General features: G+C 71.2%; 114 protein-coding genes and 5 tRNA genes (2 of these 119 cut by a window edge). 43 read left to right on the top strand and 76 right to left on the bottom strand.

From position 1 onward, the window contains the following. Nucleotides 1-1,467: the 3' portion of a GAF domain-containing sensor histidine kinase gene (locus NLX94_RS08805; RefSeq protein ID WP_254382055.1), read on the top strand. Its footprint begins 282 nt before the window's first position; only the last 1,467 of its 1,749 coding nucleotides appear in the window; its start codon lies off the left edge, out of view; the stop codon is at nt 1,465-1,467. A gap of 24 nt (nt 1,468-1,491) precedes the next feature. On the opposite strand, the gene NLX94_RS08800 is transcribed toward NLX94_RS08805, so the two are convergent. Then, complete coding sequence (locus NLX94_RS08800) at nt 1,492-2,415, bottom strand: HAD-IIB family hydrolase (RefSeq protein WP_254382054.1); 924 nt, start codon at nt 2,413-2,415, stop codon at nt 1,492-1,494. A gap of 214 nt (nt 2,416-2,629) precedes the next feature. On the opposite strand from NLX94_RS08800, the gene NLX94_RS38860 reads away from it, so the two are divergent. Together NLX94_RS38860 and NLX94_RS08795 are read left to right on the top strand one after the other, a co-directional pair. Continuing rightward, nucleotides 2,630-2,761, top strand: a complete 132-nt coding sequence (locus tag NLX94_RS38860; RefSeq protein WP_302169023.1) for a hypothetical protein — start codon at nt 2,630-2,632, stop codon at nt 2,759-2,761. 34 nt (nt 2,762-2,795) lie between these two features. Next, entirely contained in the window at nt 2,796-3,701 is a 906-nt protein-coding gene (locus NLX94_RS08795) for an LLM class flavin-dependent oxidoreductase (RefSeq protein ID WP_254382053.1), read from the top strand. A gap of 58 nt (nt 3,702-3,759) precedes the next feature. Here NLX94_RS08795 and NLX94_RS08790 read toward each other — a convergent pair whose 3' ends face one another. From NLX94_RS08790 to NLX94_RS08780, 3 genes are all read right to left on the bottom strand, one after another. Further along, nucleotides 3,760-6,747, bottom strand: coding sequence for a tetratricopeptide repeat protein (locus NLX94_RS08790; RefSeq protein WP_254382052.1), 2,988 nt, complete (start codon nt 6,745-6,747; stop codon nt 3,760-3,762). Beyond that, nucleotides 6,744-8,603, bottom strand: a complete 1,860-nt coding sequence (locus NLX94_RS08785) for an HSP90 family protein (RefSeq protein ID WP_254382051.1) — start codon at nt 8,601-8,603, stop codon at nt 6,744-6,746. Before NLX94_RS08785 ends, NLX94_RS08790 begins: the two co-directional genes overlap by 4 nt. 169 nt (nt 8,604-8,772) lie before the next feature. Then, nucleotides 8,773-9,312 carry an RNA 2'-phosphotransferase gene (locus tag NLX94_RS08780; protein WP_254382050.1) on the bottom strand — a complete coding sequence of 180 codons (540 nt, stop codon included), beginning with the start codon at nt 9,310-9,312 and terminating at the stop codon, nt 8,773-8,775. A 135-nt stretch (nt 9,313-9,447) separates the two neighbouring features. Between NLX94_RS08780 and NLX94_RS08775 the strand changes: the two genes are divergently transcribed. Further along, entirely contained in the window at nt 9,448-10,239 is a 792-nt protein-coding gene (locus NLX94_RS08775) for an aquaporin (protein WP_254382049.1), read from the top strand. 105 nt (nt 10,240-10,344) lie between these two features. Here NLX94_RS08775 and NLX94_RS08770 read toward each other — a convergent pair whose 3' ends face one another. Genes NLX94_RS08770 through NLX94_RS08755 form a run of 4 tightly spaced genes read right to left on the bottom strand, consistent with a single transcriptional unit; the run spans nt 10,345 to nt 14,849 of the window. Continuing rightward, complete coding sequence (locus NLX94_RS08770; RefSeq protein ID WP_254382048.1) at nt 10,345-11,259, bottom strand: MerR family transcriptional regulator; 915 nt, start codon at nt 11,257-11,259, stop codon at nt 10,345-10,347. A gap of 10 nt (nt 11,260-11,269) precedes the next feature. Beyond that, a complete protein-coding gene (locus NLX94_RS08765) occupies nt 11,270-12,205 on the bottom strand; it encodes a metal-dependent hydrolase (protein WP_254382047.1) in 936 nt (311 codons plus the stop codon). After that, the gene (locus NLX94_RS08760) at nt 12,202-13,974 is read right to left on the bottom strand and encodes an SDR family oxidoreductase (RefSeq protein ID WP_254382411.1); all 1,773 of its coding nucleotides are present in this window, start codon (nt 13,972-13,974) and stop codon (nt 12,202-12,204) included. The genes NLX94_RS08765 and NLX94_RS08760 overlap by 4 nt, the downstream gene beginning before the upstream one ends. A 5-nt stretch (nt 13,975-13,979) precedes the next feature. Beyond that, nucleotides 13,980-14,849 carry a M24 family metallopeptidase gene (locus NLX94_RS08755; RefSeq protein ID WP_254382046.1) on the bottom strand — a complete coding sequence of 290 codons (870 nt, stop codon included), beginning with the start codon at nt 14,847-14,849 and terminating at the stop codon, nt 13,980-13,982. 227 nt (nt 14,850-15,076) lie between these two features. Here NLX94_RS08755 and NLX94_RS08750 point away from each other — a divergent pair, with 227 nt between their 5' ends. From NLX94_RS08750 to NLX94_RS08730, 5 genes are all read left to right on the top strand, one after another. Beyond that, nucleotides 15,077-16,114 (top strand): ABC transporter ATP-binding protein, encoded by a 1,038-nt coding sequence (locus tag NLX94_RS08750; RefSeq protein ID WP_254382045.1) that lies wholly within the window; start codon nt 15,077-15,079, stop codon nt 16,112-16,114. Next, complete coding sequence (locus NLX94_RS08745) at nt 16,104-16,991, top strand: ABC transporter permease subunit (RefSeq protein ID WP_254382044.1); 888 nt, start codon at nt 16,104-16,106, stop codon at nt 16,989-16,991. Before NLX94_RS08750 ends, NLX94_RS08745 begins: the two co-directional genes overlap by 11 nt. Before the next feature lie 49 nt (nt 16,992-17,040). Next, entirely contained in the window at nt 17,041-17,952 is a 912-nt protein-coding gene (locus NLX94_RS08740; RefSeq protein WP_254382043.1) for an ABC transporter ATP-binding protein, read from the top strand. Nucleotides 17,953-17,966: 14 nt separating this feature from the next. Beyond that, complete coding sequence (locus tag NLX94_RS08735) at nt 17,967-18,686, top strand: ABC transporter permease (protein WP_250738572.1); 720 nt, start codon at nt 17,967-17,969, stop codon at nt 18,684-18,686. A 112-nt stretch (nt 18,687-18,798) separates the two neighbouring features. Beyond that, on the top strand, nt 18,799-19,440 hold the full coding sequence (locus tag NLX94_RS08730; protein WP_254382042.1) for a rhomboid-like protein: 642 nt from the start codon (nt 18,799-18,801) through the stop codon (nt 19,438-19,440). 140 nt (nt 19,441-19,580) lie between these two features. On the opposite strand, the gene NLX94_RS08725 is transcribed toward NLX94_RS08730, so the two are convergent. The 9 genes from NLX94_RS08725 to NLX94_RS08685 all read right to left on the bottom strand — a co-directional run bounded on the left by NLX94_RS08725 (nt 19,581) and on the right by NLX94_RS08685 (nt 29,391). After that, on the bottom strand, nt 19,581-20,393 hold the full coding sequence (locus NLX94_RS08725) for an HAD family hydrolase (RefSeq protein ID WP_254382041.1): 813 nt from the start codon (nt 20,391-20,393) through the stop codon (nt 19,581-19,583). Next, nucleotides 20,390-21,667, bottom strand: coding sequence for a serine--tRNA ligase (serS, locus tag NLX94_RS08720; protein WP_254382040.1), 1,278 nt, complete (start codon nt 21,665-21,667; stop codon nt 20,390-20,392). Before serS ends, NLX94_RS08725 begins: the two co-directional genes overlap by 4 nt. Before the next feature lie 539 nt (nt 21,668-22,206). After that, nucleotides 22,207-23,142, bottom strand: a complete 936-nt coding sequence (pheA, locus tag NLX94_RS08715; protein ID WP_254382039.1) for a prephenate dehydratase — start codon at nt 23,140-23,142, stop codon at nt 22,207-22,209. Nucleotides 23,143-23,184: 42 nt separating this feature from the next. After that, entirely contained in the window at nt 23,185-24,471 is a 1,287-nt protein-coding gene (gene efeB, locus NLX94_RS08710; protein WP_374683927.1) for an iron uptake transporter deferrochelatase/peroxidase subunit, read from the bottom strand. A gap of 5 nt (nt 24,472-24,476) precedes the next feature. Continuing rightward, nucleotides 24,477-26,471, bottom strand: a complete 1,995-nt coding sequence (locus tag NLX94_RS08705) for a copper resistance protein CopC (protein ID WP_254382038.1) — start codon at nt 26,469-26,471, stop codon at nt 24,477-24,479. 22 nt (nt 26,472-26,493) lie between these two features. Further along, a complete protein-coding gene (locus tag NLX94_RS08700) occupies nt 26,494-26,985 on the bottom strand; it encodes a copper chaperone PCu(A)C (protein ID WP_254382037.1) in 492 nt (163 codons plus the stop codon). Beyond that, nucleotides 26,982-27,635, bottom strand: a complete 654-nt coding sequence (locus tag NLX94_RS08695; RefSeq protein ID WP_254382036.1) for an SCO family protein — start codon at nt 27,633-27,635, stop codon at nt 26,982-26,984. Before NLX94_RS08695 ends, NLX94_RS08700 begins: the two co-directional genes overlap by 4 nt. Nucleotides 27,636-27,742: 107 nt before the next feature. Continuing rightward, nucleotides 27,743-28,465: a YcnI family protein gene (locus NLX94_RS08690; RefSeq protein ID WP_254382035.1), complete on the bottom strand. Its 723-nt coding sequence runs from the start codon at nt 28,463-28,465 to the stop codon at nt 27,743-27,745. Nucleotides 28,466-28,575: 110 nt separating this feature from the next. After that, complete coding sequence (locus tag NLX94_RS08685; protein WP_254382034.1) at nt 28,576-29,391, bottom strand: hypothetical protein; 816 nt, start codon at nt 29,389-29,391, stop codon at nt 28,576-28,578. Nucleotides 29,392-29,570: 179 nt separating this feature from the next. Here NLX94_RS08685 and NLX94_RS08680 point away from each other — a divergent pair, with 179 nt between their 5' ends. Further along, nucleotides 29,571-30,017 (top strand): ATP-binding protein, encoded by a 447-nt coding sequence (locus NLX94_RS08680; RefSeq protein WP_254382033.1) that lies wholly within the window; start codon nt 29,571-29,573, stop codon nt 30,015-30,017. Between the two features lie 72 nt (nt 30,018-30,089). Here NLX94_RS08680 and NLX94_RS08675 read toward each other — a convergent pair whose 3' ends face one another. After that, the gene (locus tag NLX94_RS08675; RefSeq protein WP_254382032.1) at nt 30,090-31,556 is read right to left on the bottom strand and encodes an aminopeptidase P family protein; all 1,467 of its coding nucleotides are present in this window, start codon (nt 31,554-31,556) and stop codon (nt 30,090-30,092) included. Nucleotides 31,557-31,686: 130 nt separating this feature from the next. Continuing rightward, on the bottom strand, nt 31,687-33,294 hold the full coding sequence (locus NLX94_RS08670) for a PP2C family protein-serine/threonine phosphatase (RefSeq protein ID WP_254382031.1): 1,608 nt from the start codon (nt 33,292-33,294) through the stop codon (nt 31,687-31,689). Between the two features lie 408 nt (nt 33,295-33,702). Here NLX94_RS08670 and NLX94_RS08665 point away from each other — a divergent pair, with 408 nt between their 5' ends. Both NLX94_RS08665 and NLX94_RS08660 read left to right on the top strand, forming a co-directional pair. Further along, nucleotides 33,703-34,404 (top strand): bifunctional DNA primase/polymerase, encoded by a 702-nt coding sequence (locus NLX94_RS08665; RefSeq protein ID WP_254382030.1) that lies wholly within the window; start codon nt 33,703-33,705, stop codon nt 34,402-34,404. 192 nt (nt 34,405-34,596) lie between these two features. After that, on the top strand, nt 34,597-35,166 hold the full coding sequence (locus tag NLX94_RS08660; protein ID WP_254382029.1) for a hypothetical protein: 570 nt from the start codon (nt 34,597-34,599) through the stop codon (nt 35,164-35,166). Nucleotides 35,167-35,407: 241 nt separating this feature from the next. On the opposite strand, the gene NLX94_RS08655 is transcribed toward NLX94_RS08660, so the two are convergent. The 3 genes from NLX94_RS08655 to NLX94_RS08645 all read right to left on the bottom strand — a co-directional run bounded on the left by NLX94_RS08655 (nt 35,408) and on the right by NLX94_RS08645 (nt 38,025). Beyond that, a complete protein-coding gene (locus NLX94_RS08655; protein WP_254382028.1) occupies nt 35,408-36,382 on the bottom strand; it encodes a DUF5926 family protein in 975 nt (324 codons plus the stop codon). Between the two features lie 155 nt (nt 36,383-36,537). Beyond that, entirely contained in the window at nt 36,538-37,044 is a 507-nt protein-coding gene (locus NLX94_RS08650) for an ATP-binding protein (protein ID WP_254382409.1), read from the bottom strand. Between the two features lie 180 nt (nt 37,045-37,224). After that, nucleotides 37,225-38,025: a glycerophosphodiester phosphodiesterase gene (locus NLX94_RS08645; protein ID WP_254382027.1), complete on the bottom strand. Its 801-nt coding sequence runs from the start codon at nt 38,023-38,025 to the stop codon at nt 37,225-37,227. Nucleotides 38,026-38,273: 248 nt separating this feature from the next. Between NLX94_RS08645 and NLX94_RS08640 the strand changes: the two genes are divergently transcribed. The 6 genes from NLX94_RS08640 (at nt 38,274) to NLX94_RS08615 (ending at nt 43,778) form a co-directional block, all read left to right on the top strand. After that, nucleotides 38,274-39,830 carry a S1C family serine protease gene (locus tag NLX94_RS08640; RefSeq protein ID WP_254382026.1) on the top strand — a complete coding sequence of 519 codons (1,557 nt, stop codon included), beginning with the start codon at nt 38,274-38,276 and terminating at the stop codon, nt 39,828-39,830. Between the two features lie 79 nt (nt 39,831-39,909). Next, nucleotides 39,910-40,815, top strand: a complete 906-nt coding sequence (locus NLX94_RS08635) for a LysR family transcriptional regulator (protein ID WP_254382025.1) — start codon at nt 39,910-39,912, stop codon at nt 40,813-40,815. A 109-nt stretch (nt 40,816-40,924) separates the two neighbouring features. Further along, the gene (locus NLX94_RS08630) at nt 40,925-41,479 is read left to right on the top strand and encodes a cysteine dioxygenase family protein (protein ID WP_254382024.1); all 555 of its coding nucleotides are present in this window, start codon (nt 40,925-40,927) and stop codon (nt 41,477-41,479) included. After that, a complete protein-coding gene (locus NLX94_RS08625) occupies nt 41,479-42,537 on the top strand; it encodes a YeiH family protein (RefSeq protein WP_254382023.1) in 1,059 nt (352 codons plus the stop codon). The genes NLX94_RS08630 and NLX94_RS08625 overlap by 1 nt, the downstream gene beginning before the upstream one ends. A gap of 134 nt (nt 42,538-42,671) precedes the next feature. Then, nucleotides 42,672-43,631: a peptidase gene (locus NLX94_RS08620; RefSeq protein WP_254382022.1), complete on the top strand. Its 960-nt coding sequence runs from the start codon at nt 42,672-42,674 to the stop codon at nt 43,629-43,631. A gap of 57 nt (nt 43,632-43,688) precedes the next feature. Next, a tRNA-Ser gene (locus NLX94_RS08615) sits at nt 43,689-43,778 on the top strand. A 139-nt stretch (nt 43,779-43,917) separates the two neighbouring features. Here the strand turns inward: NLX94_RS08615 and NLX94_RS08610 are convergent. The 13 genes from NLX94_RS08610 to NLX94_RS08550 form a co-directional block, all read right to left on the bottom strand. Then, nucleotides 43,918-45,303, bottom strand: a complete 1,386-nt coding sequence (locus NLX94_RS08610; protein WP_254382021.1) for a site-specific integrase — start codon at nt 45,301-45,303, stop codon at nt 43,918-43,920. A gap of 61 nt (nt 45,304-45,364) precedes the next feature. Further along, complete coding sequence (locus tag NLX94_RS08605) at nt 45,365-45,553, bottom strand: AlpA family transcriptional regulator (RefSeq protein WP_254382020.1); 189 nt, start codon at nt 45,551-45,553, stop codon at nt 45,365-45,367. Nucleotides 45,554-45,861: 308 nt separating this feature from the next. Continuing rightward, on the bottom strand, nt 45,862-47,403 hold the full coding sequence (locus NLX94_RS08600) for a YfjI family protein (protein ID WP_254382019.1): 1,542 nt from the start codon (nt 47,401-47,403) through the stop codon (nt 45,862-45,864). Beyond that, nucleotides 47,400-47,756 carry a hypothetical protein gene (locus tag NLX94_RS08595; RefSeq protein ID WP_254382018.1) on the bottom strand — a complete coding sequence of 119 codons (357 nt, stop codon included), beginning with the start codon at nt 47,754-47,756 and terminating at the stop codon, nt 47,400-47,402. Before NLX94_RS08595 ends, NLX94_RS08600 begins: the two co-directional genes overlap by 4 nt. Continuing rightward, a complete protein-coding gene (locus NLX94_RS08590; RefSeq protein ID WP_254382017.1) occupies nt 47,753-48,643 on the bottom strand; it encodes a bifunctional DNA primase/polymerase in 891 nt (296 codons plus the stop codon). Before NLX94_RS08590 ends, NLX94_RS08595 begins: the two co-directional genes overlap by 4 nt. After that, a complete protein-coding gene (locus NLX94_RS08585; protein ID WP_254382016.1) occupies nt 48,640-49,311 on the bottom strand; it encodes a DNA cytosine methyltransferase in 672 nt (223 codons plus the stop codon). The genes NLX94_RS08590 and NLX94_RS08585 overlap by 4 nt, the downstream gene beginning before the upstream one ends. After that, nucleotides 49,308-50,036, bottom strand: a complete 729-nt coding sequence (locus NLX94_RS08580) for a DNA methylase (RefSeq protein WP_254382015.1) — start codon at nt 50,034-50,036, stop codon at nt 49,308-49,310. The genes NLX94_RS08585 and NLX94_RS08580 overlap by 4 nt, the downstream gene beginning before the upstream one ends. Nucleotides 50,037-50,133: 97 nt before the next feature. After that, nucleotides 50,134-50,289 carry a hypothetical protein gene (locus NLX94_RS08575; RefSeq protein ID WP_254382014.1) on the bottom strand — a complete coding sequence of 52 codons (156 nt, stop codon included), beginning with the start codon at nt 50,287-50,289 and terminating at the stop codon, nt 50,134-50,136. A 12-nt stretch (nt 50,290-50,301) separates the two neighbouring features. After that, the gene (locus tag NLX94_RS08570; protein ID WP_254382013.1) at nt 50,302-50,637 is read right to left on the bottom strand and encodes a hypothetical protein; all 336 of its coding nucleotides are present in this window, start codon (nt 50,635-50,637) and stop codon (nt 50,302-50,304) included. Nucleotides 50,638-50,762: 125 nt separating this feature from the next. Further along, nucleotides 50,763-51,221, bottom strand: a complete 459-nt coding sequence (locus NLX94_RS08565) for a hypothetical protein (protein ID WP_254382012.1) — start codon at nt 51,219-51,221, stop codon at nt 50,763-50,765. After that, nucleotides 51,218-53,386 carry a type IV secretory system conjugative DNA transfer family protein gene (locus tag NLX94_RS08560; RefSeq protein ID WP_254382011.1) on the bottom strand — a complete coding sequence of 723 codons (2,169 nt, stop codon included), beginning with the start codon at nt 53,384-53,386 and terminating at the stop codon, nt 51,218-51,220. Before NLX94_RS08560 ends, NLX94_RS08565 begins: the two co-directional genes overlap by 4 nt. 13 nt (nt 53,387-53,399) lie before the next feature. Beyond that, nucleotides 53,400-53,792, bottom strand: coding sequence for a hypothetical protein (locus tag NLX94_RS08555; RefSeq protein ID WP_254382010.1), 393 nt, complete (start codon nt 53,790-53,792; stop codon nt 53,400-53,402). An 11-nt stretch (nt 53,793-53,803) separates the two neighbouring features. Further along, a complete protein-coding gene (locus tag NLX94_RS08550; protein WP_254382009.1) occupies nt 53,804-54,274 on the bottom strand; it encodes a hypothetical protein in 471 nt (156 codons plus the stop codon). Between the two features lie 31 nt (nt 54,275-54,305). Between NLX94_RS08550 and NLX94_RS08545 the strand changes: the two genes are divergently transcribed. Further along, complete coding sequence (locus NLX94_RS08545) at nt 54,306-54,596, top strand: hypothetical protein (protein WP_254382008.1); 291 nt, start codon at nt 54,306-54,308, stop codon at nt 54,594-54,596. A 384-nt stretch (nt 54,597-54,980) separates the two neighbouring features. Here NLX94_RS08545 and NLX94_RS08540 read toward each other — a convergent pair whose 3' ends face one another. The 8 genes from NLX94_RS08540 to NLX94_RS08505 all read right to left on the bottom strand — a co-directional run bounded on the left by NLX94_RS08540 (nt 54,981) and on the right by NLX94_RS08505 (nt 58,525). Next, nucleotides 54,981-55,196: a hypothetical protein gene (locus tag NLX94_RS08540; protein ID WP_254382007.1), complete on the bottom strand. Its 216-nt coding sequence runs from the start codon at nt 55,194-55,196 to the stop codon at nt 54,981-54,983. 1 nt (nt 55,197) lies between these two features. After that, nucleotides 55,198-55,836: a hypothetical protein gene (locus NLX94_RS08535; RefSeq protein ID WP_254382006.1), complete on the bottom strand. Its 639-nt coding sequence runs from the start codon at nt 55,834-55,836 to the stop codon at nt 55,198-55,200. Nucleotides 55,837-55,905: 69 nt separating this feature from the next. Beyond that, nucleotides 55,906-56,244 (bottom strand): RRQRL motif-containing zinc-binding protein, encoded by a 339-nt coding sequence (locus tag NLX94_RS08530; RefSeq protein WP_254382005.1) that lies wholly within the window; start codon nt 56,242-56,244, stop codon nt 55,906-55,908. After that, nucleotides 56,241-57,257, bottom strand: a complete 1,017-nt coding sequence (locus NLX94_RS08525) for a hypothetical protein (RefSeq protein ID WP_254382408.1) — start codon at nt 57,255-57,257, stop codon at nt 56,241-56,243. The genes NLX94_RS08530 and NLX94_RS08525 overlap by 4 nt, the downstream gene beginning before the upstream one ends. Before the next feature lie 56 nt (nt 57,258-57,313). After that, on the bottom strand, nt 57,314-57,586 hold the full coding sequence (locus NLX94_RS08520; protein ID WP_254382004.1) for a hypothetical protein: 273 nt from the start codon (nt 57,584-57,586) through the stop codon (nt 57,314-57,316). Beyond that, entirely contained in the window at nt 57,583-57,852 is a 270-nt protein-coding gene (locus NLX94_RS08515; protein ID WP_254382003.1) for a DUF6284 family protein, read from the bottom strand. The genes NLX94_RS08520 and NLX94_RS08515 overlap by 4 nt, the downstream gene beginning before the upstream one ends. A gap of 80 nt (nt 57,853-57,932) precedes the next feature. Next, nucleotides 57,933-58,310: an RNase adapter RapZ gene (locus NLX94_RS08510; RefSeq protein ID WP_254382002.1), complete on the bottom strand. Its 378-nt coding sequence runs from the start codon at nt 58,308-58,310 to the stop codon at nt 57,933-57,935. 35 nt (nt 58,311-58,345) lie between these two features. Next, the gene (locus tag NLX94_RS08505) at nt 58,346-58,525 is read right to left on the bottom strand and encodes a hypothetical protein (RefSeq protein WP_254382001.1); all 180 of its coding nucleotides are present in this window, start codon (nt 58,523-58,525) and stop codon (nt 58,346-58,348) included. Between the two features lie 816 nt (nt 58,526-59,341). Between NLX94_RS08505 and NLX94_RS08500 the strand changes: the two genes are divergently transcribed. Continuing rightward, complete coding sequence (locus NLX94_RS08500; RefSeq protein ID WP_254382000.1) at nt 59,342-59,770, top strand: winged helix-turn-helix domain-containing protein; 429 nt, start codon at nt 59,342-59,344, stop codon at nt 59,768-59,770. On the opposite strand, the gene NLX94_RS08495 is transcribed toward NLX94_RS08500, so the two are convergent. From NLX94_RS08495 to NLX94_RS08420, 16 genes are all read right to left on the bottom strand, one after another. Continuing rightward, a complete protein-coding gene (locus NLX94_RS08495) occupies nt 59,767-60,711 on the bottom strand; it encodes an NAD-dependent epimerase/dehydratase family protein (RefSeq protein ID WP_254381999.1) in 945 nt (314 codons plus the stop codon). The two genes, NLX94_RS08500 and NLX94_RS08495, sit on opposite strands and share 4 nt — an antisense overlap. Nucleotides 60,712-60,722: 11 nt before the next feature. Further along, nucleotides 60,723-62,222, bottom strand: coding sequence for a helix-turn-helix transcriptional regulator (locus NLX94_RS08490; protein ID WP_254381998.1), 1,500 nt, complete (start codon nt 62,220-62,222; stop codon nt 60,723-60,725). 920 nt (nt 62,223-63,142) lie between these two features. After that, entirely contained in the window at nt 63,143-64,546 is a 1,404-nt protein-coding gene (locus NLX94_RS08485; protein ID WP_254381997.1) for a site-specific integrase, read from the bottom strand. Between the two features lie 67 nt (nt 64,547-64,613). Then, nucleotides 64,614-64,802 (bottom strand): AlpA family transcriptional regulator, encoded by a 189-nt coding sequence (locus NLX94_RS08480; protein ID WP_254381996.1) that lies wholly within the window; start codon nt 64,800-64,802, stop codon nt 64,614-64,616. Nucleotides 64,803-64,919: 117 nt separating this feature from the next. Then, nucleotides 64,920-66,332: a phage/plasmid primase, P4 family gene (locus tag NLX94_RS08475; protein WP_254381995.1), complete on the bottom strand. Its 1,413-nt coding sequence runs from the start codon at nt 66,330-66,332 to the stop codon at nt 64,920-64,922. A 304-nt stretch (nt 66,333-66,636) separates the two neighbouring features. Continuing rightward, nucleotides 66,637-67,530 carry a bifunctional DNA primase/polymerase gene (locus NLX94_RS08470; RefSeq protein WP_254381994.1) on the bottom strand — a complete coding sequence of 298 codons (894 nt, stop codon included), beginning with the start codon at nt 67,528-67,530 and terminating at the stop codon, nt 66,637-66,639. Beyond that, entirely contained in the window at nt 67,527-68,615 is a 1,089-nt protein-coding gene (locus NLX94_RS08465) for a DNA cytosine methyltransferase (protein ID WP_254381993.1), read from the bottom strand. The genes NLX94_RS08470 and NLX94_RS08465 overlap by 4 nt, the downstream gene beginning before the upstream one ends. 98 nt (nt 68,616-68,713) lie before the next feature. Then, nucleotides 68,714-68,902, bottom strand: coding sequence for a hypothetical protein (locus tag NLX94_RS08460; protein WP_254381992.1), 189 nt, complete (start codon nt 68,900-68,902; stop codon nt 68,714-68,716). A 159-nt stretch (nt 68,903-69,061) separates the two neighbouring features. Beyond that, nucleotides 69,062-69,304 carry a hypothetical protein gene (locus tag NLX94_RS08455; protein ID WP_254381991.1) on the bottom strand — a complete coding sequence of 81 codons (243 nt, stop codon included), beginning with the start codon at nt 69,302-69,304 and terminating at the stop codon, nt 69,062-69,064. Nucleotides 69,305-69,454: 150 nt separating this feature from the next. Further along, on the bottom strand, nt 69,455-71,521 hold the full coding sequence (locus NLX94_RS08450) for an FtsK/SpoIIIE domain-containing protein (RefSeq protein ID WP_254381990.1): 2,067 nt from the start codon (nt 71,519-71,521) through the stop codon (nt 69,455-69,457). A 95-nt stretch (nt 71,522-71,616) separates the two neighbouring features. Continuing rightward, nucleotides 71,617-71,817 carry a DUF6257 family protein gene (locus NLX94_RS08445; RefSeq protein WP_254381989.1) on the bottom strand — a complete coding sequence of 67 codons (201 nt, stop codon included), beginning with the start codon at nt 71,815-71,817 and terminating at the stop codon, nt 71,617-71,619. Nucleotides 71,818-71,892: 75 nt separating this feature from the next. Next, entirely contained in the window at nt 71,893-72,273 is a 381-nt protein-coding gene (locus NLX94_RS08440) for a DUF6251 family protein (RefSeq protein ID WP_254381988.1), read from the bottom strand. Between the two features lie 14 nt (nt 72,274-72,287). Continuing rightward, nucleotides 72,288-72,557: a hypothetical protein gene (locus NLX94_RS08435; protein WP_254381987.1), complete on the bottom strand. Its 270-nt coding sequence runs from the start codon at nt 72,555-72,557 to the stop codon at nt 72,288-72,290. Continuing rightward, entirely contained in the window at nt 72,557-72,934 is a 378-nt protein-coding gene (locus tag NLX94_RS08430; protein ID WP_254381986.1) for an RRQRL motif-containing zinc-binding protein, read from the bottom strand. Before NLX94_RS08430 ends, NLX94_RS08435 begins: the two co-directional genes overlap by 1 nt. Beyond that, nucleotides 72,931-73,770 carry a DUF2637 domain-containing protein gene (locus NLX94_RS08425; protein ID WP_254381985.1) on the bottom strand — a complete coding sequence of 280 codons (840 nt, stop codon included), beginning with the start codon at nt 73,768-73,770 and terminating at the stop codon, nt 72,931-72,933. The genes NLX94_RS08430 and NLX94_RS08425 overlap by 4 nt, the downstream gene beginning before the upstream one ends. Continuing rightward, nucleotides 73,767-74,036, bottom strand: a complete 270-nt coding sequence (locus NLX94_RS08420) for a DUF6284 family protein (RefSeq protein WP_254381984.1) — start codon at nt 74,034-74,036, stop codon at nt 73,767-73,769. Before NLX94_RS08420 ends, NLX94_RS08425 begins: the two co-directional genes overlap by 4 nt. 560 nt (nt 74,037-74,596) lie before the next feature. On the opposite strand from NLX94_RS08420, the gene NLX94_RS08415 reads away from it, so the two are divergent. Beyond that, entirely contained in the window at nt 74,597-75,727 is a 1,131-nt protein-coding gene (locus tag NLX94_RS08415) for a helix-turn-helix transcriptional regulator (protein ID WP_254381983.1), read from the top strand. On the opposite strand, the gene NLX94_RS08410 is transcribed toward NLX94_RS08415, so the two are convergent. Beyond that, on the bottom strand, nt 75,711-76,487 hold the full coding sequence (locus NLX94_RS08410) for an NUDIX domain-containing protein (RefSeq protein ID WP_254382407.1): 777 nt from the start codon (nt 76,485-76,487) through the stop codon (nt 75,711-75,713). The two genes, NLX94_RS08415 and NLX94_RS08410, sit on opposite strands and share 17 nt — an antisense overlap. 243 nt (nt 76,488-76,730) lie before the next feature. On the opposite strand from NLX94_RS08410, the gene NLX94_RS08405 reads away from it, so the two are divergent. Next, nucleotides 76,731-76,811: transfer RNA gene (locus NLX94_RS08405), tRNA-Ser, on the top strand. 68 nt (nt 76,812-76,879) lie between these two features. Here the strand turns inward: NLX94_RS08405 and NLX94_RS08400 are convergent. Next, complete coding sequence (locus NLX94_RS08400; RefSeq protein ID WP_254381982.1) at nt 76,880-78,100, bottom strand: FAD-dependent monooxygenase; 1,221 nt, start codon at nt 78,098-78,100, stop codon at nt 76,880-76,882. Nucleotides 78,101-78,395: 295 nt separating this feature from the next. On the opposite strand from NLX94_RS08400, the gene NLX94_RS08395 reads away from it, so the two are divergent. The 9 genes from NLX94_RS08395 (at nt 78,396) to NLX94_RS08355 (ending at nt 87,271) form a co-directional block, all read left to right on the top strand. Next, nucleotides 78,396-78,809 carry a DUF6344 domain-containing protein gene (locus NLX94_RS08395; RefSeq protein ID WP_254381981.1) on the top strand — a complete coding sequence of 138 codons (414 nt, stop codon included), beginning with the start codon at nt 78,396-78,398 and terminating at the stop codon, nt 78,807-78,809. Between the two features lie 674 nt (nt 78,810-79,483). After that, a complete protein-coding gene (locus NLX94_RS08390; protein ID WP_254381980.1) occupies nt 79,484-79,795 on the top strand; it encodes a hypothetical protein in 312 nt (103 codons plus the stop codon). Between the two features lie 183 nt (nt 79,796-79,978). Further along, the gene (locus NLX94_RS08385) at nt 79,979-81,151 is read left to right on the top strand and encodes an acyl-CoA dehydrogenase family protein (protein ID WP_254381979.1); all 1,173 of its coding nucleotides are present in this window, start codon (nt 79,979-79,981) and stop codon (nt 81,149-81,151) included. Beyond that, entirely contained in the window at nt 81,148-82,113 is a 966-nt protein-coding gene (locus NLX94_RS08380) for a bifunctional MaoC family dehydratase N-terminal/OB-fold nucleic acid binding domain-containing protein (RefSeq protein ID WP_254381978.1), read from the top strand. Before NLX94_RS08385 ends, NLX94_RS08380 begins: the two co-directional genes overlap by 4 nt. After that, nucleotides 82,113-83,180 carry an acyl-CoA dehydrogenase family protein gene (locus NLX94_RS08375; RefSeq protein WP_254381977.1) on the top strand — a complete coding sequence of 356 codons (1,068 nt, stop codon included), beginning with the start codon at nt 82,113-82,115 and terminating at the stop codon, nt 83,178-83,180. The genes NLX94_RS08380 and NLX94_RS08375 overlap by 1 nt, the downstream gene beginning before the upstream one ends. Further along, nucleotides 83,177-83,575, top strand: coding sequence for a MaoC family dehydratase (locus tag NLX94_RS08370; RefSeq protein WP_254381976.1), 399 nt, complete (start codon nt 83,177-83,179; stop codon nt 83,573-83,575). Before NLX94_RS08375 ends, NLX94_RS08370 begins: the two co-directional genes overlap by 4 nt. Continuing rightward, on the top strand, nt 83,572-84,738 hold the full coding sequence (locus NLX94_RS08365; RefSeq protein WP_254381975.1) for a lipid-transfer protein: 1,167 nt from the start codon (nt 83,572-83,574) through the stop codon (nt 84,736-84,738). The genes NLX94_RS08370 and NLX94_RS08365 overlap by 4 nt, the downstream gene beginning before the upstream one ends. A 166-nt stretch (nt 84,739-84,904) precedes the next feature. Further along, nucleotides 84,905-85,438 carry a SigE family RNA polymerase sigma factor gene (locus tag NLX94_RS08360; RefSeq protein WP_254381974.1) on the top strand — a complete coding sequence of 178 codons (534 nt, stop codon included), beginning with the start codon at nt 84,905-84,907 and terminating at the stop codon, nt 85,436-85,438. Nucleotides 85,439-85,621: 183 nt separating this feature from the next. Beyond that, nucleotides 85,622-87,271, top strand: a complete 1,650-nt coding sequence (locus tag NLX94_RS08355; protein ID WP_254381973.1) for a long-chain fatty acid--CoA ligase — start codon at nt 85,622-85,624, stop codon at nt 87,269-87,271. A 33-nt stretch (nt 87,272-87,304) separates the two neighbouring features. On the opposite strand, the gene NLX94_RS08350 is transcribed toward NLX94_RS08355, so the two are convergent. The 3 genes from NLX94_RS08350 to NLX94_RS08340 all read right to left on the bottom strand — a co-directional run bounded on the left by NLX94_RS08350 (nt 87,305) and on the right by NLX94_RS08340 (nt 91,849). After that, nucleotides 87,305-87,883: an antibiotic biosynthesis monooxygenase gene (locus tag NLX94_RS08350; RefSeq protein WP_254381972.1), complete on the bottom strand. Its 579-nt coding sequence runs from the start codon at nt 87,881-87,883 to the stop codon at nt 87,305-87,307. A 13-nt stretch (nt 87,884-87,896) separates the two neighbouring features. After that, nucleotides 87,897-91,301, bottom strand: coding sequence for a PAS domain-containing protein (locus NLX94_RS08345; protein ID WP_254381971.1), 3,405 nt, complete (start codon nt 91,299-91,301; stop codon nt 87,897-87,899). Nucleotides 91,302-91,420: 119 nt separating this feature from the next. Beyond that, a complete protein-coding gene (locus NLX94_RS08340) occupies nt 91,421-91,849 on the bottom strand; it encodes an SSI family serine proteinase inhibitor (RefSeq protein WP_254381970.1) in 429 nt (142 codons plus the stop codon). Nucleotides 91,850-92,092: 243 nt separating this feature from the next. Here NLX94_RS08340 and NLX94_RS08335 point away from each other — a divergent pair. From NLX94_RS08335 to NLX94_RS08285, 11 genes are all read left to right on the top strand, one after another. Next, nucleotides 92,093-92,183 (top strand) — tRNA-Ser (locus tag NLX94_RS08335). 250 nt (nt 92,184-92,433) lie between these two features. After that, nucleotides 92,434-92,506 (top strand) — tRNA-Arg (locus NLX94_RS08330). 225 nt (nt 92,507-92,731) lie between these two features. Beyond that, nucleotides 92,732-93,097 (top strand): PH domain-containing protein, encoded by a 366-nt coding sequence (locus NLX94_RS08325; protein ID WP_254381969.1) that lies wholly within the window; start codon nt 92,732-92,734, stop codon nt 93,095-93,097. 134 nt (nt 93,098-93,231) lie between these two features. Beyond that, nucleotides 93,232-94,074: a DUF2797 domain-containing protein gene (locus NLX94_RS08320; protein ID WP_254381968.1), complete on the top strand. Its 843-nt coding sequence runs from the start codon at nt 93,232-93,234 to the stop codon at nt 94,072-94,074. A 142-nt stretch (nt 94,075-94,216) separates the two neighbouring features. Beyond that, complete coding sequence (locus tag NLX94_RS08315; protein ID WP_254381967.1) at nt 94,217-94,558, top strand: antibiotic biosynthesis monooxygenase; 342 nt, start codon at nt 94,217-94,219, stop codon at nt 94,556-94,558. Further along, entirely contained in the window at nt 94,539-95,423 is an 885-nt protein-coding gene (locus NLX94_RS08310) for an amidohydrolase family protein (protein WP_254381966.1), read from the top strand. The genes NLX94_RS08315 and NLX94_RS08310 overlap by 20 nt, the downstream gene beginning before the upstream one ends. Nucleotides 95,424-95,499: 76 nt before the next feature. Next, entirely contained in the window at nt 95,500-96,267 is a 768-nt protein-coding gene (locus tag NLX94_RS08305) for a response regulator transcription factor (protein ID WP_254381965.1), read from the top strand. Further along, the gene (locus NLX94_RS08300; protein WP_254381964.1) at nt 96,267-97,868 is read left to right on the top strand and encodes a HAMP domain-containing sensor histidine kinase; all 1,602 of its coding nucleotides are present in this window, start codon (nt 96,267-96,269) and stop codon (nt 97,866-97,868) included. The genes NLX94_RS08305 and NLX94_RS08300 overlap by 1 nt, the downstream gene beginning before the upstream one ends. 25 nt (nt 97,869-97,893) lie before the next feature. Continuing rightward, a complete protein-coding gene (locus tag NLX94_RS08295; protein ID WP_254381963.1) occupies nt 97,894-99,159 on the top strand; it encodes a glycosyltransferase in 1,266 nt (421 codons plus the stop codon). Further along, a complete protein-coding gene (locus NLX94_RS08290) occupies nt 99,159-101,420 on the top strand; it encodes a glycosyltransferase family 39 protein (RefSeq protein WP_254381962.1) in 2,262 nt (753 codons plus the stop codon). Before NLX94_RS08295 ends, NLX94_RS08290 begins: the two co-directional genes overlap by 1 nt. Before the next feature lie 113 nt (nt 101,421-101,533). After that, nucleotides 101,534-102,199 (top strand): TetR/AcrR family transcriptional regulator, encoded by a 666-nt coding sequence (locus tag NLX94_RS08285; protein ID WP_254381961.1) that lies wholly within the window; start codon nt 101,534-101,536, stop codon nt 102,197-102,199. A gap of 9 nt (nt 102,200-102,208) precedes the next feature. On the opposite strand, the gene NLX94_RS08280 is transcribed toward NLX94_RS08285, so the two are convergent. Continuing rightward, entirely contained in the window at nt 102,209-103,816 is a 1,608-nt protein-coding gene (locus NLX94_RS08280) for an MDR family MFS transporter (RefSeq protein ID WP_254381960.1), read from the bottom strand. A gap of 14 nt (nt 103,817-103,830) precedes the next feature. Further along, nucleotides 103,831-104,238, bottom strand: coding sequence for a MarR family winged helix-turn-helix transcriptional regulator (locus NLX94_RS08275; RefSeq protein WP_254382406.1), 408 nt, complete (start codon nt 104,236-104,238; stop codon nt 103,831-103,833). A 215-nt stretch (nt 104,239-104,453) separates the two neighbouring features. Between NLX94_RS08275 and NLX94_RS08270 the strand changes: the two genes are divergently transcribed. Beyond that, nucleotides 104,454-104,693: a hypothetical protein gene (locus tag NLX94_RS08270; protein ID WP_254381959.1), complete on the top strand. Its 240-nt coding sequence runs from the start codon at nt 104,454-104,456 to the stop codon at nt 104,691-104,693. Between the two features lie 13 nt (nt 104,694-104,706). Here the strand turns inward: NLX94_RS08270 and NLX94_RS08265 are convergent, their stop codons facing one another. The 10 genes from NLX94_RS08265 to NLX94_RS08220 form a co-directional block, all read right to left on the bottom strand. Beyond that, a complete protein-coding gene (locus NLX94_RS08265) occupies nt 104,707-105,525 on the bottom strand; it encodes a hypothetical protein (RefSeq protein ID WP_254381958.1) in 819 nt (272 codons plus the stop codon). Between the two features lie 49 nt (nt 105,526-105,574). Next, the gene (locus NLX94_RS08260; RefSeq protein ID WP_254381957.1) at nt 105,575-106,429 is read right to left on the bottom strand and encodes an RNA polymerase sigma factor SigF; all 855 of its coding nucleotides are present in this window, start codon (nt 106,427-106,429) and stop codon (nt 105,575-105,577) included. 245 nt (nt 106,430-106,674) lie between these two features. Then, nucleotides 106,675-107,556 (bottom strand): RNA polymerase sigma factor SigF, encoded by an 882-nt coding sequence (locus NLX94_RS08255; RefSeq protein ID WP_302169103.1) that lies wholly within the window; start codon nt 107,554-107,556, stop codon nt 106,675-106,677. A 352-nt stretch (nt 107,557-107,908) separates the two neighbouring features. Further along, a complete protein-coding gene (locus NLX94_RS08250) occupies nt 107,909-108,070 on the bottom strand; it encodes a hypothetical protein (protein ID WP_254381955.1) in 162 nt (53 codons plus the stop codon). A 365-nt stretch (nt 108,071-108,435) separates the two neighbouring features. Further along, nucleotides 108,436-108,756: a hypothetical protein gene (locus NLX94_RS08245; RefSeq protein ID WP_254381954.1), complete on the bottom strand. Its 321-nt coding sequence runs from the start codon at nt 108,754-108,756 to the stop codon at nt 108,436-108,438. A 125-nt stretch (nt 108,757-108,881) separates the two neighbouring features. Then, nucleotides 108,882-108,968: transfer RNA gene (locus NLX94_RS08240), tRNA-Ser, on the bottom strand. Nucleotides 108,969-109,036: 68 nt separating this feature from the next. Next, entirely contained in the window at nt 109,037-109,465 is a 429-nt protein-coding gene (tadA, locus tag NLX94_RS08235; protein ID WP_254382405.1) for a tRNA adenosine(34) deaminase TadA, read from the bottom strand. A gap of 77 nt (nt 109,466-109,542) precedes the next feature. Then, nucleotides 109,543-110,124 (bottom strand): hypothetical protein, encoded by a 582-nt coding sequence (locus NLX94_RS08230; RefSeq protein WP_254381953.1) that lies wholly within the window; start codon nt 110,122-110,124, stop codon nt 109,543-109,545. 252 nt (nt 110,125-110,376) lie between these two features. Further along, nucleotides 110,377-110,550, bottom strand: coding sequence for a hypothetical protein (locus tag NLX94_RS08225; protein WP_254381952.1), 174 nt, complete (start codon nt 110,548-110,550; stop codon nt 110,377-110,379). Nucleotides 110,551-110,652: 102 nt separating this feature from the next. Further along, nucleotides 110,653-110,699, bottom strand: the 3' portion of a protein-coding gene (locus tag NLX94_RS08220) for a universal stress protein (protein ID WP_254381951.1). The gene runs 913 nt beyond the window's last position; 47 of the gene's 960 nt are visible here — the last part of the coding sequence; the start codon falls outside the window, past its right edge; its stop codon occupies nt 110,653-110,655.

Genomic DNA, 110,699 nt, shown 5'->3' with positions numbered 1-110,699 from the left:
GACTTCGTCACCTTCGGCATCAGCGACGCGCTGGCGAAGAAGATCGGGCACCGCCCGGACGGGAAGCGCGGCCTGCTCGGCGCGCTGATCTCCGACCCCGACCCGGTCCACCTCGCCGACCTGACCAAGGACCCGCGCTCGGCGGGCTTCCCGGCCCATCACCCGCCGATGAAGACCTTCCTCGGCGTTCCGATCCGTGTCCAGGGAGAGATCTTCGGGAACCTCTACCTGGCGGAGAAGAACGGCGGCGGCGAGTTCAACGACTACGACGTCCACATGGTCCGGGTGCTGGCGACCGAGGCGGGCATCGCCATCGGCAACGCCCGGCTCTACGAGGCCGCCACCCAGCGCGAGCGCTGGATCGACGGATCGGTGGCCGTCACCACGGCCCTGCTGTCGGGCGGGGACGCGGACGACGCGCTCGCGGTCGTCGCCGAACAGGCCCGCCGGCTCGCCGATTCGGCCGCCGGGATCGTGATGCTGCCGGCCGAGGAGGGCGGGATGGAGATCGTCGCGGTCTCCGCCGACAACCCGGCCACCTCGCTCGGCGTCGTCATCCCGGCCGGGAGCCCGGTGGTGGCCAGGCTGCTGGAGGGCGAGCCGGTCTTCGTGGACGACGCGGCCTCCGACCCCCGCATGATCAGTCGCCTGACCAGCCAGTACGGGGCCTGCATGATGCTTCCGCTGCAGAGCGGGGGCCGGGTGCTGGGGGCCCTGGTCACGCCGCGGGCGCGCGGGAAGCGGCCGTTCACCGAGGCGGAGCGGACCCTGGCCACCCAGTTCGCCTCGCAGGCGGCCCTGGCGCTGATGATGGCGGAGGCGCAGCGGGACCGGGAGCGCCTCGCGGTGTTCGAGGACCGCGACCGGATCGCCCGCGACCTGCACGACCTGGTCATCCAGCGGCTCTTCGCCACCGGGATGATGCTGGAGGGCGCCCAGCGCCGCTCCATCGTCCCGGAGGTCCGCGACGGCGTGGGCAAGGCCGTGGACGAGCTCGACGTGACGATCCAGGAGATCCGCACCGCGATCTTCGCGCTCCAGCAGGGACCGGCCGAAGCCCCCTCGGGGCTCCGCACCCGGGTCCTGCGGGAGATCAACATGGCTGCCGTGCCGCTGGGCTTCAAGCCCGCGCACCGGTTCCTCGGGCCGATCGACGCGGTCGTCGGCGAGCTCGTCGGCAAGAACCTGATCGCCGCCCTGCGCGAGGCCCTGTCGAACGCGTTCCGGCACGCCGAGGCCTCCCGGATCGAGGTGGTCCTCGACTCCACCGTCAGCCTGGCGGACGGGCGGCCCGGGGTCCGGCTGGAAGTGGCCGACGACGGGGTGGGCATCCCGGAGGGAGGCCGCCGCAGCGGGCTGCGGAACCTGCGCCGACGGGCCGAATCGCTCGGCGGCTCCAGCTCGTACGGCCCCGGCCTCGGCGAGGACGGGGGCGGGACCACCCTGGTGTGGGAGGCCCCGCTGTAGCCGTGCCGACGCCTGCGCCTTTGGCTACGCCTCGGTGCGGGCCGTCCGGTCGGCCAGGATCCGCTCGATGACCAGGGCGACGCCGTCCTCGTTGTTGGCGACCGTACGGCCCGACGCTGCGGCGATCACATCCGGATGGGCGTTGCCCATCGCGTACGAGGTGCCGGCCCAGCCGAGCATCTCCACGTCGTTCGGCATGTCACCGAAGGCGACCACCTCGGCCGGCGAGATGCCGCGCTCCTCGCAGCACAGGGCCAGGGTGCTCGCCTTGGAGACCCCCGGGCCGCTGATCTCCAGCAGCGAGGTCGGGCTGGAGCGGGTGATCGAGGCGTACGCGCCGGCGACGGAGCGTGCCAGGGCCAGGAACTCGTCCGGAGCCAGCTCGGAGTGGTGCGCGAGCACCTTGAGCACGGGCGCCGCGTCGTCGTCCGTGGCCTCGTGGAGCAGCTCCTCGGCCGTGGCGACATTGGCGCCCGGGTCCTGGAAGAACGGCGGGTACTGCGGCTCGTAGTTGATGCCGGTGGTCAGCTCGACGGCGAAGGAGGAACCGGGGGCGGCGGCCCGCACCGCCTCCACCACCTTGAGCGCCGTGATCCGGGGCAGCGGCCTGACCTGGACGAACTCCCGCCCGCTGCTACCCCGCCCGGTGGCGGCGTGCCGGTCGATGGCGTGCAGGTCGACGACGGCGGCGCCGTTCGCGCAGATGGCCAGCCCGTGGCCCTGAACGTGGTCACTGACCACGCCCATCCAGCGGGCCGGGCGTCCGGTCACGAAGAACACCGCGATGCCGGCCTCCTCGGCGGCGGCGAGTGCGGCGACGGTGCGCTCCGAGACGGATTTGTCGTCGCGCAGCAGGGTGCCGTCGAGGTCGGTGGCGATGAGCCGGGTCGCGGGGGTTGGCCCGTCCGGGCGCTGGGGAGCCGAGGTCACGGCTCCATCTTCGCCCATGCAGGCGGTCGGCGATGTTTCACGTGAAACATCGCCACATGGTTGTCAGTGGGCGGTGGAAGGATCTCCTCGCCGGTTCCGCGCCCTTCGCGCCGCCGGCCCGGTGCCGGTTCCGACGACATCACACGGGGGAGACGTACTCATCCCTTCAGTCCGCGCGTCGGACTGCGACGCCTGCGGCGGCCCGCACCCCAAGTGGGTCGGGAGCCTGGCGATGGCCCTGTGCGCGCCGTGCGAACGGGAGGGTGCCCACCACCCGGAGCGCGACCCGGTACTGCTGGGCGAAGTCCTGGCCGGCGCGGTCCTGCGCGCCCTGTGGCGGAGCAAGGCCCAGCGCGGATCATGACGGCGCCCGGGGGTGGCGGTCGTAGGCTCTGGGCATGACTCTTCGCCTCAGCACCGTGATCCTTCCCGTCCACCGGTGGCACGAAGGGGGACGCGAACGCTGGCAGCGGGCCGAGGAACTGGGGTTCCACGCGGCCTACACCTACGACCACCTGTCCTGGCGGACCTTCCGGAACGGGCCGTGGTACGGCGCGCTGCCGACGCTCACGGCCGCCGCGACGGCCACGGAGCGGCTGCGCCTCGGCACGCTCGTCACCTCGCCGAACTTCCGCCACCCGGTGACGCTCGCCAAGGAACTGATCTCCCTCGACGACATCTCCGGCGGGCGGGTCACGCTGGGCATCGGCGCCGGCGGCAACGGGTTCGACGCCACCGTGCTCGGCCAGGAGGAGCCGTGGACCCCCAAGGAGCGTGCCGACCGGTTCGGGGAGTTCCTGCCGCTCCTCGACCGGCTGCTCACCGAGGACTCCGTCTCGCAGCGGGGCACCTTCTACTCGGCGGAGGAGGCCTTCAACATCCCCGGCTGCGTCCAGCGGCCCCGGCTGCCCTTCGCCGTCGCCGCGACCGGCCCGCGCGGGCTGAAGCTCGCCGCGCGGTACGGGCAGGCGTGGGTGACCACCGGTGATCCGAAGATCTTCGACGAGGGCACCCCGGAGCAGTCCGTGCAGGCCCTGCGCGGCCAGGTCGAGAAGCTCGGCAAGGCGTGCGCGGAGGCCGGCCGGGAGGTGGCCGAGCTGGACAAGATCCTGCTCACCGGCTTCACCCCGGACCGGGGGCGCCCGCTGGAGTCGGTTGCGGCCTTCGTCGACTTCGCCGGCCGCCACCAGGAGCTCGGCTTCACCGAGCTCGTGATCCACTGGCCCATCCCCGACTCCGACTTCGCCGCCGACCAGGAGGTCTTCGAGCGGATCGCCACCGAGGGGCTCGCGCAGCTGGGCTGAGCCGGATCGCCGGCGCTGCCGTCGCCCCGGGATTCCGGGGCGACGGCAGCGCGCCGCCTCAGGACGAGGTGCGCAGCAGGTGTTCCGTGGTGCGTTCGGCGCTTTCCAGGAGCCATTCCGGGGCCACGCCCTCGGGCAGCGCGCGGACCTCGGCCGCCAGTGCCGAGACCCGGGCGGCGCCGGCCTCGGGACGGCCGAGCTCGTGCTCGGTCCAGGCCGCGTTGTTCACGCACTGGAACCGGGCCTGCAGGTGCTCCGGGCCGAGCTCCGCGTGGAGGGCGGCCGCCCGCTCCCAGAGCAGGATCTCCTCCAGCCGCAGCGCCTCCAGTTCGGCCGCGCCCAGTTCCTCCCCGCTCCCCTCCTCTTCCTCGTCGGCCTCCTCGTCGGCGCGGACCCGGCGGTCGAGGACCTGGGCGAGCTGGTTCCAGGTCTCGGCGAGCTCGGCCCGTGCCTCGACGTCCTCGGGCGCCCCGGCCAGCACGGTGGTCAGCACCTCGGCCGCCGCGTCCATCCGGGTCCGGGCCCGTGCCACCGCCGCGTCGGTGACCTCCCCGCGCAGCCCCAGCCAGGCCAGCGAGCGCAGGATCCGTACCTCGGCGACCGGCGCGTCCTTCGACCGGCCGCGCAGTTCGAGGGCCCGCTCGTACGCCGCGACCGCCTCCGGCACCAGCTGCGCCTCCGAGAGCTGATCGGCGGCGGCCTGGGCCAAGTGCGCCTGCGGGCGCGGGTCCTCCCAGTCCTCCGTGAGCCCTGCCGCCAGCAGGTACTGCTCGGCCGCGCCCCGGTGGTCGTTCAGGTCGCGCAGCAGGTCGCCCAGGAACTCCCGTACGGAGACGGCCTGGCCCTCACCGTGCTCCAGCAGGTCCGGCAGCGTCGACCGCAGCACCTCGGAGGCCTCGGCGGTGCGGCCCTCGCGGGCGTGGCACCGGGCGAGCAGCAGCCGGGCATGGGCCCCGCCGTCGGCGGTGAGCCCGGCCTGGTCGAACCAGTGCGCCGCCTCCAGAGCGTGCCGCGCGGCCTCCGCGCCGGCCTCGCCGCGCCCCAGCAGGATGTCGGCCAGGGTGAGCCGTACGACGCCCTGCGTCTCGGCGTCGGTCAGCTCGGCGGCGTGCGCCAGCCCGGCGCGGGCCGATTCCTCGGCCTCCGCCGTGCGGTCCAGCGACATCAGCACGCCGGCCCGCAGCACGAGGGGGTCCACGGCGAGCCACGGCCGGCCGGCGGCCGCCGAGCGGTCGGCGGATCCGGCGAGCAGGGTCACGGCACGCTCCGGGTCTCCCTGCGAGAGGGCGAGCCGGCCCAGCGTCTCCTCGGCCTCCGCCGCGAGGTCGGGCAGGGCCTCGGCGTAGGCCTCGGCGAAGGCGGCCAGCTCGTCGGCCATCCCGCCGTGGCCGTGCCCGTGGCCGTGCCCGTGTTCGGGGTCCTCGGCGGCCTCGACCGACCGGAGGTACGACTCCACCCGGATCCCGGTCAGTTCCGCGAGGGCGATCCGCCGGGTCCGCAGCGGCTCGTCCGCCTCCAGCGCCTCGGCGGAGCGCAGGGCGACGGCCAGCAGCTCGCGCAGCTCCCCCGGCTTCGCGCCCGACTGCCCGGCCAGGGTCGCCAGCCGCAGGTCGGCCAGGGCGGCGCGCTCCGCGAGCCCCAGCTCCCGGTAGCGCTCGCCTACGCCGGCCAGCAGTTCCGCGGCGTTGCCGGCGCCGGCCCGGGCGGCCGCCAGGGACCGGTGGTCCGCCACATCGGCGGCGGCCAGCGGATCGGATCCGTCCGCCGCCTCGGGGCGCAGGGCCACCTGCTGCCAGAGGGCGTCCGCGCCGGGGTGCCCGAGGTCGCGTGCGGCCCGGGCCCGGGCCACGAGTTCCGCGAAGCCCTCGGCCGGCGCCGCCTCGGGCACCGGAGCGGCGCTCGGGGCAGGGCTCGGCTGCGGGAGCGCCGCGAGCGCGGAGCTCCGTACGCCCAGCGGCAGGACCGCGGTCAGCGGGGCCGCGCCGATCCGCGCGAGGAACCGCTCCGAGACGCGCGGGGAGCCGTTGCGGGCGTCGAACCGCCGGGCGATGTCGAGCGAGCCCGCGCGCAGCACCTCGTACAGCTCGGACACGGTGCGCGGGCTGCCCTCGTAGGGGACGGCGGGGCTCTGCCCGTGGCCCAGCTCCGTCAGCCGGCGCAGCAGGACGAGGACCCCGCCGTGGAAGGCCAGCTGGTCGGAGAGGTTGGCGAGGGGGGCCACGTGCGCCGCGTGCTCGGCCAGGATCTCCAGGCCCCGGGACTCGTTCCCGGTGAGCGCGCAGAACTCGATGTGCCGTCCCACCGAGGGGAGCAGGCTCTCCTTGTCCCGGGCCAGGCGGTACCCGCGCAGATGGGCCGAACGGGCCTCGTCGAACCGGCCGAGCCGTACCAGCGGCAGCAGCGAGGTGGCCAGGACCCGGTGGGGCTCCTCGGCGCAGGTCTGCTCACCGGACAGCACCGGCTGCCACACCCCCAGCGCCTCGGCGTCGTCCCCGCGCATCATGGCGTAGTGGCCCTGGCTGTTCAGTTCGCAGGCGTGGCAGTCGCTCATGTCGTCGCGGTCGGCGGCCTGCCAGCGGGCGTAGGCGCGTCCGGCCCGCTCGTCGTCGCCGGTCGCGTCGGCGAGCCAGAGCTCGGCCTCGCGCACGGGACGCTCGCTGTAGCCGGCGATCCGGTAGCGGCGCTCCATCTCGTCCAGCCAGCCGGCGGCCGACTCCAGCGGGATCTCGGGAGAGTGGCCGATGGCGCTGGCGATCCACTTGAACTGCCAGAACAGCGAGTGGGCGTCCCACTCGTCGAAGGCGCCGGGGTCCTTGTCGTACTCCTGGAGCAGCCGGGCGAAGGGGACGAGCATCTTCGGGGACTCGGAGCTGTACAGGTAGGCGTTGATCAGGTTGTCCAGTGCCGCACGGAACAGCGGGCGGTCCCCGGTCGCCTCGGCGGCGGTCGACAGGGCCTCGGCGTGCGCGTTGCGTGCGGTCCCGCCCGGAGCCTGGCGGTTCTCGGCCAGTCCGCGCTCGATCTCCTCGCGTGTCATCGTGCTCACTTGTGCTCCCCCTGGGTGTCGGTGCTGTCCGTGTCGGTGACGGCGTGCGTCGCCCATTCCAGGAGCCCGAGGAAGGCCCGGTTGAGCAGGGTGGTGTCGGCTGCGCGCAGTGGCCGCTGCGACCTCAGCAGGGCCTGGCCGTACAGCGATTCGACGGCCGTGGCGGTCAGGGCCTCGTCGGGGAGGGCGGCGATCCGGCGGACGAGCGGGTTGTTGTGGTTGAGCACGAGGCGGGCGCGCGGGGCTGAGCCGCGCAGGGAGCCGAGGATGCCGCTCCACAGCGAGTCGGCGGTTTCGAGGGCGGCGGTGCGGTCGCGCTCCTGACGGGCCTGGCGGTCGTCGAGGTAGAGCGCGGGCACGGCGGCGGGCTGGAAGGCGCGCAGCACGACGTCGCAGCTCTGGGGTTCCAGACGGGTGCGGGCCGTGGACAGGAAGGGGGCCAGGGCGAGTTCGGCGGAGGTCGGCACCGGGTCGAGGCGTTCGGTGACGGCTCCCGCGTCGAGCTCGGTGACCTTGAGCTCCGGCCGTACGGCGGGCAGCAGGGCCAGCAGGTCGGCGTCGTAGGTGTAGCCGGCGTTGATGACCCCGAGGCCGTGGGCCGCCGCGATCGGGGCGATCTGGCGGAACTCCTCCACGGTCCGGGTGAAGTGGATCTCGGTGTGCGCGGCGGTGAACTCCTCCAGGTTCATCGAACCGTCGCTGGTCTCGAACGGCAGCCAGGGCAGCATCAGGCCGAGCAGCTCTGCGTCGTGCCGGGCCATCGACTTCACCCCGAGGTGGTGGACGCTCAGGAACGCGGCCAGCCGCTCGGGTTCGCTCGCGGCGAGCTCGGCGAGCCAGGCGCGGACGCGGGCGCCGAGGGCCTCGCGGACGGCGGCCAGCGTCTCGTCGTCGTACAGGTTCTCGCGGGAGGCGGTGGGCCGCAGGGTGTCGGTGTCGAGGACGGCGCGGACGAAGAACGCCCAGTCGGGCAGCAGGTTGTCGGCCTTGTCGGTCAGCAGCATGCCCTTGAGGTGGACGCGGTGTCCGGGCCGGTGCGCGGGGCTGGTCGGCTCGGGCAGGACGTACGCGACTCCGCGCACTCCGGCCACGGGCAGGTCGAGGTCGATGCTGTCGAGCGGGGTGAAACCGAAGAGCTGCGCGCAGTGCCCGGCGAGCGCGACCCGGCGGGCCGCCGGGGTGGGGAAGGGCCGGTCCCAGACGGCGGGCCGGTCGGTGACCGGGCGGGGTCCGGCGGCGGAGCCGTCGTCGAAGGTGATGTCGTAGGGCAGCAGGGAGCCGTAGTCGCGGGCCAGCTGCTCGACCTTGGCCGGGACGGTCCACTCCTCGGCGCCGGGGCGGGCCTCCAGCACGACGGTGGTGCCGGGCTCCGGGCGGGCGTCGGAGGGGAGTTCGCGGACGGTGTACGAGCCGTCGTCCGTGGCCAGCCATTCGACGGGCGCGGCCAGCGGATCACGGGCGGAGCGGGTGACCACGCGGATCTCGCGGGCGACGACGAAGCAGGCGAGCAGCCCGATGCCGAACTGGCCGAGGAACTCCTGACGGGTGGTCTCCAGGCCGTGCGGGCCCCCGCGCTTGGAGCTGCGGCCGATGGTGGCGAGGAGGGAGTGGGCCTCGTCGGCGGTCAGGCCGATGCCGCTGTCCTCGATGGTGACCCGGTTTCCGGTCGCCGACAGGCGGATGCGGATCTCGGCCCCGGGATCGAGGGCGTGGCGTGCGGTGACGGCGTCGACGGCGTTCTGGAGGAGCTCGCGGACGTAGACGCGGGGGCTGGAGTAGAGGTGGTGGGAGAGCAGGTCGACCAGGCCGCGCAGGTCGACCTGGAAGGTGTTCGGATGGGGCTCTTCGGACGTCATGGGGCGTCACCTCGCGTGCTGGTACGGGTTGTTCGGCGACCGCGAGGTACCCCCCTCACAGATCCCGGAGTGAGGAACAGACTAGGGGGATCATCTGACAATCCCCCGGTGAATTCCGGGGCCTCTGAGACCCGGAGACCTGGAGGCCCGGATACCCGAAGACCCCGGTTTATTGGAACCGCAGGAATTGCGGCGGCACGGAGTCCACCAGCCAGACCCCATTGGCGCTGATCCGGAAGACGTGCCCCGCGGCGCGCATCGCTCCCGCGTCCACGGAGAGGACGATGGGCCGGCCGCGCCGTGCGCCGACGCGGGTCGCGGTCTCCCGGTCCGGGGAGAGGTGGACGTGGTGGCGGGCCATCGGGCGCAGCCCCTCGGCGCGGATCGCGTCCAGGGCGGCCGCGACGGTGCCGTGGTAGAGGTACGCGGGCGGTTCCGCCTCCGGCAGGCCCAGGTCCACGGGGACGGTGTGTCCCTGGCTGGCGCGGATCCGGCTGCCGTCGACGGCGTACCGCTGCTTGTCGTTGGCGGCGACCACGTGGTCGAGCTCGGCCCGGCTGATGGGGAAGCCGTGGGCGGCCGCGGCGCTCAGAAGATCGTCGATCTCCACCCAGCCGTGCGGGTCGAGCACCAGTCCGATGCGTTCCGGCTGATGGCGGAGGTGTTTCGAGACGTATTTGGACACCTTCACGGTGCGCTTGTCATCCATTCGCCCAGCGTGACGGCTCGGCCGGGTCCCGCGCAGTGATTTTTCGCCGTTCTCCCGAACATGGACTCCCCCTATCGCGTTTCCAAGATACGGAATACATTTTCCGCTGAACTGCCACTCAAGGGGAAGAAAAGTATGACAAACAGTGCGTCTCTGTCGCGGCGTGCGACCGCCGAGCTCGTCGGCACCGCCGCCCTCCTCGTGGTCGTCATCGGATCGGGAATCCAGGCCGCGTCGCTCACCTCGGACACGGGTGTGGCCCTGGTCGCCAACTCGCTCGCCTCGGCCATCGGGCTCGGGCTGATCATCACGCTCTTCGGGCCGCTCTCGGGCGCCCACCTCAACCCGGTGGTCACCCTCACGGACTGGTGGGGGCGCCGCAGCGGCGGCGAAGGGGTCGACGGCCGGGAGGCCCTGGTCTACGTGGCGGCCCAGACCGCCGGGGCCATAGCCGGCGCGGTCCTCGCGGAAACGATGTTCGGCCGCGTCCCCGGAGCCTTCTCCACCCAGGTCCGCGACGGCGGACACCTGCTCGTCGGGGAGGTTGTGGCCACCGCCGGACTGGTCCTGGTGATCCAGGGCCTCGGCCGCATCGGCCGGCCGAAGCTGATCCCGGCCGCGGTCGCCGCCTACATCGCCGCCGCGATCTGGTTCACCTCCTCCGGGTCCTTCGCCAACCCGGCCGGCACCATCGGGCGCAGCTTCAGCGACTCCTTCACCGGCATCGCCCCGCAGTCGCTGCCCGGGTTCGTCGCCGCCCAGCTCCTCGGCGGGATCCTCGGTCTGGTCCTCGCGGCCGTGCTCTACGGGAACACCCGCCGGGCAGCCGCCGGCACCGCCAAGGCCGCTGCTGCGGCCAACACCGGCCCCGCCGCCCCGGTGGCCGAAAGCAGCGCTCCCGGACCGGCCTACCAGGCCGTCGGCTGACCCTCCGGGACGGGTTCCCCACAGGACGGCCGCACTTGTCCACAGCCCTTTGCGCCGGTTTCGCCGACAAAAGCGTGATCCGGCCTGTGGACTACTGAGCGAGCACTACCGGCCGCCGCGGCTGGCCAGATCGTTCATCGTCCGGGCCTGCAACTCCCGCTCCGTGGCGGCCCGGACGAACTCCGCCACATGGTCGGGCCCCACCAGCTCCTGCACCGCCCGCACGGTCTCCGCGGGCAGGGCCACGGGGGCCGGCCCGGTGGGCTGCGGGGTTCCGACGGCCCCGAGGTGGCGCTGGAGGTGCCGGGTCGCGAAGAGGCGCATCGCCCGCGCCAGTTCCGCGTCCACCGTCTGCTGCGCCAGTGGCCGCAGTCTCCGTACCATCGTCGCCGCCTCGGCCGCGTCGGAGTCCGTCGGCGGGACCGCGCCCAGGTACCGGGCGAAGACGTGCTCCGTGGTGAATTCCAGGAAGCGCGAGGCGATGAGCTCCACGTGCCCGCGCAGCTCCCGCAGGTGACCGGTGATCGCGGGCAGCGGCACCCCGGCGGCGTACAGCTCGGCGGCCACGGACAGCTCCTGCGGGGACGGTACGAGGAACTGGTCCGGGCGCCCCGGGATCCGCTCCAGCACGCCCAGTTCGCACGCCTCGCCCACCGCCTCGTCGTCGGGCTCGCCGCCGAACCGTTCGTTCAGCTCGTCCCGGCTTATCCGGGCCGCCTCCTCGTCCGTCCACGGCCCGTGCACCTCGGCCACCAGCCCGAGGACCCCGCCGAGCCCGCGTCCCGCGTCCCAGGCCTCCAGCAGCTCCTTGATGGAGGCCAGGGTGTACCCGCGGTCCAGCAGGTCGGCGATCTGGCGCAGCCGCGCCAGATGCGTGTCCCGGTAGACGTTGGAACGGCCTCGCCGCTCCGGCTTCGGCAGCAGACCGCGGTCCTGGTACGCCCGGATCGTGCGGACGGTCGCACCGCTGTGGTGCGCCAGATCCTCGATCCGGTACTCGGCTACTGCCTGATCGGACAATCCCGGCTCCCTACGACATGGCGGCTCGGCCGACCGCGCCCGCAGCTGACCGGGCGGCAGGTGAAGCCGCGAGGTACTCGACCGCCCTGCGCAGCGAGCCCTCCTGCGAGGGATGGTACGACCGCCGCAGGTAGCGGGGTATGGCCGTGCCGAGCTCTCTCCAAGTGGGCAGCAGACCCTTGGCCACGGCCCGGTTGTGCTCCCGCAGCGAATAGCGGGTCCGACCGCGCAGTTCGGGGTCGTTGCGCAGGAGGTACGAGGCCCCCGCGATCCACAGCCAGCCCAGGACCGGGGTGACCACGGCCATGCCCCCGACCCGCCGGACGTAGCGGGGCAGGCCCGCGCCGCCGCAGTGCTGGTACATGTCGAAGGCGACGGAGCGGTGCTCCACCTCCTCCGCGCCGTGCCAGCGCAGCAGGTCGAGCATGATCTCGTCCGCCCCGGCCGCGTCCAGCCCCTCGGCTCCGAGCACCCAGTCCCCGAGGACCGCCGTGAACTGCTCGATCGCGGCGATCAGCGAGAGCCGGAAGCGCAGCCACTCCTGCGCCGTGACCGGGGCACCGAACGGCGGGGTCTCCCCCAGCAGCTTCTCGAAGAGGAAGTCCACGTACTTCGTGTACGCCTCGGTGGGCAGGCGCTGCTCGGCGAGGTGGTCCAGGACGTAGGAGTGCTGCACGCTGTGCGTGGCCTCCTGGCCCATGAACCCCTTCACGTCGCTGCGCAGCTTCGGGTCCGTGACCAGGGGCAGGCCCTCTTTGAAGACCTTCACGAACCACCGCTCACCCGCCGGCAGCAGCAGGTGCAGCACGTTGATGACGTGGGTGGCGGTGGGCTCGTCCGGTATCCAGTGCAGCGGGGTGGTCCTCCAGTCGAAGGCCACCCGGCGCGGCGCGATCGCGTACCCGGCGCCCTTGCCGGGGCCCTTGCCGGCGACCGCCCCGCTCACAGCCTGGGCTCCAGTCTCGCGATCCGCCGCAGCGTGCCGGGCGCGAACCGGGACATCCACAGGGCGCCCTTGGACTCGGGGGTCACCGGGACCACGGCCTGGTTCTTCACGACCGCGAGCAGGATCGCGTCCGCGACCTTCTCCGGCGGGAAGTTGCGCAGGCCGTAGAGCCGGGAGGACTTCTGCTGGCGCCGCTTCTCCTCCGCCTCGTCCACTCCGGCGAAGCGGGAGGTGGCGGTGATGTTGGTGTTGACGATGCCGGGGCAGATCGCCGACACCCCGATCGACTTCGAGGCCAGCTCGGCCCGCAGGCATTCGCTGAGCATCAGCACCGCCGCCTTGGAGGTGCTGTACGCGGGCAGCGTCCTGGACGGCAGGTAGGCGGCGGCGGAGGCGGTGTTGACGATGTGTCCGCCCTGCCCGCGCTCGGCCATCTGCCGGCCGAAGAGCCGGCAGCCGTGGATGACGCCCCAGAGATTGACGTCGAGGACCTTCTTCCAGTCCTCGGAGGTCGTGTCCAGGAACGGGCCCGACAGGCCGATCCCGGCGTTGTTGACCAGGACGTCCACGATCCCGTACTCGGAGGCGACCTTCTCGGCGAGCTTCTCCATGGCCTGCTCGTCGCTGACGTCGACGCCCTCGCCCCAGGCCTGCGGCGCTCCGACCAGGCGGGCCATGTCCGCGGTGCGGGCAGCGCCGTCGGCGTCCCGGTCCACGCACACCACGCGGGCACCGGCCTCGGCGAACGCGAAGGCGGTGGCCCGGCCGATGCCGCTGGCTGCTCCGGTGACCAGGACCAACTGGCCGCCGAAACGGTCCGCGTACTTCCCCGGGGCCCTCTGCTCCGGCGTCCGCGCGGCGGGCTCCTCCCGGGCGGTGACGAACTCGGTGATCCACGCGGCCAGCTGGTCGGGCCGGGTCCGCGGCACCCAGTGCTTGGCCGGCAGGGTGCGCCGCACCAGGTCCGGCGCCCACAGCTCCACCTCGTCGTAGAGCCGCTCGGAGAGGAAGGCGTCCCCGGTGGGGGTGATCAGCTGGACCGGTACGTGGGCGTACGCGTCGGCGCGCGGCCGGCGCAGCCGCGGCCGGACGTTGTCCCGGTAGAGCCAGGCGCCGTGTGCGGCGTCGGAGGGCAGGGAGGCCGTGGGATAGTCCCCGGCCGGTATCCCCTCCACCCGCTGGAGCAGCTTGGGCCAGCGCTTGCCGAGCGGGCCGCGCCAGGCGAGCTCCGGCAGCACGGGCGTGTGCAGCATGTACACGTACCAGGACTTGGCGCCCTGGTTCAGCAGCTGGGCCGCCCGGCGCGGGGTGGGCCGGGCCATCCGCTTCTTGATCCAGTGTCCGAAGTGGTCCAGGGAGGGCCCCGACATCGAGGTGAAGGAGGCGATCCGGCCCTCGGTCCGGGCGACCGTCGCAAACTCCCAGCCCTGCACGGAGCCCCAGTCGTGGCCGACCAGGTGCACCGGGCGGTCCGGGCTGACCGCGTCCACGACCGCGAGGAAGTCGTCGGTCAGCTTCTCCAGGGTGAACCCGCCGCGCAGCGGCCGCGGTGCGGTGGAGCGCCCGTGTCCCCGTACGTCGTAGAGCACGACGTGGAACCGGGAGGCCAGCTGCTCGGCGACCTGGGACCAGACCTCCTTGCTGTCCGGGTACCCGTGCACCAGGACCACGGTCGGCCGGTCCGTGTCGCCGAGTTCGGCGACGCACAGCTCGACCCCGCCGGTACTCACCCAGCGCTCGCGCGCGCCCGCCAGGCCAGCGTCCGTCATTGCGCTCATGCCGCCTTCTCCTCAGCCCAGCGCCGCACGTGCGGCAGATCGTCGTCCAGCCAGTACGCGCTCTCCTCGGGGTCCCGGGAGTCGGTGACGACCAGGATCTCCTCGAACTTCGCGCCGGTGCCCCGGAAGCCCAGGTGCGGTTCCACCGCCCACAGACCGGGCTGCGGCGGGTGGTCGGAGAAGCGGTAGGGGCTCCACAGCGGGGACCAGCCCTCGCGGTGGCCGCGCAGGGCATCGGAGGCCAGCCCCTTCAGGGCCTGGGTGCCGAACCCGAACGCGGTCGGGGCCCAGCTCCGCTCCCTGACCCGGTCTATCTTGTGCGCGATGACCCCGAAGGGGTAGGCCCGGTGCCGGTTCGTGTACCCCTGGCGGATCATCAGCCGCTCCACCTCCTCGTAGATGTCGCGCAGGGAGCGGCGCTCGCGGACCTGGTCGAGGATCAGTGTGCGGTGTGCCCGCAGATCGGACATGAGCCGGTCCTGCACCGGGTTGAGGCCGAGGCTGCCCGAGTACCCGATGTCCGCGGTGTGGCCCTTGTAGACGGGGGCCATGTCGAGGATGAAGGGCATCCCCGGCTCCAGGGCCCGGTTCGTCGGGAAGAACTGCAGGGGGATCTTGAAGCCGGTGAAGGCGGTCCGGTCCCCGAACCACGCGAACGGCATGTGGAACCAGTCCCGCACCCCGCGCTCGCGCAGCCAGTCGCGCTGCATCCGCGCGGCTTCGCGCTCGGTCACGCCGGGGCGCAGTTGCGCCGCGACGGCCTCCGCGCACTCGTAGGAGAGGCGCTGCACCTCCTTGAACCCGCGCAGCTCGGCGGAGAGCTCCTCGGTGCGTCGCTTCGTGCGTTGCCTGGTGTCCCCAGCCATGCCAGCCGTCCGTCCATGTAGCCGTACGCGCCCGTAACTTGACACTGATGAATGTGACAATGACCGGAGATCACGTCAAGGCCCGTGCACGGACCTGTGGACAAACTTGTCCGGTACGCATCAGCCCTACGTCAGCCTTATGTCGGGGTCCGTAGTCCTGAAGGCGGAGACCGGATCGAGCTCCAGGTCTGACGATCCGCGCTCCGTGCGCCACTAACGTCGTCCACGTGACTGTCATCGCGACCGAAAGCCTGAGCAAGCGGTACCCCCGAGTGACCGCCCTCGACCGGCTCTCCCTGGACATCGGGCCCGGCGTTACCGGGCTCGTGGGCGCCAACGGAGCCGGCAAGTCCACGCTGATCAAGATTCTGCTGGGACTCTCCCCCGCCACCGAGGGCACTGCCGCCGTGCTCGGACTCGACGTAGCCACCCATGGCAGCGCGATCCGCGAGCGCGTCGGCTACATGCCCGAACACGACTGCCTGCCACCCGACGTCTCGGCCACCGAGTTCGTCGTGCACATGGCGCGCATGTCCGGGCTCCCGCCGACCGCCGCCCGTGAGCGCACCGCGGACACGCTGCGCCACGTGGGGCTGTACGAGGAGCGCTACCGCCCCATCGGCGGCTACTCCACCGGCATGAAGCAGCGCGTCAAGCTCGCCCAGGCGCTGGTCCACGACCCGCAGCTGGTCCTCCTCGACGAGCCCACCAACGGCCTCGACCCGGTCGGCCGCGACGAGATGCTGGGCCTGATCCGCCGCGTCTACACCGACTTCGGCATCTCGGTCCTGGTCACCTCCCACCTGCTCGGCGAGCTGGAGCGGACCTGCGACCACGTCGTGGTCGTCGACGGCGGCAAGCTGCTGCGCTCCAGCTCCACCAGCGACTTCACCCAGACCACCACGACCCTCGCGGTCGAGGTCACCGACTCCGACGCCCACCCGGACGGCACCGCCGCCCTGCGCAAGGCGCTCGCCGAGGCGGGGGTGACGCTGCACGCCGGCGAGGAGCAGGGCCTGCCCGGAGCCGGCCACATCCTCCTGGTCGAGGCCACCGGCGAGGCCACGTACGACCTCGTCCGCGACACCGTCGCCGATCTCGGCATCGGCCTGGTCCGCATGGAACAGCGCCGCCACCAGATCGCGGAGGTCTTCCGCGACAGCGACGCGGCGGCCGCCCGGGCCGAGCAGTTCGCAGCCCAGTCCGCCCAGGCCACCGCCTGGGCCGCCACCCAGCAGAAGGGAGCCGGTTCCGATGGCGCCTGACACCTCGACCCAGATCCACAACATCGGCTACCGGTCCTACGACGGCCCCCGGCTCGGCCGCTCCTACGCCCGCAAGTCGCTGTTCGCGCAGTCCCTGCGCGGCGCCTACGGACTCGGCCGCTCGGCCAAGTCCAAGGTGCTGCCGATGCTGCTCTTCGCGGTGATGTGCGTTCCCGCGCTGATCCTCGTCGCGGTCGCCATCACGGTGCCCGGCTCGACCTCGCTGCCGATCAAGTACACGACGTACGCCATGACCACCCAGGTGATCGTTTACCTCTACCTGGCCTCCCAGGCGCCGCAGTCCGTCTCGCGGGACCTGCGCTTCAAGACGGTGCCGCTCTACTTCTCGCGGCCCATCGAGCGCGTCGACTACGTCGTGGCCAAGTTCGCGGCCATGGCCTCGGCCCTGTTCATCCTGACTGCCACTCCGCTGCTGATCATGTGGATCGGCTCGCTCCTGGCGAAGTTCGACTTCGCCGACCAGACCAAGGGATTCGGGCAGGCACTGGTGTCGGTACTGCTGCTCTCGCTGCTCTTCTCCGGCCTCGGCCTGGTCATGGCCGCGCTCACCCCGCGCCGCGGCTTCGGCGTCGCCGCCATCATCGCCGTGCTCCTGATCCCCTACGGCGCCGTCTCCGCAGTCCAGGCCATCGCCTACGAGACGGGCTCGACCGGGGGCATCGAGTGGCTGGGCCTCTTCTCCCCGATGAGCCTCATCGACGGCCTGCAGACGGCCTTCCTCGGCGCCGACTCCGGCTTCCCCGGCAGCGAGGGCCCCGGCACCGGCGCCGGCTTCGTCTACCTGCTCGTCATCCTCGGCCTCATCGCCGGCTCCTACGCCGCCCTGATGGCCCGCTACCGGAAGGCCGGGCTGTGAGCTCCCACCCGTCGCCCGCCACCACCCCTCTAAGGAATGGGCTGCGCCCATGAGCATCATCGACATCGACCACACCTCCCGCTGGTTCGGGAACGTCGTCGCCGTCAACGACGTGACCATGCGCATCGGTCCCGGAGTCACCGGCCTGCTGGGCCCCAACGGCGCCGGCAAGTCCACCCTCATCAACATGATGGGCGGCTTCCTCGCCCCCTCCACGGGCACCGTCACTCTCGACGGCACCCCGATCTGGCAGAACGAGCAGGTCTACAAGCAGATCGGCGTCGTGCCCGAGCGCGAGGCCATGTACGACTTCCTCACCGGCACGGAGTTCGTCGTCGCCAACGCCGAACTGCACGGCCTCGACGAGGCGGCCGCCCAGCGGGCCCTGGCCACGGTGGAGATGGAGTACGCGCAGGACCGCAAGATCTCCACGTACTCCAAGGGCATGCGCCAGCGCGTGAAGATGGCCTCCGCCCTGGTCCACGACCCCTCGGTGCTCCTGCTCGACGAGCCGTTCAACGGCATGGACCCGCGCCAGCGCATGCAGCTCATGGAGCTGCTGCGGCGCATGGGCGACGAGGGCCGCACCGTGCTGTTCTCCTCGCACATCCTGGAGGAGGTCGAACAGCTCGCCTCCCACATCGAGGTGGTCGTCGCCGGCCGGCACGCCGCCTCCGGCGACTTCCGCAAGATCCGCCGCCTGATGACGGACCGCCCGCACCGCTACCTCATCCGCTCCTCCGACGACCGGGCCCTCGCCGCGGCCCTGATCGCCGACCCGTCCACCGCCGGGATCGAGGTGGACCTCAAGGAAGGCGCCCTGCGCATCCAGGCCGTCGACTTCGGGCGCTTCACCGAGCTGCTGCCGCGGGTCGCCCGCGAGCACGGCATCCGGCTGCTGACGGTCTCGCCCTCCGACGAGTCCCTCGAGTCGGTCTTCTCCTACCTCGTCGCGGCCTGAAGGAGCTGGCACCCATGTACAACCCCACCGTTGCCCGGCTCACCTACCGGGCCCTGCTCGGCCGCCGCCGCGCGCTGATCCTCTGCGCGCTGCCGGTCCTGCTGATCGCCATCTCCATCGCCGTGCGCGCCTTCACCGGGCTCGACGACAAGGTCGCCGCCGACCTCCTCGGCGGGTTCGCCCTGGCCACGATGGTCCCCCTGATCGGCGTCATCGCCGGCACCGGCGCCATCGGCCCGGAGATCGACGACGGCTCGATCGTCTACCTGCTCTCGAAGCCGGTGAAGCGCCCGACGATCATCCTGACGAAGCTGACCGTCGCGATCGCGGTCACCATGGTCTTTTCGGCGATCCCCACCCTGATCGCCGGCTTCATCCTCAACGGCAACGGCCAGCAGATCGCGGTGGCCTACACCGTCGCCGCCCTCGTCGCCTCGGTCGCCTACAGCGCCCTGTTCCTGCTGCTGGGCACCGTCAGCCGGCATGCGGTCGTCTTCGGCCTGGTCTACGCCCTGATCTGGGAGTCGCTCTTCGGCAGCCTCGTCGACGGCGCCAAGACCCTCAGCGTCCAGCAGTGGTCGCTGGCCCTCGCGCAGAAGGTCGCGGGCGAGGGGTACGTGGACGCCACCGTCGGGCTGCCCACCGCGGTGATCCTGCTCGTCGCGGTCACCGTCGGCGCCACCTTCTACGCGGGCCAGAAGCTCCGCCGCCTGACCCTGGCGGGCGAGGAGTAGGACCTCCGCACCGGCGTCCCGGCGACGCCCGCGCCGAATGTTTCACGTGAAACAGTGCCCCGCCCGGCCCACCGGTCAGGCGGGGCACAGCTTTGCGCGAGATCATCGGTGCATGATCGAGCACACCGGGCCCGAGCCGTCCAGGCCAGTACGGTCCTGGATACGTTCCACGCCCGGCACCCACATATGGCTGCTGATCATCGTGGTCACCAGCATCGTGGTCGTGATCGTGCCGGATCATCTCGAACACGTCCTGCTCCACCGCAACAGCAGCAATATCCACGAGCTCGCCCGGCACCCCGTCCGCGCGCTGCTCAGCAGCGCGTTCTGGATCGAGAACCCGGCCTCGCTCCCGCTCTACTTCGTCCTCTTCGAGGTCTTCCACGCCAATGTAGAGCGCTGGCTCGGCACCCTGCGCTGGCTCTTCATCGTCGCGACCGGACACATCACGGCCACCCTGATCAGCCAGAAGCTGGTCCTGATGGCCATCGAGGACCACCGCGCCCCGCGCAGCATGGTCCACGTCGTCGACATCGGGGTCAGCTACGGACTCGCGACCGCCGTCGGGGTGCTGACGTACCGCCTGCCCGGCCCCTGGCGCTGGTTCTACCTGGCCGGGGCCGTGGCCTTCTTCGGGCTCCCGCTCGTCAGCGACGGCACCTTCACCGACCTCGGCCACGCCATCGCGCTCGCCGTCGGCCTCCTCGCCTGGCCGCTGACCCGGCACCCGCATCCGCACCGGAAGCCCGGCTGACGCAGGGAAATTCACTGGTACGAGGCGTGCGGCGGGGGCAGAGTGAGCCGTGCGGGGAGAACAAAGAAGGTCCGGAACGGCCACTTCGAGCGCGCCTCGCGGCGCGGGCCGTTCCGGACCTTCCGTTCTCTTCTGCTCGGTCAGGCGGCGCCCAGCAGACGCTCGAGGACCACGGCGATGCCGTCCTCCTCGTTGGAGGTGGTGACCTCGTCGGCCACCGCCTTGAGCTCCGCGTGCGCGTTGGCCATCGCCACTCCGTGCGCGGCCCAGCCGAACATCGGTATGTCGTTGGGCATGTCGCCGAAGGCGATCGTCTCGGCCGCCTTCACCCCCAGCCGGCGCGCGGCCAGCGAGAGGCCGGTGGCCTTGGTCAGCCCCAGCGGCAGGATCTCCACGATGCCCGGACCGGCCATGACGACTCCGACCAGGCTGCCCACGGTCTCCCGGGCCACCTGCACGAGGGCGTCCTCGTCCAGCTCGGGGTGCTGGATGTACAGCTTGTTCAGCGGAGCCGACCAGACCTCGGAGGTGTCCTCCAGGTAGAGCGCCGGAAGGCCCTCCTGGACCTGGTAGCCGGGGCCGAAGAGCACCTCGCCCTCGACTCCGTCCCGGCTGGCGGCGAGCGCCAGCGGACCCACCTCGGCCTCGAGCTTCTCCAGCGCCAGCGCGGCCAGCTTCCGGTCGAGGGTCACCGAGGTCAGCAGCCGGTGCGCGCCGGCGTCGTAGACCTGCGCGCCCTGTCCGCAGACGGCGATGCCCTTGTAGCCGAGGTCGTCGAGGACGTGCCGGGTCCACGGCACGGCGCGGCCGGTGACGATGATGTGCGCTGCGCCCGCCGCGGTGGCCGCGAGCAGCGCCTCACGGGTGCGCTCCGAGACGGTGTCGTCGCCGCGCAGCAGCGTCCCGTCGAGGTCGGTCGCGACGAGCTTGTACGGGAACGGGGCCGTGCTCACTTGGCGACCGGCTCCAGGACTTCGCGACCGCCCAGGTAGGGCCGGAGCACCGGGGGAACCCGGACCGTGCCGTCGGCCTGCTGGTGGTTCTCCAGGATCGCGACGATCGTGCGCGGGACCGCGCACAGCGTTCCGTTCAGGGTGGACAGCGGAGCGGTCTTCTTTCCGTCGCGGTAGCGCACCGAAAGGCGGCGGGCCTGGAAGCTGTCACAGTTCGAGGCGGAGGTCAGCTCGCGGTACTTGCCCTGCGTGGGGATCCACGCCTCGCAGTCGAACTTGCGGGAGGCGGAGGCGCCCAGGTCGCCGGTGGCCACGTCGATGACCTGGAACGGCAGCTCGAGGCTGGTCAGCCACTGCTTCTCCCAGTCCAGGAGACGCTGGTGCTCGGCCTCGGCCTCCTCCGGAGCGACGTACGAGAACATCTCGACCTTGTCGAACTGGTGGACGCGGAAGATGCCGCGGGTGTCCTTGCCGTACGTGCCGGCCTCGCGGCGGAAGCACGGGGAGAAGCCGGCGTAGCGCAGCGGCAGCTTGTCCGCGTCGATGATCTCGTCCATGTGGTACGCGGCGAGCGGGACCTCGGAGGTACCGACCAGGTAGAGGTCGTCGCCCTCCAGGTGGTACACGTTCTCCGCGGCCTGGCCGAGGAAGCCGGTGCCCTCCATGGCGCGCGGGCGGACCAGCGCGGGGGTGAGCATCGGGACGAAGCCGGCCTCGGTGGCCTGTGCGATGGCCGCGTTGACGAGGGCGAGCTCCAGCAGGGCGCCGACACCGGTGAGGTAGTAGAAGCGCGAGCCGGAGACCTTGGCACCGCGCTCGACGTCGATGGCGCCCAGGGACTCGCCGAGCTCCAGGTGGTCCTTGGGCTCGAAGCCCTCGGCGCCGAAGTCACGGATGGTGCCGTGCGTCTCCAGGACGACGAAGTCCTCCTCGCCGCCGACGGGCACGTCCGTGTGGACGATGTTCCCGAGCCGCAGGAGCAGCTGCTTGGCGGCTTCGTCCGCCTCGTTCTGCTCGGCCTCGGCCGCCTTGACGTCCTGCTTGAGCTGATCGGCCTTCTTCAGCAGCTCGGCCCGCTCCTCCGGAGAGGCCTTGGGGATCAGCTTGCCGAGCGACTTCTGCTCGTTGCGGAGTTCGTCGAATCGCATGCCGGAGGACCTGCGGCGCTCGTCGGCGGAGAGCAGTGCGTCGACGAGGGCGACGTCCTCTCCACGGGCGCGCTGCGAGGCGCGGACACGGTCAGGGTCTTCACGGAGCAGCCGGAGGTCAATCACCCCTCCAGGCTACCGGGCCGGGCTTCGGGGGAGCGCACCGATATCACGCTGCGTGTCGCTTTGTCCTAATTGCCGCGAATGGAAAACTTCGGACGGGAGAGTGGAAGCAGTCCTTCCGCGGAGGCCGATAAAACCATCCCCATTCCCCGAAAGGGGACGCACGGGCAGCGATCGGGCGGCCTCTGAGCAGGGCCGGAGGGTCTGCCTTGTCCACAGGAATTCCCCGGGCGACCGGCTTATCCACAGGCTGTGCGCTGGATCTGTGGACACAGGATTAGATCAATCCCGATGATGGAGTGCGTGGACCCAATCAGGGTTCAAACCACCCTCACACACTCATTCGGGTGGGAATGACTCGCCCCAAAGAGTTGATCGGTGATACAGGGGTGACACCGTTCACCTCCCGCTCGTCAGCGCGAAACCTGCGCTACCCGACCGATTTGTCGACCTTGTCGTGTTGCTCTGTCGACTTGTCCCCAGGTCCGCATCGATCCCTGTGGATAACTCTGTGGACAGTGGACCGGGCAGTGGACAGAGCGTCAGGGGCGCCCGTCGAGGCAGCGCGTCAGCCAGTCCGAAGCCGCGGTGAACTCGCTGTCGGAGGTACCGGCCCGCGCCGCCTGGACGTCACCCTGAGCGACGCCGGCGCGCGGGTAGGAACCGAGGAACCTGATCTGCGGGCAGGTCCGCTTGAGGCCCATGAGCGCCTCGCCGACCCGGCGGTCGGAGATGTGGCCCTCGGCGTCCACGGCGAAGCAGTAGTTCCCGATCCCCGCACCCGTCGGCCGGGACTGGATCAGCATCAGGTTCACCCCGCGGACGGCGAACTCCTGGAGCAGTTCCAGCAGCGCGCCGGGGCGGTCGTCGCCCATCCACAGCACGACGGAGGTCTTGTCGGCGCCGGTCGGCGCGGCTGGCCGGGCAGGACGCCCGACGAGCACGAAGCGGGTCTCCGCGTTCTGCGCGTCGTGGATCTCGGTCACCAGCGGGACCAGCCCGTAGGTGGCGGCCGCGAACTCGCCCGCGAAGGCGGCGTCGAAACGCCCCTCCTGCACCAGCCGGGCACCGTCGGCATTGGACGCAGCCGACTCCCACAGGGCGTCGGGCAGGTTCGACCGCAGCCAGTTGCGCACCTGCGGCTGGGCGACGGGGTGCCCCGTGACGGTCTTGACGTCCGAGAGCTGGGTCCCGGGCCGCACCAGCAGCGCGAACGCGATGGGGAGCAGCACCTCGCGGTAGATCATCAGCGGCACGCCGGCGGCCAGCTCGTCCAGGGTCGAGGTGACCCCGCCCTCCACCGAGTTCTCGATCGGGACCAGGGCCGCCGCGGCCTCGCCGTTGCGCACGGCGTCCAGGGCGGCCGGTACCGAAACCATCGGGACGAGCTCCCGGGTCGCGGCTTCGGGGAGGGTGCGAAGGGCGGCTTCGGTGAACGTGCCTTCGGGACCGAGGTAGGTGAAGCGGGTGGCCGACATGCGATCAGCCTAATGCCGGGGCCCGCAGGCCACCTGGGCTGTTCACCCTTCGAGCAGCCGTTGCCCCACGTACTCCCCCGGGCGTGCGCCGGGCGGCACCGCGTACAGGCCGCTCGACTCGTGACGGATGAACTCCGACAGGGCGTCGCCGCGGTCGAGCTTGCGCTGGACGGGGACGAAAGCACGGGAGGGATCGGCCTGCCAGCAGATGAAGAGCAGCCCCGCGTCGGGGGTTCCGTCGGCGGAGATCCCGTCGTGGTACGAGAAGGGGCGCCGGAGCATGGCCGCTCCGCCGTTCTGCGCGGGTGCGGAGATCCGGGCGTGCGCGTTGGAGGGGATGACCGGCTTTCCGTCGGCACCGGTCTTGTCGAGGTCCAGGGCGGTGGTCTCGCCGCCTCCGGTCAGCGGGGCGCCGGTGGCCTTCGTGCGGCCGATGACCTGTTCCTGCTGGGCCAGCGACTGCTGGTCCCACTGGTCGAGGAGCATGCGGATGCGGCGTACGACGGCGTACGAGCCCCCGACCATCCAGGCGTGCTCCGGGGGCACGGTGCCCTGGACGAAGATCCGCCGGTCGAAGTCGGCTTCGGTGGGCTTCGGGTTGTTGGTGCCGTCGACCTGGCCCATGAGGTTGCGGGCGGTCATGGGGGAAGCGGTGGCACCGGGAGAACGGTTGAAGCCGTTCATCTGCCAGCGCGGCCGGGCCGCCTCTCCGGCGTCCTTCTGCAGGGCGCGCAGCGCGTGGAAGGAGACCAGTGCGTCGTCGGAGCCGATCTGGACCCAGAGGTCGCCGTTGCTGCGCTGGGCGTCGAGCCGGTCGGCGGAGAAGGCGGGCAGCGGATCCAGGGCGGCGGGGCGGCGGGCCGTGAGGCCGGTGCGCTCGAAGAAGGAGTGACCGAATCCGAAGGTCACCGTCAGGGAGGAGGGTCCGGAGCCGAGCGCGATGCCGGTGTCGGCGACCGGGGCGGTCTCGCCCGCCGTCAGCCGCCGCGCGGTGTCGGACCAGCGCCGCATCAGGGCGGCGGCCTCGGTACGTCCGGCACCGGGCGCGAGGTCGAAGGCGAGGACGTGCCCCTTGGCCTGGAGGGGCGTGGTGATGCCGGCCTGGTGGTCCCCGTGGAAGTCGACCCGGGTGGCGCCGAGGCTGCTGGGAGCACCGCCGGAGCCCGCCGTCCCGGACCCGGAGGCCCCGGACTGCACGAGGGCTCCGCCCGCGGCGCCGAGCGCGAGCCCGGCGGCGCCCGCGGCGCCGACCGTGCCCAGCAGACGGCGCCGGGAGATGTCGATCGTGGGGCTCTCGGCGTTCTCGGTGGGTTCGCTGTTCTGGGTCACGCTGGTCAGCCGATCTTCACGTTCTTCTGGACGGTCGTCTGGTCGATGTCGGAGGTGCGGACGGTCACGTCGATCCGCCAGTCGCCGGCCAGCGGGAGCTGGACGCCCGACGCGGTCCAGTGTCCGGCGGCGGCCCGCTCGGGGAGGAGCGGAAGGGGCCCGATCTCCTTGGCCTCCAAGGTGAAGGAGACCTTGAGCTCGGGCAGGTCGAGCGGCTTGCCGTCGGGGGTCTCGGCCCAGACGTGGAGCGTGTTCGCACCGATGCGGCCCGGGTCCAGCTGGAGCCGGACCGAGCCCTTGCCGTTCTGGCCGCCGGTGTCGAAGGGCAGCGTGATCTTGACCGCGCGGTCGGGGACCGCGGTGGCGGTGGAACCGCGGCCTGCCTCCAGCTCCGCGGCACGGCCGGGCTCGGTGCTGGTGAGGATGGTGGTGACGGCCAGCAGGACCACGGCGACACCGGCCTCGGCGAGGACGGAGCGGCGCAGTCCGGCGCGGTCCGGGTCGGCGTCGCGCACCTGCTTCTCCCGCGCGGTGCGCCGGGCGGCGCTCTGGCGCGCGAGCTGCGCGGCACGGCGGGGGTCGGCGACGGTCTCGGCAGGGGCGACCGCCACGGCCGTTGTTTCACGTGAAACATCGGCGGTGAGGCCCGCCTCCCCCGCGGCCTCGCCCTCCGCCTCGCCCTCCGCCTCGCCCTGGCCCCCGGCCAGCCGGGCGGTCCACTTCCGCGAGGTGTAGGCGATGGCGACGACGGTGGCGACGAGGCCGATCTTGAGGAGCAGCAGCCGGCCGTACTCCGTCCCGGTCAGCGCGGACCAGCTGCCGACCTGACGCCAGGCCTGGTAGGTGCCGGTGCACGCCAGGACGACCACGCTGGTGAAGGCAACGGTGGAGAAGCGCCGGATGGCCGTGCGCTCGATCCCGGGGACCTTGTGGAGCGCGACGAGCAGGGCGGTGAGCCCGCCGAGCCACACGGCGACGGCCAGCAGGTGCACGATGTCGACCGGCATGGCGAGGGCGGTCTGAATACCCGTGGAGGCGTGCTCGGACAGCGCCCAGGTGGCGGCGATGCCGGCGGCGACGACGGCCCCGCCGATGCCGAGCCCGAAGACGAGGTCGCTCTCCCCCTTGGCGTCCTCCCCGTCGTCCTCTGCCGTGCCCGCCGTGCCCTCCGACGTGTGCTGCCGGGCATAGGAGCCGAACAGGACGGTGATGAACAGTGCGGCGGCGCCGAGCAGAAGCAGCCGCGAGACGAGCGAGGCTCCGGACTTGGTCTCCAGGACGGCCTTCAGCCCGGTCAGGTCGAAGGCATCGGCGAAGTTCCCCGACCCGGTGTACGGGTTGCGGAGCAGCAGCATCACCAGGGTGGCCACGGTGAGCGCGACCCAGGCCCGTACGACCAGCCTCTGCATCGGCCGCTGCGCGGCGCCCCGGCGCCAGCACAGCAGGATGAAGGCGGCGGCGCCGACGAGCACGGCGAACCCGGCGTAGGCCACGTAGCGCGCGATGCCGTAGGCGACGGCGACGGGCCCGTCCCCCGCCGCCCGTGAGGGCAGGGAGACGGCGGTCTCGGAGGGGGCTCCGATGGAGAAGGTGAAGGCGCCGGAGATCGGGTGGCTGTCCGCGGAGATGGCCTGCCAGGCGACGGTGTAGGTGCCGTCGGGCAGCCCCGGGCGCAGGGCGGTTCCGTAGCGGATGAGGCTCCCGCTGCAGAGGTCGCGCAGTTCACCGGTGTCGACGCGCTTGCCCTGGGGGTCCAGGACCCGGATGGAGTCGCCGTTCATGGCGACCGACTCCGAGAAGGAGAGGGTGATCTGGGCGGGCGCCGTGGCGACCACCGCCCCGTCCGTGGGGTCGCTCGCGGTCAGCGCGGCGTGTGCCGAGGCCGGCGCGGCAGCGGCGAAGAAGGCTGCCAGCAGAGCGGCGAGGACCAGCGCGAGCCGCGGCAGGAGTGCCGTGGCGCGGACGCGGGCCGTGGATGGGGTCGGGGCGGTGGCCGTCATGGCGTGTCAGTCCCTCGGTCCGTCAGTGGGCGGTGCCGTCGGTGGATGTCGGAGCCTTGTACGTCCGCTCCTTGACGTCCAGCTCGACCTTGACCGGGCCGGACTTCTCGAAGCGCAGTTCGATGCTGACCTTGTCGCCGACCTTGGGGATGTTCTTGAGCCCCATGAACATCACGTGGCTGCCGCCGCGCGCCAGCTGCAGCTCGCCGTTCGCGGGTACGTCCAGGGACTGCACCTGCTGCATCTTCTGATCCTTGGTCTCGTGGATCTGCAGATCGTCGGAGAGCGGGCTCGTGACGCCGGTCAGCTTGTCGGCGGTCTTGGAGTCGTTCTTGATGACCATGAAGGCGCCGGCCATCTTGTCGTTCACGGGCTCCGGCATGTACCCACCGCTGACCGTCAGCTTCGGCGCGGCACCGGACGCGGAGTCCGCATCCGAGGAACAGCCGGATATGGCGAGCGCGGCCGTCAGGGAGAGGGCGGCTGCGAGGGTGCGGGTGGTGCGGGCGTTCACGGGTTCTCTCCCTTGATGATCTTCGGCAGATCCTTGGTGTAGTCATCGACGGTGGTGCTCTCGCCGTAGAGGAGGTACCCCTCGTCGGTCTTGGGCGAGAAGGTGATGACCTGGGCGCCGTGCATGGAGACGACGTTGCCGGCGGCGTCCGTGGTGGCGGCCTCGATGCCGATGCCGAGCGAGCGCGCGGCGGCCTGGATGGTGGCGAAGTCCCCGGTCAGCCCGGTGAAGGCCGGGTCCAGGCCCTTGAGCCACGAGCCGAGGGATTCGGGGGTGTCCCGTTCAGGGTCGGTGGTGATGAAGACGACCTGGAGCTTGTCCTGGTCGGCCTGGGGAAGTGCCTTCTTGGCGACGGCGATGTTGCTCATCGTCAGGGGGCACACGTCGGGGCAGTGGGTGTAGCCGAAGTAGATGAGCGTCGGCTTGCCCTTGGTCTGCTCGCGCAGGTTCCACGGCTTGCCGGTGGTGTCCGTGAGGACGACGTCCGGCTTGTCGAAGGGGCGGTCGAGCACGGTGGCGGACCCGGCTTTCGCCTGGTTCTCGCTGATCTGGGTGACCTGGCCGTTCTTGGCCGGCTCGCCACCGCAGGCGGTGAGGGTGAGGGCGGCCGCCGCCACGAGGGCGGCGAGCGTCACACGGGTGGTGTGCATATGGGGAAGTCCCTGAGATCGGGGGGTGGTACGGGTGGATCCGCGAACCCGGCCGGACCGGAAGGCCGGCCGGCCGCGCGGTATCAGCAGGTCGGGAAGGCGGAAGGTCAGGAGGTGCGGCGGCGCGAGGCGATGCCGAAGGCCACGCCGCCGAGTCCGATGACGATGCCGGCGACGCCGAGGGCGCGCGCGGTCGTGTCGGAGCCGCTCTTCGCAGCAGCTGTGTCGTGGCCGTCCTTGTGGGCGTCGGAGTTCTTCGCCTCGTCCGCCGGCTTCTTGGCGGCGTCGTGGTGGTCGGCACCGGCGGCGGTCAGCTTCAGGACGGGGGCCGGAGTCTGCGGTTCGGCCGCACCCTCCTTGGGCTCCTCGATCCAGCGGACGACCTCGCCGTTGTCGTAGGTCTGGATCGCCTTGAAGACCATCTGCTCGGCGTTCTCGGGCAGCTTGCCGACGGAGACCGGGAACTGCTGGAACTTGCCGGGCTCGATCTTGCCGCCCGACCAGGTCACCTTGGTGACGGCCTCGTTGATCTGCTTGCCGTGCACGGTGAGCGGCTTGTCGAGCTTGGTCTTCTCCACGTTCACGGTCCAGCCGGGAATGTCCTGCGGCATGACGGAGGAGAGCGGCTGGTCGACGGGGAAGTTGACTTCCAGCTGGGTCGTCGAGGCGCCGTCGCGCTCGTTGGGGACCTTGAAGTTGAGCGTCGCGTAACCGCCCTTGGCGGCCTCCCCGACGGGCTGCACGCTGACGTGCGCGAAGGCGGTACCGGAGAGGAGGAGGACGGAACCGGCGGCGAGGGCGGCGGCGAAGGAGACGCGAGAGGTCTTCACGGCAGAAACACTCCACGGAAGCTGTGGTGACGGTGGCTCCGCGCGCGGCGCGCACGGAGTTCGCGGCACCGGTGCTCCCGTCGTGAGTCCCGGGGAGGAGGGGTGCCGCTTCAGGCTGCGAGGGCGAACGCCGTGGGCGGCCCGCGCCTGATCACCGTGTGCTGGAGTGCGTCCCTGCCCGTGGAGAGCGTGGGTCCGGTCCCCGCGCCCGCTGCCCGCGGGGTACGGGCGGGCAGGCCCGGAAGGCCCGCGCCGAGGGCCCGTACGTAGGCCAGTGCGGCACGCAGCGGGCGCACCGGTCCGGCTCCGGCCGAGAGCCGGGACAGTTCGAGGAGGCGGAACAGCGCGGCGTCGCCGCGTCCGAGCAGCCAGCCGGCGGCGAGTGCGGCCAGCAGGTGCCCGATCAGCATGGCCGGGCTGAGCAGCCCCACCAGTCCGCCGGCCGGTTCCAGCAGGCCCTGCTCCACGTGGGCGTGGGCCATGTGCCCCTGCGCCCCGGCCTGTGCGGCCACGGCGTCCGGGTCCAGTCCGGCGCTCTCCACGATCCGCCGGGCATCCGACGGGTGGATCGGGACGGAGTTGCCCCCGCACACCAGTTGGGCGGCCAGCGCCGCGAGCGAGGTCTCCGAGGAGCTGCCGCCGCCCGTCGAGGCGTCGTGCTGGCCGAGGCCGAACAGGGTGTGCAGGGCGAGCTGTCCGCCGGCCAGTGCGGCGGCGATGCCGGGCAGCGAGCGGCGGCGTCCCGCGAGCGGGGCCGCCACCGCGAAGACGGCGAGGAAGCCGGCGCAGAGGGACCACCAGGGCACCGTCGCGCAGGAGGCCAGTGCGTGCCCGACCGCGGACAGCACGACACAGACCGCGGTGAACACCGCGGCCCGGATCAGCCTGAGGCCGGGTCCGGCCTGCGTCGCGTGGGGGGCAGTCATGGCCGGGCCATCATCGCACTGGCCTTAGGCGCTGCATACGGCAGGTGCGACAGCCGGTTCGCATTCCCGCGCCGGCCCTCCGGCATACACCGCTCCCCGGGAGTGCCGCATCGGCCGAACGGGGCCTCTACCGGCCCACGGGGGCTTAGCCCCGGCCCAGGGCGGCAATAGGTAACCGTATGAGCATCTGGTGGTCTCTCCACTTGAGGCGCGAAGCAGCGAGTGTGCCCCTGGCGAGGCGACTGCTGTTGGGGACGATGGAGACGGCGGGGGTGGACCCGGACATCTCCTTCGACCTGTCGGTGGCGCTGAGCGAGGCGTGCGCGAACGCCGTGGAGCACGGTGGCCGCGGAGCCGGCCCGCCGGACGGGAGCGGGGCGTACCACGTCACGGCCTATCTGGACGGGGACCGCTGCCGCATCGAGGTGAGCGACTCGGGCCCGGGGTTCCCGGCCGCGACGGTGGCGCGCCGCAGACCCTCCCTGGCCGAGCACGGCCGGGGCCTGCACCTGATCGAGGAACTCGCCGACCACGTCCGCTTCCGCAACCGGCCGGGCCGGGGCGCCGTGGTCAGCTTCGACAAGATGCTGAAGTGGCGGGACGACTCCCTGCTGAAGGTGTCGTAGACGCGCCGATGGGCGGAACCCGTGGAGGGTCCCGCCCATCGGCGCGTACGAGCCATGCGCAAGCCGGCGGTGTCAGCCCTTGAGCCGCGCCATCCAGGCCTCGACCTCGTCCGAGGTGCGGGGCAGCCCGTCGGACAGGTTCCGGTTGCCGTCCTCGGTGACGAGGATGTCGTCCTCGATCCGGACGCCGATGCCGCGGTACTCCTCGGGCACGGTCAGGTCGTCGGCCTGGAAGTACAGACCGGGCTCGACGGTCAGGCACATGCCCGGCTCCAGCGTGCCGTCGACGTACGCCTCGGTGCGCGCGGCGGCGCAGTCGTGGACGTCCATGCCGAGCATGTGACCGGTGCCGTGGAGGGTCCAGCGGCGCTGCAGACCGAGCTCCAGGACACGCTCGACCGGGCCCTCCAGCAGACCCCACTCGACGAGCTTCTCGGCGAGCACGTGCTGCGAGGCGTCGTGGAAGTCGCGGAACTTCGCGCCCGGCTTGACGGCGGCGATGCCGGCTTCCTGGGACTCGTACACCGCGTCGTAGATCTTGCGCTGGATGTCGGTGTACGTACCGCTGATCGGCAGCGTGCGCGTGACGTCGGCGGTGTAGAGGGAGTGGGTCTCCACACCGGCGTCGAGCAGCAGCAGGTCGCCGGAGCGGACGTCGCCGTCGTTGCGGACCCAGTGCAGGGTGCAGGCGTGCGGGCCGGCGGCGCAGATGGAGCCGTAGCCGACGTCGTTGCCCTCGACGCGGGCGCGCAGGAAGAAGGTGCCCTCGATGTAGCGCTCGGAGGTGGCCTCGGCCTTGTCGAGCACCTTCACGACGTCCTCGAAGCCGCGGACGGTGGAGTCGACGGCCTTCTGCAGCTCGCCGATCTCGAAGGCGTCCTTCACGGCGCGGGCCTCGGAGAGGTAGACGCGCAGCTCCTCGTCGCGCTCCTTGGTGACCTTGTCGGTCAGGGCGGTCTCGATGACGGAGTCGTGCCCGCGGACGTTGCGGACCGGGCCCTCGGCCTCGGCCAGCTCCTCGGGGAGCTTGCGCACGTCCTTGGCCGGGATGCCCAGGAGCTGCTCGGCCTCCGTGAGGGAGTGGCGGCGGCCGACCCACAGCTCACCGCTGCCGGAGAGCCAGAACTCGCCGTTCTCGCGGTCGGAGCGGGGCAGCAGGTAGACGGTGGCGGTGTGGCCGGTCTCCCCCGCGGGCTCCAGGACCAGGACGCCGTTCTCGGTCTGGTCGCCGGTGAGGTACGCGTACTCGGTCGAGGCGCGGAAGGGGTACTCGGTGTCGTTCGAGCGCGTCTTCAGCCGTCCGGCGGGGACGACGAGGCGCTCGCCGGGGAAGCGCCGGGACAGCGCGGAGCGGCGGGCGGCGGTGTGCGCGGCCTGGGCGATCGGCTCCAGTCCGCGCAGCTCGGTGTCGGCCCAGCCCGTGCGCATGCTCGCGGCGAGCTCCTCGCTGACACCCGGGTACAGCCCGTTCTTGCGCTGCTTGTGCTTCTTCTTGGGCTGCTCTTCTTCCGGGGTCTCCGGGGTGAGCTCGTCAGCCACGTCTTCTCCTCAGTACGGCGGACACGGACCGGGTATGGACCTCATCCATCGTATGGGTGAGCGGACGCCCCCCGACGGGTCGTGTGACATATCCGCCAAACCGGGTCACACGCCCCGCCTCATCCCCGCGTCATTCGAACCGTGCCGCGAGCAGCACGATGTCCTCGGAGGCGTCCGCCGGGGCGGCCGGTCCGTCCCCGTCGCCGTCGGGCAGCACGGTGCGCAGGATGTGGTCGCAGATGGCTGCCGGGTCCTCGCGGGCGCTACGGGGGACCCCCGCGGCGGCGGCGTGCAGCCGCGCGTACGCCCGGTCCATCGGGTCCCCGGTGCGCCGCAGCAGCCCGTCCGTGTACAGCAGCACCGTTTCTCCGGGCGCGGGCTCGATCTCCACGCTCGGAGCCTCCCAGCAGGACAGCATCCCGAGCGGCGCGGAGAGGGTGGTCTCCACGTACTCGGTGCGCCGCTCGCCGATCAGCAGCGGCGGGGTGTGCCCGGCCCCGGCCAGGATGAGCTTCCTCCCCCGGCCGTTCGAGTTCGGGCCCCCGGCGGGCTCGCAGTAGGCGAAGAGCGCGGTCGCCGAGCGGGCGGGCTCGGTCAGGCGCAGCAGCAGCTCCAGGTCGGAGAGGACGGCGACGGGGTCCTCGCCCTCCATGACGGCGTACGCCCGCAGCGAGGCGCGCAGCCGGCCCATCGCGGCGACGGCGCTCGGCCCCGATCCGGTGACGGAGCCCACGGCCAGGCCCAGGGCGCCCTCCGGCAGCGGCAGCGCGTCGTACCAGTCGCCTCCGCCGTGCGGACCGGTGTGGTGCCGGGCGGCGAGCTGGACCCCGGAGACCCGGGGGAGCCGGCTGGGCAGGAGTTCCTCGGCGACGGTGGCCAGGTTGGAGCGGGCGCGCTCCACCTCCAGCATCCGGGCCAGGTGCTCGGAGGCGTGCCCGACGTACAGCCCGGCCAGGTCGCGCTGGCGGTCGCCCGGCTCGGCCTGTTCGTCGTAGAGCCAGACGGCCGCGCCGAGCCGGCCGGTGGCCTCGGCGGTCAGCGGCAGCGCGTAGCTGGCGGCGTAGCCGAGGCGGGCGGCGACCTCGCGGTGGCGGGGGTCCACGGGGGTGGTGTACCCGCCGGTACCGGGGCCCGCGGCCGTGCCGGGCTCGGGCAGGACCTCCGAGCCGCCGTGGGCGTCGGGCAGGCCGTCGAGGATGCGGCCGTAGGAGGTGGCGCTGCGGGGCACGGTCTCGATGTGGCCGAGGTCGGCGTGGCCGAGCCCGAGCCCGATGGTGGTGGTGGGGCCGAGCCCGTCGGAGGGCTCCAGGACGATCAGGCCGCGCCGGGCGCCGACGAGGGCCGCGCCGGCCCGCAGGAACTCCTGGAGGGAAGAGGTCAGGTCACTGGCGCGGGCGAGCCGCTCGGTGAGCTCGTGGAGGGTGGTGAGGTCGGAGACCATGCCCGCGAGGCGGTCCTGGATGACCGAGCTCGCGGCGGGGCCCTGCGCCGGCGCGTGGGCCGTTCGCGGGCCCGCCGGGGCGGACACGGCCGTGGGCACCGGTGTGGGCGCCACAGTGTGCGGGGACGCTGTGACAGCTGGATCGATTCCAGCCACTTTCGGCAGATGCGGGGCGCTCATGGCGTCCGCCTTTCCAGCTGGTGCGATTCGCCATATAGCATCGCAAACCCCCAGATCATGCTGCGCCGCTATCAATGAATCCACATCTACACGCACACGAGGAGCGATGTCCAGCATTGCCCAGGTGGGAATCCTGGTGTCCGTGGGGCGGCAACTCGCTGTTCGATCAGGGCTAGAACTTGGCCGGAAAAAGCGGGAAGCGGACGGTTTTTGCGGTCGACTGGGCGAGTCCGCCGGCCGGTCCGGGTACGTAATCCGTTGCACCCGGGGAGAGTTGGCGCAGCCCGGCGCCTGCCGGGAACCGCCGGGCGCGGCCCGTCGTCCCCATCGACGGCAGCCGTCCCCCCGCACGGTCCCGGGTCGCGTACCGATCCCGACGGACGTTTCATGGACCCGTAAGAAGACTGCACGAACCGTGTGAACCTGCTTCAGGCGGACAGTGACGCGAAACGTGTACGTGTGGTGAAACACCGCTTACATGGTGTGATGTGGCCCTCGGCGTTCAACGGAAAGGAACGAGCGCTCATGCGCGAGATCCTCGGAAGGCGTCTCCAGCGGCTCCGCAATCGCTTGCAATCCCTGCGCCCCGCCCCGCCGCAGGGTGATGCGCCGGCCCTCCTCGACGCGGCGCTGACCTGCGCCGTCACCTGGCACTGGCCCGTCCTGCCGGGCGTCGGACGCTCCGGCGCCGACAGCGCCAGGTGCGCCTGCCCCGACCCCGACTGCGTCGTACCCGGCGCCCACCCCTTCGATCCCGGGCTGCTCGCGGCCACCACCGACCCCCGGATGGTGTCCTGGTGGTGGGCCAACCGGGCGGGTGCCCCGATCCTGCTGGCCACCGGCGGGAGCGCGCCCTGCGCGGTGAGCCTGCCCGCAGCGGCCGCCGCGCGCGCCGTCGTACGACTGGACGCCGCGGGACTGCGGCTCGGGCCGATCGTGGCCACGCCCACGCGGTGGTCGCTGCTCGTCGCCCCGTACTCGCTGGAGCGGCTCGGCGAGATCCTCTACGCCAAGGACCACGTGCCCTCCTCGCTCCGTTTCCACGGCGAGGGCGGCTACTTGCTGCTCCCGCCCTCCCCCGCGGTCGGCGGCGGCCAGGTGCGGTGGGAGCGCGAGCCGGCGGAGGAGGCCGGGGGGATCTGGCTGCCGGAGGTGGAGGCGGTCGTGGACGCACTGGTGGAGGCGAGCACCGGGGCACCGGGCGGCGGGAGCCGGCTCGCGTACTGAGGCTCGCGTACTGGGTCTCGCGTACTGGGTCTCGCGTACTGGGGCCCCTGGACCGGGACTCGTGTACGGGGCCCCGCGTACGAGGGTCCGTGCGCGGGCGGATCACTCGTACGGGTGCCAGCAGGACGAGTTTCCAAGGGAATTGGGCGCGGGGATCTCCGTGCCCCATTCCCACATCGCTATCTTCGGCGAATGAATCTCCGCCTGATCGGTATCGGCGCCGGTGTGTTGATCATCTTGTCGCTCCCGCTGGCGGGAGCGATCGCCGGGCCGGACTTCGCCGGTCGGAGTGACGGAAAGGGCGGCGGGCTGCTCTCCACCTTCGGACTCGGTCACCCGTCCAGGGATGCCTCCGCGTCCCGTACGCCGTCCCCCGCCGCGGCGCCGGCCGGCCCGGGCCCGGCCGAGCAGCCGCGTACCGACGCCCGCTGCGGACCCGAACTGTCCTCCCCGCAGGGGGTGGAGGCGCAGACCTGCGTCCTGTCGGGCGAGGGACGGACGTGGGGGCGCAGCTACTACCGGAACACCAGCGGCCGCGCGCTCGACGCGGTGCTCACGGTGATGGGTCCGGCGGGGCGCACGGTGCAGATCCGCTGCGCGGTGGGCGCGGGCGACGAACCGGGGCTGTGCGAAACGCCGCGGGAGGAGTCGGCCGGGGCTCCGGAGGACTACTCGGCCGTAGCGGAATTCGCAGTTCCGGATGATGAAGGAGCCCTGCTCCTGCGGTCCGGGAGCAACTCACCGGTACCGGCTGGCGGTTGAGCGCCACGGGAAACTCAAGGGCCCGGTCGCTGGCGACGGGGGATGCACCAGCGACCGGGCTACAAGAACGGTAACAAGAGATCGCCTGTTCGCAAATTCGATCTCTGATATTCGGACACCGATTTGCAGGCGAATACCGGCAGTTGTGACACCAGTCACCGGTCACCGGTGACCCCCCGGTCCGCACCGAGGTCCTCCCGGGGACCTTCGTGGCCGGCCCGCGAACGGGCCGTCCGGCCGGTCAGCTGAGCGTGACCTGGCGGTTGGTGAGTCCGCCGCGGGCCCGGCGCTCCTCCGTGGTCAGCGGCGCGTCGGTCGCGAGGGCCGCGGCCAGCCGCTCCGCGAGCTCGGCCGCGGGCTTCTCGACGTCCTCGGCCGAGACCCCGGTCGGCAGGTCCCAGACGGGAACCATCAGGCCGTGGGCGCGGAAGGAGCCGACCAGCTTGGTGCCCTCGCCGAGCGAGGACGTGCCGGCGGCGTGCAGGCGCGCGAGCGCGTCGAGCAGCTTCTCCTCGGGGTGCGGCATGACCCAGCGCAGGTGGTTCTTGTCCGGGGTCTCGCACCAGTAGGCGGCATCGACGCCGGTCAGCTTGACGGTCGGGATGGCGGCCGCGTTGGCGCGCTCCAGGGAGGCGGCGATCTCCGGGGAGGCGCTCTGGGCGCTCTCCGCTTCCGGAATCCAGAACTCGAACCCGCTGTGGACAACCGGCTCGAAACCGTCCTCCACGGACAGGAGATCCTGAAGTCGCGGACCCTCGGCCGGAACCCGGCGGGCCGCGACGACGGTGCCCGGCTCGGCCGCGAGCGCGCGCTCCAGGGTGTCGGCCATGTCCCGGGCGAGGTCGCCGCTGGTCGAGTCGTTCTGCAGGCCGAGCAGGACGGAGCCGTCCTCACGGCGCAGGGCCGGCGAGGCCAGCGGGAGTACGGTCACCAGCGTGACGGAGGGGACGCCCTCGGGCAGTCCGCCCTTGAGCGTGAGCGGCACGGTGGCGGCGGGGACGAGCTCGCGCAGCGCCACCCAGTCGCATTCGCCGGGCAGGCCCTCGAACGGACGGGCCACGTGCTCGGTCACGGCGTGCGCGGCGGCCGCGCCGTGGCAGGCCTTGTAACGGCGCCCGGATCCGCAGGGGCAGGGCTCGCGGGCGCCCACGACGGGGATCTCCCCGTTGTTGAGCTGCGGCTTCGCGGACTTCGCGGCGGGGCGCTTCTTGGCCATCGTGGGTGTCTCCCGGTTGCGGCGGTACGGCGTCGGTCTGGGCGCGAGCCTAGCCGTTCGTACCGCCACAACCGGTGGGGTGCGGCCGGGAGCACGGTCGGCGTGCGCTCCCGGACGGCCGCCATCCGTCCACTCGTGGTCGGGGCCCGGTCGGATCAGGGATCCAGATCGTCGAAGGCCGTACTGAAATCGATCGCCGGGGGCGCAACGCGCGTAGCGAAATCATCGTGCCGGGGCCCACAGGCAACGGTCGCCCACACGGTGACCTCACCCGCCGCTCCGTCCCGGACACCCCAGTCCTGGGCCAGGGCGCTGATGATGTTCAGCCCCCGCCCGCCCCGCGCGGTGACCGAGGGCTTGGCCGGGATGGGACGGGTGGGCCCGCCGCCGTCCGTGACCTCGACCGTCAGCCGCCCCGCCTTGTCGACGCGCCACGACGCGTGTATCCCGCCGTCGCCGATCTCCCGGGCGCCCAGCGGTCTGCCGTGCCGGCAGGCGTTGCTGAGCAGTTCGGAAAGGATCAGTACGGCATCATCCACGATCGATTCGGACACTCCGCTGATGCGCAATTGCTCTCGCATCCGGTGCCTCGCCTCGCCCACGCCCGCAGGACCATGGGACACGTCCATGCACGACGACGTGGGCACTTCTTGTGCCACCATCAACGCCACCCCCGGAACCTCCTTAGCCCCACGCATGGTCTGGATGCCCCAATGGCCTGGACCGGAAACCGCCGGACCGGCGCCCACTGACGCATTCACGGCGACCGAACGCGGAGCGGATGCGCCGGTGCACACCCCGTAACGGGTGTTTCCCGTGGGACGGATGTGCAAAACGGGATGTCAGCGCCCCAGCTGTGACAAAACTTGTCGCGGCCTGTTCGTGATGATCGCTTCCACACCCAGATCAGCGCAGAGCTGAACATCTTCCGGATCGTTCACGGTCCACACGTGAACGGAGTGCCCCGCGGCCTGAAGTTTGCGGATGAAGCCCGGGTGGTTGCGGACGATCCGCATCCCCGGTCCGGCGATCCGTACTCCGGCCGGCAGCCGCCCGTCCCGCATCCGGGGTGAGATGAACTGCATCAGGTAGACGGTCGGGACGGTCGGCGCCGCCGCCCGCACCCGGTGCAGGGAGCGCGCGGAGAAGCTCATCACCCGGACCGGGTGCGGTCCCCCGGCGGGCGGGGCGTCCAGTCCGAACCGCTTGAGGAGGAAGAGCAGCCGCTCCTCCACCTGTCCGGCCCAGCGGGTCGGGTGCTTCGTCTCGATCGCCAGCTGTACGGGCCGCCCGGCGTCGGCGACCAGTTCCAGCAGCCGCTCCAGAGTGAGTACGGAGGTCCGCTCGGGGTCCGCGTCCCAGTCGGGGGACTCCTCGCGGTCCTTCCAGGAGCCGAAGTCGAGGGCGGCGAGATCGGCCAGCTCCAGGGCGGAGACGGCGCCGCGTCCGTTGGAGGTGCGGTTCACGCGCCGGTCGTGGACCAGGACCAGATGGCCGTCGGCCGTGAGCCGGACATCGCATTCGAGGGCGTCGGCCCCGTCCTCGATGGCCTTGCGGTAGGCGGCCAGCGTGTGTTCGGGGGCATCCTCCGAGGCGCCGCGGTGGGCGACGACCTGGATGGGGCGCGGCGTTGCGTGGGTCACCGGCTCATGGTGCCACCGAGAGGGGGCCGGATGTCGCGAGAGGTCGGGTGAGGGGTCTGGCGGGTGCTTCTGGGGATGCGTCCGAAATGTCGGAGATAAAGGATGGGGGAGACTCACAGGTCCGGCTTACAGTGCTCTGACGGGTCATGGGAAAGGCTTTGCCCAGGAACTTGTACGGCACGTCGAACGTTCAGCCGGACCGATATCGCCCGTATTTCTGAAGCCGTGTGTGACGAGGAGAGAGCGCTGTGAGCACCGAGAACGAGGGCACCGCGGCCCCGACGCCCCCCGCGGCTCCGCCCGTGGAGCCGGTGACGCAGCAGTTGCCGCCGACGCCCGCGCCCGGCACCGAACCGACCCAGCAGTTCCCCCGGACTCCGGAGGCCCAGCCCGCCGCCGTGCAGCCCGCGGCTCCGGCCCCCGCTCCGCCCCAGGCGCCCGCTCCCGCTCCCGCGCCGGCTCCGGCCCCCGCGCCGGCTCCCGCGTATGCCGAGAGCCCGGTCCCGCCGGTCACCCCGGCGTACGCCGAGGCCCCCGCGGCTGCCCCCGCTCCCGCGCCGCAGGCGATGGGTGCCGAGGGCTGGCCTCCCCCGCCGCCCGCGGCTCCCGCGTACGGCGCCGGCGGCGGCCAGGGCGGTGGCGGCTGGGGCGCGTCCCTGGCCACCGACGGCGCCCCGCAGCCCAAGGGGCGGAGCAAGGGCGGTCTGATCGCGGGCGTCCTCGCGGCGGCCCTCATCGCGGGCGGCGTCGGCGGCGGAGTCGGCTACTGGGCCGCCGACCGGAGCGCCAACGGCTCCGGCTCGACCACGGTCAGCGCCGGCAACACGCCCAAGGACCTCAAGCGCGACCCCGGCTCCGTCGCGGGCCTGGCCGCCGGCGCGCTGCCCAGCGTCGTCACCATCGAGGCCTCGGCCGGCGACGGCGAGGGCGGCACCGGCACCGGTTTCGTCTACGACCAGCAGGGCCACATCCTCACCAACAACCACGTGGTCGCCTCCGCGGCCAACGGCGGCAAGGTCAGCGCGACCTTCTCCGACGGCAAGAAGTACGAGGCCGAGGTCATCGGCCGGGCCCAGGGGTACGACGTAGCCGTCCTCAAGCTGAAGAACCCGCCGTCCGGGCTCAAGCCGCTGCCCCTCGGCGACTCCGACAAGGTCGCCGTCGGCGACTCGACCATCGCGATCGGCGCTCCGTTCGGCCTGTCCAACACGGTCACCACCGGCATCGTCAGCGCCAAGAACCGCCCGGTCGCCTCGGGTGACGGCTCCAGCGGCAAGAACTCGTACATGAGCGCCCTCCAGACGGACGCCTCGATCAACCCGGGCAACTCCGGCGGTCCGCTGCTCGACAGCCGCGGCGCGGTCATCGGCATCAACTCGGCGATCCAGTCGGCGGGCAACGGCGGGTTCGGCGGCGGCCAGGCCGGCTCCATCGGCCTCGGTTTCGCCATCCCGGTCAACCAGGCGAAGAACGTCGCCGAATCGCTGATCAAGACGGGCAAGCCGGTCTACCCGGTGATCTCGGTCTCCGTGGACCTCGCGGCCAAGACCGACGGCGCGAAGATCTCCGAGACGGGTGCCTCGGCCAACGACCTGGTCGACCCGAGCGGCCCGGCGGGCAAGGCGGGTCTCAAGCCCGGCGACGTGATCACCGAGTTCGGCGGCAAGCCGATCGACAGCGGCCCGACCCTGATCAGCGAGATCTGGACGTACAAGCCGGGTGACACGGTGAAGCTGACCTACCTGCGCGGCGGCAAGCCGACCACGGTGGACATCACGCTCGGCTCGCGGGTCGGCGACAAGTAGACCCGACTGGCTTGATGGAGAGGGGCCGTAGGCGCGATTGTGCCTGCGGCCCCTCCCAACGTCCGCTTATGCTTCGACGGTGTTCGATTCGCGGCACATACGGACGTTCCACGAGGTGGTCACCTCGGGGTCCTACTCTGCCGCCGCCCGGGTCCTCGGGTACACCCAGCCCGCGATCACCCAGCAGATGAAGGCGCTCGAACGCGCCGTCGGCACCCCGCTGTTCACCCGCGTGGGCCGCCGCATGCAGCTCACCGAGGCCGGGGAGTCCATGGCCCGGCACGCCGAGGCCATCCTCGGCAGCCTCTCGGCCGCCGAGTCCCAGCTGAAGGCCTACGCCCGGCTGCTGACCGGCCGGGTCCGGCTGTGCGGCTTTCCCAGCGCCAACGTCACCCTGGTCCCGGAAGCCCTGAGCAGCCTGGCCAAGGAGCACCCGGGCATCCAGGTCGAGCTGCTGGAGGGGGAGCCCCCGGACTCCCTGCGCCGGCTGGAGCGGGGCGAGTGCGACATCACCCTGGCCTTCACCTATCCCGGCCTGCACGAGGAGGTGCCGGAGGAAGTGGCCGAGGTCAGGCTCATGGAGGACCAGCTGACGGTGCTGCTGCCGACCGGGCACGCGCTGGCCCGCCGGCGGGCCGTGAACCTCGCGGACCTCTCCGAGGAGCGGTGGATCGCCGGCTGCCCGCGCTGCCGGGCGAACCTGCTGCACGAATGCGCGGGGCTCGGCTTCGTCCCCGACATCCGGTTCGCCACCGACGACAACCTGGTGGTCCAGAGCCTGGTCGCGCAGGGGCTGGGGGTGGCCATGATGCCCGCGCTGGTGCTGCCCTCGCTCTCGCTGAGCAAGGTGTGCGGGCGGGCCCTGCTGCCGGCCGCCCGCCGCCACATCGCGGCCCACGTGTACCGCGACCATCTGCGCGTCCCGGCGACGGCCGTGGTGCTGCAGGCCCTCAAGCAGGCGGCCTCCAACCGCGTCGGCTGCTGAACGGGCAGGCCGGAGTACCCCGCTCCACCCTCAACCCATAAGCCGAACTTGGGATTTCAGCTCATAACTGTCGTTGGACGTGATGGGTGGGCTCCTCGACGCTCCCCTTATGACCACCACCACGCCGGCCCGCACGACCGCGAGGACGGCCGCCCTCGTCAGTGAGATCCGTACGGTCGTGGACCGGGGGCTGGCCCCCGACCTGACCGCCTACCTGGTCGGCGAACGCCTCGCCCCGCACCTGGGCATGCCCGGTCTGCTCACCGCGGAGCAGTGCGAGGGCCACCCCGACCGCTACCGGCAGCACGTCCTGCACGCGGAGCCGGACGGCAGCTTCTCCGTGGTGGCCCTGGTGTGGCTGCCGGGCCAGGAGACCGCCATCCACGACCACGTCTCGTGGTGCGTGGCCGGGGTGCACGAAGGTGAGGAGAGCGAGCTCCGCTACCGGCTCGTCCCCGCCACGCCCACCGGCGGAGCCCGTCTGGTGGCCACCGAGCACGTGGTCAACGGCCCCGGCGAGGTCTGCGGTTTCGCCCCGCCCGGCGACATACACAAAGTCCGCAACTCCTGTCGCACCAAGGCGATATCCCTGCACGTCTACGGCGCCGACGTCGTACGCCTGGGCAGCAGCGTCCGCCGCGTCTACACGCTCCCGACCGACTGATGGCCCTGCTGAACCGCCCGGTGCGCGGGGCGGGATCACCGGATCCGGTCGATGTTTCACGTGAAACATCGTCAGCCTGGCCCGGGTTGGGCCTCGCGGCGGCCGGGGTCCTGGTGGCCTGGTCGGTGCACCGGCTGGTGCCGTGGCTGCCGATGCTGACGGTGGCGGTGGTGCTCGGCATCGCCGCGGCTCACCTGCCCCGCCTACGTGCCTTCGTACGGGGCCCCGCGCGCCCGGGGCTCTCGCTGGCCGGGCGCCGCCTGATGCGGATCGGCATCGTCCTGCTGGGCCTGGCGCTGGGGCTGGACGAGGTGCTCGGGCTGGGCTGGGCCACCGTGGCGATGGTCGCCGGGGTGGTGGCGGCGACCTTCCTCGGCACCCTCTGGCTCGGCCGGCGGCTCGGCCTCCCCGGGGACCAGCCGTTGCTGATCGCCACTGGCTACTCGATCTGCGGGGCCTCGGCCATCGGGGCCGTCAGCCAGGTATCGGGCAGCGACGAGGAGGACGTGGCCTCCTCGGTGGCCCTGGTCACCCTGTGCGGGACCCTCGCCATCGCCGTCCTCCCGCTCCTGCAGTCCCCGCTCGGCCTCTCCGACCCGGACTTCGGCCGCTGGGTCGGCGCGAGCGTCCACGACGTCGGCCAGGTGGTGGCCACCGCCCAGACCGCCGGCCCGGGCGCCCTCGGCGAAGCGGTGCTGGTCAAGCTGATGCGCGTGGCCCTGCTGGCCCCGCTGGTCGCGGCGGTGGCCTTCTCGGTACGGGCCCGCCGGCGCGGAGTGCGCACGCCCTCGGGACGCCGCCCGGCTCCGGTGCCGCTGTTCGTGGCCGGGTTCCTCGCCGCGGCCGCGCTGCGCGCCACCGGGGCACTGCCCGACGTAGCACTGGACTGGGCGCACACCGCACAGGAACTGCTGCTGGCCGCCGCGCTGTTCGGCCTGGGCAGCGCGGTCCACCTGCCCACCCTGTCCCGTACCGGCGGACGCGCCGCCCTCCTGGGCCTGGCGGCCTGGGTGGTGGTGGCCGGAGCCTCGTACGCGGGCGTCCTGCTCACCACCTAGCCGGAGTTGGCCATTTCCTGGCCGGAACCGACCGAACGTTCCGACTGTCCCCTGACATCTCGTTCCAGGCGTGCCACTCTGCCCCCGATCCGCACCGACAACTCTTCATCCGGGCACGGCAGAAGGAGTCATGCGTGAATCGCCATCGGACAGCCTTATCGGTTCTGCTCGCGACGGGCGCCCTGCTCGCGGGTGCGTTGACGGCGGCCTCCCCCTCGGCCGCCGAGCCGCGCCCCGCCTCCCAGGGCCTCTGGTCGGCCGAGCGGATGCGGGCCGCCACCCCGCTGGACATCACGGCCGCCCCGGGCGCGATCGCCCGTACGGCGCCCACCACTACGGAGCACGCCACGCGGATCGCCCCGACCCCGGCGAGCGCCTCCCCCACGGCATCCCTCAAGGCCTCCCCCGCGGCCTTCCCCCAGCCGGGCGGAGCCTGGACCTCCGGGGGCGCGGTGGTCAAAACCTCGGGCCGGGTCTTCTTCACCTTCAACGGGAAGAGCGCCTCCTGCTCGGGTGACTCGATCACCAGCGCCAACGGCAGCACGGTGATCACCGCCGGCCACTGCGTGAAGTACCAGGGCGCCTGGCACACCAACTGGATCTTCGTCCCGGGCTACGACAACGGGAACGCGCCCTACGGGCAGTGGACGGCGACCAAGACCTTCGCGACCGACCAGTGGGTGGCGAGCGAGGACATGAACATGGACGTCGGCCTGGCGGTCGTCGCCCCGCTGAACGGCCGCACGCTCAGCCAGACCGTCGGAGCCCAGGGCATCGTCTTCAACGGCGGCTACAACAAGAAGATGTACGCCTTCGGCTTCCCGGCGGCCGCCCCGTACGACGGCTCCAAACTCGTCTACTGCAGCGGCAACAGCGGCAAGGACTTCCTCCTCACCAAGGACCACAGCCTGCCGTGCAACATGACCGGCGGCTCCAGCGGCGGCCCCTGGTTCCAGGACTTCAACGAGGCGACCGGCCTGGGCACCCAGGTCTCGGTGAACAGCTTCGGCTACACCTTCCTCCCGAACCGCATGTTCGGCCCCTACTTCGGCAACGAGGCGAAGGCGGCCTACGACAAGGCCCAGACCGCCTGACCTCCCGCGAATCCCCAGCGCCGCCCGACCCCGCCGCCCGGTACTCTGTACCCGCCAGGTGGGTTGCCCGAGCGGCCTAAGGGAACGGTCTTGAAAACCGTCGTGGCAGCGATGTCACCGTGGGTTCAAATCCCACACCCACCGCCAGGTCAGAGAAGTAGCAGGTCAGAGGGCGGGTACCCGATTCGGGTGCCCGCCCTCTCTGCTCACCCTGTCTCACCTTGGACCGCCCGTATCCCGCTGTTGACCAGCGCGTATGGGCCATGTGTGGGCCAGACCCGGGGGCTTACCCGCCGCTGAGGCCCTTCTCGATGAGCTCGTTCGCTCGGGACTGCTGGCCCTTCAGGATCTTGGCGTAGAAGCGGAAGAGCACCGTGAGGCTGTGGCCGGCTCGTTGCGCGACCTCCATCGGGTCCACGCCGGAGTTGATCCACAGGGACACCCCCGCGTGCCGGAGCGAGTACGGCACGTCTGCGAGTGGTGTCTTGGCCTCTTCCGCCGGCAGGGCTTTGTGTCGCGCCGCGTCCCAGAGGTTGCAGTACTCCGTAGAGCGGACCCGTCCCCCCTGCGCGGCCCGGAAGAGGCGACCGTCGTCGGCGACCCCGTACTTCTCCTTGTGGTCCCGGAGCATCGTGGTCAGGACGGGCGGGATGGGTACGGACCTGGTTGCTGTCCGGGCCCGCCGCTTCAGTCCGCGCTGCTCGAACGACTGCCCGTCGTCGGTCCACCCCGAACCGACCTCGGGTCGGCTTCCCGCGAGGACCAGCTCTCCCCACCCGGTTGAGGGCAAGGTGCAGTCAGCAGCGCGCAGGGCAGCGATCTCTGAAGGGCGCATGGCCGCGTAGTACAGGCAGCCGAAGAAGGCGGCCATGTGGTCCCCCCGGCCGCCGGACTGCCTTACGGCGTCGATCAGAGCCGCAGCCTGGTCGGGGTTGGGTACGTAGCGGAAGTCGACCTCGTCGTCCTTGTCGGGCGCGGTCCAGTCGAGACGGCCGAGGGGGTTCGCGGGGAGGGTCCCGCGCTCCACGGCGTAGCGCAGAGCGTTGCTCATGACCATGCGCTTCCGGTTCACCGTGTTGTCGGCCGCGGGCTTCCCATTGAGCTTCTTGGACAGGGCATCAAGGGCCCCACGTAGGCGTTCGGACCGCGCAACCTCGGTCATCTTGACTGTGCTCGATGCGACCCAGGCGAGGGCGGCTGCGATGTCCTCCGGCGGCGTCTCGACCTCGTGACGCAGACGAAGAGGTCCGTCGTCTGCCTGTACCGCGCGGAACGCCCACCCGTACAGGGCTTTCCGCAAAACGGCGGAGTCGGGAGCGCCGCGTGAGCTGGAAACGAACGCCGGCGTCACGGTGGCGAACGTCTCGGCGATGCTCGCACGGTGCTTGGCCGCGGCCTTCGGCCACTTCATCAGCACGTAGGCCGTGGCGTGCTCGTACCACGTAGGTGTACTCAGGGCTTCGAACTCCGAGGCTGGCAGGCCGGTCTGCTCGTCGAACTGTTCCCGGTTCCGCAGCGCGGCGAGCAGCTCGGAACGGCGACCGTCAGCCTGCACCTTGAGCTTGAAGCTTCGGGAGTGCGGTCGCTCACCTGCTCGCCACCGAAGCTCGAACGGCTTGGGGCGCCCCTTCCGCTCCCGGATGGACCAGATATCAACGTCGTAGGTCAGCAATTTCTCTCCAATTGGAGAGAGGGCCCACCGAAGGGTGAGCCCTCTCTCTGGACGGGGCAGGTCAGGCGGCGACTTCCTCGCACTCGGACAGCCAGGCGTCCAGATCCGTGCGGCGAACACGTAGCTGGCCGTTAGGCAGCTTGATGAGCCGGGGGCCTTGTCCACGGGCACGCATCCGGTAGAAGGCGGCTCGGCTCATGCCGATCTCGGTGAGGACTTCGGCGAGCTTGAGCATCTGCGGGCGGGGCATCGGGCTCCTTCAGCTCGGTCCGGGGCGCGAAAACCCCGGAAAGTACTGACAGAACTGACAGAACCTCGCCACGTGGCCCCTGAGCTGCGGTTTTGGCCGGTTTGGGCCGCGTGACAAAACCTCAAAAAACTCTGACAGAACCTCGAAAACCTCGGTTCTGTCAGACCGGACGGCTCGCACGCGGCGAGGTTTTTGGAGTTCTGTCAGAGTTTCCGGAGGTTTTGTCACAGCTCCGAAAGTGTTCGTTTCCGCAGGTCAGGTGGCTGGTCGGGAGGTTCTGTCAGTTCTGTCAGAGGTTTCGGGGGTTTTCAGGCGGCAGGGGTGAGGCGGGGATGGGTCTCATACCGGGGCGAAGGCGGCCGGCCTCCGCGTGTTGTGCGGGGTGGCGGGGGCTGCTGCCGGACCCAGCCGTGTTCCTCCAGGAGGTCCAGGGCGGGATCGAGATCGCCCATGGCGGGGAACTCGCTGCGTGGCATCGCACGGAAGAGATCGCGCTTGGTGAACGCGGCCGTGCGGCTCTCGGTCAGATGGGTCAGGACGGTGTGGGCGGCCTCCTGCGCAGGGTCGGCCTTCATGGCGTTGAAGACGTCGAGGGCGTGGGCGGTGAAGTAGTCCCCGAGGCGGGTGGCGGCGGCCATGGTCTCGACGGCGATGGGCCGCGTCCAGGCGTCTTGGGGGTGGGTGGCGAGGTGGAGGAGGCCCGCGATACGGGCCACGGCGCCGTCGCGCTTGCTGGCCCAGTTCACGATCGGAGCCAGGGGCCCTTCCTTGCGGAGGCGGGCTTCGGTGACGCGCTGGTAGGCCAGGAGGACGGCGTCGGCCTCCGGGGTGAGGGTGAGCGTGGCCGTCTCGGTCCAGGCCGCGAGGGTCAGTGCCAGCCCCCCGAGCGTTGTGGCGTAGGTACTGGCGGTGTCGGGGCTCAGGAGTGCGGGGGTGAGGTTGCGGTAGCCGACGAGGGATTCGGGCTTGGAGTAGAGGAAGCGTGCGAGCAGGCCGCGGCCGTCGGCGCCCTTGATCTGTCCAATGGAGTCCAGGACATCGGGCTGGACGGCGAGGCCCATGGTGATGGCGGGATTCTCGATGTACTGGGGGTCCCGGGCCTGGCGGTTGACTCGGGCCATGTCGCCGGCGTGGCCCTTGAGGAAGATCCCCATGTTGGGGACTCCGGAGTACCGTCCGGCGATGATCTCGAAGATTTCGCCTTCGGGGGACAGGATCGAGATCCGTCCGTCCTGCTGGGCGAGGAGGCTGGTCAGGCTTTCGGCGGTGATGTCGTCGGCGACGAGCTGGGGCTCGGCCGGCACGACGGCGCGCTCGGCGGCCTCGGCCAGCGAGATGGCCTGGGCGGTCAGCCCGGCCAGTTTGTCGGCGTCGGCGTTGGCGGCCATTTTCTCGGCCCTCTCCGCCGCGGCCTTCGCGATCCGGGCGGATGCCGCGGCCTCGGCTCGCTGGGGTGCGGTGAGGTCGATGAGGGCCTGCTCGGCGGCGAGGAGGGGTTTGGTCATGAGCCCGAACACGGCGCTCTTGCGGTTGCCGGGCGGCAGGGCGACGGCGGTGTAGAGGTTGACGGGTTCGCTCCACTGGCCGCGCACGGTCACGGTGACGCGTCCGCCGGCGGCGGTGCCGATGACTGCCAGCGCGAGGCACCCGGCGAGGTCGGCCGGCGTCTGCGTCTCCTCGGCGACGCCGGCCGTCATGGCCGCGAGCCAGTCGGGCAGAGCGTCCACGGGGAAGGCGGGGAGCGGGCCGCGTGGGTTGAGGGGTACGGGTTCGTCCCATCCGGGTCCGGCGATGTCCTCCGGGGTCATCTCGTCGAACTCGGGCCACAGCTCGGGGTCGTGCGTGGTCATGCGGCGGCGTCCCTTCGCTGGGTGAGACGGGGGCAGGTGGTGCGGTGCTGTTCGTGATCGGCGATGAGCGCGAGGGCGCGTGCGCGGCCTGCGGTGAAGATGTCCCGGCCGCACGAGCACCATGAGCGGACACTCGGGCTGGCGCCGTAGGAGGGCGGGGCCACGATGTGGAGCCAGGCCACCGGCCGGCGTACGTCGTCGGCGTGCGGGTCACGGCGAACAGATGAAGGGACGCCTTCGGCGACGACCTTCGGCGCGCTACGGCCGTCCCGGGCCGGGGCCGGTTTGGCGGGGCTGGTCCCGGTCGGGGCAGGGGGCAGGCCTTCCAAGGGGAGCGGGAGTTGGGCGCTCATGCCGTCTGCCGGGTGCGGACCGTGCGGGCGGAGCTGTCGAGGGCGGAGCGGATCGTGGAGCGGCACTCGGCCACGGTCAGTCCGCGCTCCTCCCCCGCCGCTTGGAAGGCCTCCTCAGCTTCCTCGCGGGGGATGTCGCCCCATGCGACGAAGCGCCCCACCTTGAAGGCGCTGCGGTTGAGCGTGTTGTTCGCCTGATGCGCGGGTGCCTGGCGGACGGCCTCGCACTCGGCGTGCAGCGCCGCGCGAGCCGCACTTCCGCCGCGGACCGCCCCCGGCATCCGCAGAGGAACCGGGCGGGGTACCGGAGGCTGGAGCAGCGACAGGAGCCAAGCAGGCAGTTCAACGACCGGAGACGGGTCGGTGACTTCGTAGGTTCCGGCCGCGGTGGTGCTGCCGGGGGCGACGACGTATCCGCCGTGGGCGCGGGTGTCGATGAGCGGGCCGAGTTTGCCTGCCGTGTTCCCCAGCCGGATTCCGGTCGGTGCGGTGAAGTACAGGTGGGCCCCGCCGGAGGGGGTCCGGGTGCGGTGGGTGGTGGGGACGGCCTGCCCGGCGCGCTCGCAGAGCGCCCTAAAGGTCTCCGCGCCGCCAGGCGCGTCCTGACTGCTGTTGGTCTTGGGTGTGTCCAGGTCGATCACGATGAGTCCGGCGGGGCCGGTGGCCAGGCCGATGTTGTACGGCTTGTGCGTCCAGCAGCGGACGATCGCGGCTTGGTCGGTGGTCGCGCGCTGTTCCCACTTCAGGTGCCCGTCGATGCAGCCCCCGGTGCGGGGGCAGCGGTCCTCTTTGTGGAGAGCGGGGATCTTCGATCCGGGCCGGAGCGGGAAGACGGGCCATCCGCGGGCGGCAGTGGCCAAGGCCGCGTTTAGGAGGGAGTCGTTCATGCGGCGGCCCTCGTCTCGTGGGTGAGGTACTGGGTGGCGATCCATTCGGTGTAGGCGGGCGGTACGGCCTGGCGGGCTTCGGTCTTGTTCATCCAGGTGCAGCCCATGGCATCCGCGTACGCGCGCTCGCCCTTGTGCTCGAAGGCCAGGAGGCCCTTGTGGTGCCAGCACGGGGGCAGGAGGTCGCCGCCACCGGCCCAGGAGGTCTCAAAGGCCCGGTGGCGGCGCACGTTCAGGCCGAACTGCGACCCGCACAGCAGGTAGTCCGGGCGCAGGGTCCCGTCCCAGGCGGCCTCAGGGACGTTCTCGAGGGCCCACGGCCGTCCGGAGGCCTCCATGAGCTTCTTCCCGGGGGTGATCAGGTCGGGGTGGTTGTCCCTGCTGCCCCGCCAGGCGGTGACCCGGGCCTTGTTCTGGCACGGCCACGACGCGTGGATCAGCTCATACTCCTCGACCTCACCCGTGGTGATGATCCGGTCGAGGTATTCCAGGGCGTCGGCTTGGTGGAAGCCGAAGGGGTAGTTCGGCATCCGGTGGATGTCGACACCGGTGACGTCGAAGCCAGCAAGGTGGTAGCCCATCGACAGGCCGCCGGCGCCGCAGCACAGGTCCAGTACCCGCAGACCGTTCGGGCGCCGCAGCGGGAGCACCATCGCGGACGCGCTCATGCGGCTACCGCCCCGCCGAGGGTACGGGCGAGGAAGACGCGGCCGAGCCACTGGGAGTAGGCCGGGGGAATGGCTTCGGTGAGTTCCTCCCGGACGTCGGTCCAGTCGATCCCCATCGCCGCCTGCATCTCGGCGACGGTGGCCTTCCCACCGCCGGAACCGTAGGCGGCGACGTACGGACCGTCGAAGTACTGTCCGTGCCGCCAGCCGCGTACCCGGCCGCGGTGTTTGGGGTGGACGGGCTGGGGCGCGGTCCAGCCGCCCAGCTCGAAGTTGCGGTGGCGGAGCACTCCGAGAGCGAACTGTTCGCCGCACAGGGTGATGTCGCGGCGGACGGGGGCTTTGCCGTTGGGCTGCTCGATCGTGTAGGGGAGCCCTGTGGTGTCGAGCAGGGCCCGAAGTTCGGGGATGAGTTGGACGTGGCTGCGGCCCCATCCCATGGCCCGGTTGGTGCCGACGGTGAGCGCGCATCCGTCCTGGCACGGCGGGGACGCGTGGACGACGTCGAACCGCCGGATCTCGCCCGACTCGATCAGTTCGGTGAGGACGGTGAGGGCGTCGCCCTGGTGGAAGGTGAAGGGGTAGTTCGGGCGGGGGCGGATGTCGACGCCGGTCACGTCGAACCCGGCGCGGTGGTAGCCCATGGCGGCGCCGCCGGCGCAGGAGAACAGATCCAGTAAGGCGGGCCGGTGGCCCTCTCGCCGGATGTCGGTCGTGTGGGACATGCTGGAGTCCTCCAGTTCAGTTGGATGTGCTGGTTGACGAGGGCGGCCCCGCTTCATTGGCGTGAGAGGGGGCCGCCCTCGTTGTGTCTGTCGGGGCTCAGGCGCGGATCTGCCTGCGGACCTCGGCGACGAGGCGGAGGATTTCGTGTGCCAGGTCGGTGATGGCCTGGAGCTGCTCCTCGACCTCCTCCGGGCCGGTGAAGGAGAAGGAGGGTTCGCGGTCCGGTCTGGGGTTGGTGAAGGAGAACGACACGGAAGCTTCCTGTCAGAGGGCGGCGAAGATGACGGCGAGGACCAGAGCGGCGGCGCCGCCGATGACCAGGGCCGCGGTGGCGGAGGCCCACAGGGGGCGGCCCATGTCCGCGGTGTTGCGGAGGTCGGCGAGGGTGTCGCTGAGGTGGGCGTGCAGGGTGGCGAGCGGGCCAAGGGAGGCGTACCAGCGGCCGAGGCGGTCTATCTCGCCGGCGTGCTCCCCGTCGGGGAAGTGACCGCCATGCAGGGCGTTGCGGTGGCCTTCGGCCTCGACGGCGAGGTCGTCGAGGTGAAAGGCCGTCGGGGACGTGGTCAGGCAGACGGAGCAGCGGTACCGGTAGCGGCGCACGAGTCTTGGTCTCCTGGGGGTCGGAGTTGAGGCAGGGCAGGACAGTGCGGCGCCCCGCCCGGAAAGGTCTCCGAGCGGGGCGTGGGGCTGAGATGGGTGTCGGCGGGCCTGCTGCGCGCCGCAGGTCAGATGTTCATGTGGTGGGCGCGCTGGATGGCAGCCTCCCAGACGCTGCGGACTTGGGCTCCGGTGTGGGAGTCGTTCCAGGTGGGGATCGCCTCCCACTGCTTGCCGTGCTGGCGGCGGGCTTCGTCCAGGAGGAGGTTGCCCGCGTCGCGGTAGGCGTCGTTGCGGGCGCCGGCCGCTGCGCGCAGGGCGCCGATGGAGCAGCGGGCGCCTTCGGGGTGGATGAGCCTGCCCTTGGCCCAGCCGTGGGTGTCGAGGAAGGTGAGGGCGTCGGTGAGGGTCTTCTCGACGGCGCCGGTCAGGCGTGCCGACGGGGCGGCGAGGATGAGGGAGACCGGGGCCGGAGCGGCGGGGGCCGCCGGGGCGACGGGTTGCGGTGCGGGGGCGAGGAGTTCGAAGGCCTTCTCGTACAGGTCGGGGTCGATGTGGGTGAAGTGGGTGTGGGTGCGGGTGTTCATGCTGCTGACCTCCACAGTCCGTTTTCGTTGGTGACTTCGTCTCGCTTCTTCAGTTCGGTCAGGCGGGGCTTGATGTGGTTCACGGGGGTGCCCAGCTTTCGGGCGATGGTCTCGACGGTCATGGGCATGTTCCCGGCCCGAAGGAGCGCGAGGATCCGCGGCTTGATCGGCTCCTGCCCTTCCGCCCCAGCAGGGCTCGCGGGGTCGGTGGAGCCCTGTTGGGCCTGCGGCTGGGGCTGTGCGGTCGGTCCCTTCTGTGCCCTGTGCAGGAGGTCGGTGAGGCTTCCGACGAGGTTCTTGCCGCGCTGGTCGACGAGCGGGGTCTGCGCGATCGCCTCGCGGTGACGCCAGGCTTCGCAGTCCTCGACGGCGACGGGCGGCAGGCCGGCGGCGAGGGCGACGGGTGCCACGTCCAGGTGCAGGGAGCGGAACTGGACGGCCTGGGATCCGGGGGTGAGGAGGTAGCCGAGGCCGAAGGTGCCGTCCTCCGGCCGGGCGGACGCGGTGGTGTCCAGGCCGCTCATGTCCCGGACGGCAACCTTCTGGGCCTGGCCGGGCCAGGAGTCGGGGATCATCGACAGGTCGATGCCCTCCGCGCCCTGGACCGCGTTCGTCCCGACCAGGGAGCCCTGGCCCTTGGCGCAGCGCAGGAAGACGGCGCCGCCGCCGATCAGGAGCTGGGAGCGGATGATCGAGGAGTTCCCGAGGTCTTCGGCGAGCGGGGTCTGGGTGGCCAGGATCACGCCGATACCGCGCTTGAGGGAGCGGCGGGTGAGCTGCTCGACGATCGCTTTGGCCTCCGCGTGGTACGGGGAGGAGGCCGACAGCAGCATGTGTGCTTCGTCGATGACGATCAGGATGAGCGGGTCGGTGAAGGGGAACTTCGGGTCGCGGTAGCGGGCTTCGCGGTCGAGCATCATCGCGTAGGCCAGGCGCAGGGCGCCCATCGCTTCGTCCAGGCCATCCCCGCAGTACGCCGTGAGGTCCGCTCCGGCGATGGTGCCGGCCTGCGGGGAGGACAGGATCACCGCGATGCGGGACTTGAGGGCGGAGAGCAGGATCTGTTCCAGGACCCCGGACTTCCCGGAGCGGGAGCCGCCCACGAGGTAGAGGTGGCGGGCGCCGGACCCGGGCTGCGCGAGCGGGACCAGCGCGGCGTTGGCGTCGATGTAGGTGCCCAGGCGGACGTAGCCGCGCGAGTCCATGGCCAGCTCGTCGACGACCGTGGAGAGCATCGTGCCGTGCGTCAGCGCGTGCTCCTTCATCACGCGCACCCCCATCTGCGAGGGCTTGTCCGTGGGCGCCAGAGCGATCTGGATGGCCGACAGGTCGAGGTTGCCCGCGAGGTCCTGCAGGTTGACCGTTCCGATGGCCTTGCGGTCGCGGGTGGCGATGCCCTCCCAGTCCAGGGGCCCGTTGTAGCGGGTCAGGGCCAGGGTGGTGCCGGGCATCGCGCCGTCCGGGATCGCGACGTGCGCGGCCCACACCTGCTCGGGCGTCGTCGGGACGCCGCCCGCGATCTCCGGCTGCACCGCCGCCTTCATGAGGTGCACCATGACGGGCAGTGCGTTGGGCGCGTAGTGCTTGGGGTCGCCCATCTCCACCTGGGAGATAGGGACCTGGTAGACGGAGGCGATGTCGGCCGCCTTCACCCGGACCTGCTGCCCTTGGGGCAGCGTGATGACCCCCGTGAAGGCCACGTGGTCATCCCCGACGTCCAGAGCGAGGTGGGTGAGCTCGGCGCCGGCCTGGATGAGCTTGCGGCCCGGGGTCTCGGTGGGGCCGGAGATGAACTCCTTCCAGTAGGCGGTGATGATCTGCGCCTGCGAGCTCTGCCCCGCGGTGGTCTTGGCGGGGAGCGCGGTGAGCAGGCTGGCGGTGTTGCGGTAGTGGGCGAGCGCGGCTGCTCCGGCCGGGACGGCGAGCCCGAGGGCGAACAGCGGATTCATGCCGGACGCCAGGATTTGCTGGGCGGCGATGCCGCAGCCGGTGCTGGTGATCCCACAGGCGATCAGGGAGCGCAGGGCGGGGGCGGAAACGTTGCTGGCCCAGGCTCCCGCTCCGGCCGCTGCGGCGGCGAGTGCGGACCAGGGGCCGGCGGCGGCTGCCGCCAAGGCGAGGGCGGCGGGCGCGTACTGGATGAACTGTGCTCGGGTCGGCCCCATGATCCGGTTCTCCTTACTGCTGGGCGTAGAAGGCCGCTTCGGCCATCTCGACGGGGGAGGTGTCCACGGCGTCCGCGATGCCGCCGTGGTCGGACTCGACGGTGGTCTTCGCGTCGTCGGCGGCCGCGGCCGCGCTGTCGGCCGCGGAGTTGTACTCGCCGGCCGCTTCCTTGGCGCCGGTCATGGTCAGGGCGGCGTCCGCGAACTCGGCGGTGGTCGCGTCGTCGACGGCGAGGGCCTTCATCGTTTCGGAGGCGTCCTGCATCTGTTCCGCGGTCTCGTCGACGTCGGCGGCGAGCTTGGTGACGGTCTCGCCGTGGACGTGGACCTGGTGGGTGAGCCAGGCGAGCTTGGTCCGCAGCAGCGCGTAGGTGGCGGCGTCCTTGAGGGATTCAGTCGCAGACATGGGTTCCTCTCCTATCGGGCGTTGTAGAAGTCGCGCTCGGCGGGCTTGGTCAGCGGGGAGTCGGCCACGGCGCGGAAGATGCCGCCGTGGCGGACCTCGGCGTTCTGCGACGCGGTCCGGCAGGCTTCCTCGCCGCCCTGGATCTGGTCGTGGAACTTCTTGGCGGCCGCGGCTTGGAGCTCAAGCTGCTCCTTGAGGTGCTCGCACTTGGCGATGAGGTTCTCGCCGACTCCCTTCTCGGTGATCTCGGAGATCAGCACCTCGCAGTCCGCCGCGAGCTGCGTGGACTCGTCCACGAGCTCCAGGCACTTCTCGGAGCTGGACTGGCACAGGGTGGCCGCGCCTTCGGAGAGGTCGATGACCTGGGTGAGGTTGATGACCTCGCCGCTGCTGTAGGTGCGGGACTTCCCGGCGGCCGTGGTGACGTGGACGCCCTTGGCGTCGACGGTCGCGGTGTGCGGAACGGGCGGGTTGGGCTGCATCGCGGGGTCCTTCCGGATGTGGTCGGGAAGCTTGACGGTCGGAGGCGCAGGGACCGTGCCGGGCGGCGGGATCGTCGGACCCGGCGCAGCAGTAGGGGGCGCGGCCGGCGGCGGGGTCGGGGGCGCCGTGGGCTTCGGCGGTGCCGGGGTCGGCTTCGGCGGCGGCGGGGTGGCCGAGGTCTGCTTCGGTGGGACCGTGGATGCCGTCGGCGGCGTCTTGGGCTTCGGCGGGATCGTGGCCCCCGACAGGGGCCCGGAGGATCCCGAAGGCGCCGTACCGGAGGACGAAACGGAAGGAGCAGGCTTCGTCTTCTTCAGGTAGGCGGAGCGCCACCCGTCGCGCAGACCCCCAGCCCAGTGGGCGCCCGCGAGGAGCCCGTAATGCGCTTTCGCCGCCGCGTTGTAGGAGGCATTTCGGAAGGTGTCCGGCGCCTTCGTCGGCTCCCATTTGGATTTCGACTTCGGCGGGGGTTTCTTGATTCCCGCCTTCTCGTATGTGTCGTGCGTGTTGTCGACGCCCACGAGGTACGTGATGGCGAGGAGTATGAGGAGTTCCACGAGCCTCCCTCAGTGACACTGTGTAGTTCCGAGCGGTTACCGGTTACCGGTTACAGCCCCTGTAGACGCCGGTTCGGGTCCCCTGGGTCGGGGTCGAGGTGGCGTCTGGGGCCTGTAACCGGTAACCGGTAACTCTGCGGATGGTCGCCTAGCGTGACGATCCGATGTCGCTGACCGTGTCGTTCGCCGTGTTGAAGACCGATTCGAGGGTGCCTCGGATCTCTTCACTGAACGGCGTGTACGGCAGGAAGATCCCGGAGACGATCAGCAGGAGGGAGATTGCCATCTGCTTTCCCTTCGTCTTCTTGAAGGTGAAGATCAGCGCCCAGCAGAACAGCGCGAGAGCGAAGAACTGGAGCGTCATTTCATGCACCCTTCTCGAAGGTGAATCCCTTGTTGTTCGCGGGGACCGCAGCGCTGGAACCGGAAGAGGAGGCGAAGGAACTGGAAGGCACCGCGAGCTTCTTGTAGGCGAAGAGACCGCCGCCACCGACGAGGGCCACCCACAGCCAGGGGCTGGAGGCGATGTCGCTGCCGGCCCCGCCGCTCGTGCTCTCTTCCTGCTTCTTGGGGGCCGCACCGCCGAGGGTAGGGGCGGCGCAGGAGGCGATCCTGGAGACGTCGTAGGAGGAGGCCTTTGCGACGGCCGCTGCCCGGATCTTCATGCACTCCAGGTAGACGGCCATCTCCCGCTCGTAGAGCGTCTTGGCCGCGGCTTCCTCGGTCTGCGCTCGCTGCTTGTCGGCCTCGACTTCGACCAGGGCGTTCGCGGCCTTCTCCCGGGCAGCGGCACTGTCCTGGGCGGCTTGGTCGCTCTGCATGCTGGTGACGGCCACGACCGTGCCGCACACGGCGAGGACGGCGATCGTGCCGCACACGGCGAGCGCGGCGGTGTTGCGGCGGACTCCGCCGAGCTTGACGGAGAACTTGGACGACGTGCTGGTCTTCTCGGCGGTCTCGGGGTTCATGCGGGTGAACTCCTCGTCCCAGTCGATTGCGGACACGGTGGCTCCTCCTTCCAGTGCTGTGTGGGTGTGGTCGGTGAAGCCCGCCCCTGGTAGGCCTGGGGCGGTTCAGGCGGCGTGCTGTTCATCGGGGTAGGCGCAGGGGACGCACATGCCGAGCGAGGACGGGATCACATACCCGGCATCGGCACGGCAGGTGGGGCAGGTACGGCGGGCCGCGTTCGCCTTTGCCAGAGCCGCGGCCTTGGCCGCGGTCATGGGACGGACCGGGCGGGCGAGCTCTATCCGGTACAGGAAGGCGACCAGCGGCCCGCGCCGGTAGCGGGGCCGCTCCACCTGAGCGGCGACGTCCTGTCCGCCGGGCCGGAGGCCGGCGGCGCGGAGCTGGCGGCGGGTGGCCAGGCCGTCGGGGGCCAGGCGCCAGGTGTAGACGGGGAGGGTGGTCATCGGGGGCTCTCTTCCTGGGCCATGAGGGTGGCCCAGGCGCCGCGGATACGTGCTTCGCCGCCGGTGAATCCGGACTCGCGGAACGCGGTGACGGTCTGCCGGTAGGACAGCGGCGGGTCGTCGGAGTAGCGCAGGAACCGCAGGACGACCACGATCTGCTCGTCGGTCAGAGGCTCACCGATCAGCGGAGTGGAGACTCCGGCGATGGCGGCGACCTCGTCGAGCGTCACGGGCGTGACGGCAGGCGTGACGGCGGGCGTGACGCCCTCCCCGTCCAGACCGGTCAGCGGGTCGTTGACCTGCGTGTCTTCCCCGTCACGCCCACCCGTGACGGCCACCTCGCTGGGACCCGATTCGGGTGCTGCGGGGAGGGCCGGAGTCACGGCCGCCGTGACGGCGTCACGCCCAGCCGTGACGGGCGTGGTCGGGGGTGTGACGGTGATCGCGAACATGTCGCCGAGGGCGACGTCCGCGCCGGTGGCGATCCGCTCCCGCTGGACGTCCAGCAGCCGCGCTCCGAGCGTGATGTCCGCGGTGCCGACCTTGCGGGCCAGGCGCCACGACGTCCGGTCCGAACGCTCCCGGATCTTCGCGTCGGGGTGGTTGGCGGCGCGGGCGCGGTGGTAGGCCAGAGCCTGGACCACGGCCGCCGCCCGGGCTTCCGCCTCGGCGTCCCGGCCGTCGACGTGAACCACGATCCGGCGGGCCAGGAACGCCATGCCCTCCGCCGCTACCGACATACCCAGCGGGGTGATCGCGTAGATGACCGTGCGGGGCCCGTCCGGGGCGGCGACGGCGGACATGGCCGACGCGGCGGCCGGCAGCGCCCACAGCCCGGCGCGGACCACGGCCGGGGAGGACTGCCCAAGCATCGTCAGCCCCAACAACACGAGCGCCAGGACAGCGGTCGCTCCCTCGCCCGCTGCAACCGCACCGAGGGCGGTGCCGGAGTTGTAGGCGCCCTTGATGTTGGAGTAGGTGCCGTAGCCCCCGGCCGCCCCCGTGGCGAGCATCGGAGCGAACGCGATACCGAGGACGAACTTCTGCGCTCCCGTCAGCGGGCGGCCGGTCACCGGTCTTCCCCGTCCTTGTCGAACTCGTACGGGGTGTAGGTGACGGGCTCCTCAGCGGTCCGGGTGCGGATCGCGTCTGCGGCCAGCCGCGGGTCCCGGCTGACGGTCCGGTTCGCCTGGAGGGTGATCCGCACGGCGAGGACCCGGCGCTCCAGCAGCCCGTAGTACAGCCGCTCGTCCGCCTCCGCGATCGAGGGCAGCGGCAGATCCAGTGCTTCCACGATCGCTTCCAGCAGGGCGACGTGGGCCGATTCGGTGCGCTCGTTCATGCCGCGTCCCCCGAGACCTGCGTACCGGCGGCGCGGTTGGCCGCGTCCCGGCGGGCGGTCAGAACCCGGTTGTGGGCCCTGCGGATCCGCCGACCGTCGAACTCCGACGCCGGCCGGTCCAGCAGGACGATCAGCGCGTCCAGCAACTCGACCTCGGCCAGGACCACGGGCATCTCGGCCTCGATCGCGTCCAGCTCCGCGTCCGACGGCTCCAGACCGTCGGACCACGGCGTAACAACGTCCTGAAGTGCAGCGATGTGCTTCATGGGTTTTGCTCCTTCTAGGGAGGAACGGGACTCAGCGGCCTCCGGCGTTCGAGCGCCGGAGGCCGCACTGCGTTGGGGGTTCAGCGGTTGACGACGGGCTTGTGCAGGTCGCGGTGGTGGAGCGTGACCGTGTGCCCGGCGCCCGTGAGCAGGTGGGCGAGGGTCAGGGCGACGGTTGCGGCGCGGTGGCGCCCGCCCTGGCACCCCGTGGCAATGACGAGATCGCCGCCGCCCGGACCGGCCGCGAACGCGTCGGCGGCGAGCAGGGTCGCGGTGATGAGCGGCACGATTCCGGGGGTGGCCAGCACTGCGTGACGCACGGCCTCGTCCTCGGCGGTCAGGTACCGAAGCTCCGAGGACACGTGCGGGTCCCGGAAGTGGCTGCGCAGGTCGAGCGTGAGGTGAGCTGCGGGCGGTGCGGCGTGGAGGTAGCCGAACGAGACGATCTCTACGTTCACGGGGGCCCTTTCGGGAAGAGGCAAGTAGGGCCGGGCTACTTCGGGGTGACCGTGATGCTTCCGGTCGCCTCGTATCCCCTGGTGCGCAAGCTCCTCTCGACTGCCTTCTTGGCGGCCTCCGCCGAGGGTGCGCTCAACGTGCCGCGCACGCTCGTGGTCTCCCCGGGGGTCAGGGTGTCGGCGACCTCTTTGACGGTGAAGCTGTACTCCTGCATCAAGCTCTCCCTTGGGTCACGGTTCCGGGCTGTCCGGTTCCCCTCGACCCCGCCCGTACGACACCCGGAAGGGCGCCGGACGGGCGGAGGAGGCAACCGGGCCGCACGTGTGCGGCAAGGTCAGGCGACTCGAAGGGCAACGCCGCCGTGCCGGTCCAGCACGGTGGCGGCCAAGGGTCTTAAGCGGTTCACAAGCACTCCTCGACGTCGGGGTGGACAGAGGTGGGACTGCTCACCCGGCGCCGCTCGCTCCAGAGGCAATCCCTGTCCCTGGAGGTCGTGCGGCCATTGGCCGGGTGGTTCTTTAGAGCCGATGGCGTGTCCCCCCAATGGGGGTGTGGGGCCCGGGTGTGACGCGGGCTCGTTCTCGATCGGCTGGTCTCCACTCGCCTCGGCCGGTGCGGTCACGGCCGTCCTGCTGCGGTGGATCACGCTGTTGAGTTCTCAAAGTGAAGCCGGTGGCTCTCCGACGGGCGCGGTAACCCCGAAGGGATCCCGTAAGAACGGGACACGCCGGACGCCAAGAGGTACTGCGGGTGTTCCGAGCAGCCCAAAGAAGGCCCCTCATCGACCAGTTGTCAGCGACTGAGCCGCCGTTTCCGGTGGCCTCGTTGCTTGCGACAAGCCTGTCCGCGCAGAGCTCCGGAATCGAATGACGGCTTGTCATATGAGGTCTGCCGCTTGCTCGCTGCCCTCTGAACAACATGGTGCACCTAGTGCACCATGTTGGCAAGTGGCTCGACCTAGGTCTGGGGGGAATGGATCCGAGGAGACTGGTGTACTAGGTACATCACCTGCGAGTGGAGGAATACCCCGATGACCGAGTTTCGAGGGCAGCCGGCATACCTTCAGCTGGCCGATGACCTGCGGGAACGTATCCGAAGTGGCGACCTGCCCGACGGCTCCGCGCTGCCTTCGGCGCAGGACCTGATCAACAGCTCCGGTGCATCAAGCACCGTGGTGAAGAATGCTGTGTCCCTGCTGCGAGCCGAGGGGTACGTAGTCGGCCACCAGGGCAAGGGGGTCTTCGCCCAATTCCCGCCCCGGCTCTCGGATCACTCGCGCGGTGCCGCAGATTGGGCCTTGCCTCTTCTGCAAGCAGGCGTGGAGGTTGAAGCAGCCCTGCGTGAGACGCTGAACAAGGTCGGAAGCGGCGCAGCGAGCAGCGAAGCGGCCCTTGAGCGCTGGCATGCGGCGTTCGCCAACCTGCCGGAGAGCGTCAAGGACCGCTTGGGGAAGCCCTAGCGGCTGCCGGCGGACACGACCGACCATGCGTCGCCGATCAGCTGCTCAAGGCTGGACCGCTCCGGCTTCCAACCGAGATCAGTTGTGATCCTGGAGATGTCGGCCACCAGTCGCGGCGGTTCGGGCTGAGGCGGGCGGTGCACTACAGGCACATCCCTTCCGGACACCCGTTCAACCGTGGCCACGATCTCCCGCATGCTGGCAGCGGTGGCACCTACGTTGTAGACCCGGTACGGGACAGAGGCGTCGGCCTCAAGAGCCAACACGTAGGCGCGCGCCAGGTCGTCCACGTGCACGAAGTCCCGGACTGCGTCGCCGTCGCCGTTCATCTCAAGGTGCGGGTAGCGGCCGGCCGCCACGGCGACCGCCTTCGGGATGATGCGGCTCTCATCCGAGTCCCCCATGCCGCTGACGGCGCCCGAGATGTTGAAGCACCGCAGGCTTACGGCCTTGATTCCTCCGGCCTCGGCTCGGGCCCGGAGGGCTTCATCTGCGGCCAGCTTCGACGTCCCGTAGGGATTGCTCGGAGCGGGCACGGTGTCTTCGCCAATGGGCTGCTGCTCGGGTGCTCCGTAGACCGCCGCCGTCGAGCCAAGGATGACCGTAGGGGTCTCCGAGCCTGCCGAGGCGGCAGCCAGCGCATCGAGCAGCGTCACCGTGCCGCCAGCGTTGACGGCCTGGTACTCCTCCGGCCGCTCGAAGGATTCGCGGACTCGGGTTAGAGCTGCGAGGTGGCAGACGCCCTGGACACCGTCGAGAGCCGCTCGCAGGGCCGCCTCATCCCGGATGTCACCGTGGAAGACCTTGGTCACCGGCAGCTCCGGCAGGGGGGCATCAGCCGGCCGATGCGTGAGCACCACAGGGTCGTGGCCTGCCTCGGCGAGCCGTCGCACAACCGCGTTGCCCACGAATCCGTAGGCGCCGGTCACAAGTACGCGCACTGATCTGCCTCTCAGCCCAGAATGAGCCCGCGATGCTGCCACGCCAGGTCGAGGCACGCGGCGGCAGCGGATGCCAGGGGTTCATTGTCCAGTAGGCGCCGGATGTTGGCCTCGGTGAATTCAATCCCCGCGCTGCTGTCACCGGCCCGACCTGCGACGACCGTGCCCTCGGAATTCCGGGACACCATGCCGGAGAAGACGGCGTCGTACACGTCGGACTCAATGACCACCACGCTGAGGATCTCGCCAGCCAGCGTGAGGGGGTCCAGACCGATCCCGAAGCAGTACGGGCGCACCTTGCCTTCGCGGCGGGCCTGGTTGAGGGTCTGGAACGGTTCGGTGGAGTCGTAGTCGATCGGCTCGCCGCTGCTGCCGTCGGCCTCAGGGTCCCCGAGGAACTCCTCCGCGTACTCCCGGAGCACGTTGTGCCAGAGGTTGAAGTCGTTCGACTGGTCCCAGGGCATCACCGATGACGGCTGGAAGACCCCGGCCGGCATGACGTGGTAGGTCCCGCCGGCCAACGCGACGTTGCTCGCCGACCGGTGGTGGAGCGGAAACGACGCCCCGTCGGGACCAAGCCTGATGGTCAGGGTGTCGATGGACGGCAGCAACGGCCTGTGGCCCAGGTCGAAGGGATCCCCGACCAAGCCCCGGAAGGGCAGCTCCGCCCAGCTCGGATCGCTGATCCAGCCCGGGTCGCTGCCGGTCTTCAGCCAGGCGCTCGCCAGCTCGTGCGCCACGCCTTCGCAGACGTCGGCCATGTCGAAGTAGGTCGTGTAGCCGAAGGACAGCTTGGGGCGCCCGTCGGCTTGAGCGACATCGAGCAGCCGGAAGCTCGGTCGGTTGACGAACAGAGACGGACGGTCGATCATCCGGATCGCCTGGGTGTAGCGATCGAACTTGGTGCCCTGAGGAGCGAGAGGTCGGACGCCCTCTGACTGCGACTCCCGCCCGGTGACTTCCGGCGGACTGGTCTGCGTCAGCCAGGCCAGCTCGATGTCCGCGAAGTCGACTGGTGCAGGCCACATCCACGACTCACGGGTGAGCACCGGGCTGTTCCCGGCCCGGGAGAGGTCCGGGTACAGCCGGGCTGCGGCCTTCGTCAGGTCTGCCCGGTGCCGGTTGAGCTCGCGGCGCGTCATGCGCCAGCGCCGTTGGTCGTCCACGGCGGCGAGTGGGCCCTCCGTGGCCAGGTCTCCAGCAGATGCCGCAACCGTGACCATCGGTTCGTCCGACGGGAGCAATCCCAGCTCATCCTCCGGGAGCGCCAGCGCAGCAGCTAGCCGGCGGAGTTCGTCCATGTCTCGAATGTTCCGCTTGCCGCGTTCGAGCAGAGATACGTACGACTGGTCGTAGCCGAGTAGATCCGCAAGATCCTGTTGCTTAAGCTTGTGGAGTGCTCGGTACGCCTTGAGGACGTCGGCCAGGTTCGAGCCGTCGGGAGGTGTAGCTCGCTCTGTTTCGCCAGCGAGCCAGTGCGGCGACGAGTCGGCTGATACGGCGGCGCGCACGGGGCTCCCTGAGGCTCCGGGGCCGATGGCCCTCCGGCAGGGGCTGCACACGGTGTCGGTGTTGCTTCGGCCCAGCTTCGTGCCGCACCTCGTGCAGAGGGACGGTACGGGTGGCGCAACAGTCATGAGCTTCTGGTCCCTTCGAGGGAAGGCGGTGGCTCCAACGGCGTGACTGAGCAACTTGATTGAACAGTCCGTTGCCCGACCAGACCGCCTTCAAGACTATGGATTCGCGATGCTGACGGCAGGGGTTCGTGACTGCCCGGCCTCGCTCACGTGCGGGGATCTACTTGCGCCCTGGAGTGCTCCAGCCGCGCTCGCCGTACGCCTGCCGCTGCCCGCACCCCTGGCAACACCCTGTCCTGAGGACCACGGGGTCAGGGAGGGGACTGAATGGCAAAGCGCCGACGACCACAGCCCAGGGACAACCGCGGCCGGTACACGAAGACCGGCATACCTTTATGGTTCGGCGTCGCAGCGGTGGTGCTGCTTGTCGTCTCCTACGTCCGCTAACGGACGACGGGGCGATGGTCCATCGGCAGCATGGCGCGACGAGCCCAGAGCATCCCGAGGCTGCCCGGGAGCAACCTGGTTGATGCCAGGCAGGGACTCGTATTGCGGCACGCAGGGCACCCTGTGGGCCATGTGTGGGCCAGCGGGAGTGACGAAGGCGCGCGAATGACTTTCGTGTGCAGGTCAGGGCCCTAGCGGGTCCTGTAGGCGGAGCGCTCTTGAAAACCGTCGTGGCGCGAGTCACCGTGGGTTCAAATCCCACACCCACCGCCACAGGTCAGAGAACATGCTGATCAGAAGGGGTGCCTCTCATAGAGGGGCACCCCTTCGTCGTTCACCCTGTCTCACCCTGGATCGCCCCTGTCGCCATGGTGACCAGCGTGTGTGGCCAACTTGTGGCCAGGCCATCAGGACTCCCCCGTGGTGCCCTCGTCCGCCAGGGCCTGGTCAATGAGCTGGTTCGACACCTGCTGCTGGCCGCGAAGGATCTTGGCGTAGAACTTCCAAAGCACCGCCACGCTGTGCCCGGCGCGACGAGCTACCTCGACGGGATCCACTCCGGCCTTGATCCACAGCGATACACCGGCATGCCTCAGGGAGTAGGGGACCTCCGCGAGCGGTGTCCCGACATCCTGAGCAGGCAGCGCCTTCCGGCGTGCCTCGTTCCACACCCGGGTGTACTCGTTCGAGCCGACCCGACCGCCCTCAACCGCGCGAAAGAGCCGCCCATCGGCGGCAGCGCCATCGCGATCCAGGTGGCTCCGGAGCAGGCGTACGAGCACGGGCGGGATCGGTACAGACCGGCTGGCCTTTCGAGCCCTCCGCTTGAGACCCCGCTCGTCGTAGGGCGTCCCTCCATCCGTCCACCCCGCCCCGACTTCCGGCCGACTCCGGCGAAGGACCAGCTCTCCCCACCCCTTCTGGGGCAGCTTGCAGTCAGCCTTGGTGAGTGCGGCCACTTCGGACGGGCGCATGGCGGCGTAGTAGATGCAGCCGAAGAAGGCATGGAGGTGCTCGCCCCGGGTGCCCTGCGCGCACACGGCATCCAGGAGCCGACTCGCAAGCTCGGGACCGGGAACGTACTGGAAGTCGACTTCGTCATCGGTCTGCGGAGGGTCCCAGTCGACCTTGGGGAGAGGGTTGGCGGGCAGGGCGTCGCACTCGACGGCATACCGCAGGGCGTTGCTGAGGACAGCACGCTTACGCCGGACGGTGTTGTCGGCTGCGCGCTTGCCGTTGAGGAGCCGCGAAACAGCGGATAGGGCACGGCGAAGGTTCTCTGACTCCGCCACATCGGTCACGCGGAGAGAGTTCTTTGCGATCCAGTCCAGCGCCTGAGCAGCGGCCGCCGGCGGCTGCTCGGCCTCCATCCGGGCGACCACGTTCCCGTTGCTGTCTACCGTCATCTGGAAGGCCCACGACCGTAGGGCCAGCCGGAGAACCTTCGGGTCGGGGGCCGCCTTGCCGCCGGTCACCAGGGCCATGGTCACGTTGGTCATCGCCTCAGCGATGCCGACGCGGTGTTTGGCGGCTGCGTCCGGCCATTTCATGCAGGTGTACGCGCGGGCGTGCTCGAACCAGGTGGGCGACTTGAGCTGACGAAGCTCCGAGACGGGGAGCCCAGATGCGACGTCGAACTGTTCGCCGTCGCGGACGGCGCCCATGAGCTGAGCGCGTCGACCGTCGGCCAGCGTCTTGGTCAGGAACGGAGCCTGGTGCTCCTTGCCCCCGACGACCCATCGAAGCTGGTAGGGGGCGCTCTTGCTCTGCCTGGAGCGGATACCCCAGATCCGCACGTCATAGCTGTACAAGGTGACTCCGCTCAAAGGGGAGGGCCCCAGCCGCGGCGGCTGGGGCCCTGTGATGTACGGATCGGGTCTACGCGGCCGACACCTCGCACCCGCTCAGCCAGGCGTCCAGGTCGGATCGCCGGACGCGGAGTTGACCGTTCGGGAGCTTGTGGAGTCGGGGCGCGTTGCCACGGGAGCGCATGCGGTAGAAGGCGGCACGGCTCATGTCGATCTCTGCGAGTACCTCAGCGAGCTTGAGCATCTGAGGGCGGGCCATCGTTCACTCCTTGCCGTCTGGCGGTCGTGGGCGAGTTGGATTCACATTGCGTTGAGTCGCTACTCATCGCGTCTCAGCGGCGGTCTGAGCGTCGTGAGACGCGTTGAGTCGCGACTTTCACAAATGTGGGTCGGACTGGTTGAGGGTGATGCCGCTGTACGTGAGAACCTGCCGGCCGTGCTCGTCACGGGGGCGGGTGCGGTTGAGCTGCGGGATGACGGACAGGAGGTTGCGGCCGAACACCTGCTTCGTCCCGGCGCGTACGCCGTTGTCTTCCGCCCATTCGCGCCAGACGGCCCACAGATCGTCCACGGGGACGCTGCACGTGGGGCCGGTTGTGCAGCGTTCGCGGACGAATGCGCTGGTGGGGGATGCGGTGTCGCGCATGGTCGTGACCGCGTCGCGGCTGGAGACGGGTTCCGTGATCCGGTTGGTGCGCCGGAGCCGGGCCAGCCCCTCCAACGCCCAGTTGAGGATGCCGGGCATCTCCGCGGTGAGCCGGTCGGTGAGGGTGGGGTCCTCCTTGCCGAGCCACGAGACTCGCATGCTGAGGAGGACGAACCGGTTGGCGATGACGCCCGAGGAGTCGCCGAAGTGGGGCAGTTCGTTGGACAGGATCATCAGCCGTGAGGGGAGCTTTCCGGTCCACTGCTCGCGGTACTTGCGGTCGACGTCGATGGTGTCGTCACCCGAGATCGTCAGCAGCCGCTCCACCATCTGGCTGTTGTCGTTCCCGGACAGTCGGGCGTCGGAGATGATTGCCAGAGACTTCCCGACGAGCGTGGCCAGCCCGAAGTTCGTGCCCAGCCCGGCCAGTGTCGGCCCGGCGAGGTTCTCCTTGCCGACCAGTGCTTTCAGCACCCGTGCGATGGTGCCCTTGCCTGAGCGGGAGGGGCCCACGATGAGCAGGATCTTTTGGAGGTCGGTGCGGCCGGACAGGACGTAGCCGAACCACTCCTGTAGTGCGGTGATGGCGGCGGGGTCGTCGGGCCAGATCTGCGCGAGGAAGTGCTCCCACGTAGGAGCCGTGGCGGCCGGGTCGTAGGCGAAGGGGACCGAGACGAGGTTGAAGAAGCCGGGAGTGTGCGGCATCAACGCTCGGTCGCGGATCCTGAGCAGGCCATTCGCGCACGCCACGATGGGATCGCTGTCCGGCTCGCTCGCGCTGCTGCCGTCGAGCCACGCGGGTGCGTCGGTGTCGGTGGGCAGCAGGGTGATGGATCCGAGAGCGTCGAGGAGATTGCTGATCTTCTGCTTGGTCGGTGCCCAGTCGCGCTGCTCGGGCTCGCCCTCCTTGCCGGGTGCCCGGTAGATGGCGTGCTCCAAGCGCTCGTACATGGCCTTGCGCACCTGGGCTTCGTCCAGCTCACGCCAGCAGGTACCCGTCCAGCGCATCCACGATGCGCGCCAACGGCGGCACACGAGCTGTCCGTCCTCGGTCTGCCAGTCCGGCTCCAGCCGGCGGGCGACGGCGAGAGGGTTGGTCGGCGGCGGGAGTTCCTCGGCTTCGGGGGTGGGGCGGTCCATCATGCGGCGTCCCTCCCTTCCTGGTCGCGTGACGGGCAGACGTCTCGATGGGCGGTGTGGTCGGCGATCAGGGCGAGAGCGCGCCGCTGACCGGCGGCGAACAGGTCCCTCCCGCACACGCACCACGACCGGACCGACGGGGTGGTCCCGCGTCCCGGGGCGGTGATGCGGAGCCAGGCGACCGGGCGGCGCCCGTCGTCCCAGCACGGGTCAGAGCGAAGGGCAGGAAGGACGCCTTCGGCGACGACCTTCGGCGCACCACTGCGGTCTGTGGCCGGGGCCGGTTCGGCGGAGCGGGGGCCGGTGGTCACGACGCCCTCACCGCCACAACGGGAAGGCCGCCGCGCGTGACCGCGCGCTCGGCGTACGCCTCCGGTACGCCAACGGCGACGGCCGCGTCGATGACCAGACGCCCGAGCATCTCCAGCCCGCACGGCCCCGGGCAGGCACTGTGCTGGTTGGCGAGGAAGCGGGCGACGCCGTAGGCGGTGCTGCCTGCGCCCTGCTCACGACAGGCGGCCACCCTGGCGAGCCCTCGGGCCAGGCCGGTCGTCACGAACGTCTCGGTGTGGCGGCAGCCGGTCGCCACCGACCGGGCCCAGGTGGCGCGGCCGGGAGACGAAGAGTCCACCTCCCCCCGGAGGGGGCGTGTGGTCTCTTCCCTCACGACCAGCGCCCGGATGATGTCCGGCAGGGCGGTGATCGAGCCGGTGCCGGGGCCGCGCCACATGGCGTATGACATGGCCGACTTGATGTCGATGCCGGGCCGCACCTTGTTGGCGGACTGCATAGCGCCCCGGTAGATCCAGTGCTCACCCCGGGTGGTCGCCACGGTCTTCGTCGCGGGGAGGGCCTGGTGGGCCCAGGCGACCGCGTTCGCGTTGTCGAGGTCCACGACGGTGAGCCGCGCTCCGCCGGGGTGGTAGGCGACGGCGCCGGCCTGGCGCCAGGCGCGGGCCCATGCCGGGCCGGTGATGACGTCCGGGTCGGTGGTGGCGGCGCCCCAGGCGTGGCAGGGGGCCGGGCACTCGCAGGGGCCGGCGGCCTTCATGTGGGGCCGGTCCCCGCACGCCGAGCGGGTGCAGGCCGGGCAGTTCCCGAACGGCTCCTTGCCCTCCCGCAGCGGCAGCACGGGCAGGCCGATCTCTGCGAGCCAGAGCGCCGTACGCAGTTGTCCTCGTGCGTTCATCGGGGTACTCATGCCGCGCTCCTGACGTCGAGTCCCGCGGTGGCGGAGGCGTTGAGGAGTTGGCTGTAGGCGTGGTGGGCCTGTTGGGGGATGACCCCGTTTCCGAGGATCTTGAGCTGTTCCTTGCGGGGCAGGTCGGGGACGGCGGTGACCCAGCCGGCGGGGAGGCCCATGAGCCATTCGGTGAAGGCGGGTGCCAGGCGGCGGTTGCCGCGGGTGCCGGGTTCGGTCGGGCAGGGTGCGGTGCGTCCGGTGATGTGTTGCCAGCGGCGGATGGCGGGGCCGTAGTCGGTGCCGTCAGTGGCGATCCACTGTCCGACGTCGACCGGGCCGCGGCCGAGGAGGTTGACGACGGTCTCGTTGAGGGGGCGGGCGTTGCGGCCCAGGAGGTTGGAGGCTCCGGACTTCCAGTCCCTGGCCGCCGGGGTGGGCAGCAGCCTCAGGCTTCCGGTGGGGCCGGGAGTCGGGTGACTGCGGTCCGCAGGTTCATCCCGCCCCGGCGTTTGGGGCTGGTTCCAGGGCCGCCAGTGCCGTCCGAGGAGGTGGGGGTCGGCATCAGCGGGATGGGCAACTGCGAACCAGCGGTCGCGCGGGTGCGGGGCCCCGACGGCCTGGTCACCAGCTCGTAGACATGTCCACCGGACGTCATACCCGAGCGCGGCCAGGTCCGCGGCGACGACGTCCAGCCCCCGGGACCGGAGCGCCGCCACGTTTTCCAGGAAGACGTGGCGCGGTCGAAGGACGCCCACAGCCTGAGCGACGTTTTTCCAGACCTTCGACCACTGGCCACTGATCCCATCCCTTCGTCCGGCGTTGGAAATGTTCCGGCAGGGAAACCCCGCCCCGATCAGGTCCGGCCCGTACAGGTCCCGGACCTTCTGCCAGTCGACGGCCGTGATGTCGCCGAGGTTCGGCACCCCGGTGTGATGTGCGGCGAACACACGGGCCGCGTGGGGGTCGTTCTCGGCATAGGCGACGACCTGGCCACCGAGCCCGGCGGTAAGGGCCATCTCCAGACCGCCGTAGCCGGCGCACAGGGCGAGCAGGCGTGGAGGCCGGACGGTGGCCTCTCGCGGAATGTGGGTGGGTTGGGTCATGCTGGTCTCTCCAGTTCTTGAGCGTTCTGGATGAGGGCGGCCCCGGACTTTGGCGAGACGGGGGCCGCCCTTGGCTTTGCCTGTCGAGCGGTCGGGTCCTACAGGTTGGGGATGGCGGCGACGATGGCGTTGGCCATCTCATTGATGGGGCCCGCGGCGCCGGTAGAGGCGAGGAAGAACCCGAATCCGGCGGCGACGAACGCGCCGCCCGCGCTGAGGCTGTGGGAGCGCAGGAGGAAGTACAGGACGAGTCCGAAGAGCGCGACGAGCGAGACGGTGATGGCCATGCCGGAATCTCCTTTGACGTGCACGGGGAAGGTTGGAAGGCTGCGCGTACTTCGGGTGCTGACAAGCTCGGGGTTTTACCGGTGGCCGTGTCCGCCTAGCTCCACCATCGGAGCGGGGTCCGCCTTATGGCGTGCGGCCACCGGCCTTGCTGTCCGGGGTCAGCGGCTGCCGGCGCGGTGGATTTCCCGGCTCTGGTTGTGCAGGCGCCGGCCGACGCGCAGGCGCTTGCCCTGGCCGCGGCAGCGGCGGCAGGGCTTGACCCGCTTGACCTTCCCGGCGCGGTTGAGGGTGAGCTTGGCGCCGATGCCGTCGCACTTGCGGCAGGTCCCGAAGGGGCTAGCCATGCACAACAGGGTGTAACCGGCGAGGGTGACGAGGATGAGGGCGCTAGCGATGAGCATGCGGGTCTACTCCCAGCGTTGGGGCGGTTTCCGGGGCTTTTCGCAGGTGGGCCGCTAGACACTAGATCCCTGATCAGAGGCCTGATGGGGTGCTAGCGGGGGTGCTAGACCTAGCAGCGGCGCCTGCTAGGTCTAGCAGCGGTCCTAGGGTCAGGCGGCGGCCCGATCGGCGTCACGGCGAGTGATGGCGGCGGTGATGTCGGCGCGCTTGATGCCGCGCCGGTTCTTGCCCTCGCCCTCGTCGTCCTGGCCCCAGACCTGTCCGGGCTTGATGCCCCAGGGCTTGAGTGCGGCGGTGACGTTCTCGCCCTTCCACCCCGTGTACGCGTCCGGACGGAGGCCGGTGAGGCGGGTGGCGATCCGCTCGCACCACACCGCCTCCTCGTCGCCGGGGATGACCGCGAGGGTGTCAGTGAGGATGTCGAGCCCGGCGGTCGCTTCGGGGCCCTTGCCGATGGCGTGGCCGGTGACGTTGCCGTACTCGTCGCGCATCTTCCGCGCTCGGGCCACGACCTGTTCAGCGGCGAGCGCGTCGACGAACGCGGAGGCGACGATGCGCGGGTCGTCGCCCTCGCCGGCCATCCAGCAGATGCCCCGATCCGAGCGGGAGAACATCGTGGCCCGGTACCCGGCCTTGTACATCGAGGTACCCAGGATCATGTCGTTGGCGGGCTGACCCATGACCTTCAGCGCGAACCGAAGCACGGCATTCGCGGAGATGCCGGTGGGGAGGGACTTGGCGTCGGGGCGCTGGGTGCCGAACATGCCGACGATGCCGAGGGCGGGGCCGCGCTTGGTGATGTCGGTGCAGATGTCCTCGATCTCCGCCCCGTACTTCTCGTGCTCGAACGGCACCTGGCACTCATCCAGACCGACGACGATCGGGTGCAGGCCAAGCGTCTTGTCGCTGGCCAGCTCCGGGGTCACCTTCGACTCCGGGCACCGCGACCGCGGGAGCGACTTGATGACCTTTGCCCGGCGCCGCAGTTCGTCCTTCAGCTCCCTGAGGGCCTGGACGACGTATTCGATGTCCTCGTCTTCCTCGCCGGCCCGGTAGCGGTGGCAGACCGGCTCGAGTGCGGAGAAGTCGCCGGTGCCCTTGAAGTCGAACGCGTACAGGGCGGCGCGCGGGTCGAGGGCGGCGATGAGGAGGAGGAGCCGCATGAGGAAGGTCTTGCCCATGCGGGGGATGGAGCCGACGACGACCGCGGCGAACATGAGGGTCACGGACACGTCGCGCATGCGCTGGTCGTTGCCGAATACGACCGGCTTGAACAGGTCCACCTGCCCGGACTTCAGGAGCGGCCAGGCGGGCTTGGTGGTCTCGTTCATCGGCTTGTCCCCGACCCACAGGACCAGTCGTCCCTCGTGCTCGGTCGGGTCGGGGGCCGGCCAGACACAGCCGACCTTGCGACGCAGACCGGAGGCCAGGGGCTTGCGGGCCTCCATGATGTCCTCCGGCGTCACCCCGTACGGGAGGTCGAGGTCGGCGCGGTAGCCGGGCCCGTCCCTCACGATCTCGGAGGTGAAGCGGAGCCCGTTCATGTCCCCGCCCTTCTTGATGGCGGCGGAGATCTTTGCGTTGCCGATGCTGTCCAGACCGCGCAGCACGATCGAGCCGGTCATCTTCTGCAGCTCGGTCTTCAACACCGCCGGCCCGATGACCGGGGCGTCAGGCTGCTGCCCGGCGAAGCCCAACAGGAGGACCCCGCCAGCGGCGAACGCGTACAGAAAGGCCGGGGCCAGGACGTAGAGCCACAGGGCGAAGCCGAGCCCAAACACCGCGGCGACGAGGGTGACCAGACCGCGCAGCCGGATACGGCCCTGGCGCAGCCGGGCCAGACGCATGTACTCCTCGACGTCCTCGGTCCGCACGGCGAAGTCCCGCAGCGGAGCCGCCTCCCGGTCCCACACCCACCGGTTGGTGGAGGCGATGAACCGGCAGGCCCCCAGCGGGGAGCGGGCGGCGAGGCGGCTGGCGTAGACGGGCATCCGGACGCCGTGGAAGAGGGTGGCGTAGCCGAGGTTCGCGGCGGCGTGGCGGGCGGTGGCGGTGAAGTCGCGGCGGTTGGTGAGCCAGCCGGCGAGGACGGGCTTGCGCTTCTCGTCGCGGACCTTGGGATCGGGCAGGTTCGGGTTGTCGACCATGGTCGGTATCACCGGCTCGACGTCCTCGTCCGGGACGGCCCACAGGTGCGTGCTCGGGGAATCGGTCATGCTGAGAACTCCTGCTCTCACTGACTGGCTCAGGGTGGGTTGGGCCCGGGGCGGCCGACGTTCTTTGGCGAGAGGGCGGCCGCCCCGGGGCACAGCTACTTGCGCTTCTTGCTGCTCTTGCTGTCCTTGACCGTCTGGGCCTCGCGCTCGCGGGCGCCGTCGACGATCCGGGTGAACTTCCGCTCCAGGTCGCCCTGGTAGACGGTCTGGCTGGCGATACCGCGCTTGGCCATCCGGGCGGTCAGCCACACGAGCTGGGTGACCTCACCGACGGTGTACTTCGGGTCCTTCGCCATGGCGTTGGGGCTCCTTCCGGGGCCGGTCTGTCCGGCTCCCCTCACCACCCACGTGGTGGGTGGATCGGGCAGCCGTCAGCGCCGGCGGCGGGAGACCTTGGCGGCCTTGCTCACGTTCTTCACGGCCTGCGTGCCGCTCGGGCCGCCGATCGACTTCACGACCGTGTGGACGCCCCAGCCGAGGACCAGCGCGAGGAAGGCCAGGAACGCGAAGTTCGCGGCGATCGCGGTGAGGGCGGCGATCAGGAGCGGGCCGAAGTACACGCCGGCCGCGACCGCCCCGGCGCCGACTCCGGAGCCGAGAGCGATGCGCTGGACGGTGCGGTCGGGCGGGGCCTGGTGGATGTGCTGGTGCACGACCTGCGGACCGCCGTACGCGGCGGGGAGCTGATCGGCGTAGACGTGGGTGCCGTCCGGGAGCTGCACGACCCGGACCGGCTCGGGAAGGTTGGTCATGAGACTCTCCCGGGTCAGAGGTCGGTGAGGGCAGCGGTGGGGATCTCGAAGATGTCGGTGCAGAAGTCCGTGGCGTCGTAGATCGGGCCGTGGTGGACGTGGACGACGTGCAGCGGCGTGCCCTGCCGGTCGGTGGTCTCGTGAACGCTGACCGCGGCATTCGCGCGGCGGTACCGCTTGAGGAGCCGCCACACGGTGTTGACGGAGACGGGCTCCGGCCGCCACTTGATCACCCGGGTCTCCCCGGTCCGGCGCATCAGGCTGTAGAGGGTGGACGAACGCATCAGGACTCCTCAGAGACAGGGAAGGCGCAGGGGATGCACATGCCGAGCGAGGCCGGGATGACGTATCCGGCGTCGCGGTGGCATTCGGGGCAGGTCCGGCGGGCGGCGTTGGCCTTGGCCAGCGCGGCGGTCTTGGCCGGGGTCATCGGGCGGACGGGCTTGGCCCGGTCGACGCGGTACAGGAACGCGGTCAGCGGGCCGCGCCGGAAGCGGGGGCGCAGTACCTGACCGGCGATATCCTGGCCGCCGGGCCGCAGCCCGAGGGCCCGTAACTGCCGGCGGGTGGCGAGACCGTCCGGGGCCAGACGCCAAGGAAAGGTGGGCAGGCCGTGGACTCTTCCCATCGGATCGTGGCAGTCGGCGAACGACAGGCTCATCCGGCCACCACCGCAGCAGCGTCCCGCTCACGCTCAGCCTTCAAGGCCTCCCGCACAATCCGAGCCTTCGCCGGGGAGGTGCGCAGGGCCTTGCGGATCCCTTCACCGGTCAGCTTCTCGATCGGCCACGACTCCGTCAGACTCCGCGCCTCACCGAGTAGCTCGATGTCCGTGCGGGTCGGTCGGGTCGATCGGGCGGCCGCCGGTACTCGACCGGTCGCCCGACGGGGGCGCGGCGACTCAGCCGCCGCGACGAGCAGGACGGGCGCCTCGATCGACTCGACCGGGACAGTGGGGGAAGAGTCCACCTCCCGCTTCGGCTCCGGCAGCTCGACCGGCGGTTCTCCCTGCTCAGGGGTGGACCGATTTACGGTGGTCTGGGTCGATTCCTGAGCGGTCGGTTCGATTGGGGGCTTGTGGTGGAGGACTTTGGCGACGAGGTCGGAGCCGAAGTAGATCGACCCCACCGGGAGCGACGTCGCCAGCAGTACGAGAGCCCAGTTCGCCGGATCCCAGTCGGCCAGTCGAGTCCAGTCGATCGACTCGGCGTGCAGCTCGGGCAGCAGTCCGTGGACGTAGTTCAGGACCAGCGACGCGAGCGTGTAAGCGGCCAGGACCCGCAGGGCGAACCGGCGGGCCTCGTCGGTCAGGACGAGGGCGGCGACGAGCGCGAGGGCCATCAGGCCGTCAACGACGAACGGGTACAGCGTCGCCGCCGTGCCGTCCGCGCCGATGGCCCTAGCGACGTCCCTCAGGGCGTTCCAGGAGACGCGGAAGGCCATGGCGACCACAACGACGAGCGCGAGGACGAGGGCGGTCTTGGCCTTGCGGTTCATGCCGCGTCTCCCGGCACGGTCGTGCCGGCGGTGCGGTTGGCCAGGTCCCGCTGGGCGGTCAGGACCCGGTTGCGGGCCCGGCGGATCCGGCGGGCGTCGAACTCGGACGACTGCCGGTCCAGCAGCGTGATCAGCGCATCGAGGAGGTCGCGTTCCGCGAGGATCAGCGGCATCTCTACCTCGATCGCGTCCAACTCTGCGTCCGACGGCTCAAGGCCGTCGGCCCAAGGGGTAACAACGTTGTGAAGTGCAGCGATGGACTTCATGGGTCTAGCTCCTTCGAGAGAGGAACGGGCCCGAACAGCAGCCCCCGGCGTTCGAGCGCCGGGGGCTGCACTTCGTTTGGGGTGAAGCGGGAGGAACTCCGGCTCCCCTCGACTCCGCCCGTGCGAGACGGGTGGAGGAGGCAACCGGCCGCGCCGAGGATGGCGCGGAAGGTTGAGCGGTACGCATGTCTCCTTCAGGTCTAGGACCTGGCGTAGGCGTATGGAGACGTGACCTTTCGGTCTAAGCCCTCCGGTGAATGACAAGGCGCCGGGTCGCCTCCCCCCGTCCGATGCGGGGCTCCTGGTCGTACGTGCACACCGAAGTTGAGCCCTTTCGGGCCATCTGGTGCGCACCAGAAGCATGGCATCTGGTGCGCACCAGATGCAAGCCCTTGGTTCGTTCGGGCCTGCCGGTGTTCTTCCGGTGTGACTTCAGGAAACGGCCCAGACAGGGGGTCTCGGTAGCCAACAGGGGTTAACCTCAAGGGTGTTAACCCGCTCCCACCTGCGGCGATTCGGTTAAGCCCTTGCAGGTGGCACGGCCATCGGAGGCGATGCACGTGGGTAAGGGATTACGAGCTGTTCGTACTGCGCGGGGATGGTCGCAGGAGCGGCTGATCTTCGAGATTGAGCGCTACGCGCGGCAGCACATGCTGAACGTCGCATCGAGCGCGAGCTTGAAGACCTATGTGTCGGAGTGGGAGAACGGCCGGCGGGCCATCACGGAGCGGTACGCCGTGATCCTCCGGCCGCTGCTCGGGGTGACGGACGTCGAGCTGGGCGGGGAACCTGCACGGGCAGTCCCCAAGCAAGCAGACGGGTACGAAGACCTGTTGAGCCGGATCGACTCGGCGCGGAGCGTCAGCGATTCCATGGTGAGCACCTTCATGGACCAGACCGAGCTACTTCGAACCATGGACCGGCAGATGGGTGCATCGGGCCTGGTGGACCAGATGAACGGCCACCTGACGACGATGGAGGACGCACTCACCTTCGCGGTCCTGCCAGGGACTCGTCGTCCCATCGCAACGGCGCTGGCCGGAGCGGCGACCTTGGCGGCATGGCAAGCGCTGGACGCTGGTTCTGTGGAGCGCGCCTGGAGGCACTACGAGCTGGCGAAACGGGCTGCGCAGGACGCTGACGCGCCACAGTACTTGGCTCACGCCATGGGGGAGCAGGCGTACGTCCTGGGCGATGCCGGGCGCCCGGAGATGGCAGTTGAGCTCATCCGGGACGCGCAGCGCACCCACGCGGAGCGGCAGTCACCGCGGCTTCGGGCTTGGCTGAGCGCGGCGGAAGCTGAGCTGTGCGCCGCCGCCGGCATGCACGACGATTCCAGGCACGCGCTCGACCGGGCGGCGGCGACACTGCCAGACGGCGCCCATGCCCGCGACTCGGACATGTTGAGCATCTTCCTGAACGGGGACCACCTGGCGCGCTGGCGGGGCAATGTGCTGGCACTCCTGGGCGACAGCTCGGCCATGGAGGACCTCTACGCGTCGCTCCAGACGACGGACCCCACGTTCGTCCGCGCCAAGGCAGGCCTCCACAGCGACCTGACGCAGGCACACCTTGCCCGCGGCGAGTTCGACGAGGCCCGCTCGAACCTTCAGCAGGCGCGCCTGCTGGCGAACCGTACGGGGTCCGTGCGGCATCGCCGGCGTGTGGAGCTGCTTACGGGGCGGCTGTAGCCCGCGACGCGAGGACGTGAAGGAGGGCAACCAGGGTTCCTGACCCCATGAGCTTCCCTTCGGCCATGAGTCCGGGGATGTCCGCCAGGGGTACCCAGGCGATCTGCCCGGCTTCCTCGATGTCCGTGGGTTCGCCCACCTTCACCGCACCCCGCGCCACGAAGATCTCGTGCGGCGAGTCGACCATGCCGATCATGGGCTGGTACGTCACGACGTGCTCGACGTTCGTCGGGCGCCAGCCGGTCTCTTCTTCGGTCTCCCGCGCTGCCGTGGTCGACGCGTCCTCGCCTTCGTCAACGATCCCGCCGGGAAGCTCCCATCCCCACTGCTGCGGGACGAAGCGATAGCGCCACAGCATCAGGACGCGCTGCTGCTCGTCGATCACGGCCGTGATCGCCACATGATGCAGGCGGACCACGTGGTGCTCGAAGCGCTCGACCCCGGGCGGCTCGACGTCGACGAGGTCGAGGTTGACCCACCGGTTCTCGTAGACCGTCCTGCTGCCGTGGATCGTCCAGGGCTCCAGCTCCGCTGGCGTGGGGACGGTCTCACCGCCTACGACTCGGTAAGAGCTGCGGTCGTACGCCTTGATGAGCCGCTCGCTCGCCAGTCGTGCGAGTACTTGGCGGAGGGCGGTACGGCCGATTTCCAGCTCAGCACTCATAGTCCGCTCGGAGGGAAGCTTCTCGCCGGGGCCGTACTTGCCCGACTCGATCCAAGACCGGATCGTCTGGTAGACCCTCGCCGACTTCGGTCCCATCCTCAGAGCACTCTCCCCGTTCGTCGACTGGTGATGACCAGCGTAGTCGGGGGGAATCACGGAGGGCTCGGCCATGCTCATCTATCTCCTGATCTGACGTGAGGGCACCGGAACGGTGGGCACTTCCGAAAGTGCCCAGGGGTGGTGGTGGACATGCCGAATGATCATGGCCGTGGCCAACCTCTGGCCAGCACGGCGGGCGAAGGGCAGGCGGGAGAGCCAAAGGCCCAGGTGAAGGCATGGGCGAGTTACGCCACGCGATCGGTCTTGAAAACCGTCGTGGCGCGAGTCACCGTGGGTTCAAATCCCACACCCACCGCACCAGGCAGGGCCTCGGCCCGGCCCGGAAGGGGTGTCACCGGTCAGGTGGCACCCCTTTCGCGTGCCCGCGGTCAGTAGTCCTTGAGGGTGATCGAGTTTGCGGCCTTCTGGATGGGCTCCATGACCTTGGCCATCATCCGCTCCTTGCCCGGGAGCCGGCCCAGGAGGGAGAGGACGGTCAGCTGGACCGAGATCTGGCGCTTGGTCCGCAGGACCATGTGCTTGATGTTCGAGGGACCGAGCTTCTGGTTCTCCTCCGCGAAGCGGCGCATTGCGCGTTCGTAGCCTGCGAAGCCGGCCCGGTGGTCGCCGCCGGCCGCCGCGAGTTCACCCGCCAGGACGTAGGCACCGACCAGGGCCAGGCTCGTGCCCTGGCCGGAGGCGGGTGAGGCGCAGTACACGGAGTCGCCGACCAGGACGGTGCGGCCCTTGGACCAGTGGTCCAGGTGGGCCTGGCTGAGGGAGTCGAAGTAGAAGTCCGGGGCCTCGTCCAGTGCCGCGAGGAGCCGCGGCACCTCCCAGGACTCGCCCGCGTACGCCTCCGCCAGCAGCTTCTTCTGCTGGGAGACGTCGTGGCGCTCGTACTCCAGCGGCTCCGAGGCGAAGAGGAACATCGCCTTCGCTCCGGTGTCCTTGGCCGTGCTGTACGTCAGGGCCGTGCGCCGGGGGGAGACGTAGGTCAGCTCCCAGCGGTCGAGGCCGAGGTGGTTGGGGACGCTGTAGATCGATACGTAGTAGCCGAGGTCCCGGAGGAAGCGTTCCTCCGGGCCGAAGACCAGTGCGCGGGTCTGGGAGTGCAGCCCGGCGGCGCCGACGAGCAGGTCGAAGACGCGCTGCGCGCCGCTGTCGAAGACCACCTCGATGCCCTCCGCGGTCTCCGTGGCGGAGGCGATCGAGTCGCCGAAGAGGTACTCGACTCCGTCGGCGGCGCCGTCGGCACCTTCGACGGTGAGGTCGTAGAGGATCCGGTTGAGGTCACCGCGCAGGATCTCCGCGTCGTGGCCCGCGCGGCCGCCGAAGGTGTCACCGTCCATCGTCGTCACCCGCTTGCCCGCCGCGTTGACGATGGAGCCGCCCTGGACGTCGGTGCGCTGGGCACGGACCGCGTCGAGGACCCCCGCGCGGGAGATCACGTCGAGCGCGGCACCCCGGACATCGATCTTGTAGCCGCCCTCCCGGAGGGCGGAGGCGCGCTCGACCACGGTCGGCCGGAAGCCGTGCCGGCGCAGCCAGTAGGCCAAGGCGGTGCCCGCGATGCCGGCACCCGATATCAGTACGTTCCGGTTCTGCATGGAAACCTGGTCCCCCGACCATGAGGAGAAGATCCGTCGCGCCGTCGGTGGAGCATGCTGGGAGGGCTGATCGGATGTCAACATCCGTCCAGAGGTGGGGAGATGGCGATCTTCTGACGGAATTCCGGCCTGGCGGGGCACACGGCTCCAAGGGTCGCAAATTATGCGATTAGCCCCTTTGAGTGGTGTTTGTCGGAAGATCGGCGCGGGGCGTGGAGGCGTTCCGGTTGCGCCCGCATCATGACGAATGTATTCAGATCCGCCCGTCGGAACATCGCGAAACGAGGGACCCGTCATGGCTCACCGCAGCACCATCACGTCGATCTGGACCACCGTCCTCGCGGCTCTCGTGGCCCTCCTCACCTCCCTCGGCTTCGGCGGCGCCAAGGCCGCCCAGGCCGCCGCCGCTCCCCTCACCTCCTCCCCCGCCGCCGCCCCCGCGGCCGTCGCGGCGAGCCGGCCGGCCCTCATGGCCCGGCGGACCTGGAGGGCGATGATGCACGGGGGTTCGCTCCCGCCCACCATCAAGCAGCGCATCCGCGCCGAGGCCCACGGCAAGACCCCGTCCGTCCGCCGCTCCACCACCGCCCTGGCCGCCGGCTCCGGAACCGGGTTCGAGTCCGGAGTGGACGACAGTGTCCGTAGCGCCACGATCGCTGCGGCGGTCCGTGTCGGAGCCGCTCGCCGGGAGATGGCGCTCGCCGCGTAGCGCGCGCGGCACGGAGCGGCCGTACCGCACAGACGCGGGGCCCGCAGGACGCAGGAGCAGTGCAGAAGGCAGTAGAACGCGAGAGCAGGACGACGCAGCGCCACGCAGCCCCACGCGGCGAGTCAGCGCAGGCAGTGCGACGCAGCGCGGCCAGTACGCCACGGCGCAGGTAGCACGGCAAAGCACAGCCAGTACGACACAGCACAGCAGGGCGCTCGAGCCCGGTCGGTCGGTGTGGGTAGGCCGCGACCGCGGATCGCGCCATGAAGGTGCCCCGGAGCGGGGCACAGTGGGAACACCCCGGCGAGCGCCGGGGGCGCGCAGGGGGCGCGAAGCTTGGCAGTGCAGGGCCGCAGGCCCGGGAGACGGTGGGGTTCCCGGACGGCGCGGCCCTTTCGGCATGCCCGGAACAGGCCGGTTTGGCGGAACGGTTCGCCCCTTGTCCGGCAGGAGTTTCAGCGGGTTGCGCGGCGCTGACCTGGGGTGCAGGGGGCGCGAATGGGGTTTATCCGATGTTGGTCATGCTTGCGGGGGAATCGAGGACTCCGGGGTGGTTCGCCGGGGATTCGGTGGGCAACTCTGGTCTCGCGACGTCGTCACCACACGGAACGACCGAGGCGGTCGGCCAACTGCCTTGGAGTAAACCCCACTTCGGTTTTCTGGAGGATTCAGACATGGCAAGCATCCGTACCGCCCGCGTCATCGCCGCCGTCGCCGCTCTTCCCCTCGCCGTCGCCCTCTTCGGCGGGGTGGCCTCGGCCGACAACGGCTCCTTCGCGAACGACGGATCGAATGCGAGCGTCGCCAGCATCATCGGCAGCGGCGTGGGTGGCAACAACCACGGCAACTCCTCCACCTCGCAGCAGGTGGCCACCGGGTCCGGCGCGTCCAACCAGAACAACACCGCGCAGGTCAACGGCTCGGCCTTCACCGCGATCGAGCAGAACAACTCCAACGTCTCGGTGAACTTCTACCCCTGGTGGTAGCCGCGGCCTGAGCCGCACCGACTGCTGAGGGCGCCTGCGCGACCGGACCGGCTGGGGTCCGGTAGTGCGGGCGCCCTCGGGCGTTCCTCCGTACTCCGTCACAGCGCCACGGCCTTGACATCCACCTGGAATCTGACGGACAGTCAGGTCCACTTGATGATGTGATGCCGGGAGGCCAGCGCCGTGCACCTCGCCCCGACCGAAGGCCAGTTGCGGCTCCGCTCCGAGCTGCGGGAGTACTTCGGAAACCTGCTGCCGGACGGGGTGCCCGAGGACCCCGCCAAGCAGCGCGCACTACTGCGCCGGATAGGCGCCGACGGACTCCTCGGCCTCGGCTGGCCCGTCGAGTACGGAGGCCAGGGCCGCGGCCCGGACGAGCAGTTCGTGTTCTTCGACGAGGCCTACCGGGCCGGTGCCCCCGTCTCGATGGTCACCCTCAACACCGTCGGCCCGACCCTGATGAAGTACGGGACGCAGGAGCAGAAGGACTACTTCCTGCCCCGGATCCTCAAGGGCGAGCTGGTCTTCGCCATCGGCTACTCCGAGCCCGAGGCGGGCACCGACCTCGCCTCGCTGCGCACCAGGGCGGTCCGGGACGACGAGGGCTGGCTGATCGACGGCCAGAAGATCTTCACCTCCAACGCGCAGAACGCCGACTGGATCTGGCTCGCCTGCCGCACCGACCCGGAAGCCCCCAAGCACAAGGGCATTTCGATCATCCTGGTGCCCACCGACGCCCCCGGCTTCGGCTGGACCCCGATCGACACCGTGGGCGGGCTGACCACGACCGCCACGTACTACGACTCCATCCGCGTGCCCGCCGGGAACCTCGTCGGCCCCGAGCACGGCGGCTGGGGCCTGATCACCAACCAGCTCAACCACGAACGCGTCGCCCTCGCCGCCATCGGCATGCAGGCGGAGGACTTCTACCGGGGAGCGCTCGACCACGCCCGCACCCCCGACCCGGTCACCGGCGAGCGTCCCGCCGACCGCCCCTGGGTGCAGTCGCGGCTCGCCGAGGCCCACGCGCGGCTCGCCGCCGTACGCCTCCTCAACTGGCGCCTGGTCCAGGACGTCGGCGCCGGCACCCTGGCCCCGGGCGACGCGAGCGGCGTGAAGTTCCTGGGCACCGAGTCCACCGTCGAGGTGTACCGGATCTGCCAGGAGGTGGTGGGGGAGGAGGCGCTCATCCGGGGATCCGGGACCCAGCGATCCGGCCCCGCGCTCTTCGCGGGCGGCGAGCTGGAGCGGATGAACAGGGCCGCCCAGATCAACACCTTCGGGGGCGGCGTCAGCGAGGTCCAACGGGAGATCGTCGCCATGATGCGGCTCGGCATGAAGGGAAGGAAGCGATGACGGCCAGCCCCGCCACCGAAGCAACGGAAGAAGCGGAGGCGGAAGCGGCCCGCTTCCACACGCTGCTCGCCTCCTTCGAAGGGCAGCCCGCCGCCACCGCCGGCCAGGGCAAGGACGCGGTCAACGAGCCGATGATCCGCCACTGGTGCGAGGCGATGGGCGACACCAACCCCGCCTACACCGGACCGGAGGCCATCGCCCCGCCCACCATGCTCCAGGCATGGACGATGGGCGGGCTCTCCGGACACGGCGACCGCTCCTCGGCCTACGACGAGCTCCTCGCGCTGCTCGACGGCGCGGGCTGCACCTCCGTGGTCGCCACCGACTGCGAGCAGGAGTACCTGCGGCCGCTGCGCCCCGGGGACGCGATCACCTTCGACGCCGTCATCGAGTCGGTCTCGCCGCGCAAGACGACCAAGCTGGGCACCGGCCACTTCGTGACCACCCGCATGGACGTCCGCGCGAACGGCGAACTCGCCGGGACCCACCGCTTCCGGATCCTCAAGTACGCCCCGGCGGCGAAGAAGCCCACCGAGCAGGCGAAGCCCGCCAGCACCAAGCCCGCCCGGCGCCCCCGCCCCGTGATCAACCGCGACAACCAGGGCTTCTGGGACGGCGTCCGCGAGCACAGGCTCCTGATCCAGCGCTGCACCGCCTGCGCGACCCTCCGCTTCCCCTGGCTCCCGGGCTGCAACACCTGCGGAAGCCCGGACTGGGACACGGTCGAGGCGTCCGGCGCCGGCACCGTCTTCAGCTACGTGGTCATGCACCACCCGCCCTTCCCCGCCTTCGACCCGCCGTACGCGGTGGCTCTCGTCGAACTCGCCGAAGGGGTCCGCATGGTCAGCAACATCACCGGCGTCCCGTACGACAAGGTCCGCATCGGGCTCCCCGTGCAGCTGGAGTTCCTGCGCGTGGACGAGGAACTGGAACTGCCCGTCTTCCGGGGGAGCGAAGGCTGATGGACTTCCACCCCACCGAGGAACAGGCCGCCGCGGCCGGACTCGCCGCCCAGATCTTCGGCGACCTCGCCACCCACGACCGCCTGGGCGCCGCCGGCACCGGCAGCGACGCCGAACTGTGGAAGGCCCTCACCGCCGCCGGGCTGACCGCCGCCGTCGAGGACGTCGGCCTGCTCGGACTGGTGCTCCTGCTGGAGGAGCAGGGCCGCACGACCGCGCAGGTCCCGTACGCCGCCACCTGCGTGTACGGGATCCTCGCCCTGACCCGGCACGGTACCGACGAGCAGCGGGCCCGGCTGGTCCCCGCGCTGGGCTCCGGCGAAGCGGTCGCCACCGGAGCCTTCCCGGACCGCGGCCGGATCACCGCTTCGCCGGACGGCAGGCTGACCGGTGGCGCCCCCGCCGTGCCCTGGCTGCGCGAGGCCACGCACGTCCTGGTCCCCGACGGGGCGGGAGCCCTGTGGCTCGTACGGACGGACGCGCCCGGGGTGCGTACGGAGCCGGTGGAGACCACCGCACCCTGGTCGGCCGGCCGCCTGACGCTGACCGGCGCCGAGGCCGAACGGGTCGGGGGAGAGGGCGCCTACGCGGACGTACTGGCCGTCGCCCGGACCGCCTTCGCAGGCCTCCAGGCGGGTGTCTGCGCGGGCTCGCTGGCCCGCGCCGTGGAGTACACCTCCACCCGCGAGCAGTTCGGCCGGCCGCTCTCCACCAACCAGGGGGTCATGCTGCGCGCGGCCGACGCCTACATGGACACCGAGGCGATACGGGTCACCGCGTACGAGGCGGCCTGGCGCGTCGACGAGGGGTTCCCGGCGGCGGAGCACGCGCTGACGGCGGCCTGGTGGGCCTCGGAGGCGGGCAAACGGGTGGTCCACGCGGGCCAGCACCTGCACGGCGGCATGGGCGCCGACCTCGACCACCCCGTCCACCGGCACTTCCTGTGGGGACGCCAGCTCGACGCCTACCTGGGCTGCGGCAGCGAACTGCTGGCCGAGCTGGGCGCGGTCCTGTCCGAAGACACGACGCACGACACGTCAGTCACGCCCGAGGGGGACGAGGCATGAACATCGGCGACACACTGCCGCCGCTGGAGATACCGGTCAGCCGCACCCTGATCGTCGCGGGCGCGATCGCCTCCCGGGACTACCAGGACGTGCACCACGACGCGGAGCTCGCGCGGGCGAAGGGCTCCCCGGACATCTTCATGAACATCCTGACCACCAACGGCCTGGTCGGCCGGTACATCACCGACCACCTCGGCCCGCGCACGGTCCTGCGCAAGGTCGCCATCCGCCTCGGTGCCCCGAACTACCCCGGCGACACCATGACGCTGACGGGCACGGTCACGGCCCTCGACGGGAACACCGCCGAGATCCGCGTGGTCGGCGCCAACGGCATCGGCCACCACGTCACGGGCACCGTCACCGTCACCCTCGCCACCCCGGAGGGCACGGCATGAGCGTCCGCACCCCCGACCAGCTCGGCGGCCGCGCCGCCATCGCCGGCATCGGCGCGACCGAGTTCTCCAAGGACTCCGGCCGCAGTGAGCTCAAGCTGGCCGTCGAAGCCGTGCACGCGGCCCTCGACGACGCCGGGCTCACCCCCGCCGACGTGGACGGCATGGTCACCTTCACCATGGACACGAGCCCCGAGATCACCGTCGCCCAGGCGGCCGGCATCGGGGACCTCTCCTTCTTCTCCCGCATCCACTACGGCGGCGGCGCAGCCTGCGCCACCGTCCAGCAGGCGGCCCTCGCCGTCGCCACCGGGGTCGCGGAGGTGGTGGTCTGCTACCGCGCCTTCAACGAACGCTCCGGCCGCCGCTTCGGGTCCGGCGTCCAGCAGCGCGAACCCTCGGCGGAGGGCGCGGCCCTCGGCTGGTCGCTGCCCTGGGGGCTGCTCACCCCGGCCTCCTGGGTGGCCATGACGGCGCAGCGCTATCTGCACGCCTACAACCTGACCCCGGAGGCCTTCGGCCACGTCGCGGTCACCGACCGCCGGCACGCCGCGAACAACCCGGCCGCCTACTTCTACGGCAAGCCCATCACCCTCGCCGACCACGCGGCCTCGCGCTGGATCGTGGAGCCGCTGCGGCTGCTCGACTGCTGCCAGGAGACGGACGGCGGTCAGGCCATCGTGGTCACCACCGCCGAACGGGCCCGTGACCTGCGGCAGAAGCCCGCCGTGATCACTGCGGCGGCCCAGGGTGCGGGCCGCCGCCAGGAGGCCATGTCCTCCTTCTACCGGGACGGCCTCACCGGGCTCCCGGAGATGGACGTGGTCGCCCGCCAGCTGTGGCGGACCAGCGGACTGCGGCCCTCGGACATCGACGTCGGCATCCTCTACGACCACTTCACGCCGTTCGTGCTGATGCAGCTGGAGGAGTTCGGCTTCTGCGCACCGGGAGAGGCGGCCGATTTCGTGGCCGCCGACGCGCTGCCGCTCAACACCCACGGGGGCCAGCTCGGGGAGGCGTACCTGCACGGCATGAACGGCATTGCCGAGGCGGTGCGCCAGCTGCGCGGCACCTCCGTCAACCAGGTCTCCGGCGCCGCCCACGCCCTGGTCACCGCCGGTACCGGGGTCCCGACCTCCGGCCTGATCCTGGGCGCGGACGGCTGATCCGACCGTCTCCGTCCGTCTCCATCCGTCGATCCCCTGCGGGCGGAAGCCGCTCCTCCTCCACCTTCAGGAGGTGGAGCGGGCCCCACCCCTACAACCTGAGGGGGACCCCGCTTCGGCACTTGCGGCCGATCCGGTGGGGCCGCGCCGCTCCTAGCGTGGAGCCATGACCCCGCCTGTGTGCACGCTCGCCTCGAATCCGACGCCGTACCCGTCGTTCTCGGCGTACGTCCGGACCCGCGGCACGGTCCTGATGCGCACCGCGCGCTCGCTCACCGCCAATCCCTGCGACGCCGAGGACCTCCTCCAGACGGCGCTGGCCAAGACCTACGTGGCGTGGGACCGCATCGAGGACCACCGCGCCCTGGACGGGTACGTCCGCCGGGCCCTGGTCAACACCCGCACCAGCCAGTGGCGCAAGCGCAAGGTCGACGAGTTCGTCTGCGACGAGCTCCCCGAGGCCGACGAGCCGCCGGCCGCCGACCCCGCCGAGGCACAGGCGCTGCGCGACGCGATGTGGCGCGCGGTGACCCGGCTGCCCGACCGGCAGCGGGCGATGGTCGTCCTGCGCTACTACGAGGACCTGAGCGAGGTACAGACCGCCGAGCTGCTCGGCGTCTCCGTGGGCACGGTCAAGAGCGCCGTCTCCCGGGCGCTGGTCAAGCTCCGCGAGGACCCGGAACTGACGCCCGTCCGCTGAGACCGGCCCCGCCCCGGCGTTGTTTCACGTGAAACAGCGGGCGTTGTTTCACGTGAAACAACGCCGCGTTCCCACTCCCGGCCCGCGTTTCTACTCTTGGGTAGTGACATGCCGACCGGTACGTGCGCAGAATCGCAGCATCCGTAGCCGCCGCAGCGCCGCAGCGCTCACCGGGAGGACGCTTTGCTGAGCACCATGCAGGACGTACCACTCCTCGTCACCCGCATACTGCAGCACGGGATGACGATCCACGGGAAGTCCCAGGTCACGACCTGGACCGGAGAGGCCGAGCCGCACCGCCGCAGCTTCGCCGAGATCGGTACCCGTGCCACGCGCCTGGCCAACGCCCTGCGCGACGAACTGGGCGTCCAGCAGGACGACCGCGTCGCGACCCTGATGTGGAACAACGCCGAGCACGTCGAGGCCTACTTCGCGATCCCCTCCATGGGGGCCGTCCTGCACACCCTGAACCTGCGGCTCCCTCCCGAGCAGCTGGTCTTCATCGTCAACCACGCGGCCAACAAGGTCGTCCTCGTCAACGGCACCCTGCTGCCGCTGCTCGTCCCGCTCCTGCCGCACCTGCCGACGATCGAGCACGTCGTGGTCACGGGCATCGGCGACCGCTCCGCGCTGGAGGGCCTCGGCGTGCGCGTGCACGAGTACGAGGAGCTCCTGGCGGGCCGCCCGGACACCTACGACTGGCCCGAGCTGGACGAGCGCCAGGCCGCGGCCATGTGCTACACCTCCGGCACCACCGGCGACCCCAAGGGCGTCAGCTACTCCCACCGCTCGATCTACCTGCACTCGATGCAGGTCAACATGACCGAGTCGATGGGCCTGACCGACAAGGACACCACCCTCGTGGTCGTCCCGCAGTTCCACGTCCAGGCCTGGGGTCTGCCGCACGCCACCTTCATGACCGGCATCAACATGCTGATGCCGGACCGCTTCCTGCAGCCCGCCCCGCTCGCCGAAATGATCGAGCGCGAGAAGCCCACGCACGCCGCGGCCGTCCCCACCCTCTGGCAGGGGCTGCTCGCCGAGGTCACCGCCAACCCGCGCGACCTGACCTCGATGAAGCAGGTCACCATCGGCGGCGCGGCCTGTCCCCCGGCCCTGATGGAGGCCTACGACCGGCTCGGCGTACGCCTCTGCCACGCCTGGGGGATGACCGAGACCTCCCCGCTGGGCACCATGGCCCACCCGCCGGCCGGTCTGACCGCCGAGGAGGAGTGGCCGTACCGCGTCACCCAGGGCCGCTTCCCGGCGGGAGTCCAGGCCCGCCTGGTGGGCCCCGGCGGCGACGTCCTGCCCTGGGACGGCGAGTCCGCGGGTGAGCTGGAGGTCCGCGGCAACTGGATCGCGAGCTCCTACTACGGTGGCGCGACCGGCGAACCGACCCGCCCCGAGGACAAGTTCAGCGCGGACGGCTGGCTCAAGACCGGCGACGTCGGCGTGATCAGCACCGACGGCTACCTCACCCTCACCGACCGCGCCAAGGACGTCATCAAGTCCGGCGGGGAGTGGATCTCCAGCGTGGAGCTGGAGAACGCGCTGATGGCCCACCCCGATGTCGTCGAGGCGGCGGTCGTGGCCGTCCCCGACGAGAAGTGGGACGAGCGTCCGCTGGCCACCGTCGTCCTGAGGGAGGGGGCCGCCGTGGACTACGCGGGACTGCGCGCCTTCCTCGGCGAGTCGATCGCCAAGTGGCAGCTGCCCGAGCGCTGGGCGATCGTCGAGGCGGTGCCGAAGACGAGCGTCGGCAAGTTCGACAAGAAGGTGATCCGCAAGCAGTACGCGGACGGGGTCCTCGACGTCACCAAGCTCGACTGAGCCCCACGGGACTCGACCGGGACTCCACCGGGGCTACTGGCCGCGCGTCAGCCAGGGCCGCAGCAGCCTGCTGATCGCGGGCATGGCCACGTAGGTCATCAGGGTGCTGAAGACGACGGCGAACGCGGCCGTCCGCAGGACGAAGTGCAGGTCCACCAGGTACGGCCCGAGCAGCGCGTTGCCCGCGAGCGAGATCGGGAAGATGGCCAGCCCCGAGCTGATCGCCATCTTCCACCGCGGCGGCGCGGGCCGGGCCGTACCCGGCTTCGCGAACCAGGTCTCCATGCCGTGCAGTTCGCGCCGGGCTATCTCGGTGTGGTGGTGCCCGAGGCAGTTGGAGAACCACTGGGCACGCTCGGCGGAGTCCTGCCACCGCTGGAAGGCCGCCTGGTTGCGGAAGCGGTGCACCAGGAACCAGGGCCCGCCCTCGACGGCCGGGCGGAACAGGCCGTACCCGAGGTGGTCGGGGAAGGCCGCGGCCGTCTCCAGGATCCCGTGGGCCCAGGCCTCGAAATTCTCCTCGTGGCCCGGATCAACCTGCCGCGCGATGAGCAGGCTGACCTCCCCGTTGTCGGCGGGGACGGTCTGCTCGCTCGTGTCGGTGATGGCCATGCGGCCAGAATGACTAGTTGGTGCCGATCTTGGCCAGCAGGTCCACGATGCGGCCCTGCACATCCGCCGTGGTGGACCGCTCGGCGAGGAACAGCACGCTCTCGCCCGAGGCCAGCCGCGGCAGTTCGGCCGGCTCGATCCCGGTGGCCGTGTAGACGACCAGCGGGGTGTGGTTCAACTGCCCGTTGGCGCGCAGCCAGTCCACGATCCCGGCCCGTCGGCGGCGCACCTGCATCAGGTCCATCACCACCAGGTTCGGCCGCATCCGGGTCGCCAGCTCCACGGCGTCCGTATCGGCGTCGGCCCGAGCGACCTGCATGCCCCGCCGCTCCAGGGCGGCGGTCAGCGCGGTCGCGATCTCGTCGTGCTCCTCGATCAGCAGCACCCGCGAGGGGTGCTGCTCGCTGTCGCGCGGCGCGAGCGCCTTGAGGAGCACCGCCGGATCGGCGCCGTACGCGGCTTCGCGCGTGGCGTGCCCCAGCCCGGCCGTGACCAGCACGGGCACCTCGGCGGCCACCGCGGCCTGGCGCAGCGACTGCAGGGCGGTCCGGGTGATCGGCCCGGTCAGCGGGTCCACGAACAGCGCGGCGGGGAACGCGGCGATCTGCGCGTCGACCTCCTCGCGGGAGTGCACGATCACCGGGCGGTAGCCGCGGTCGCTGAGCGCGGCCTGCGTCTGCGCATCGGGAGCCGGCCACACCAGGAGCCGGCGCGGGTTGTCCAGCGGCTCGGGCGGCAGCTCGTCGTCCACGGGACGCGGCACGGTCCGGTTGACGTTGTTGACCACCTCGACGGCGCCACCGGGCCCGTCCAGCGGCTCGGGGCCCTCGGCGGAGCCCTCCTCGGGCGCCCCTATGGCGAAGGCACGGCCCTCGGGCGCGGGCTCCGCGAGCCGGCGCCGCCGGCCGGAGCCGTTGGTGTCGCCGGCCCCGCCGCCCTGGCCGAGGCTGCCCAGCGCGCGGACGCTGATCGGGGCCCCATTGGCCTCCGCGGGGGTGTCCTGCGGCTGCCGGGCTCCGGGTACGGCGATCTGCCCGCTGCCGTCCGAGTCCTCGGGGGCGGTACGGGCCGCCGGAACCGGCCAGGCCGGGGTGGCGGGCAGCGCACGCCGCCGCCCGGTGGGATGCGTCTCGGAGGCTACGGGGCCCTGCGCGCCCGTGTCCGGCCGCCCGGCGGCGGCTTCGGCGTCCTCGGAGCCGGGGACGGGCGGAGCACCCAGCACCCGGCGCCCGCGCCGCCCGCCCGCGGCTTCGGCGTCGGCCTCGGCGGCACCGGCCATCGCGGGGGCCTGCGGCGGCTGCGGGGGCGGAGTCGGCCCGGCGGGCAGCGCGAAGCCGCCCTCGGGGGCGACGGGCCGCACGGGAGCGGGGGAGGAGGGGGCCGCGGGCGCCGGAGCCGGCATCGGCGCGGGCGCCGGCCCGAGCCCGGTCGCCGGCACGGGTCCGCCCGGCTGCGCCGGCCCAGCCGCCCCCAGGGCACGCCGCCGCCCGGCGGGGTGCTCCGTCAGCGGCACGGGGCCCGGGAACGGGGGCACCGGCACGGGAGGCACGGGCGGCAGCGCGGGCACGGCGGTCCCCTGCGGCGGCACGGGCCGCCCGGTGCCGTCACTGCCGTTGCTGCTGCCGTCGCCGCTCTGGCCGCGGCGCCGTCCCGTGCCACTGCCACCCAGGCCCGCCGGGTTCACAGGGGACTGGGCGAGCTCCGCGGGCGCGCCGTCGCCGGGCCGGGCGACCGCTACGGCCTCGCCGCCCCGCCGCCGCCCGGACGGCAGTGCGAGCGCGCTCCCGCCGTCGGAGTCCTGGCCCGCCTTGGCCGCGCCGGTGTCCGCCCCGGGGGCCGCGTCGTCGTCGAGGAAGGCGTCCACGCCGCGCCGGGCCCGCCGGCCGCCGGAGACCTGCCCGGGGCCGCCCTCGCTCCCGGGCTCGGCCGGGGGAGCCTCGACCGGCTCGGGCAGGGTGACCGTCCCGGCTCCCGCCCCCAGCGGCAGCTCCAGGACGTACGCCCCGCCGGGCGCGCCCGGCACCTCCACCGTCTGCAGCACACCGCCGTGCGCCTCCACGATGCCCCGCACGATCGGCTCGTGCACCGGGTTGCCGCCCTCGTAGGGGCCGCGCACCTCGATCCGTACGACTTCGCCGCGCTGGGCGGCGGCCACCACGATCGTCGAGTCCATGTACCCGCTGCCCTGGCGGGTCTTGCCGGTGGCGTCCACCCCGGCGACGTCCGCGACCAGGTGCGCGAGGGCGGTCGCGATCCGCTCCGCGTCCACCTCGGCCTCGATGGTCGGGGCGTGCACGGCGAACTGCGCGCGCCCGGGACCGATCAGCTCGACCGCGCCGTCGACACCGGCCGTGACGACCCCGTCGATCAGCACCTTCTTCTTGTCCAGCTTCTCGCCGCCCGCGTCCAGGCGCTGGAAGGCGAGCACGTTGTCGACCAGCGTGGTCATCCGGGAGTAGCCGGCGGCCAGGTGGTGCAGGAGCTGGTTGGCCTCGGGCCACAGCTGCCCCGCGTCGTCGGCGGCCAGCGTGGCCAGCTCCCCGCGCAGCTCCTCCAGCGGCCCGCGCAGGGAGTCGCCGAGGACGGACAGCAGCTGGGCGTGGCGCGCGGCCAGCGCGTCGTAGGAACGCCGGTCGGTGAAGGTCATGACGGCGCCGACGAGCTGCTCCCCGTCCCGTACGGGAGAGGTGGTCAGATCCACGGCTACGGGCTGCCCGGCCTTGTTCCACAGCACCTGGCCGCGGACCCGGTGCTTGCGTCCGCTGCGCAGGGTGTCGGCGAGCGGGGACTCCTCGAAGGGGAACGGCGAGCCGTCGGCGCGCGAGTGCTGGACCAGCCCGTGCAGTTCGCGGTTGCCGAGGTCGGTGGCGCGGTAGCCGAGGATCTGGGCGGCGGCCGGGTTGACCAGGACGACCCTACCGTCGGTGTCGGTGCCGACGACGCCCTCGGCGGCGGCCCGCAGGATCATCTCGGTCTGGCGCTGGGAGCGGGCCAGCTCGGCTTCGGTGTCCACCGTCTGCGAGAGGTCCCGTACGACGAGCATCAGCAGCTCGTCGCCGGTGTACGCGGGCTGCGGCTCGCGGTAGGCGTCACGCCCGTCGAGATGGGCCGCGGTGACCTCGACCGGGAACTCGCTGCCGTCGGTGCGGCGGGCGACCATCCGCTTCGGGCGGGCGCGGCCGCCCTCGTCCTCGCCGGGCCGGCGCATGGATCCGGGGATCAGCTTGGAGTCGAATTCGGGCAGGAGGTCGAGCACGCCCCGGCCGACGAGCCCGGTACCGGGGCTCTCCATGACCTCGAGGGCGATCGAATTCGCGTTGACGACCGTGCCGTTGGCGTTGACGAGCAACAGCGCGTCCGGAAGAGCGTCGAGTATTGCTGCGAGGCGAGCAGCGCCTCGGGATGGCCTGCTGCTCACGACGAGCTTCCTCCCTGACCACAACTACCGGCATGTCACGGGAGGAGTCTAAGGGCACGGGCTCCCGGCGAGGGGGCGGATGTCCGGCGCATACCGCCCGACCGGGGCATCCTCCCAGGTCAGGAACGCCCACGTGGAAGCACAGGTTCCAAGTCGTTCCACCGGCGGATCTCGCATCCGTTCGTCCGGCGGAACCGGGAGTCCACCCGGTTGCCATGCCACGTTCCGGTGATCCGGGCGGTGGCGCGGCCGCCGTCCTGCATGGTGCACATCTGGTTCCGGGGCTCGGGAGCGAAGGGGTCCTTCCCCTCGCGCGCGAGGGCTTCGAGGCGGGCGCAGGCGTCCTCGGCCCGCGGGTGGTTCCCGCCGGGCGGGTCGCACTCCAGCCGGTACTCGCCGTCCGCCCGCGGGTTGCCCGTGTCGGCCACGACGATGGTGAGCCGGTCGGGGGAGGCCAGCAGCCGGTTCAGGGGCGGCAGCGGGGGCAGGGGGCCCGCCGCTCCGGCGGCCAGTGCGGAGGTGACGGCGAGGGCGGCGAGACGCAGCATGGGGAACTCCAGGTCGTCCGTACGTCGTACGACAGACCAACGACGATCGGGCCCCGACGTTCCGGCCCCGACGTTCCGGCCCCGGTCTTCCGGCCCCGACTCTTCCGGCTCCCACGTTCCGCAGACGGGGGTGCTTAAGGCTTTGCTCTGCGGGCCGCCCTCCTTGTACCGTGGGAGCGGATTGGTGACCGGCCCCTGGCCTGTGTCATCATCTGCACGCACCCTCGTACGCGGGGGTGTGCTGGAGGCGTCGCCTAGTCCGGTCTATGGCGCCGCACTGCTAATGCGGTTTGGGGCTTACCCCCCATCGAGGGTTCAAATCCCTCCGCCTCCGCACTTCACGAAGCCCCGGTCCTTGCGGACCGGGGCTTCGGTGCGTTCGGGGTCCGTTCGGCGTCCGGGAGATGGCGGGATCTGCCCGCGCGGACATGAGCCGAGGACACCCCGGGACCCAACCGGATGATCTTCTTCCAGGTCATTTCCGCAGGTCAGGCCAGGTAGGCCTAATGGATTTCGCGTCCCGGCGAGGTCCATGTATTGTTGTTCTCGCAAGGCCAACGGGGCGCAAAACCCCGGAACGCCAAGCACTCGTAGCTTAACGGATAGAGCATCTGACTACGGATCAGAAGGTTGCAGGTTCGAATCCTGCCGAGTGCACAGCCCAAGAGGCCCCCCGGTTCGCCGGGGGGCCTCTTGCGTTGTCCTTGTGCCTCCTCCGCGGCCTCTCCCTCCTCCTCAGTGATGAGGCCTGGCTCCGGGGGGTTAAGGGGTGGGATGGCTCTGGCGGGGGACGCGGGGTGAGATCGTGCGCGGCTACGGTTTTCTGGAGATCGGCTCGACAGGGTTCGGGTCACGGTTCACCGGAAAGCAGGGGGAAGCCACATGGGACTGTTCGGGAACGCGCACGCCGTGGATCCGGCGTCGGCGCACCGCGAGTACGCGCGGCTGCTGGGGCAGGGGGAGCAGGTGCACGCCGCGTACCTGCTGATCCGCGACACGATCCTGTTCACCGACCGGCGGCTCGTGCTCATCGACAAGCAGGGGCTCACGGGCAAGAAGGTGGAGTACCACTCGATTCCCTACCGGAGCATCACGCACTTCTCGGTGGAGACCGCCGGCCACTTCGACCTGGACGCGGAGCTGAAGATATGGCTCTCCGGGAGCTCGGCGCCGATAGCGAAGACCTTCACCAAGGGGGTCGACATCTACGAGGTGCAGGCGATCCTGACGCAGTTCGTCGCCCGCTAGCCGGATAGCGTCTCCGTGAGGGCGTGCAGAGGCGGAGGAGGACGTTCGGTGGGCGACATCGGCCTTGTTCGACGACCGCTCCCCCTGTGACCTGGTGGTGCACCGGCCTCCGGTGGATCGACGGGCGGCCCGCCATGGGGTGGTACGGGCAGGGGACGGGGCGGGGAGAGCGCACCAGCCTTCTCGGGTACGGGCAGCCGCTCGCCTTCACCGCCCGGGGCGAGCGCCACTGCACCGGCATCCGGCGGGCCGGACGGCGGACGCCGTGCCCGACGGGGCGGACCGTGCCAGGGCGGGCCGGGAACGCGCAGTGCCCCGAGTGCGCCGGACTGGACCGTTCCTTCTCGGTGGCGGCCGACACCCATGCCGGTGATCCGCGGACCTACCGGGTGTACCTCGCCTGGTTCGGGGCTGGGCTGGTCAAGGTCGGCATCACCGCCGAGGAGCGCGGGTCCGCCCGGCTGCTGGAGCAGGGCGCGGTGGCCTGGGCGTGGCTGGGCCGCGGGCCGCTGATGGCCGCCCGCCGGACCGAGGAGCTGCTGCGGGCCGCGCTCGGAGTGCCCGACCGGATCGCCTATGCCCGTAAGCGGTCCGTACGGGGAGAGCTGCCGCCGGGGCCCGAGCGGGCGGCGGAGGTCGCGGCCCTGCATGCCCGGGCGGCCGGGCTGGAGGGGTGGCCGGAGTCGCTGCAGCGGCTGGAGTGCGAGGTGACCGACCACGCCGGGGTGTTCGGGCTCGACGCGCTTCCCGTCCCTGCCCGGGTGATCACCGAGATGGTGCCCGGCGGAACCGTCGCCGGCCGGCTCGTCGGGGCGGCCGGGCCCGATCTGCACCTCGCCGACGGGCTGGTGGTGGACACCCGGCTGCTCGCGGGGTGGGAGCTGGTGGCGCCTGGGGAGAACGCCGTCACCGAGGTGCCCGTGGCGGCGATCCCGGTTCCCGGGCGGGACACCGCCGCGCAGGACGGGCTGTTCTGAGGGGATCGGGAAGGGCGATCGGGAGGGGAGGGGAGGGGAGGGAGGGGAGGGGAAGGGAGCAAGGTCAAAACTTGGATCCCTTTGGCTGTCCGGGCCGTTTTCCAGTGGACATGCCACGTACCGGCCGCAGAGGGTGGTGGGCATGACCATCCAGCCTGTGCAGGCCTTCGAACCGCCTTATGTCATGAGTGTGTTCACCAGTGTCCGGACCGCCGACGACAGCGGATATCCGGAGACGCTCGACCGGATGACCGAGCTCGTCAGCGCCAATCCGGGCTTCCTCGGCTACGAGTCCGCGCGCACCCCCGGCGGGCTCGGCATCACCGTCGCCTACTTCCGCGACCACGAGTCCCTGGCACTCTGGCGCAAGGACATGGAGCACCAGGCGGCGATGCGGCAGGGCCGCGCCGACTGGTACGAGAGCTACACGCTGCACATCGCGACGGTCGAGCGGAGCCACGGATTTGTCCGCGAAGACGGCTGAGGCCGTCCGGGCGTTCCGGGAACGGATCGGGGTGCCCGGGCTGGTCGACGTACACACGCACTTCATGCCGGAGCGGGTCCTGGACAAGGTGTGGGAGTACTTCGACGCGGTGGGTCCGCTGACGGGAGTCGAGTGGCCCATCACCTACCGGCACGAGGAGGAGCAGCGGGTGGCGCTGCTCCGGGAGTTCGGGGTGCGGGCCTTCACCGCCATGCTCTACCCGCACAAGCCGGCCATGGCAGCCTGGCTCAACTCCTGGTCCGCGGACTTCGCCGCGCGCACCCCCGACTGTCTGCACACCGCGACCTTCTTCCCGGAGGACGGGGTGCGGGAGTACGTCGGGCAGGCCGTCGCCGCGGGGGCCCGGGTCTTCAAGGCGCACCTCCAGGTGGGCGGGTACGACCCCAACGACGACCGGCTCGACCCGGTCTGGGGGCTCCTCGCCGAGGCGGGGATCCCGACGGTCGTGCACTGCGGTTCGGGGCCCGTCCCGGGGAAGCACACCGGACCCGAGCCGATCGCCCGGCTGCTGGCCCGCCACCCCCGGCTGCCGCTGATCGTCGCGCACATGGGGATGCCGGAGTACGCCGACTTCCTCGATCTCGCCGACCGGTACTCCGAGGTCCGCCTCGACACCACCATGGCCTTCACCGACTTCTCGGAGCAGTTCAGCGGCTTCCCGCCGCAGGACCGCGGCCGGCTCGCCGACCTCGGCGACCGGATCCTGCTGGGCACCGACTTCCCGAACATCCCCTACCCCTACGAGCACCAGCTCGACGCCCTGGAACGCCTCGGCCTCGGCGACCCCTGGCTGCGCGCCGTCTGCCACGACAACGGGGCCCGGCTGTTCCACCTGGACCGCTGAGGGGCCCCCGGGGTTTCTCAGGGAATTCACAGCTTCAGGCAAGAGCCCTCTCACGGGCGTCGGCCAGCGTGTACGCATGACTGCGACGACCACATCCCACGCGTCCACGTCCACCGGCAACCACACGGCCCTCGTCCGGCCCGACGGAACCCCGTGCCGGGTCCTCGTCGTGGACGACGAGGCATCCCTCTCCGAGCTGCTCTCCATGGCCCTGCGCTACGAGGGCTGCGAGGTCCGCAGCGCCGGCGACGGCGCGGGCGCCGTGCGCGCGGCACGGGAGTTCCGGCCCGATGTCGTCCTGCTCGACATCATGCTCCCCGACATGGACGGGCTGGCCGTCCTGGGCCGCCTGCGGCGGGAGCTCCCGCAGGTCCCGGTGCTGTTCCTGACCGCGAAGGACTCCGTGGAGGACCGCATCGCCGGTCTGACGGCGGGCGGCGACGACTACGTCACCAAGCCCTTCAGCCTGGAGGAGGTCGTCGCCCGGCTGCGCGGCCTGGTCCGGCGCTCCGGGGCGGCGCAGGCCGCGCGGGGAGGGTCGGTGCTGCAGGTCGGCGACCTGCGGCTCGACGAGGACAGCCACGAGGTGACCCGGGGCGGTCAGGACGTCCACCTGACCGCGACCGAGTTCGAGCTGCTGCGCTACCTGATGCGCAACCCGCGCCGGGTGCTGAGCAAGGCGCAGATCCTGGACCGGGTGTGGTCGTACGACTTCGGAGGCCAGGCCAACGTCGTCGAGCTGTACATCTCCTACCTGCGGCGCAAGCTGGAGGGTGGTACCGGCCTCCCGCCGATGATCCACACCCGGCGCGGCGCCGGTTACCTGATCAAGCCGGCCGACTAGTGGCGGACGGCGAGACCCGGCCGCCCCGCCGCGCGGGCCGGAGCCGGCGGCCCTGGTCGCTGCGGACCCGGCTCGTCGTCTCGGCGGTGGCCCTCATCGCCGTCGTCGGCGCGGCCATCAGCACCGTCACCACCGTCGCGCTGCGCTCGTACCTGACCGACAAGGTCGACGAACAGCTGCGCGTCTCCGTGGAGGTGGCGAGCCGGCCCGGCGCGCCGGGCAAGCCCGCCCGGGAGAACAAGCTCGGCGTGGTCCTGGGCCCCGGATCCCCGTTGGGGGCCACCGGGGTCCGGCTCGACGCCGCCGGGAAGGTCGTCGACAGCGTGCGCAGCGAGCGCAGCGCCGACGCCGTCGGCTTCGGTGGCTCCGGGGCCGGAGCCGGGTCCTGGTCCGGCGGGTATCCGCCCCTCACCGCGGAGCAGGCATCCGTCCTCGCCGGGGCTGCCCGCAAGGAGGCCCACGGCCGTCCGGGCAACCCCGTCGAGCTGTACCTGCCCGGCCTCGGCGCCTACCGGGTGCTCACCTCGCCCGACGCGGGCATCGTGCTCGGCTTCCCGCTCTCCGAGGTCGACTCCACCGTGCACACCCTGATCGCGGTGGAGGTCTTCGTCACCCTCGCCGGGCTGATCGCGGCCTCCCTCGCCGGACAGGCCCTGGTCGCCGTCGCCCTGCGCCCGCTGAGCCGGGTCGCCGCCACCGCCACCCGGGTCTCCGAACTCACCCTGCACAGCGGGGAACCCGCCCTCCACGAGCGGGTCCCCGACGCCGAGGCCGACCCCCGGACGGAGGTGGGGCAGGTCGGCGCCGCCCTCAACAGGATGCTGGGCCACGTCTCCTCGGCCCTGACCGCACGCCAGCAGAGCGAGACCCGGGTCCGGCAGTTCGTCGCCGACGCCAGTCACGAGCTGCGCACCCCGCTGGCCTCGATCCGCGGCTACGCCGAACTGACCCGCCGGGGCCGCGAGGAGCAGGGCCCCGACACCCGGCACGCCCTGGGGCGGATCGAGTCCGAAGCCACCCGTATGACCGGGCTGGTGGAGGACCTGCTGCTGCTGGCCCGGCTCGACGCGGGCCGCCCGCTGTCCACCTGCGACACCGATCTGGCCCCGCTGGTCGTGGACGCCGTCAGCGACGCCCGGGCCGCCGGCCACGACCACCACTGGCGCCTGGAACTCCCCGACGAGCCCGCGCCCGTCCACGCCGACCCGGCCAGGATCCAGCAGGTACTGGTGAACCTGCTGGCCAACGCCCGGACGCACACCCCGCCCGGCACCACGGTCACGGCTCATGTTTCACGTGAAACATCCGCCGTCCGGCTCCGGATCGAGGACGACGGCCCCGGTATCCCGCCCGAACTGCTGCCCCATGTCTTCGAGCGCTTCGCACGCGGCGACGCCTCCCGGTCCCGCTCCGCGGGCTCCACCGGCCTCGGCCTGGCCATCGTGTCCGCCGTCATCTCGGCCCACGGCGGTCAGGTCGGAGTCAGCAGCACCCCCGGCCACACCTCCTTCGAGGTCCTGCTGCCCCTCGCCGACTCCGCTGCCGCTCTCCCGGTACAGCCGCACTCACAGACGGGCCACAGGGTCAGCACACAGCGGTGACAGCCCGGCCCGGGAGGGTCGGAGCATGCCTACCGACACCTCTCCCGGAGCGCTCCCGGTACGGGCGCCCCTCGCGCCCGTACCGGGTGAGCCCGTCCTCGACGTGGTGATCCCGGTCTTCAACGAGGAGACGGACCTCGGCCCCTGCGTGCGCAGGCTGCACGAGCACCTCACCCGCACCTTCCCGTACCCCTTCCGCATCACCATCGCCGACAACGCCAGCACCGACCGCACCCCCGAGGTCGCGGCCGCCCTAGCCGCCTCCGTGGCCGGGGTACGCAGCACCCGGCTGGAGCAGAAGGGCCGCGGCCGGGCCCTGCGCACCGTGTGGGGCGACTCGGAAGCACCCGTCCTCGCGTACATGGACGTGGACCTCTCCACCGACCTCAACGCCCTGCTGCCGCTGGTCGCCCCGCTGATCTCCGGCCACTCCGACCTCGCCATCGGCACCCGCCTGGCCCGCTCCTCGCGGGTGGTCCGGGGAGCGAAGCGGGAGTTCATCTCCCGCGCCTACAACCTGCTCCTGCGCTCCTCGCTCTCCGCCCGCTTCAGCGACGCCCAGTGCGGCTTCAAGGCGATCCGGCGCGAGGTCGCGACCCGGCTGCTGCCGCTCGTGGAGGACTCCGGCTGGTTCTTCGACACCGAGCTGCTGGTCCTCGCCGAGCGGGCCGGGCTCAGGATCCACGAGGTCCCGGTGGACTGGATCGACGACCCCGATTCCACCGTGCACATCGCCCGTACCGCAGCCGAGGACCTCAAGGGCGTCTGGCGGGTGGGCAGGGCACTGGCCGTCGGCGCGCTGCCGCTGGACCGGCTGGCCCGCCCCTTCGGGGACGACCCGCGCGACCGCACCGCCCTGCCCGGCGTACCGCGCGGGCTGGCCCGCCAGCTCCTGGGCTTCTGCGCGGTCGGCGTCCTGTCCACCCTCCTCTACCTGCTCCTCTACTCCGCGGCCCGGACCGCCGCCGGCCCCCAGCTCGCCAACGCCGCCGCGCTGCTGCTCTCCGCCGTCGCCAACACCGCCGCCAACCGCCGGCTCACCTTCGGCGTCCGGGGCCGGGCCCGCGCCGTGCGCCACCAGGCCCAGGGGCTCGTGGTGTTCGCCATCGGACTGGCCCTGACCAGCGGATCGCTCGCCGCCCTCGGGGCCGCCAACGCCGAGCCGGGGCACAGCACCGAGCTGGCCGTCCTGATCACCGCCAACCTCGCCGCCACCGTGCTGCGGTTCCTGCTTTTCCGCGCCTGGGTCTTCCCCGAACGGCGCACCACTCCCGCGAAGGACCACTCCTGATGACGACGGCAGCACTACCGCTCCATCCGCCCTCCCCGGCCGCCCCGTCCCACCGGGCGACCCGGGCGCACGCCGCGCGGCCCGGCTGGGAACGCCCCGCCTTCCTCGGGCTGCTCCTCGCCACCGCCGTCCTGCTGCTGTGGGACCTGGGGGCCTCCGGCTACGCCAACTCCTTCTACTCCGCCGCGGTCCAGGCGGGCAGTGAGAGCTGGAAGGCCTTCTTCTTCGGCTCCTCCGACGCCGGCAACTCCATCACCGTCGACAAGCCGCCGGCCGCGCTGTGGCCCATGATGCTGTCCGTCCGGCTCTTCGGTCTCGGTGCCTGGCAGATCCTGGTCCCGCAGGCCCTGATGGGCGTCGGCACGACCGCCGTGCTCTACGCCGCCGTACGCCGTCAGTTCGGCCCGGCCGCGGCCCTGATCAGCGGAGCCGTCTTCGCGCTCACGCCCGTGGCCGCGCTGATGTTCCGCTTCAACAACCCCGACGCGCTGCTGACGCTGCTGATGACCGTCACCGTGTACTGCGTGCTCCGGGCCCTGGACGGGGCGCACACCAAGTGGCTCGTCTGGGCCGGGGTCGCGGTCGGCTTCGCCTTCCTGACCAAGACCCTGCAGGCCTTCGTCATCCTGCCGCCCCTCGCCCTGCTGTACGCGGTCTGCGCGCCGACCCGGCTGCGCAGGCGCCTCGGGCAACTGCTGCTCTCCACGCTGGCGATGGTGCTGGCCGGCGGCTGGTGGGTGGCGGTCGTCGAACTGTGGCCCGCCGCCTCCCGCCCGTACATCGGGGGCTCGCAGACCAACTCCTTCCTGGAGCTGACCCTCGGCTACAACGGCCTCGGCCGGCTCAACGGCGAGGAGACCGGCAGCGTCGGAGGCGGAGGCCGCGCGGCCGTCGAAGGAGCCGCCGGTGGTGGCGGCCCCGGTGGCGGTGGCGGAGGCGGCATGAGCTGGGGAGAGACCGGCATCGACCGGCTGTTCTCCTCCAACATCGGCGGCCAGATCGGCTGGCTGCTGCCCGCCGCGCTGATCCTGCTGGTCGCGGGCCTCGTGGTCACCTGGCGGGCCCGCCGGACCACCGACAGCCTGGAGGGCATGGCCCGCGCGGCCTTCCTCGCCTGGGGCGGTGCGCTGCTGATCACCGCGGTGGTCTTCAGCTTCATGCAGGGCATCTTCCACGAGTACTACACCGTCGCCCTGGCCCCCTACGTGGCCGCCCTGGTCGGCATGGGCATCGCCGTCCTCTGGGAGGAGCGGGGCAGCCGGGCCGCCTCCCTCACGCTCTCGGGGACCCTCGTACTCACGTCGTACTGGGCGTTCGTGCTGCTCGGACGCTCCGCGGAGTACGTGCCGTGGTTGCGCTGGTTGATCCTCACTGCCGGACTCGGCACCGCCCTGCTGCTGCCGTTCACCGCGCGGCTGGGCCGCCGTACCGCACTCGGCGTGGCGGCAGTCGGCCTGGGCGTGGCCCTGGCCGGACCCCTCGCGTACTGCCTGACCACGGTGACCACCCCGCACACGGGCTCCATCGTCACGGCGGGCCCCGCGGTCGCGGGAGGCCGCGGCGGCCCCGGCGGGATGATGCGGGGCTCCGAGCTGCCGGGCGGGGGCGCAATGCCCGGCGGCGGGATGCCCGGCGGCGGCGGAACCGCACCGCAGGGCACGCCCCCGGGCGGAGCGGCCCCCGGAGGCCAGACACCGGGCCAGCAGGCGGGCGGCAGCACCCAGGTCCCCGGCGCCGACGGCACCACCGACGGCGGCCGGACGGCCCGCGCCGGCGGCGGTCCGGCCGGCGGCGGTCCGGGCGGGGGAGGCATGGGCGGAGGCGGCATGGGCGGCCTGCTGAACGGGACGAAGGCCAGTGCCGAGGCGACGGCCGCGCTGCGCGCCGACGCGGACCGGTACACGTGGGCGGCGGCGGCCGTCGGCTCGCAGAACGCGGCGAGTTACCAGCTGGCTTCGGAGCGGCCGGTGATGGCCCTCGGCGGCTTCAACGGCAGCGACCCCTCTCCCACCCTGGAGCAGTTCAAGGAGTACGTCAGCGCCGGGAAGATCCACTACTTCATCGGCCAGAGCGGCGGCGCGGGCGCCGGCGGCGAGACCGAGAACGGCACAGCGGCGGCCCGTGGCGGGGGCGGCCCCGGAGGAGGGGTGAGCAGCTCCATCCAGACGTGGGTCCAGGCCAACTTCAAGGCCACCACCATCGGCGGAGCCACCTTCTACGACCTGACCGCGCCGGTCTCCGAGGCGTCCACGGCCTCCTGAAACCAGCCGGACGCCGGTCGGAACCCCGCCGGAACCCCCGGTCCACCCCCTAGCATCAAGGGGGCGGACCGGGCATTCCGGGCCGGTCCCGCACGCGTGAGGAGGACGCCTCCATGGTCACCCCGGCCGATTCCGGCACGGCCCGGACCAGCGTCTGGCTGGCCGGGAGTCAGGCCGCACCCGCCCGGCGGCGCAGCGAGGCCCCCGCCGGACTCGACCGGGAGCGGATCACGGCCGCGGCCGTGCGGCTGCTGGACGCCGAGGGGCTGGCCAGGTTCTCCATGAGGCGGCTCGCCGCCGCGCTCGGGGTGACGGCGATGTCCCTGTACTGGTACGTCGACACCAAGCACGATCTGCTCGAACTCGCCCTGGACAGCGCCCTGGGCGAGCTGGGCGAGCTGGGCGAAGAGCAGGAGCCGGCCGGGCCGCCCGCGGAGGGCTGGCCCGGCCGGCTCCGCTCGCTGGCCCGGGGCTACCGCAGGCTGCTCGTGGACCACCCGTGGGTGGCTCCGCTCACCGCCGCCTACCCGAACATCGGCCCGCACGCGCGGGCCTTCGACGCCGCCCTGCACCGGCTGCTGGACGCCACGGGCCTGCCGGACGCCACCCGCTGCGGGGCCCGGCTGGCCGTCTCCCAGTTCCTGCACGGCTGCGGGGGCACGGTCCGGCGGCCGCCCGAGGGGGAGTTCTGCCTCGCGCTCGACGTCCTGATCGCCGGCATCCAGGCCCACACCGGGCGCACCGCCGCCGCGGCCCCCGCCGCGCCCGAAGCCCCGTAGGCCCTGCGGCTACTCCGCCGGGGAGGCGGCGGCCGGCTCGTGGGCCGCGGGCTTCGACCTCAGGGCGACCTCCTTGATGAACACCACCAGCACCAGCGCGAGCAGCGCGGTGGGGGCGGCGTAGAGGAAGACGTCGCCGACGCCGTGCCCGTACGCGGACTCGATGACCGTGCGGAAGGGCTCGGGCAGCTTGCCGAGGTCGGGGATCCCGCCCCCGCCGGTGCCGCCGTGGCCCAGGGCCGCCGCCTTCGGGCCCAGTGCGGCGAGACCGTCCTGGACGTAGTGGGTGACCCGGTTGGCCATGACCGCGCCGAGGGCGGAGACGCCCATCGCGCCGCCGAGCGAGCGGAAGAAGGTGACGACCGAGCTGGCGGCGCCGAGGTCCTCGGGGGCCACCTGGTTCTGGGCGGCGAGGACCAGGTTCTGCATCATCATGCCGAGGCCGAGGCCGGTCAGCGCCATGAAGATCGCGATGTGCCAGTACGGGGTGTCGTACCGCAGGGTGCCCAGCAGGCCGAGTCCGGCCGTCAGGAGCACACCGCCGGAGACGAGCCAGGCCTTCCACTTGCCGGTCTTGGTGATCACCTGACCGGAAAGGGTGGAGGAGACGAAGAGCCCGCCGATCATCGGAATCGTGAGGATTCCGGACATCGTCGGGGACTCGCCGCGGGCCAGCTGGAAGAACTGGCTGAAAAACACGGTGCCCGAGAACATGGCGACGCCGACGAAGAGCGAGGCCGCCGAGGCGAGGCTGATGGTCTTGTTGCGGAAGAGGCGCAGCGGAATGATCGGGTCGCTCGCCCGGGACTCGACGAGGACGAAGAGCAGGCCGAGCACGAGCGCGCCGCCGGTCATCGTCCAGGTCTGCCAGGAGATCCAGTCGTACGAGCCGCCGGCCTGGGTCACCCAGATCAGCAGGAGCGAGACGGAGCCGCTGATCAGGAAGGCGCCGAGCCAGTCGACCTTGACCTCGCGGCGGACGACGGGCAGGTGCAGGGTGCGCTGGAGCACGATCAGGGCGATGACGGCGAACGGGATGCCGACGTAGAAGCACCAGCGCCAGCCGAGCCAGCTCGTGTCGGTGATGACCCCGCCGAGCAGCGGACCGCCGACGGTGGCGACGGCGAAGACGGCGCCGAGGTAGCCGCTGTACCGGCCGCGTTCGCGCGGGGAGATCATCGCGGCCATGACGATCTGGGCGAGTGCGGAGAGCCCGCCGACGCCGATGCCCTGGACCACGCGGCAGGCGATGAGCATGCCGGTGTTCTGGGACATGCCCGCGACCATCGAGCCGAGGACGTAGATCACCAGGGATATCTGGACCAGCAGCTTCTTGCTGAAGAGGTCGGACAGCTTCCCCCACAGCGGGGTGGACGCCGTCATCGAGAGCAGGGCGGCCGTGACCACCCAGGTGTAGGAGGACTGGGTGCCGCCGAGGTCGCCGATGATCTGGGGCAGGGCGTTGGAGACGATCGTGGAGGACAGGATCGCCACGAACATGCCGAGCATCAGCCCGGAGAGCGCCTTCATGATCTGCGGGTGCGTCATGGGCGCGCCGTCGGACGTGGTCTCCGGCCGGCCGCCTTCCCGCACACCGGTGGGTGTGGTCGTAGCCATGAGGTTCCTTCGGTCTAGCTGTCTGGAAGCGTGAAGCTCGACCGGAGTCGGGCCAGCAGGATGTTGAGGTGGTCGACGTCCGCGCCGGACCAGTCGGACAGGGCCTTCTCCAGCGCGGTGGTGTGGCGGGTGCCGAGCTCGGTGAGGAGAGCGCGTCCGGCCGGGGTCAGGCGCAGGATCCGGCAGCGGGCGTCGGCGGGGTCGGTGTCGCGGGTGATCCAGCCGCGGTCGGCGGTGTGCGTGACGTGCCGGCTGGTCACGGAGATGTCGATGGCCAGGTACTCGGACAGGCGGCTGAGCCGCATCTCGCCGTGCCGGTCGAGCACGGTGAGCACGGCTGCCGAACCGGGCGGGCAGTCGGGGGGCAGGAGGCGGGCGAGGTCGCGCTTGACGGCGCCGATGCCGGTGAGCTGGCGGGACAGTTCGGCGTAGCGCGTGGGCGGCTGCGCGGCAGATCCGGCGGATACGGCAGGTGCGGCAGATCCGGCGGATGTGGCGGATACGGCAGCTTCGGGCACCGGGACTCCCCTCCGAATGTCGTTGCTTCGGGCAACCATAGAAGCAGATGGTTGTTACAGGCAAATGAATCGGGGGGCTGGGCGGTAAAGGAATCGGAAAACCGGCTAGGGTCCTGCGCATGGCTGCGAATCACGACTCGAACCACAACTCACAGGCTCCCCAGGGCGACTACGACCCCGCGGGCAGCACCCAGATGTTCCGGGCGTTCGTCGACGAGCCGGTGGCGGCCCCCGCCGTCCCCGGTTCGCGCATGCAGAACCGTGCCGCGCGCAAGTCGGGCCCGGGCGCGGGCCTGTGGATCGCCGTCGGCCTGGGCGCCGTGGTCCTGATCGCCGTGGTGGCCTGGCTCGCGCTCTGAGCCGGCCGCCGGCTCAGTTCCAGGTGGCAGTGACCTTCTGGGTCTCCACGTGCATGCCCAGCGGCACGCGCCAGGCCTCGACGCAGATCCGGTAGGTCTGCGTCTTCGTCGTGCCGCCCGCGATCGGGGCGGGCAGCGGCTGGGTCGAGTGGATGGTGGCCCAGTCGACGCCCAGCGCGCCGATGATGTGCGTCGCGAAGCTGACCGTGCCCGAACGGGCCGCGGTACCGCCGGTGTTGGTGAACGCCACCGTGACCTGCTCGCACCAGCGTTCCGCCGTGGCGCTACGGGTCGGCGCGCCGATGCTCAGCTTCGCCGGCGTGGCCGGGGGCTGCGCCGGACCGCTCGGGCGGGGCTTCGCGGGCGGGCTCGACGGAGTGCCGGGCGTACCGGGCGTACCGGGTGTGCCGCCCGGGCCGCTGGGGGGCCTCGTGCCGGGGGCCGCGCCGGGCGGGTTCCCGGAGCCGTCGGGAGGGGTGGCCGCGCCTCCTCCCGGTGTGGAGCCGCCGGGAGGCTGGTACCCCGGGGCGCCGGGCTGCGTACCGCCGCCGGCCCCGCCCGCCCCGCCCTCGGCCGGCGGGATGTCCGCCGAGGCGCTGCCCGACGGGCCGCCGGCGGACGCGGAGGATCCCGGCGAAGCCTGCGGGAGCGCCTGGAACTCGACCCGGCCCCCGGGTGCGACGTTCTCCCCCGCGCCCCGCTCCGGGCCGGTGGCGGCCGCGCCCACGGCCACGTAGCCCTCGCGCGCCGGATCGCCGCAGCCGGTCAGGGTGGCGGCGGCAGCCGTGGCGCACAGGGCGAGGGCGGCGGCCTGCCGGGATACCTTTCGCATCCCGGCAGTTTTCCTGACGTGCCGTCAATTGTGAAGCGGGTGCGGGGAGCTACTCGCCGATCAGGCCGACGCGGAGCTGCGCGAGCGTGCGCGTGAGCAGCCGGGAGACATGCATCTGGGAGATGCCGACCTCCTCGCCGATCTGCGACTGGGTCATGTTCGCGAAGAACCGCAGCATGATGATCTGCCGCTCCCGGGGCGGGAGCTTGGCCAGCAGGGGCTTGAGCGACTCGCGGTACTCGACGCCCTCCAGCGCGGTGTCCTCGTATCCGAGCCGGTCCGCGAGCGAGCCCTCGCCGCCCTCGTCCTCGGGGGAGGGCGAGTCGAGCGAGGAGGCGGTGTACGCGTTGCCCACGGCGAGGCCGTCGACGACGTCCTCCTCCGAGACCCCGAGCACGGCCGCGAGCTCCGGCACGGTCGGCGAGCGGTCGAGCTTCTGGGCGAGCTCGTCGCTGGCCTTGGTGAGGGCGAGGCGCAGCTCCTGGAGCCGGCGCGGGACGCGCACGGACCAGGAGGTGTCCCTAAAGAATCGTTTGATCTCGCCCACGACCGTCGGCATCGCGAAGGTCGGGAACTCCACGCCGCGTTCGCAGTCGAACCGGTCGATGGCCTTGATCAGGCCGATCGTGCCGACCTGAACGATGTCCTCCATGGGCTCGTTGCGGCTGCGGAAACGTGCCGCCGCGTACCGCACGAGGGGGAGGTTCAGCTCGATCAGGGTGTCGCGCACGTACGTCCGCTCGGGACTGTCCGCGTCGAGGCCGGCGAGCCGGTGGAAGAGGGAGCGGGAGAGGGTGCGGGTGTCGATCCGGGTGTCGATGGCTTCCGAGCGGTGGGACACTGCCGGCGCTTCACGCTGCTTGACAAGCGTGAGCACCTTGGAGCTGCCCTGGTCTACGGACATGCCACCCCCTTGAGGTCGCGGACGGTCGCGCTTCTCTGCGCGCCCGTCGGAGGAACGCAGCCTCCACCTGAATACCGGAGGCGGGGCTGCGGCAAACGCGGTTCCAGCAGAATGTCACATGTCGGCAACACGCTGTAGCGCCATGTCGACAAGTATCTCCAGCGACAGAGCGCGATAGGCCTGCTCTCGGGCGGGAATCTGCCGCTCTGTCAGGAAACGCGCGGAATGATCTCCACTCGATCCGGTTAGGCCTCGATCCTGTTTGCGGATCTCAGCCGGGCGAAGCTCCGGGCGAGGAGTCGGGAGACGTGCATCTGGGAGACGCCGAGCTCGGCGCTGATCTGCGACTGCGTCAGATTGTTGTAGTACCGCAGGAGGAGGATCCGCTGCTCGCGTTCGGGCAGCTGTACGAGGAGGTGGCGTACGAGGTCGCGGTGCTCGACCCCGGCCAGCTCGGGGTCCTCGTAGCCGAGGCGGTCGAGCAGCCCCGGGAGCCCGTCGCCCTCCTGCGCGGCCTCCAGGGAGGTCGCGTGGTAGCTGCGGCCGGCCTCGATGCAGGAGAGCACCTCGTCCTCGCTGATGCGCAGCCGCTCGGCGATCTCGGGGGTGGTCGGGGTGCGGCCGTGCAGGGTGGTGAGGTCCTCGGTGGCGGCGTTGACCTGGACCCACAGCTCGTGGAGGCGGCGCGGGACGTGGACGGTGCGTACGTTGTCGCGGAAGTACCGCTTGATCTCGCCCACGACGGTCGGCATCGCGAAGGTCGGGAACTGCACCCCGCGCTCGGGGTCGAACCGGTCGATCGCGTTGATCAGCCCGATCGTGCCGACCTGGATCACGTCCTCCATCGGCTCGTTGCGGCTGCGGAAGCGTGCGGCCGCGTACCGGACGAGCGGGATGTTGGCCTCGATGAGGGCCCCGCGGACCCGGGCGTGCTCGCTGGTGCCCGGCTGCAGGTCCTTCAGCTGCCCGAACAGGACCTGGGTGAGGGCCCGGGTGTCGGCGCCCCGGCTCTGCGCCCTGGGGGCGGCCGGGGGCTCCTCGGGGGCCTCCTGCTGGGGCGGTACGTGGGACTCCTGCGGCGGGGGCTGCGCGGGGTCCTGCGGGGTCGCCTGGTGCGGGGGGTGCAGGGGGTGCTGAGGGGCCTGCGGGGAGTCCCGGCGCGGGCCCTGGGCGGAGTCCCGGTGCGGTTCGTGTGGTTTGCGGGGGTGCTCCTGCTGCGGGTCCTGCTGGGGCGGCACCTCGGGCGCAGTACTGGCCGGCACGGTCACGCCACCCCTTCACGTCACGTCATCAACTCATCCGTCAAAAGCGGTCATAGCATCACAAGACATGTGCACTGTGTGCAAGCACCGTATATCGCCGTGTTGAGGGCAAGTTGGGCATAACGGGGCATCTTGCCCCGTGTGCGGGAACGCAAAAAGCCCCCCACCCGTCGGAGTGGGGGGCCGGGAAGTCCGGAAACCGCTTCAGCGTACGGGTTCAGCGCACCAGTTCGGTCATGAACTCGCCGATCGCCGTTGCGGCATCCGAGATTCCCTGGAAGCCTATTTTGACCATTTCGGCGGCTTTTTCGGGCTGCGTGATGATGACGAAGAGGACGAAGACGGTGAGGGCGCCCGAGATCAGCTTCTTGGTTTCCACGTGCGCTGTCGGCCTCCCCAACCGGTCCTGCAAGGTCGGGAGAGTCTAGCCGGTCATGTTCGAACACTCACCTGGCCTTTAAGGACCAATGACCCGGCGGCGCGGGCCCTTTGCCGGTGTGCCGACGGCCTCGGCAGGCGCAGTATTGAACACGAGCCCACCGGTTCTGGCAGGAAATCGGTGAGCGAGGGACAGGACCTCACTGCGGGGTCCGAGCCGCAAGCTTCCCCCCTGACTGCGGCTTGGACTGGCAGGTTCCGTCCTCATCGGGGGAAGTGGCTTGTCCCCCCGATGCCACTTCCCCCGTCCCAACCGTTGAAGGTCCCGGCTCAGGCCGGGGCCTTCTTCGCGTTGTGCGCCGGGTTCTACTCCAGGCCGCCGGCCAGGTCGGCGATCGGCTGGACCGGGGCGATCACGGGCGCGAGGTGGTTCGGCAGCTCCATCAGCTGGTTGAGCTGGTTCAGGCCGCCGCTGACCTTTCCGCCGATCTCCTGCACCGAGGCCGGGCTCGCCCCCTCGGGCATGCCCTGCGGCGCCGGGAGGTCCGGGAGGGTGAGCGGGGAGACCGGGGCGGCGGAGGCGGCGGGCGCCGCGAGGCCCGCGGCGGCCCCCGCGAGGGCGATGGCGGCGAGGATGCGCTGGGTCTTGGTCATGCCGTGACAACGGCCGAGGGCGCGGGCGGTCACGCGGATGTCCCTCGGACGCCGAAACCGCGCGAGCCCGGAAGCCCGAATGCCAGGAACCCCGGAACCCAGGAACCCCGGAAACGCCGAGAACCCCGACCCTTGCGGGGCGGGGCTCTCGATCAGAGCGGTAGCGGTGGGATTTGAACCCACGGATAGCTTGCACCATCACACGCTTTCGAGGCGTGCTCCTTCGGCCGCTCGGACACGCTACCGAGAGAGAGCTTAGCCCAAGGAGGCCCGTGCTCTGAAATCCATGGGCTCGGGACGCCCACCGCGCCGCTCAGAGGTCGCGGAAGAACTCCGTGAGCTGCCGCGCGCACTCCCCCGCGAGCACGCCCGCGATCACCTCGGGCCGGTGGTTGAGCCGGCGGTCCCGTACGAGGTCCCACAGCGACCCGGCTGCGCCCGCCTTCTCGTCGGACGCCCCGTAGACGACCCGGGCCACCCGTGACTGCACGAGCGCGCCCGCGCACATCACGCACGGCTCCAGGGTCACCACGAGGGTGCACCCCGGGAGCCGCCATTCCCCGAGGGCGGCGGCCGCCCGGCGCAGCGCCAGTACCTCGGCGTGCGCCGTGGGGTCGCCGGTGGCCTCCCGCTCGTTGTGCCCGGTGGCGAGGAGGGTGCCGTCCGGGCCGAGCACCACGGCGCCGACCGGCACGTCGCCGGCCGGCACCGCCCGGGCGGCCTCCCGGAGCGCCAGGCGCATGGAGTCCTGCCACGGGTCCCGTACCGGATCGGGTGCGTACGGGGTGGGCCGCGGGGTGTGGTGGTGCGCGGGGATCACTAGCGGACGGCCTCCAGGACCTCGGTGGCGCCGAGCGACTCGGCGATCTCCGAGAGCGCGTCCCCGTCCAGGGTCATCAGTTGTTTGTGGCTCACCCCGAGGTCGTCGAGCAGCCGGGGGTCGCCGAGCGGGCCGGCGGGTGCCGGTTCGGATCCGGCACGTACATCGTGGCTGCCGTCCGCGTCGTCGTCCTCCTCCTCGTCTCTGTCGGCGGGGCCGCCGTCCGGGTAGGAGGCGACGACCTCGTCCTCGCCGTCCTCGGTGCCGTCGAGGTCCAGCTCGTCGAGTTCGTCGTCCTCGTCGTCCTTGCCGAGCAGCTCGTCGGTCAGCATCGAGCCGTAGGAGCTGCGGGAAGCGGCGGAGGCGTTGGACACGTAGAAGCGCGGGTCCTCCTCGCCGTCCACCCGGACGACCCCGAACCAGGTGTCCTCCTGTTCGATGAGGGCTACCACCGTGTCGTCGTCGACAGAGGCGGAGCGGGCGAGATCGATCAGATCACTCAGAGACTCGACATCGTCGAGTTCCATGTCGCTCGCTTCCCACCCGTCTTCGGTGCGCGCGAGCAGTGCGGCGAAATACACCGTGACTCTCCCACTGGTCATAGGCGTGCCGGTTGGAGTTCCCCCCGGCCGGAGGTGGGTGGGGGTGGAACGGCCCTCTGCTCGCCGTTTCGTACCCCGCCCAGTCGGCATCGTGGCAGAAACGGAGCCATTGCGAGAGGTCTTCCGCGCCGTGGCGCTGGCCGCGCGTGTTGTACGGGGCCTCGTGCCGGGGCCCGCGCGGCGGCTGTGCGGCGGCTGTGCGGCACCCTGCCGGGGCCCGCGGGCAGGGCCTCACCAGCGGAAGGTGCGCATGCGCATCTGCTGGCGCATGCGGGCGGCGCGGGCGCGTCTGGGCTGGACCCGGTCGCGCAGTTCCCGGGCCTCGTGCAGGTCACGGAGGAACTGCGCGCGCCGGGCTCTGCGCTGCGCCGTCGTCTCCAGTGGCTCGTGGTCGTCTTCGGGCATGGGTCACCGCCCCAGGCTGGTCCGGTCCGGTCCGTCCCCCCGAACCCACCTTCCCCCGGACCGGCCGGTTGATGCCACCTTCTGGCACGACTCGACAGGAATTCAGTCGGATTCCGACAATCCCGGCGTCTCCGTCAGGGTCGGGACGA

It is taken from the genome of Streptomyces sp. TBY4 (assembly GCF_024213195.1).
Lineage (GTDB): Bacteria > Actinomycetota > Actinomycetes > Streptomycetales > Streptomycetaceae > Streptomyces.
This window is presented reverse-complemented; position numbering and strand designations above follow the sequence as displayed.

Bases quoted from the DNA above. Each gene is read 5' to 3' on its own strand.
- NLX94_RS08500 (WP_254382000.1), top strand. From the start codon at position 59,342: ATGACCGAGTTTCGAGGGCAGCCGGCATACCTTCAGCTGGCCGATGAC.
- NLX94_RS08565 (WP_254382012.1), bottom strand. From the start codon at position 51,221: ATGAACACCCGCACCCACACCCACTTCACCCACATCGACCCCGACCTG.
- NLX94_RS08445 (WP_254381989.1), bottom strand. From the start codon at position 71,817: ATGGCGAAGGACCCGAAGTACACCGTCGGTGAGGTCACCCAGCTCGTG.
- NLX94_RS08430 (WP_254381986.1), bottom strand. From the start codon at position 72,934: ATGAGCCTGTCGTTCGCCGACTGCCACGATCCGATGGGAAGAGTCCAC.
- NLX94_RS08465 (WP_254381993.1), bottom strand. From the start codon at position 68,615: ATGACCCAACCCACCCACATTCCGCGAGAGGCCACCGTCCGGCCTCCA.
- NLX94_RS08650 (WP_254382409.1), bottom strand. From the start codon at position 37,044: ATGGTGGCACAAGAAGTGCCCACGTCGTCGTGCATGGACGTGTCCCAT.
- NLX94_RS08515 (WP_254382003.1), bottom strand. From the start codon at position 57,852: ATGAAGCACATCGCTGCACTTCAGGACGTTGTTACGCCGTGGTCCGAC.
- NLX94_RS08705 (WP_254382038.1), bottom strand. From the start codon at position 26,471: ATGACGGCCACCGCCCCGACCCCATCCACGGCCCGCGTCCGCGCCACG.
- NLX94_RS08320 (WP_254381968.1), top strand. From the start codon at position 93,232: ATGGGGTGGTACGGGCAGGGGACGGGGCGGGGAGAGCGCACCAGCCTT.
- NLX94_RS08505 (WP_254382001.1), bottom strand. From the start codon at position 58,525: ATGCAGGAGTACAGCTTCACCGTCAAAGAGGTCGCCGACACCCTGACC.
- NLX94_RS08605 (WP_254382020.1), bottom strand. From the start codon at position 45,553: ATGCCCCGCCCGCAGATGCTCAAGCTCGCCGAAGTCCTCACCGAGATC.
- NLX94_RS08375 (WP_254381977.1), top strand. From the start codon at position 82,113: ATGGACTTCCACCCCACCGAGGAACAGGCCGCCGCGGCCGGACTCGCC.
- NLX94_RS08360 (WP_254381974.1), top strand. From the start codon at position 84,905: ATGACCCCGCCTGTGTGCACGCTCGCCTCGAATCCGACGCCGTACCCG.
- NLX94_RS08475 (WP_254381995.1), bottom strand. From the start codon at position 66,332: ATGATGGACCGCCCCACCCCCGAAGCCGAGGAACTCCCGCCGCCGACC.
- NLX94_RS08265 (WP_254381958.1), bottom strand. From the start codon at position 105,525: ATGCGAAAGGTATCCCGGCAGGCCGCCGCCCTCGCCCTGTGCGCCACG.
- NLX94_RS08550 (WP_254382009.1), bottom strand. From the start codon at position 54,274: ATGCAGCCCAACCCGCCCGTTCCGCACACCGCGACCGTCGACGCCAAG.
- NLX94_RS08260 (WP_254381957.1), bottom strand. From the start codon at position 106,429: ATGTCCGTAGACCAGGGCAGCTCCAAGGTGCTCACGCTTGTCAAGCAG.
- NLX94_RS08730 (WP_254382042.1), top strand. From the start codon at position 18,799: ATGATCGAGCACACCGGGCCCGAGCCGTCCAGGCCAGTACGGTCCTGG.
- NLX94_RS08450 (WP_254381990.1), bottom strand. From the start codon at position 71,521: ATGACCGATTCCCCGAGCACGCACCTGTGGGCCGTCCCGGACGAGGAC.
- NLX94_RS08735 (WP_250738572.1), top strand. From the start codon at position 17,967: ATGTACAACCCCACCGTTGCCCGGCTCACCTACCGGGCCCTGCTCGGC.
- NLX94_RS08315 (WP_254381967.1), top strand. From the start codon at position 94,217: ATGACCATCCAGCCTGTGCAGGCCTTCGAACCGCCTTATGTCATGAGT.
- NLX94_RS08470 (WP_254381994.1), bottom strand. From the start codon at position 67,530: ATGAGTACCCCGATGAACGCACGAGGACAACTGCGTACGGCGCTCTGG.
- NLX94_RS08760 (WP_254382411.1), bottom strand. From the start codon at position 13,974: ATGACGGACGCTGGCCTGGCGGGCGCGCGCGAGCGCTGGGTGAGTACC.
- NLX94_RS08290 (WP_254381962.1), top strand. From the start codon at position 99,159: ATGACGACGGCAGCACTACCGCTCCATCCGCCCTCCCCGGCCGCCCCG.
- NLX94_RS08625 (WP_254382023.1), top strand. From the start codon at position 41,479: ATGGCCCTGCTGAACCGCCCGGTGCGCGGGGCGGGATCACCGGATCCG.
- NLX94_RS08585 (WP_254382016.1), bottom strand. From the start codon at position 49,311: ATGAGCGCGTCCGCGATGGTGCTCCCGCTGCGGCGCCCGAACGGTCTG.
- NLX94_RS08295 (WP_254381963.1), top strand. From the start codon at position 97,894: ATGCCTACCGACACCTCTCCCGGAGCGCTCCCGGTACGGGCGCCCCTC.
- NLX94_RS08555 (WP_254382010.1), bottom strand. From the start codon at position 53,792: ATGTCTGCGACTGAATCCCTCAAGGACGCCGCCACCTACGCGCTGCTG.
- NLX94_RS08590 (WP_254382017.1), bottom strand. From the start codon at position 48,643: ATGAACGACTCCCTCCTAAACGCGGCCTTGGCCACTGCCGCCCGCGGA.
- NLX94_RS08780 (WP_254382050.1), bottom strand. From the start codon at position 9,312: ATGGATGACAAGCGCACCGTGAAGGTGTCCAAATACGTCTCGAAACAC.
- NLX94_RS08600 (WP_254382019.1), bottom strand. From the start codon at position 47,403: ATGACCACGCACGACCCCGAGCTGTGGCCCGAGTTCGACGAGATGACC.
- NLX94_RS08740 (WP_254382043.1), top strand. From the start codon at position 17,041: ATGAGCATCATCGACATCGACCACACCTCCCGCTGGTTCGGGAACGTC.
- NLX94_RS08785 (WP_254382051.1), bottom strand. From the start codon at position 8,603: ATGACGTCCGAAGAGCCCCATCCGAACACCTTCCAGGTCGACCTGCGC.
- NLX94_RS08285 (WP_254381961.1), top strand. From the start codon at position 101,534: ATGGTCACCCCGGCCGATTCCGGCACGGCCCGGACCAGCGTCTGGCTG.
- NLX94_RS08350 (WP_254381972.1), bottom strand. From the start codon at position 87,883: ATGGCCATCACCGACACGAGCGAGCAGACCGTCCCCGCCGACAACGGG.
- NLX94_RS08540 (WP_254382007.1), bottom strand. From the start codon at position 55,196: ATGACGCTCCAGTTCTTCGCTCTCGCGCTGTTCTGCTGGGCGCTGATC.
- NLX94_RS08480 (WP_254381996.1), bottom strand. From the start codon at position 64,802: ATGGCCCGCCCTCAGATGCTCAAGCTCGCTGAGGTACTCGCAGAGATC.
- NLX94_RS08680 (WP_254382033.1), top strand. From the start codon at position 29,571: ATGAGCATCTGGTGGTCTCTCCACTTGAGGCGCGAAGCAGCGAGTGTG.
- NLX94_RS08530 (WP_254382005.1), bottom strand. From the start codon at position 56,244: ATGACCACCCTCCCCGTCTACACCTGGCGCCTGGCCCCCGACGGCCTG.
- NLX94_RS08390 (WP_254381980.1), top strand. From the start codon at position 79,484: ATGGCAAGCATCCGTACCGCCCGCGTCATCGCCGCCGTCGCCGCTCTT.
- NLX94_RS08685 (WP_254382034.1), bottom strand. From the start codon at position 29,391: ATGACTGCCCCCCACGCGACGCAGGCCGGACCCGGCCTCAGGCTGATC.
- NLX94_RS08775 (WP_254382049.1), top strand. From the start codon at position 9,448: ATGACAAACAGTGCGTCTCTGTCGCGGCGTGCGACCGCCGAGCTCGTC.
- NLX94_RS08380 (WP_254381978.1), top strand. From the start codon at position 81,148: ATGACGGCCAGCCCCGCCACCGAAGCAACGGAAGAAGCGGAGGCGGAA.
- NLX94_RS08695 (WP_254382036.1), bottom strand. From the start codon at position 27,635: ATGCACACCACCCGTGTGACGCTCGCCGCCCTCGTGGCGGCGGCCGCC.
- NLX94_RS08425 (WP_254381985.1), bottom strand. From the start codon at position 73,770: ATGAACCGCAAGGCCAAGACCGCCCTCGTCCTCGCGCTCGTCGTTGTG.
- NLX94_RS08370 (WP_254381976.1), top strand. From the start codon at position 83,177: ATGAACATCGGCGACACACTGCCGCCGCTGGAGATACCGGTCAGCCGC.
- NLX94_RS08305 (WP_254381965.1), top strand. From the start codon at position 95,500: ATGACTGCGACGACCACATCCCACGCGTCCACGTCCACCGGCAACCAC.
- NLX94_RS08660 (WP_254382029.1), top strand. From the start codon at position 34,597: ATGAATCTCCGCCTGATCGGTATCGGCGCCGGTGTGTTGATCATCTTG.
- pheA (WP_254382039.1), bottom strand. From the start codon at position 23,142: ATGTCGGCCACCCGCTTCACCTACCTCGGTCCCGAAGGCACGTTCACC.
- NLX94_RS08630 (WP_254382024.1), top strand. From the start codon at position 40,925: ATGACCACCACCACGCCGGCCCGCACGACCGCGAGGACGGCCGCCCTC.
- NLX94_RS08755 (WP_254382046.1), bottom strand. From the start codon at position 14,849: ATGGCTGGGGACACCAGGCAACGCACGAAGCGACGCACCGAGGAGCTC.
- NLX94_RS08560 (WP_254382011.1), bottom strand. From the start codon at position 53,386: ATGGGGCCGACCCGAGCACAGTTCATCCAGTACGCGCCCGCCGCCCTC.
- NLX94_RS38860 (WP_302169023.1), top strand. From the start codon at position 2,630: ATGGCCCTGTGCGCGCCGTGCGAACGGGAGGGTGCCCACCACCCGGAG.
- NLX94_RS08520 (WP_254382004.1), bottom strand. From the start codon at position 57,586: ATGAACGAGCGCACCGAATCGGCCCACGTCGCCCTGCTGGAAGCGATC.
- NLX94_RS08270 (WP_254381959.1), top strand. From the start codon at position 104,454: ATGGCTGCGAATCACGACTCGAACCACAACTCACAGGCTCCCCAGGGC.
- NLX94_RS08325 (WP_254381969.1), top strand. From the start codon at position 92,732: ATGGGACTGTTCGGGAACGCGCACGCCGTGGATCCGGCGTCGGCGCAC.
- NLX94_RS08800 (WP_254382054.1), bottom strand. From the start codon at position 2,415: ATGGGCGAAGATGGAGCCGTGACCTCGGCTCCCCAGCGCCCGGACGGG.
- NLX94_RS08420 (WP_254381984.1), bottom strand. From the start codon at position 74,036: ATGAAGTCCATCGCTGCACTTCACAACGTTGTTACCCCTTGGGCCGAC.
- NLX94_RS08225 (WP_254381952.1), bottom strand. From the start codon at position 110,550: ATGCCCGAAGACGACCACGAGCCACTGGAGACGACGGCGCAGCGCAGA.
- tadA (WP_254382405.1), bottom strand. From the start codon at position 109,465: ATGCGCCTGGCGCTCCGGGAGGCCGCCCGGGCGGTGCCGGCCGGCGAC.
- NLX94_RS08400 (WP_254381982.1), bottom strand. From the start codon at position 78,100: ATGCAGAACCGGAACGTACTGATATCGGGTGCCGGCATCGCGGGCACC.
- NLX94_RS08395 (WP_254381981.1), top strand. From the start codon at position 78,396: ATGGCTCACCGCAGCACCATCACGTCGATCTGGACCACCGTCCTCGCG.
- NLX94_RS08365 (WP_254381975.1), top strand. From the start codon at position 83,572: ATGAGCGTCCGCACCCCCGACCAGCTCGGCGGCCGCGCCGCCATCGCC.
- NLX94_RS08595 (WP_254382018.1), bottom strand. From the start codon at position 47,756: ATGAGCGCCCAACTCCCGCTCCCCTTGGAAGGCCTGCCCCCTGCCCCG.
- NLX94_RS08795 (WP_254382053.1), top strand. From the start codon at position 2,796: ATGACTCTTCGCCTCAGCACCGTGATCCTTCCCGTCCACCGGTGGCAC.
- NLX94_RS08525 (WP_254382408.1), bottom strand. From the start codon at position 57,257: ATGCTCGCCACGGGGGCGGCCGGGGGCTACGGCACCTACTCCAACATC.
- NLX94_RS08665 (WP_254382030.1), top strand. From the start codon at position 33,703: ATGCGCGAGATCCTCGGAAGGCGTCTCCAGCGGCTCCGCAATCGCTTG.
- NLX94_RS08745 (WP_254382044.1), top strand. From the start codon at position 16,104: ATGGCGCCTGACACCTCGACCCAGATCCACAACATCGGCTACCGGTCC.
- NLX94_RS08670 (WP_254382031.1), bottom strand. From the start codon at position 33,294: ATGCTGGACATCGCTCCTCGTGTGCGTGTAGATGTGGATTCATTGATA.
- NLX94_RS08460 (WP_254381992.1), bottom strand. From the start codon at position 68,902: ATGGCCATCACCGTCTCGCTCGTCGCGCTCTTCGGACTCGTCCTGTAC.
- NLX94_RS08410 (WP_254382407.1), bottom strand. From the start codon at position 76,487: ATGGGACCGAAGTCGGCGAGGGTCTACCAGACGATCCGGTCTTGGATC.
- NLX94_RS08435 (WP_254381987.1), bottom strand. From the start codon at position 72,557: ATGCGTTCGTCCACCCTCTACAGCCTGATGCGCCGGACCGGGGAGACC.
- NLX94_RS08455 (WP_254381991.1), bottom strand. From the start codon at position 69,304: ATGCTCATCGCTAGCGCCCTCATCCTCGTCACCCTCGCCGGTTACACC.
- NLX94_RS08280 (WP_254381960.1), bottom strand. From the start codon at position 103,816: ATGGCTACGACCACACCCACCGGTGTGCGGGAAGGCGGCCGGCCGGAG.
- NLX94_RS08580 (WP_254382015.1), bottom strand. From the start codon at position 50,036: ATGTCCCACACGACCGACATCCGGCGAGAGGGCCACCGGCCCGCCTTA.
- NLX94_RS08655 (WP_254382028.1), bottom strand. From the start codon at position 36,382: ATGGCCAAGAAGCGCCCCGCCGCGAAGTCCGCGAAGCCGCAGCTCAAC.
- NLX94_RS08340 (WP_254381970.1), bottom strand. From the start codon at position 91,849: ATGCTGCGTCTCGCCGCCCTCGCCGTCACCTCCGCACTGGCCGCCGGA.
- NLX94_RS08440 (WP_254381988.1), bottom strand. From the start codon at position 72,273: ATGACCAACCTTCCCGAGCCGGTCCGGGTCGTGCAGCTCCCGGACGGC.